The organism is Pseudomonas sp. LBUM1646 (assembly GCF_059716165.1).
The window spans coordinates 5651371-5763345 of the sequence record NZ_CP166810.1; the positions used below are offsets into that span (position 1 = coordinate 5651371).

The window sequence follows — 111975 nt, forward strand, 5'->3', positions numbered from 1 at the left end:
GAATTGCCACTGGAAACCGTTGCCCTGTTCGCCCTCAAGCTGGCTTATGAGCGGGAGGGGGAAAGCCCGATCCTGCGGGATGATCCGATCATGAGTGATTATGAGCGGGAGGTTTTTGGGTTGTTGGTGCGCAGGGGTGATATCGAGGCAATCCAGTTTAGAGTGGCGCACTGTGTAGGCTTGGCGCTGGACGCCTTAGGCGGTGTTGATACGCCGCTAGGACGTGAGCTGCATCGGTTATCCGCTGATTTCAGCAATGTCCGGACGATGGAGCAGCTTGAAGCGCCGGTCATTGCGCTTCGGGACTATTTGAAAGTTATTCTGTGAGTGATGGGGCGGTACACAAACCCAGCTCAGAGAAATGGATATCAAGGACAGCATCAAATGGAAGTGATTGGAGTGTGTTCTATCGCCGCGATTACGGCGGCTGTGTGGATTTGGGTAGTGAGGTGTCGCGGCACCCGGAATCTGTTGATCGCCAACCTTGCGGGCGCTATCGGCGGTTTTATCGCCGCGCTGATGATTGTGTCAGTGGCGATCGAAATCCTCGGTTACGGGCGACCGGGCAGCGCCGAGAAGTTGATGGTGTCGATGATTACCCTCGGTGCCGGGATAGGAACGTGGTTTTGGGTGTACCGCCTCCGGCGAGCGCAACACCCTGTCTTTCGCGTTCTAATCGGCGGGGTGTGTGGCCTGTTCACGTCGGTCATCGTTTTTTTGCTGTCTGCGGTGATCCTTCAAGGCTCTTGAGCGAAGCCAACGCTACTCACCTTGCTCGACTGGACAAGGCTGGAGTCGCTTAAACATCCGAGACCATCGCATGTCGATTTGCCCTCCTCTACCCGATTCGTCTGGCGCTATTAGCAAGGCTTTCCCGTCTTTTCTTAAACAAGAGGCTGAGGCTCTCGACCGGATTGTGGGCCAACTCCGCCAAGCGCGGGTGGACATGCATCGGTTCGTAGAGGTCAGAGTCGGTGAGGAGGAATTGGTCATTCCCTACCGGATTTATCCCCTGGGTGATGAGGACGCTTTTGACCAGTTGACTGAAACACAGAGCATTTTGTACTCGTGTCTTCTGACACGTCACCACGATGGCCATGTGCGTCAACGTCATCTGGAACGGATTCTCTTGGTGCGCGAACCGTGGGTTGTGCCGTTCGTGGTTCAACTGACGGGCGAGTACGTTATCCAGATTCTTGAAACCGTTGAAGCGCATCTGCCGATGCTCGATCCGGCGCTTTACGGCCGTTTCATTCGAGACAATCAGGCGTACTTTCAAACGACGCATGCACGCATGATTAGTTACTGGGATTGCTACTACCGACGCCGTTATAAACACCCATCGGACTATGTTGGGTTTCGCGTGCTTGCGAAGCTTCGGGGATTTTCCGAAATCAGCTAGAACCCGACTCTGTTCAGCCCTCACACTGTGGCCAAAACAGTACGAACCGTTCGCCGTGCGCTTTACTGTGAGTAGGCCCTTTTAAGGATGATAAAAGGGAACAGATCTATTTTCCGAAAATAAATCTATTCCCTTTTCCCTTCAGCATAAAGCAGCACTAACCATAAGCTTTGACCTTTCGAAAAGGACGCAAATCAGTTTCTTTTGCATGTGCGCTCCGAACATACCCAACACCCGTATCATTGTAGTAGGCAACACCCTTGTTTTTTCGCAGTAAAAACCTTGGCCATGCAACTGGTCTAGGGTGCACTGTTTGGTAATGCATTATGCCATCTTGATGAGCACCGAATTCTGACTTATCTACGACTTTGTAACGCTTATGAACACCATTCTCCACGCCATCAAAGACGGCATAGTTTATTTGGTGCCTTGTATGAGGTCGACGCTCCTGAAACCTCAATACGAAGTCATGCACCCCTTTTGCGAAGCTCTCATCCCCGACGAAAAGATTTGCACGACAATTGAGTAACTGAAATTCATTTAAAGCTTCAACATCAGACCTTAAGCGCGTAGTAACCCACCCTTTATTTGTAGATACACTATAAATGTCTGGGTCATAGCAAATACAGTAAATTTTTGGAGATAGTGGGAGCAATAGAATTGCGCCTGCGTCTCGCATACCAAAGGCCATACCCAGAGTTTTCTTGCTATCCAAATACCAACGGCTCGTAAGAATTGCAGGATCATCAGAAGTTACAAAAGGAATGTTTGAAGTATTTTTGACAAGGCAAACCTTTAAATCAGAAACTATCCACATCGACTCCGCGAAAGCATGCATTGCGATCTGAACAGCTTCTTTAATTTTGAGGCCAAAACCAGAAGCTGACGGCCCTAGCACTTCAAGAGTGTCATCCGCCATTTCGACAGACCTCTTGGATGCTGCTTCTGTTCTCAAATGCTGCAACATCCAGAATACTCTCAGCACATCGCAATTATCATGTATCAGAGAGCAATCAGGCTGCAGAATTTTCCTAAGCACATTCCCATAAGCGCTTTCGACCAATTGTATAGCGGCCTCCAGTTGAGCATCCTGTCCGTAAAAGTAATCCCCAGAACACTGACTTTTTACCGGCGCCCCCCAATGAATCGATTCCGATCAATGTTATATAAATTTATCGCTGTATTTGTGCCACCAACCGTGAAGGGTTTTAGGTAACAGCGAGGCACAAAATGTTGATTCTTATTAGATGCCATCGAAGGCGCTTCCCAATTAAAAAATAACACTTAATATTTAGATAAATCGCCCCTCGCTGTCCGCAGTAGAAAAGGGGACATATTTATTTCCTAAAAGCACACAGACCACTCAGCTAAAAAAAATACAAACCCCACAGATTTTAGCAAGATACTTACTTCAAGCAGACAACACGAACCTCGCCTCTAGCCGATGCAACAATTCAAACGTATTCAAAAAAGGAACGTTCAGCGCCTTACAAATATTGGGAATGATGAATTTTCGTTTAGCATCGAGATTTAGCACTTCATGAGTAACGACTGTAGCTCCTGTAGTTATCGCTTTCGCAATTAACCATGGGTCAGCACCTGCTAAAAACTCTTCCATTGCGCCTACTTTCATCTTATGCGCTTGATCAGCCACAAGCCCCGCAACCTGCATGAACGCCAGTTGCGTATCCTGATCAGTGGTGGAGTGGAAAAAATCGGAATTGCCCTTCGCCCAACCCGCCAAATCGTCATTCCCTTTTGTTAGCTCATCCATTACAGGTGCAATACTGGCTAAAGCCAATGCTTTATTTTTAAGTAATAACCATTGCCAAAATCCAGGACAGATAGCCATCCCGTAATAACGGTTCTTTGCTTCGATCAGCGTGTTGGCGTCTAGTAAATGATTCATTCCGAAATCTTACTGGCGAGAGTCCTTAATTTAGCAGGTTGCACGCCGAGCAAATTTCCCGCCTCGCGTAGCAGCATCCGGCCACTCATTGCTTCAGTCAGCACTGCCTTGCTTAGACGAGGGCTGTTTTTCGCGGTGGCGTTACGGTAATAGTCACCCGCTCCACCTTTGTCATCCTGGAAAGCCTTGAGAATCATTCGATAGTAAGCGCTGTACTGTGCTTGGGTTATATAACCCAGATCAAATGCGCGGCGACCAATAGCTAATTTACTGATGTGAAACCGAGAGGCTAGCGGAGCTAAGTTGTCTTCCCAGTTAATATCTGCGTTCCAAAAGGCGCAGAATTGGGCTTCGGGAGCCAGAAATTCACCGGCAACCGCATTGCAGAATCGTTCCTCGTCTCGACCATTTGCGGTATTTCCGTCAGATACCCCACTGCTACCAATCCAAATATGTGCCAGTTCATGAATTAAGGTAAAAAGTCTGGCAGTGGGAGCATCGGAACTATTGATAAACACTACAGGTGCGAAGACATTGCTGATGGCAAAACCACGGAACTCACTAACTTCAAGTTTGCGATGAGTATTCCCTAGCGCAATGCCGCTGCGCATCACCAAAATTCCAGCCGCCTCAGCAGCTTCGATCAAGGCACGGCTGTACTTGTCATAATCCAATCGAGCAACGTCTGGGTTCACACCGAGGATCCGGCGGATATCGCCCACCACCTCTGCGACTTGAGATCGGCTATTAAAGCGACCTACAAATGCCAGCCGTTGATGCTCCTGGTGTTGCAGATACTCCAGGTACCAGTCCTGCTTACGCATGGAATCCCTGACGGTGTCCAACAATTCCAGGCTGGGACGTTGAGGCGCAATCCCACCGACGGTCCGAAGATCAGGTAAAGGCAATTGTTCGACGGGCGGCTGCTTAAGAAACAGGAAGCCGAACGGGATGTGAGCGAGGCTCGCCCACTTCTGAGCCTGAAGGAATGTTGGCTTGGTCTCGCCAGCCTCCCATTCCTCTACTCGATCAGGTTTCACTGGCAGCTTTTTAGCAACCTGCTCAGTGGAGAGACCAGCGCGCTCACGAGACCATGTGAGCAGGCTTGGATTGACTAAGGCGGCTTGGCTCATAGGGTCGCAGGCAAATCAGATGGGGCCAGCAAACGTTCTAGAGCATCCTTGGCAGATGCAGCCGACTGACGCTGGTTCCAGTTATCTGGCATTGCCTTTCTCCTTGGCTGTTTAAGGTCGGGTTGCAACGACTACAGATTAGTCGAGAAGCAGAGCTACCAACGGTGGGAGCGCGCGATTATGAGGTAAATTTTCATCGACCCGAAGCGCAAATATGTAACCCAAGACAAATGGTACTGACCTGTTTCAATGCGTTTCAGACCCAAATTCCACAGGGACTGACTGGATAATCACCCACGCTTCGGAGGTTGCAGGAAAAGGATCTGCACGATAATCTCCCACCGTCGCTGCCAATTCAGCGACCGGGCTTGGTAACCCGAGGTAAATCACTGCGCAACAGTGCCATGCGTTCGCAGGCGCTTTTTTTTCGCCTGTAATCTGCGTTATGGCGGCTGTGCGTGGGACGTCTTCGGACGTGCCGGTTTCCTTGATTTCCCGGTTTACCAACCTGCGCACAGCTGCCACCCATTCGCTTGGTAACGAATTGTGGCGGCTCTTCAAATTAAGGAGCTTTTGCAATGCGCAGCATCAATCCGTACAAAATCTGGCTGTCCCCTCTACGCAACACCCAATCGCGTAACGCTTCCCCCCTGCCCCACAGCCTCTCCATCACCGGAGATGCCCAATGACTGATCAACCCGAACTCAAAACCATCGGCCTGACCCCGGCCATTTACTGCTCAGACCAACCCCTGTTCCACGTCACTCGCGATGTGCCGCTTGGCGATGCGTTGTCCATGGCTTCTGACTTTCTGTTTCTGGCTAAGTCGCTGACCAAAGAGGCTGCCTACGACAGGGATACCGACCGTCACGCCTGGGCTGCGCACTATTTGACGTCGTTGAGTAAGGCGTTGGTGGATGATGCGGTGAAGGTTTTGACGCGGGATCGGCCTAACACTGTGCCGCCTAAGCGGGCGGGGGCGAAGGCTGAGGGTTAGTGGTTGTTTGTGATGGGGTTGTGTCAGTTGAGTAGGTGGCGACTGGTTCACCGTTATCGCGAGCAAGCTTTGCTCCTACAGGGGTTGTGGTTTTCCTGAGTGAGCGTTTAGCCCCGAGTTTTCGGGGCTTTTTCGTATTCGGGTCAGAGGACGTGTTGGGAGATTAGTTTTGAGATTTCTACCATTGATGTTCTGCCGGTGAATTCGAATTTCACTTTGCCCAGCGACGAGAAGTAGATCTCCAGTTCTGAATCCAGGTCGAAGGTGCCGGAGGTTTCCACCGAGTACGCGACGATGTTTTTGTAGGGCAGCGAGGTGAAGTCTTTTTTGCTGCCGGTGATGCCCTGGACGTTGACGGCGATGATGCGTTTGTTGGTGAAGACCACGCCGTCGCGCATGGATTTGTAGGCGTCGATGACGTGTTCGCCGTCGAGCAAAAGGTCGGCTACGCGTTGGGCGTATTCTTCGTTTTGCTTGAGTTTGAAGAAGCCTTTGTTGTTGAAGTCGATCATCTGTCCATCCTCCTTTTGAAGAAAAATCCCGTCGGGTTACTTCAGCGCCTTTACGACTCGAATGTCGATGGGAAATCCATCCGCTCCGTTCAATGTCTTCCACCCCACGTACTGAAAAATCCCGTCCTCATCAATTTTGTCGCCTCGCTCCACCGTTGCACCGCCCAGCACTGCGACGCGCTTATAGACGGCGCAGTTGCCATCCCATCGATGAGCGGTGTAGATCACATAGGGTTTGACGTATTGCGCGGCGCGGAAATGGCTGCCGCAGCCAGCATCGACTTTGATCATCAAGGTCTTCAGATTCGCTTCGCCATCCAGCTCAGCGTGCTGGTCGAGAGCCCCGATCTCGCCGACGTCGCTGAAGCCCAGAGTGCGAGCGCGCTTGTATTCCGGGGAGTTCAGATGATCGGTCTGGGCTTGCCGGAAATGCTGATCCAGCGCCTCGTCGTTTTCAGCACTGCCCTTGGCCGCTATGTCTTTCACTCGGGGGATGACGCTTTCACAGCGGGCGTAATCGGGGGTGCCGAGGCTTGGCTGGGCGAGGTTCTTGCGATGTACGGTAATGGTTCGCAGATAACTCTCGATAGAAGGCAAGACATCCTTGGCCGTCTTGCTCCCGTTCTGCACATCGGTCACTGCCCGTTGTAATTGCTGGCAATCGGAGAGGTAGGTCTTCCAGGCGTATTCCGGGGTTTCTTCCCAGTCCCAGTCGGCAAGCGCCGGGGTCATCACGACGGTGAAAGTGATCGCGCAGTACAGGCGCGAGGCTGGAGCGACAGTGAGCATGTGTAGTCCGTTACATAGATGAAGAAAGTGGCGCGACGCTACTATTTTGCCTTCTTGTCGTCCACTAACAGCAAAGGGGGACAGACCCATTCCTGCACACTGTAGTGGGTGGGTGCCCACCGCTTCTGCCACAAAACATTTCAGACAGTGCGCGCCTTCATCAGTGCTCTTCTAGACTTAACGGGTGGTCGTGGAAAGAACCGAGCACGTCGCTTTTGTACCGTTGAATCAATGCCGGCGTGGCAAGCTGCAATTTATGCCCTGAAGAGGTGCGACAAAGATCGCACCGGGCCCAACAAGATGCCCGCTCAGGGTGCCTGGCCAACGGCCTGAAAATGCCACGATACCGTGACGTGGTGTGAACGCCGCAGCCGACACTTTCGGACAACCGACGACCTTCTGGTGTGTCCGTGACCGTGAGGAATGCTGTATGCCTGATGAGATGTTGTTGCACCTGCCGATGGTCAACAGCCTGTTGGAGCGCCATAAAGGCTCTGCGGGTGCACTGTTGCCGATCCTCCATGAGATTCAGGAGGGTATCGGTTATATCCCCGATGTCGCCATTCCCGAGATTGCCCACGCCCTCAACCAGAGTCAGGCCGAGATTCGCGGGGTGATCAGTTTTTACCATGACTTCCGCACCGCACCGCCAGCCCGCCATATCTTGCGTCTGTGCCGCGCCGAATCGTGCAAGAGTCGTGGATCTGAGCAGCTCGCCGCGCAGTTGCGTGAACGGCTGCAACTGGATGATCACGGCAGCAGTGCCGACGGCAATATCAGTTTGCGTCCGGTGTATTGCCTCGGCGCCTGTGCCTGTTCGCCGGCGCTGGAGCTGGATGGTCAGGTGCATGCGCGGCTGAGTGCCGAGCGTCTGGATGCGCTGCTTGATGCTTGCCGGGAGGACGTATGAGCCTCTATCTGCCAAGTGATTCTCTGGCCCGCGCCGTCGGTGCTGATGAGGTGGCGTTGGCCCTTGCCGGTCAGGACCTGCAACGCACCAGTTCTCGCGGCCTGTACTGGCTGGAACCGCTGCTTGAAGTGGACACTCCGCAAGGCCGGATCGGCTTCGGTCCGTTGACCGCTGCCGATGTGCCTTCCGTGCTCGATGCGTTGCAGGGGAAGCCATCCGCTCATCCACTGGCCTTGGGCCTGGTGGAAGAATTGCCTTATCTGAGGACCCAACAACGCTTGCTGTTCGCCCGCGCCGGCATCACCCGGCCGTTGTCGCTGGACGATTACCGGGCCCACGGCGGTTTCGAGGGTTTGAAAAGGGCTGTCGCCATTGGCGGCGATGAGACCGCAACGGCGGTGTTCGATTCAGGGCTGCGTGGCCGAGGCGGCGCGGCGTTTCCGGCCGGGATCAAATGGCGCACGGTGCGCGCCACTGAGGCTGCGCAGAAGTACATTGTGTGCAACGCCGACGAAGGCGACTCCGGCACCTTTGCCGACCGCATGTTGATGGAAGGCGACCCCTTCCTGCTGATCGAAGGCATGGCCATTGCCGGCATCACCGTCGGCGCCAGTTACGGCTACATCTATGTGCGCTCGGAATATCCACAAGCCGTCGCGACTTTACGCGAGGCGCTGGAAATAGCCCGGGCCAACGGTTACCTCGGCGCCAATGTCGGCGGCAGCGGTTTGGCCTTTGATATGGAAGTGCGGGTCGGTGCTGGCGCTTATATCTGCGGTGAAGAAACCGCGCTGCTGGATTCGCTTGAAGGCAAGCGCGGGGTTGTCCGCGCCAAGCCGCCGATCCCGGCGTTGAAGGGGTTGTTCGGTTTGCCGACGCTGGTGCACAACGTGCTGACCCTGGCCTCGGTGCCGCTGATTCTGGCCAAGGGCGCGCAGTTCTATCGCGATTACGGCATGGGCCGTTCCCTCGGCACGATGCCTTTCCAACTGGCGGGCAATATTCGTCACGGCGGCTTGGTGGAGCGAGCCTTTGGCCTGACCCTGCGCGAATTGGTGGAAGACTACGGCGGCGGCACCGCCAGTGGCCGGCCGCTGAAAGCCGCGCAGGTTGGCGGGCCACTCGGCGCTTGGGTGCCGCCCGCGGATTTCGACACGCCGCTGGATTACGAAGCCTTCGCCGGCATCGGCGCGATGCTCGGTCACGGCGGCGTGGTGGTGGCGGACGACAGCCTCGATATGGCCCAAATGGCGCGTTTCGCCTTGCAATTCTGCGCCGAGGAATCCTGTGGTAAATGCACGCCGTGCCGTATCGGTTCGACGCGCGGCGTTGAGGTCATCGACCGAATGCTGGCCGCGCCGGACCAGAACGGTCGCGATGAACAGGCGATCATCCTCAAGGACCTGTGCGACACGATGCAATACGGTTCGCTCTGCGCCTTGGGCGGCATGGCGCCCTTTCCGGTCGTCAGCGCCCTCAAGCACTTCCCCGCCGACTTCGGTCTGCAATCTTCGGAGGCCGACCAATGATCAATCTCTTCGACCCGAACACCGATATCGACCTTGGAACACCGGCCCGCGACAGCGACGTGCAGGTGACCCTGAACATCGACGGCCGCAGCATCAGCGTGCCCGAAGGCACTTCGGTGATGCGCGCCGCCGCGCTGCTGGGCACCACCATTCCGAAACTGTGCGCCACCGACAGCCTCGAAGCGTTCGGTTCCTGTCGCATGTGCCTGGTGGAGATCGATGGCATGCGCGGCTACCCGGCGTCTTGCACCACGCCGGTCACTGAAGGCATGAGCGTGCACACGCAGACGCCGAAGCTTGCGACGCTGCGGCGCAACGTCATGGAGTTGTACATCTCCGATCACCCGCTGGATTGCCTGACCTGCTCGGCCAACGGCAATTGCGAGCTGCAAACCGTGGCCGGCCAGGTCGGCCTGCGGGAAGTGCGTTACGGTTATGAAGGTGAGAACCATCTGGCTGACGTAAAAGACACTTCCAACCCGTATTTCGACTACGACCCGAGCAAGTGCATCGTCTGCAACCGCTGCGTGCGCGCCTGTGAAGAAACTCAGGGCACGTTTGCCCTGACCATCACCGGGCGCGGCTTCGAATCCCGTGTTTCCGCTGCCGGTGGCGAGAACTTCCTCGACTCGGAATGCGTGTCCTGCGGCGCCTGTGTGCAAGCCTGCCCGACCGCGACCCTGATAGAAAAAAGCGTGGTCGAACTGGGCCAGCCTGAACGCAGCGTGATCACCACGTGCGCCTATTGCGGTGTGGGCTGTTCGTTCCGCGCCGAGATGAAGGGCGACAAACTGGTGCGCATGGTTCCGGACAAGAACGGCCAGGCCAACCACGGCCATTCCTGCGTCAAAGGACGCTTTGCCTGGGGCTACGCGACTCACCCGGATCGCATCACCAAACCGATGATCCGCAGCCACATCAACGACCCGTGGCAAGAAGTCAGCTGGGATGAAGCGGTGACTTACGCCGCCAGTGAATTCCGCCGCTTGCAGCAAAAGTACGGCCGTGACTCGATTGGTGGCATCACCTCCAGTCGCTGCACCAACGAAGAAACCTACCTCGTACAAAAACTGGTGCGCGCCGCGTTCGGCAACAACAACGTCGACACCTGTGCGCGGGTCTGCCACTCGCCGACCGGCTATGGCCTGAAACAAACCCTGGGCGAGTCTGCCGGGACCCAGAGCTTCGACTCGGTGATGCAGGCCGACGTGATCCTGGTGATGGGTGCCAACCCCAGCGACGCGCACCCGGTGTTCGCCTCACAACTCAAACGCCGCTTGCGTGAAGGCGCGCGGCTGATCGTCATCGACCCGCGCCGCATTGATCTGGTGGACTCGGTGCATGCCCGCGCCGAACTGCATTTGGCCCTGCGTCCGGGCACCAACGTCGCCATGCTCAACGCGCTGGCCCATGTGATCGTCACCGAAGGTTTGCTCGATCAGGCCTTTATCGACGCCCGTTGCGAGGGCAGCGATTTCTCCCGTTGGAGCGATCAGGTCAGCCGCGCGGAAAACTCGCCGGAAGTGCTTGGCGAGATCTGCGGCGTAGCGCCGGCCGACATCCGCGCCGCCGCCCGTCTGTATGCCAGCGCCGGCAACGCGGCGATCTATTACGGCCTGGGCGTCACCGAGCACAGTCAGGGCAGCACGGCGGTCATGGGCATCGCCAACCTGGCCATGGCCACCGGCAACATTGGCCGCGAAGGCGTGGGCGTGAACCCGCTGCGGGGGCAGAACAACGTTCAGGGCTCCTGCGACATGGGTTCCTTCCCCCACGAGTTGCCTGGCTACCGGCACATCTCCAACGAAGTGGTGCGGGCGCAGTTCGAGCAGGCGTGGAACGTCACCCTGCAACCTGATCCGGGCCTGCGTATTCCGAATATGTTCGAGGCTGCTCTGAGCGGTAGCTTCAAAGGTTTGTATTGCCAGGGCGAAGACATTGCCCAAAGCGATCCGAATACCCAGCACGTGACTGCGGCGCTGTCGGCCATGGAATGCATAGTGGTGCAGGATATTTTCCTCAACGAAACCGCCAGGTTCGCCCATGTGTTCCTGCCGGGCAGTTCGTTCTTGGAAAAGGACGGCACGTTCACCAACGCTGAGCGCCGCATTTCGCGGGTGCGCAAGGTGATGGAACCCTTGGGTGGTAAGGCTGACTGGGAAGGCACCGTGGCCCTGGCCAATGCGCTGGGCTATCCGATGCACTACCAGCACCCGTCGGAAATCATGGATGAAATCGCCAGCCTGACGCCGACCTTCACCAACGTCAGCTACGCCGAACTGGACCGCCACGGCAGCCTGCAATGGCCGTGCAACGCCGCGGCACCGGACGGCACGCCGACCATGCACATCGAGGAGTTCGTGCGCGGCAAGGGCCGTTTCATGCTCACTGGCTACGTGCCCACCGAGGAAAAGGTCAACAATCGCTATCCGCTGCTGCTGACCACCGGGCGCATCCTCAGCCAGTACAACGTCGGCGCCCAGACTCGGCGCACCGAGAATGTCGCCTGGCACGATGAAGATCGCTTGGAAATCCACCCGACCGACGCCGAGAGCCGTGGCATCAACGAAGGCGACTGGGTCGGCATCGGCAGCCGCGCCGGCCAGACCGTTCTGCGTGCGCGGGTCACCGAACGGGTCGCCCCGGGCGTGGTGTACACCACCTTCCACTTCCCGGAATCGGGGGCCAACGTGATCACCACCGACAACTCCGACTGGGCCACCAACTGTCCGGAGTACAAGGTCACCGCCGTGGAGGTCAGCCGCGTCTACCACCCTTCGGAGTGGCAAAAACGCTATCAGGCATTCAGTGACGAGCAGGACCGTTTGCTCAAGGATCGCCGCCAGGCACGTGGCGCTAAAGCGGAGGTGCGCCGATGAGCACTGCCAACCTGATCAAAATGGTCAATCAGATCGCCCAGTACTTCGCCAGCGAACCGGACGAGCAACTGGCCGTGCTCGGCGTGCGTAATCATCTGCAGATGTACTGGACGCCCGGCATGCGCATGGAGTTGCTGGCCTGGCAGACGGAACATCACGGGGAAGACTTGCATCCACTGGCGCAGGCGGCGGTCAGTGGAGCGGGCTGGAAGGCTTAGGTTTACGGTCCCTTGGAGTCAGCCCCGAGTTTTTCGGGGCTTTCCCTCTTTTAAAAACTACAGCTCAACCCTGTGATAAGTGCCTTCAGCACCCACATTGTGGCCAAAACCGCATGACTCACCTGCCGTGCGATTGACCGTGAGCACATCCTTTTTTATGTCGAAGTCGTATTCACAGTCGCCATCTTCCCCACTCATGGCGTAGTGCGCCTTGCCGTTATCAAACGCTAATACCGTTGAAAACTCACCGATATTGGGCCCGTAATACATCGCCATCATCCCAGCGTAAGAACCTTGGAAAGCAACTTGGTATTTCTTGCCCTGTGGCTTGATCGTCATGGCGCTCCATAGCGAAGCCCCGGCATATTGCCAATACTGCCCTTCTGGCTTACTCGACAGTTTCCCCAGCGAATTCTTAATATCGCCACTGATCTTGCCAAGGTTGAAGATCGATTTTTTGTCGTTTGGAAGAATACTCAGCCACGCCCGGGCCTTCAGGTAGTTACCTTCATGAATGTAGGTGAGCGCAACGTTGTTGTAGGCCATCGCCAGTTTTTCTTCGTCCAACCCGCAACTCTCAGACCAGCCGGCCTGCCGCTCATACTGCTCCCGAGCCTTGGCATATTGTTTGAGCTTGTAATACTTCCCGCCTACGGCGGAGTACTCACTGATCTTCAGGCAATTGGCGGTCACCTCGTCGTCGGTAATCTCCGCATGGGCAAAAAACGGTGCAGCCAGAAGCAGGATGATCGCTTCCATCTGTATCAAGCGACGCACCGAAGGATAGAAGTGCTTAATGTCCATATTGTTTTTCCCTGTTTGAAAGTCGACATGCCCAGCGGCGCGAAGGGTAGCGTGGCTCGGTCGCCGAGACAATCGGGGTCGCTCGTAGATCCGCCTGCGCAGTTAAACTTCCCGCCAAATCGCGCGTCTACTCCCGCATAATCCCCGCACTTCCAATGACTGCCATCACCACGGCGCACCCATTACAAGGACGCAACATGCAAATCAGCCAAGGACAACGGTTACCCTTGTCCAGCCTCATGCAGGGCACGCAACTTATCCTCTCGATCAACGTTCAGTCGCCCCACGTGCTGGACTTCGTGTGCTTCGGCATCGATGCACAGGGCAAGCTTTCCGATGATCGCTACATGGTGTTTTTCAACCAGCCGACGACGCCTTGCAACAGCGTGAGCATGGCCAACGGCGGTGATTTCACCCTCGACCTTTCGAAACTACCCACCAGCATTGATCGCCTGGTGTTCACCACGTCGATCGACGGTGCCGGCGCGATGCGCGACATCCAGGCCAGCAGCTTCAGCATCAAGAGCCTGTCCGGCGAAGTATTGGCGCAATGCCCTTTCTCGGGCGCAACCTTCGCCGACGAAAAAGCCATCATGGTCGTCGAACTCTATCGCAAGTCAGGCGAATGGCGCCTGTCGTCCAACCTGCAAGGGTTCAACGCCGGCCTGGATGCGCTGGTGAAACATTTCGGCGGGGATGTCGCTGACGAACCGGCGCCCGCTCCAGCGCCGATCCCCGCTCCCGCATCAAAAGTAATCTCCCTTGAGAAGAAGATCGGCGACGCCGCTCCGCACCTGATCAGCCTGGCGAAGAAAGCCCAGATCAGCCTTGAGAAAGCCAAGCTCACCGACGTTAAAGCGCGGGTCGGCCTGGTGCTGGACGCCTCCGGTTCCATGAATAACCAATACACCACCGGCCGCGTCCAGGAAGTGGTCAATCGGTTGCTGCCGCTGGCGCTGCACTTCGACGACGACGGCACCCTCGACTGCTGGGCCTTTGGCGCCGAAACGCAGCAGCTGTCGGCCGTGTCACTGGCCAATCACAAAGACTTCATCAACACCGACCGCGGCGGCTGGCAGGATTGGGCGTTGGGCGCTCGCTACAACGACGAGCCCAAAGCCATCAAGAAAGTGATCGATTTCTACAAGAATTCCCGGGACACCACGCCGATCTACATCCTGTTCATCAGTGACGGCGGCGTGTCGGCCAGTGGTGCGATCAAGAAGCTGATGATCGAAGCGGCCAAGCTGCCGATCTTCTGGCAATTCGTCGGCATCGGCGGCCGTAACTACGGCATTCTGGAAAAGCTCGACACCATGACCGGCCGGGTCGTCGACAACTGTGGTTTCTTCGCCCTGGATGACCTGCACGACATCAGCGAAGAGCAGCTGTACGACAAGCTGATGGAAGAATTCCCGCAGTGGCTGAAGGACGCGAAATCCAAAGGCATTATCTTTTAATCCTGATTTCGCCCTCTCCCGCAGCGCATTGCCTCGCGCTGCGGGAGAGATTCGTTAGCCCTGTTTAAGCGGAGTTTCGCGCAGTTCTTCGAGGCGATTGCCATCCCAACGGTATTTTTGTTTCGACTCCAGTGTCGGGCAGCAACGGGCATCCTCCGGCCCCACTTCAAGTGAGCTGACGCTGATGGTTTTGTCATCGAGCACCTGCAGGTCGGTGACTGCGCCGTTGACCACAGCGCTGCCCTTGAAATCGAAGTCGCCGTTGTTCGAATAGAAAATGCCCAGGGACGAAAACGATCCATTGCCACCCCCCTGCCCTTCGATGGTGTAGATCACCAAGGCATCGTCCTGGCCGTCGCCATTGAGGTCGGCACGAAGGATTTTGCGACCTTCAGGGTATTCGTCGCCGCCCTCTTCACGAGTGGCAACGTTAATGGCGCTGGAAATAGCGGAGTCCAGGGACCCGGCGACTGGCGCGGGGACTGCCTGTGGAGGTGCAGCCGGTGTCGGCACGGGCGCCGGGGCCTGGACGACTGGCGCGGGTGCAGGGGCGGCAAGCCGTGGCGCTATCCCTTTGGATTTGGCCTCGGCGACAAATTTCTTGAGAACGGCATCGCGAATCGCTTGAGCATCTTCATAGCCGATCAACATGTTTCTGGAACTGGAGAATGGCTGGCCATCGCCCAGGAACCAGCGTGCAAACCAGCCGGGGCGCATGCTTTCCTGCTGCTCGATGGCGCGATCGAGGACCTTCTCGCTGACGTCCACGTACAGCGCGTACCCCTCATCGCCGAAGGCCTTCAACATCTCGTCCTTCTGGGCCCCGACCTTTGTCTTCATGACTTCCAGCATGATGATGTTGGTGTCGACCAACTTACTTTCGCACTCATTGGTGTAGTTGCCAAAGCAGGTTTCTTTGTATTCCTGAACCGCATTGTTCAGTTTGAACTCGTTATACGCGCCACACCCTGCCAACAACATCATTGCAGCGGTTGCCAAAAAAGCCCGATTTCTCATATCCCTGAATCCTTTTTCCATTAGTCAAAACCCGACCCCGCGAATTTTTGAACGAGATCGACACGCAAGAAAAAGCCCCGCTCGAAAGCGGGGCTCTTTTTAACCCGAAAGGGTTAGCCGATGCTGACGCCGTGGGCTTCAGCCAGAGGCTTCAGGCCGCCAGCGAAACCTTGGCCGATCGCCTTGAACTTGAACTCTTCACCGCTGCGATACAGCTCGCCAAAGATCATGGCGGTTTCGGTGGAAGCGTCTTCGCTCAGGTCGAAACGTGCCAGTTCTTTACCGTCAGCCTTGTTCACAACGCGAATGTAGCCGTTGGAAACCTGGCCGAAGTTCTGTTTGCGTGCATCGGAGTCGTGGATGGTGACCGCGAATACCAACTTCTTCACCAGCGGAGCCAGGGAGGTCAGTTTGACCGTCACTTGCTCATCGTCGCCTTCGCCGGTACCGGAGCGGTTGTCGCCCATGTGTTCGACGGAGCCGTCAGTCGACTTTTTGTTGTTGTAGAAAATGAAGCTGTTGTCGTCGAGCACTTTGCCGTTTTCGCCCACGACGAAAATCGACGCATCGAGGTCGAACTCGGTGCCGTCAGTGACGCGAGGATCCCAGCCCAGGCCCACGAGCACTTCGGTCAGACCCGGTGCTTCTTTGGACAGGGATACGTTGCCGCCTTTGGAAAGACTTACAGCCATGGTTAGTTTCCTTATTCAATAGACCGAGGGGTTTAGAAGTTCATACCGTACGAGTTGGCCAGCGCCTTCAAGCCACCGGCATAGCCCGAACCAACAGCACGGAATTTCCACTCGCCGTTGTTGCGATACAGCTCGGCGAAGATCATCGCGGTTTCGGTGGAAGCGTCTTCTGCGAGGTCGTAACGAACGATCTCGGCACCGCTGCTTTCGTTGACAACACGAATGAACGAGCCGCCGACCTGACCGAAGTTTTGCTTGCGCGCATCAGCGTCGTGGATGGTGACGGTGAATGCGATCTTGTCGATATCGGCCGGAACGCGGCTCAAGTCGATTGTCAGTACTTCGTCGTCGCCATCGCCAGCACCGGTGCGGTTATCACCTTTGTGCTCGATGGAACCGTCAGCGCTTTTGAGCTGGTTGTAGAAAATGAAGTCGGCGTCACCACGTACTTTGCCGTTGGCACCCAGCAGGAACGCGCTTGCGTCCAGGTCAAACTCCGTGCCGTCAGTTGCGCGAGGATCCCAACCCAGACCGACCAGAATCTTGGTCAGAGAAGGATCGGTCTTCGATAGGGACAGATTGCCGCCTTTTTGAAGAGTCAGTGCCATGAGTACAGCTCCTTGTGGTTAATGCGTTTTGAATTACTGATTGTCAGCCGGGGCAACTTCCTTTTCGGGGAAGATCACGCTGGCGAAAATACCGATGGCCAGCACTACGACAACGATGATCAGGCTAGTGTTCGGATCGATGTTGTAGCCGTGATGGAACAGGTGATCAGTCGCATTCAGGCCCAGCTTTACCGCGATGAAGAAGAGCAGCGCGATAACGGCTTTTTCCAGGTGCACCAGGTAGCGTTTCAGCGCTTCCAGAACAAAGTACATGGTCCGCAGGCCGAGGATGGCGAAGAGCATGGCCGAGAACACGATCAGCGGTTCGCGGCTGACGGCGATGACGGCCGGGACGGAGTCGAAGGCAAACAACACGTCGGACACTTCCATGACCACCAGGCACAGGAACAGCGGCGTGGCGAACAGACCGCCCTTGGCCGCCAGCGACATGCCTTTGTTTTCCGGCTTGGTCAGTTCGGCTTCCAGCGTCTTGCGACGGACGAAGAAGTCGTGACCATGCAGTTTCGGCCAAACAGGGAACAGCTTCTTCGCGAAGCGATAAGCCATGTGCGTGGAGTAATCTTCTTCCTCTTCGTCGTCACCGCCGCCGCGCAGCATCATGACCGCTGTCCAGGCCACGATCAGGGCAAACACCACTTCGACCCAAGGACCCAGCGCCAGCAGGCCGGTACCGATGGCCACGAAGATCAGGCGGAAAACGATCGCGCCGATGATGCCCCAGTACAGGACGCGGTGGCGCAGGCCATTCGGCACCTTGAACCAGGCGAAGATCGCCATGAACACGAACAGGTTGTCCACGCTCAGGACTTTTTCCAGCGCATAGCCGGTGATGAACAGGGTGGCGACATCCGGACCATGTTCGTAGTACAGGAACCCTGCGAAGCCGAACGAGATGAGAATCCAGAACACAGACCAGGCCGACGCTTTGGCGAGGCTGATCGGCTGGTCACCGCGATGGGTGAACATGTCGAGGATCATCGCGCCGAGCGCCAGCGCTACGAATACAGCGATGGTCAGCGGGGGGAAACCCAGGTGAGTAACTTCCACAGTTGTTGTTCCTTACAGTTCAAAGTCAGCCGGGGGTAAACCCAGCTCGAGGCAGATCAGGCGGCAAACGGCTTTTTCTTTTTCGTCGAAATTACCGTCCGACGCGCCGATGGCACAGGCAACACGGACCAGCAGGCGACCTGCGCCGTCCTTGCCCTTGATCTTGCTGATGTTTTTCAGGGCTTCGGCCTGACCGATCTGGAAGTCGAATTCGAACTTGCCGCACGCGTCGTTGAAGACCTTGATGACGTCGGTCAGGTTGAACACTTTCAGCTCGGGCGAGTTGTTGATGAACCCGGTCATTTTCATTTTTTCAGCCGAGCTGACTTCACCGTCGGCCGCGGCGACCATGGCGCAGCTGTTGGCAACCGCTTCCATGAACTCTTTGTTCTTGAACTTGGCCACTTCGGTGGTCAGCTTCTCGCGGGCAAGTGCCGCGTTTGTTTTCAACCATGACAACATGTTGTTCACCTCTAGGGCGGACCGGACCGGCCCGCCGTTTCAAATAATTACTTGGAACCTGCCGACCAGCGCATGCCCCAACCGTAAGCCTTGTCCATGACCGAATGGCCTTTGTGGAAATCGACGCGTCGACTGACCTTGACGCCGCCGCCCACATTCTCAAGCAGGGCGATTGCACACATGCCAAGGCGACCGCCTTCTTCATTCAGGCGAACTTCGATCGGTGGCTGACCCGGGACATAAATAGTCACGACGCCATCGGTCTCACGCCAGTTCGGCGCACCTTCGTAGATGAAGGCAAACACCAGCACGCGGCGGATATCACCCCAATGCCGGCCGTTGATGTGCAGCCATTCGCCATCGCTGACGGCGCCGGTACGGTCATCGCCCATCAACCGGATGTAAGGGTCGTAGTCGAGATCGCCGAAGCTGTTGCCCAGTGCCTGGACCACCCCTTTGGAGCCATCCTGCAACTCGTAAAGGCAACCCACGTCGAGGTCGATGGCGTTGTTGCGCGAGAAGAAACCGCCGCCCTTGCCTTTGTTCCAGTTGAGGTTGACCTTGATCTCGCCAAAGCCTTCGGCGGTTTTCTCCAGGCTGATCGAGGAGCGGGTCTTGTCGAGGGTGATTTTGCTCAGGCTGACCGAAGACTTCGGCGGCGCCGCCGGCACTGGCGCGGCAGGTGCCGCCACCGGTGCAGGTGCGGCCGCTGGAGCCGGGGCAGGCGCGGCAATTTCGACACCGAAGTACTTGGCCAAAGGCTCAAGGCCACCGGCAAAACCCTGAGCGACACAACGGAATTTCCATTCGCCCTGGCGGCGATAAAACTCGCCGAGGATCAGTGCGGTTTCTTTCATTCCGCTGGTCGGTATCTGCGCCTCGATACCGCCGGTGACGGTCAGCGCGAGATGGGATACACGGTCGAAGCTGGCTTTGTTCTCGTAGATCGTCGCCGTCAGCGCCACCTTCTCGACCACCGCGTCCAGGCGCGACAAATCAAGGGTGAAGACCGCACGACCGGCAGACGACTCGGTCATCTGTACCGTTCCGCCCAGCACATTGGTCTGGCCGTAGAAGCACATATCGGTGTCGCCGCGGACTTTACCCGCGGCCCCCAGGACGAATGCAGACACGTCGATATCGGCACCCGGGATGGCCGAGTAGCTGATATCGATCCGCACCTGGCCGGTGGTTACCGGCGCGTTCCCGCCAGGAACCAGGGTGGTCATGCACGCACCGCCTGAACCGCCAGGTTGACCAGGTCGTCAGCGGTGCGGCCATTGGTCACCTGACCAATTGCCTTGAATTCCCAACCGCCGTTCTCGCGAACCAGACTGGCCATGACCACGCCGGTGTGACGACCCTTTTCGGAGAGATTGAAACGCGCCAGTTCGGTCTTGTTACTGGCGTTAACGATGCGGCAATAGGCGTTGGCAATCTTCTCGAAGTTCTGGCCCGTGAAGCTGTTCACGGTAAACACCAGCGACTTGACGGTGGCCGGCAGGCGCTGCAGATCAACCGTGATGGTTTCGTCGTCGCCGGCGCCTTCGCCGGTGCGATTGTCACCCGAGTGCTGGATCGAACCGTCGCGGGACGTCAGTTGACGGAACCACACCAGGTCCACTGGCTTGAAGTCGGCATCGAACAGAATGCAGGAGGCATCCAGGTCGACGTCACCACCGTTACCCATCAACCGGCCCATGAACCCGGCTTTCTCCGGATCCCAGCCGAGGCCAAGACTGATCGCCGTGAGGCCACCGCCGGCGGTTTTTTCCAGGGAGATTGATTGGTTTTTAGTCAGAGTTAGGGCCATCGGTACGCTCCTTGTTGGTCGTCAATTGCGAGGGTGTATCGTTGCTGTCCTCAACCGGACGAGTTGCCATCGGCGCAACGCCGGCTTCTCGAGCCAGGGTCTTGGATACCCGCAGGCGCCCTCGGCGCCATGCAGGGTGGAAATGTCGCCAGTGCGCATCTTGCGCAGCAGCCAGAAGTTCGTGGTCACCGCGGGTGTCGCCCCAGGCGCGCAAGCGGTATTGCGTCAGGTCTCCGTACACCGCTTCAAGTCGCTGCACCTTCGCTTCACAGCGGCAGTTGTTTCCCGATATCCGCCCGGTCAGGCGCCCATCGACGACTTCCAGCTCGGTGGCGATCAACTTGATATTGAGGCGATCGGCAAACGGTTTCAGGACCAATGCCGGAGAGGCTGAACACAGGGTGACCTCACTGCCGGCCTGTCTTTCGGCAGCCACCGAGGTCAAGCCGGCGGGACGCATCAGGCGGGTCCAGTACAGGCCGCAGAATTCTGCCGCCTTGTGTCGGACCCACTCTTCCTTGGCATCGGTGAGGAACGCGGCGATCAGCCTGGCCTTGAGCTCGTCGCGCGACAAACGACGCGTCAGGTAACGCACCCCCGGTCCGGCGAGCAGGCGCAAGCGTTTGGCAAATTCGAATTTGCCAAACGCAAACTTCAGAAAGGGAACGAAGCTGTCGTGCCGGGTCAAGGTGCCGTCGAAGTCAAAGACCGACAGTACTTTGGCCCCGGCCGGGCCCATCTCAAGCATTTCCTGGGTCATCGGCCCGCCTCGGCAAGACGGATTGATTGATCGCTATGGCTCGGCTCCGCATGCCTGACACCATGCCACTTGGCACGCTCAAGGATATTTGTGGCCCATTTGAAGTGAGTTGCTGGTTCGCACATCGTGTCATTGTGATTGAAGACCGCTGGCGCGACTTCATTCAGCATCAATTTGGCACAATTTAGATCTTCGAGACTGACCCGCAGGCTGTCCTGAATGCTGCTGATCTGGCTGGGATGAATCGCCGTTTTGCCCACCAGGCCATGGGCAATGTCCAGACTCAGTTCTTCCAGCAGCAGATGCGGCGTGGCCAGACGCTCAAACACCGGGGCGGTCAAGGCAAACCCTTGCGACCCCATGACCCCGGCCAGCATCGGAATCACATAACCCATGGGCGTGCTGTAAAGCGTGGTCGCCGGATTGCGCCGAAGGCCCAGGCAGCCCAGCAGATCATTGCCGCCGATGCGCAGGGCAATGATGCGGTGATCCAGGGTCTGCTTGAGCGCCGCGCCCAGTTCGACCATCGCCACCGGGTTGAAGACCTCTCGGGTCTCCAGGGTCGGCATCAGGAAGATGTCGGGGTTAGTCACCGCCAACTCCCACGCGCGCAGATTGGACAGGCTCAGCTTGGGCAGGACAAAACCGTCGACATGCACCATCAACGGCCACTCATTGAGCACCGCCGCCATCTGCGAATCACGCGGTCGCACGAACAGCATGGGGCCGTCTGCCGAGCGGCCGCCCTGTTGGTCAATCGAGAGCAGTAACTTGTGCAGATTGGCCAGCGCCGTTTCGACGTCGATGTCCGCGACCGCATCCTCGAGGCACACCACCATCGACCGCAGTTCAGGTAGTTTTTTGTGCAAGACCACGTCGAGAATGTCCTCGCGGGTGGCCGGCATGTAGAGCGTTGCACCGAGGGCGTAGGGCGATAGTGTTTTCATCAGCTCAAACTCCGGATGACGGTCACGGCACGATAAGGACCGAGGGCAGCCCCCATCTCCTCAACCGTCACGTTCGCGCGTTCGGTCAGGTGCATCAGCAATTGCACGTCCGGATCGCTGCGATCGCGGACCAACACCTGATCCGGCACTCGGCGCAGGACGGCACGCGTGGCCTCGGCAATGCCGGGTTTGACCCGGTTCAGATTGGTAATGCCCCATTGCGCGGCAATCGCGTCGATGACACTCAGTGCCGAAGACTGCAACTGGCTACGCTGTTCCTCGGTCCAGGGTGCAGCGGCTTCGACCGCAGGAAGCGCTTGGCGCTCGGCTTCGATCTGGTCGATGAATTCGCGCGTGACGTCGTGTTCGTGCAAGTGGTCGTAGACCACGCACCCATGCAGGCCACCGTTGGCCGGCCAGATGGAGCGCGAGACCAGGCCGGAAACCGTGGCCCCGAGGATGCCGGACGGAATCACCCAGTCTTCGGCCGAAGCCGCCAGCCAGGCGCGCCCGCAAGGGTCGGCCAGGACCACAAGGCGTGGCTGCTCGGGAAAGCGTGTGTCGCCCTTGAGGCTGCGCTGGATCTCCCCGGAGATGGCGCCCTTACCGGTCCAGCCATCCACAAAGACAATGTTTTCCACGCCATGGGCCTGGACTACCGCTTCCAGGGCAATCATGTCGATGCCCCGGTCACGAACGATGCTGATGCCGTAATGGTGGGCATCACGCCCCAGGTCCAGGAGCGCGCGGCGCAGCAATACGCCCAAAGGCAGCCCCGCTCGCACGAACGAAACCAGCGCGATCGAAGGGCCGTCACAGGCCTGATCAAGCGCCAGCGCCAGGGACTGGACATCGCGGGCCATCCTGACCGAGTTCTGCGCCATGGCACGCTGGTACAGCCCTTTGTGGACATCGGTCGGGGCCGATTCCTGGCTGATCATCTCGGAGTAATGCTTCTGCCGCGTCTGGATCAGGCGCTCTTTCTCTTCAACGTCCGTCACTTCGATGTCGACGGGTTGCAGCAAAAAGTGCACGTCATCGGGCGCGTAACTGCCACTGCCAACCGTGGTCAGATGGGCAAAGGCATTAACCATGGATCATCGCCTCCACAACTTTGGCCAATTGGCTATTGGCAGGGGTCGCCCAGAAGTTGCATTCGTTCATGAAGCCCAGGTCGGTGACGCTGTCACCAAACCCCAGCACCGGGCGCTCGCCATTGGCGGCGCGGTCGCGGCGCAGCAGTTCTTGAACCGCCAGACGCTTGGACAAGCCGTGCGGCAGGAAAGCCAGGTTGTTGCCGTTGCCGTGGATATGCATGTCGTCCAGCAGGCCACGAGCCTGAACCTCGGCCAAAACCTTTTGCAGCACCGAATCGTCCGACTCGTTGTGCTTGGTCACGACGTAATTCAACAGGCCTTGTTCTTCCACCACCCATCCGCGCAGGGAAAAGCCCATTTCCTCGCCGATGGCCAGGGTCGCCGCACTCAGGGCCGGAAGACGGTCCTGATACGCCGCCAGCGCGTCGGTCATCTGCCCGTGCCAATCGCGATCCAGCGAGCCATCGGGCTGGAGGATCACGCCACCGTGTGAGCACACAGCGCCTGCGACGAAGGGTAATTGCACGCGGCTGTAAGCTTCGACGCTGCGCGCCGTGACCGGCACGACATCGGCCGATGCCAGTAACCATTCGACAAAGTTTTTCTGCACGGCGCTCATGTAGCCGTTCGGCTGACCATCGACATCCAGCGTCGCGGTATGTCGTTCAGCGCCTTGTGGCATCTTGCGAGCGGTCTGGAACAGGGTGTCATCAAGATCGATGAGTATCAGGGGACGCTTATTGCTCATCGACAATGACCTCCGCATTCAGCGCCTCAATCAGCGACTGGGGAACCGCTTGCGCAGGCGTTTCGGTACAGATCAACACACGGTCGAACTGCCCCGGACGCACGTTATAGAGAAAGTTCGGAATGCCCAGACCGTAGTTATCGGAGAACGACAAGGCGTGCCCGATTTCATGGCCCAAGGCAATCGGCGAGCGGCTGGTGGAGCTGAAATGAACGTCAGCCCCGGCTCGCTCAAGACGTTCGGCCAACAGAAACGGACGCCACACGAACTCGCTGGTGCCGACGACCATCACGCGCTCGCCCGGCTTGACCTGAATATGCGGGGCCAATGTGTCCTCGACATGACGCACGCCCAGACGGCCCCAATCGTTACGCGGGTCGAGCGGCCATTCGCCTACGGCAACGGCGCCAACATCCGGCATTTCAGGCGGCGGTGCGTTCTGATCTTCGGAGAAGCGATAAGCGCCCTGTAACAGGGAAACCTGAGTGGCCGTCTCGCCCAGAACGTTGCGCACCGCGCCACGGGACCAATCGGTGAGCACGCAGGTCACGACCCGCTCCACTTTGCTCAGGCCTGCGTCCACGAGGGCGCGATGCAGATTGATGAAGGTCTTGCCGGTGGAGGCTTCATCGTCGACCAACACCAGGGAACGCGCATTCAGCATCATTTCCCGCACATCGAGATCGGTGGGCTGGTGAATCAGGTGCGCGCTGGCGTGGCTGTGTTCTTCTTCAAAACGGGTGAACAGCTCGGTGCCGACCGGATGGCGCGTGCTGACCATGTAAACGGTGTCCGGGCGGGTCTTGCTGTAGGCGCGATGCACACCGGCACCCAGGCCGACGGCCGTCTCGGCCATGCCGATCACCAGTACCGGGCCGGGCAAGTCAGCGGGTATCTTGGCCGCCAGGCTTTCGTAACTGGCCTGCATGATCGAAGGACGCACAGGAATATGTCGGCCCAGGACGCGGGACACGAACAGGAACGCCCGTTTAGGATTACGGCGTTCGGCGAACCCGAACAACGAGTGGGGTTCGATGGAGGATTCATCGACATCGACTTCCATCAGCCCGCGCTTCAATTGAGCGCTGAGTGTGGTGGTCGTGGATTTTTCTACTGCGGATTCCATGTGCAACATTCCTAAAAGAGGCGAATTAGTGAACTGACAACCCTTCACTATGGTTAAAGCAGGGTGCCTCTACGGATTTCGGGCTTCGATCCGCCACAGTGACGACTGGGCTTCACGGGCCATTTCGGCGGTCGAGAAAACCCGACCGGTTGGAGATTTGGGTGGCGAGACATGACAGGCATCCAGAAAGGCCAGTAACAACCCGGCCTTGACCGCGAAGTTCATGTTTTGCGCATCCGGCAGCGACGACGTCACCATTCCGATGACCGCCCCGCTGCTATCGAACAATGGGCTACCACTGGACCCAGGCTGAATGGCCGCCGTGAACTGCAGCAGGCTTGCATCATTGTGCAACCCGAACAGACCTGACACGCCGCCCTGCGTTACATGCACGCCACCGCCCGCCAGGCCAGCCATCGGAAAGCCCAGGGCAATCACCGACTCACCCAGCGCACAACCGACCCCTTCCTTGAAGACCACGGGCGACAGTGGCGGGCAATCCTGAATGCGCAGCAACGCCATGTCATTGCGCTGATCGACCACCACCACTTCAGCGCGGTAGCGACCGGCAAACGAGGCAATGTGCAGTTCCTCCATCCCCTCGATGACGTGGGCGCAGGTCATGACCTGGTTGGGCGAAACGGCGAACCCTGTGCCTGTTGCCGAGGTACGACTCCTCGGTGAATCACCTGTATATGGACGTCGCGTGGGGTGCGCATCATCGATCGTGATGCCCATGCGCCGCCCCATCGCGGCAAGGCCATAGGCCGAGCCTTCGGCCAGCGCGCGGAATTTCCATTGATCGTTGCGGCTGTAGAACTCGCCGATGACGATCGCTGATTCACCGTTGCTTTTCAGGTCGAGGGACAGTTCGACCTGATTGTCGACTTGCAGACGCAGGTCCTTGAGTTCGCTGACAGGGCCGGCGGCGGAAAAGGTATACACGACCAGCAGCAGACGTTCGCTGCCGCCGGGAAGCCGGGACAAGTCCAGGGAACAACCAATAGACGACGGCGTGCCGCTCCATTCCATCCACTGTTGAGTGACTTGAAACAGAGCCGGGTCACCTGTCGGAAGACGCTTCTCAGTGACGGGCAACAGCGCTACGGCTGCGTATTCCCCAAAGGCGGTAGAGTGGCTGCACTCCAGCGTCCATGCGCATTTAACGCCTGAAATAGCGGCGTTGGCTCCAGGCGTAAGCGCCTTCATCCTGTCGTTCCTTGATCGGTAACTGGCAATTATGCCAAGACAGCAACAATCATTCACTGTCTATGTGGCTTTGTAATATCAGGAAGGCGCTATAACGGCAACTGTGATTGGCTTCACCCGGACGTTGTCCACCCACTGGCTCGCGGGTTCCGGCAGCCCCAGCCGACGAACGGCGAAGATTCCGGCCAGGTTTATCCCGGTTGCCCTCGTGTAGCCAATGCCGCCGGAGTAACGCGGGTTGATTTCCAGCAAATGGGGAACACCATTGTGGTCATCCCGGGTCTGGACATTGACCAGCCCATCGCACTTGAAATGCGCCGCGGCCTTGAGCGCCAGTTCAACGGCGGCGGACTCGCGCTCGAAGGTCTGGTGAACACCCTGCTTTCTTCTGCCGACGAACGCAACCGGCTTGCCCGCTTCGCACACCATGTCGACGGAACACTCGCTACCCGGCAAATAAGGCATGACGAGCATGGGCGCCCGCTCTGCGCCGGTCTTATAGATGTTCAAGTAGGTTTCAAAATCGACTTCGCGCGCGTCCGGGTTTTCCAGACAGCGGAACGGGTCGACATCGGCCTTGAACCGCCAGAAACCTTGTCCGTAGATACCGACGACAGGCTTGATGCACACCTCGCCTTGCCGGGACAGCAACTCATAGGCTGCGGCCAGTTCCTGGGCATTGTTGACCGTCACGGCGGGAATACAGGCTAGCCCCGCGCGCTCGGCCTCTGCGGTGAAGCGGCTTTTATCGTCGACGTTATCGAAGGTGTCCATGGACATCCCGCCCGTCACCAGCTGCAACCCGGCAGCCTCGAAGCGCTCACGCACTGCTTCGTAGAAACTGCCGATACGGCCGGCAATGATCACCTTGATCCCGTGCTCAAGCGCCGTGGCGATCACCCAGTTGATGCGCTCCTCATTGTCCAGGGGCTCTTGAAAGCTGACATCTGCCTGACTCGTGATTTCAGGTCGATCCTGACGATGAGAGGCAAAAACCCTGACGTTCGCCGGCAGTGCTTCGCGCGCGCCAATAAGAATGTCGCGCTGGCTGGATTGACCTTCGAGAAACCAGATCACGTTTACGCTCCTGAATGAATATCGACCGGGATCGCTACTCGCATTGAGTAACGAAGCCCTACGGCAGCTGAATTTCCCGTCACGATAACGGACATGAAACAAAAGGCTACTTAATTCCCTACAGGCGCTTCTCACAGCGCGCCTGGGCAGTGGCGCAAACCTCTGTTTTTGATATCGTGCCGCCCATCGTCAGTGCTCAGCGAAAGTCGAGCGCAGTTTTTATTGTTACTGCGCGTAAGGAAGGGAGTGAATGGAGTTTCTACGCTTTGTGATATTTGCGGCGGCCTGGGGATTCATGTGGCGCTGGGTGGTGCTCAATCGCGGCAGTTGGAGCCTGATTTTCGGCAACATTGCCGGCGCCGTGTCCGGGCTCATAGTCGGGCTGGTGATACTGTCCATCACACTGTCCATGGTGCCGATGCATTGAGTGTCTTACTACCCAAGCCGAGCCCAATAGACAGCCAGGCATGACTTCACGCGGTTGGATGCACCGGCAACACAACCGTCGCCTCCAACCCGCCTTTCGATCGATTACGCAGGCTCAGTTCTCCCCCATGCTCCAACACAATCGCCCGCGCTGCCGATAACCCCAGACCCACGCCCCCCGTGCTTTTGTTCCGCGAGCCTTCCATGCGAAAGAACGGCACAAACACCTGTTCAAGGCTGGATTCAGGAATCCCCGGCCCACGATCCAGTATTTTTATTCGCACCTGACCCGCACCCGGGATCAACTCGACCGTCGGCTCACTGCCGTACTTGATCGCGTTATCCAGCAGATTGGTGATCACCCGCTTAAGCCCCAGCGGTCGACCGAAATACACCAGCCGCAGCGGCCCGCTGAAGGCAATGTCGATACGTTGATCCCGGTAATCATCCAGCAACGTTTGCAGCAATTCCGCCAGATCAAACTGGGTCGCCGGTTCAAGCCGTGCATCATCGCGGAAAAACTCCAGCGCCGAATTGATCATGGCCTGCATTTCATCCACATCGCGAAACAGCCGCTGCTGTTGTTCGGTGTCTTCGATGAATTCGCCCCGCAAACGCATCCGTGTCAGGGGCGCGCGCAAGTCGTGGGAGATGGCGGCGAGCATTTGCGTGCGGTCGCGGATGAAGTGTTGCAACTGCGCTTGCATGGCGTTGAACGCGAGGATCGCCTGGCGGATTTCGTGGGGGCCGAGGGGCTCGATGGGCGGCGCGCGGAAGTCCGTGCCGAAGCGTCGGGCGCCTTCGGTGAAGCGTTGCAACGGGGTGGCGAGGCGGCGGGTGGCGATCAGTGCGACCAGGGCGGTGGAGATCAGCACCAGCAAGATGACGATCGAATAACGTGGTGCCTCTTCCAGGCCCCAACTGCGCGAGGTCGCGGAGAACATCAGCCATGACGCGTCCGGCAGTTCGATCAGCAGCGCATAACGCGCGTCCGTCTGGTGCTCCGGCCAGTCGGTCGGTTGATAGACCTCGATCCGCTGACCGGCGGACTTGAGTAACGGATGCAGGATCGTCGAGCCTGTTTCAAAACCTGGGTCCTCGACCGCAGGCAAATTGAGGTTGCGCCGATCCAGGTGCCAACTGGCGGTGAAGCCTTCATCGCTGACGGCTTCGGCCAATTGGCTGCGCAGTGGCGCCGGGGCGGCTTCGATGATCCGGGTGATGGCGGCGATTTTTTCCAGCAACCCGGTTTCGGTCAGCGGCGGACGCGCCCACACGCCGGCCAGTTGGATAAACAACCCGTTAAGCGCCAGGGAAATGAGCATGGCCAGGATGATGGTCAACGCGATCCAGCGCGCCACCGTGTCTTGCGGCCAGTCTCGGAGGCGGACCCGTTTGAGCCAACTCATCGCCGGGTCACGCTGGGGGTGAACAGGTAGCCGCCATTGCGCACGGTGCGAATCATCGCCGGGCGTTTGGTGTCGGATTCGAGTTTGCGCCGCAGGCGGCTGACCTGGACGTCGATGCTGCGATCGAACGCCTCGTGGCTATGCCCGCGCGCCAGGTCCAGCAATTGCTCGCGAGTCAGAATGCGTTGCGGGTGCTCGACGAAGACCAGCAACAAATCAAACTCGCCGGCCGACAGCGGAATCATCACGTTGTCCGGCGAGCGCAGTTCACGGCGCGTGACGTCCAGGTGCCAGTCGGCGAAATCGATCAGCGGCCGGGGATGTTCCTGCGCCAGCGGACGGCGTTCGTCCACGCGGCGCAGCACCGCACGTACCCGGGCCAGCAGTTCACGGGCGTCGAACGGTTTGGTCAAATAGTCATCGGCGCCCAGTTCCAGCCCGACCACCCGGTCGCTGAGTTCACCCATGGCGGTCAACATGATCACCGGGATGGTGTAGCGAATCCGCAGTTGCTGGCACAGGATCAACCCGCTGTCGCCCGGCAGCATCACGTCGAGAATGATCAGGTCTGGCGGCTGGCGCTCGATGGCCGGCCACAGCGACGCGCCGTCGGTGGCGACCTCGACGCTGTAGCCGTGCTGCACGAAGAATTTTTTCAGCAGATCGAGGACCTCGAGGTCGTCGTCCACAATTAAAAGGCTGTTCACCGAAGGTCACTTAAGGGCCGAATGGAACCGCCATCTAAAACCATTCACGCCAGCCCGTCATATATTTCAATCGTGCAACAAAACGTCATCGACGCAATAAACCAGACATCTTTGCGCAAGGCTTGGGGCCCAGCATCACGGCGAATTCCTCCCGAGACTTGCGTCCATGTTGCCTTTCAAATGTGCTCCCTGGCTGGCCCGCAACACTTCGATTGCTGTGCTGGCCGCCGGGTTGGTGGGTTGCAGCAGTCAGCCGTCGTCCCCCACCGTGACCTGCGCCGAAATCAATTACTCGGTGTACGACCCGGCGGAACCGCTCAATCGCGGGGTCTTTGCGTTCAACCGGGTGCTCGACAACTACGCCTTGGCGCCGGTCGCTCGCGGTTATCGCTATACCCCGGACTTTTTCCAGACGGGTGTGCATAACTTTGTCGCGAACTTTGGCGAGCCCAAGGTCTTTATCAACGACTTGTTGCAAGGCAACCCGATGCGCTCGGTCAACACCTTGGGGCGTTTCGCGCTCAACACCACCGTCGGTGTGGTGGGTTTGATCGACGTCTCCGGCAAGGTCGGCATCCCGCGTCACAACGCGGACTTCGGCCAGACCTTCGGTGTGTGGGGCATCGGCAATGGCCCGATCGTTGAATTGCCGCTGTTGGGCACCTCCAACAGCCGCGACGCCGCCGGCCGTGTGCTGAGTTTTGTGGTCGACCCGTTCGGCAGCAACAGCGACACCGTGGACACGCTCTCTACCATCAACATGGTCGGCGGCATCGTCGATGGCCGGGCAGAAGCCTTACCACTGACCGACAGCCTGCAAAAACTGCCGGACTATTACAGCGCGTTGCGCAATGTGGTGGCCGAGCACCGTGCGGCTTACGTAGCCGATGGCAAACAAGGTTCGCCGCACACCACCAAACCTCAATGCACAGGAGCACCGGCCGATGGTTTCTGAAGGCAATAGTTTGATTCTGCAGCAACGGGTGACTCAGAACGACTCGGCCCATCTGCATTGCCGGGAAATCACCCTGCGGTTATCGGAGGATTGTCGCGAGTTGGTTTTGAGTCGCTATACCGAACACTACGGCCCGGCGCTGGTGCGGTGGATGGAGCGCAGTCATACGGTGTCGGTGAGTGATTTGTTTCGGTGGTTGGTGGCGAATGGTGAGAAGGGTGTCATCAGGTCAGGCGGCTAGTTGCAATTAATTGACATCCGCTGCGCTATCATTCGCCGCTTCTCAGTAGCTCGAACCCGGATATCCATGTCTTTGCCACTGCCCGACGATCATCAATCCCTGCCCCCTGTCCTGGTCGGGCCGTTGTTACGGCGGCTGGAGCCTACGCGGCTGGTGTTGTGGCTAATCGGGTCCCGGGAGTTGTCGCTAACGTTGCGCCTGCAAGACGTCGGCGATATCCGCCTGGATGCCAGGCAATGCACGGTCATCCCGGTCGGCACCCACGCCTTTATTCACTTGATCGATGTGCAGTTGGACACCGCCCTGCCCTGCGACACAGTGATCGAGTACGACGTGCTGATTGATGACGCTGGCATCGCCGACTGGGCTCCGCACTTGCTCTACGGCGACGCTCGTTGCCCGAACTTCGTCCTGCGCTCCCGGATCGATCAACTGCTGCACGGCTCCTGCCGTAAACCCCACCACCCGGCGGCGGACGGTTTGCTATGTGTGGATCGGTTGTTGGCGACTGAACATGCCGCTATAGAACGCCCCGCATTGTTGGTGATGAGCGGCGATCAGGTGTACGCCGACGACGTCGCCGGGCCGATGTTGCGGGCGATCCACGCCTTGATCCAGCGCCTGGGCTTGTTCGACGAGCACCTCGAAGGGGCGGTGGTCAGCGACAGCGCCACACTCTATGAACATGCGGCCAGCTACTACCATCGTGCGGATTTGTTACCGGCACTTGAGAGCAACGAAACCCTGCGCGAGCGATTTTTCGGCGGCGCGCGTAAGCCGATTTTCACCAGCAGCAGCGCCGACAATCACTTGGTGACCTTCGCCGAAGTCATGGCGATGTACCTGTTGGTCTGGTCGCCAACCGCCTGGACACTGATCGACCCGAAACCTCCGGTGCTGACGCCCGAACGACGCGAGCGCTATGCCCTGGAGCAGACCCGCATCGATGCCTTCAAGTCCGGCCTGGGTGATGTTGGCCGGGCGATGGCGCATCTGCCGTGCCTGATGATTTTCGATGACCACGACGTGACCGATGACTGGAATCTTTCCGCGCAATGGGAAGAAACCGCCTACGGCCATCCGTTCTCCAAGCGCATCATCGGCAATGCGTTGCTCGCTTACATGCTGTGTCAGGGTTGGGGCAATAACCCGGATGCGTTCGGCGCTGTGCTGGAGAAAACCCGTTCGTTAAGCGCCACCGAGCGCTATCTCGACAGCACCGTTCAAGACAACTTGATCGACGACTTGCTGAGCTTCCAGAACTGGCACTACGTGCTGCCGACCACCCCGGCCCTGGTGGTGCTCGATACTCGCACCCGACGCTGGCGCAGCGAGATGAACCTCAAGCAGCCCTCGGGCCTACTGGACTGGGAAGCCCTCAGCGAGTTGCAACAGGAACTGCTGGATCACCCGTCGGCAATCATCGTTTCCCCGGCGCCGATCTTTGGCGTCAAGCTGATCGAAACGGTGCAGCGGGTTTTCAGTTGGTGCGGTTACCCCCTGCTGGTGGACGCCGAAAACTGGATGGCCCATCGCGGCGCGGCCCAGGTCATCCTGAACATTTTCCGACACTCGCGCACACCCGGTAACTACGTGGTGCTGTCGGGTGACGTGCATTATTCCTTCGTCTACGAAGTCTTGATCCGACACCGCAAGGCTGGTCCACGGATCTGGCAGATCACCAGCAGCGGGATTAAAAACGAATTCCCACGGGCGCTGCTCGAATGGTTTGATCGTTTGAACCGCTGGCTCTACTCGCCGCGCTCACCGCTGAACTGGTTTACCAAGCGCCGGCTCATGCGCATCGTTCCGCACGTTCCGGAACATGCCGAAGCGGGCGAGCGGTTATGGAACTCGGCGGGGATCGGGCAGGTGTATTTCAATGACAAGGGCCAGCCGCAGGACATCTATCAGCACAATGCCGATGGTTCGACGCGCACTCGTATGCTTGCGCCTGAATAGCCGCCCATAGGCCCCCAGGCTATTTAGTGGCAGACGCCATCAATACACCGAAACCAAAGAAAGTCATGCCAGACAGTTTTCCGGCAATCCTGGCGCCGCGTGCAGTGGAGAGCCAGCCACGCGCGCCATTGGCCATGAGCGCGTAACCGCTATGGACCAACACCACCAGCAGACTGTAAGAAGACACCAACAAAAAGAACTGAGCGTAATAGTTTCCGGTCGGTTTGATGAACTGAGGAAACACCGCCAGAAAAAAGAAGCCGGCCTTGGGGTTCAACAATTGAATCGACAAGGCTTCGACAAACCGGCGCCATGGACGGGAGGACGTAACGCTGAGTTCGGGGATAAAACGCTGGGTTCGCCACATCTTGATCCCCAGGTACAACAGGTACAGCGCGCCCGCATACTTCAACACTGTGAAAGCCGTTGCAGACGTCGCGAGGATCAGTCCTGCACCGCTGGCTGAAATCCCGGCAACGATGAACGCCCCCAAGGCGATACCACCAATGCCCGGCAGCGAGCCCGTCCAGCCATGACGCAACGCATTGGAAAGCGTCAACACCACGCCAGGACCGGGGCTTAGTACGGTTAACGTGGCGAGTATCAAAAACAGCCCGTAACTGGCCATGCTTGGCTCCTGATCCGCAATCCTCTGAACGGCTGCAGATTGGCGGGACGAAACAAGCCTGACAAACGCTTTAATTGCGCCTCATATGTGACTAAATTAGACACATGATCGCCAACCTTCCCCCACTCAATGCCGTTCGCGCCTTTGCCGCCGCCGCTCGCCATGAGAGCTTCAGCCGCGCAGCCGAAGAACTGCATGTCAGCCACAGTGCCGTCAGCCGCCACGTCAAGTTGCTCGAAGAGCATTTGGGTGTGTTGTTGTTTGAACGCAGAACTCGTCAATCTTTGCTGACGCCCGCCGGTCAGGCGTTCTACGAGCAAATCAGCCTGGCACTTGCTCAGATCGCCAATGCGGCGACGAACCTGAAAAATGGACGAGGGGAGCGCAAGGTAAAAATCAATGTGCGCCCCTCCTTCGCGGTGCGCTGGCTGATTCCACGGTTGCCCGCGTTCATGGCGCTGCATCCCGATATTCAGCCTGAGGTCGTCACCAGCACCTTGTCCCCCGACCAAACCCGCGAACGCTTCGATGTGGTCATCCGGCGAGGTGAAGCCGATTGGGCGACCAACGTCCAGCCGCAGGTCCTTCTGGACGACGACATTATTCTGGTGGCGACCCCTTCGCTGATTCAAAACATACCGCTGACCAGCCCTGAAGACCTGCGTGAGCACACGCTGTTGACTGGCCGCACTCGCAGTCTGGACTGGCAGAACTGGGCCAGACACGCCGGAATTGCCATACGCCGCCATCAACCTGTGCTGAAGTTCGATCACATGCACCTGGTGCTTCAAGCTGCCGTTGATGGGCTCGGCGTTGCGCTGTGCCCGACCTCTTTGTTGGGAAAGGACCTGGCCACCGGGCGCCTGACATGCCCTTTTCCCGAACTGCGGCTGCCATTGACCCGCTATTACTACGGCGTCTCACAGGATTCCGGGCGCGACGCGCAGGTCTTTATTGACTGGATGTTCTCCAGAATCCAACAGGATGTCGTGGATAACGGCCCCGAATTGCCAATGCAGTAAACGGCTTTATGAGTATGAACAAACACCACAACATGGACCTCACCCGAACCCTGATCATCGGCAACTCTGGTTCGGGCAAGAGTTGGCTGGCCCAGCGACTGGCCGAACAACAGCACGTGCAGTGGACTGATCTTGACCTGATTCACTGGGTTTCAGACGAACACAGCATCGCCCGCCCTCGCGCCGAAGCCTTGGGCATGGCGCGAGTGGCAGCCAGTGAAGAGGCGTGGGTGATTGAGGGGGTTTACGGCTGGATCGTCAGCGAACTCCTGCCTCAAGCGACCGCGCTGATCTGGCTGGCGTTGGAAGACGCCGATTGCATCAGCCAAATCTGTCAGCGAGAAGCCATGCGCGATCCCTACGACGAGTTGCTGATAGCGTTGCTGGAATGGGCCGGCAGCTATCGTCGTCGCGAAGGGTCCAGTGGGTTTGCCGCCCATCAGGGTCTGTACGAAGGCTTCACCGGTTCGAAACTGCAACTGACGAACCGGGCTGAAATCACCGCGTTTATAAACGCTTTACCACCCCGCAATTAACCCGTTCACCAAGGATGCATCATGTTTGCACGGAGCAAGTCAGTCCCCGAATTAATGGTCACCAACCTACCTGAAAGTCTGCACTTCTGGACGTCGCTGGTCGGTTTCAACATTGCCTATGAACGCCCCGGCTTTGCCTACCTCGATCTACAGGGCGTCCAGTTCATGCTCGAGCAATACGACCCAAGCGAAGGCCAATGGCTGACGGCCCCATTGGAAACACCACTGGGCCGCGGCATCAACTTTCAGATAATCGTCGATTCAGTTGAACCCCTCCTCCAGCGACTGGCCGAAGTTCAATGGCCGTTGTTTCGCCCCTGCGCCGATGTCTGGTATCGCGCGGACGTAGTGGAAGTCGGCCAGCGTGAATTTCTGGTACAGGATCCGGACGGTTATCTGGTCCGATTGGTGGAAAGTCTGGGGGAGCGGCCGTGTTTGCACACATAGACCTCAACTACCTGCTCAGTACTTACGGCTACTGGGCGGTGTTCTTCGGCTGTTTGCTGGAGGGCGAAACCATCCTGATTTTGGGCGGTATGGCCGCTCACCAGCACCTGTTACAGCTGTGGCCGGTGATTGGCTGGGCCAGCCTGGGCGGGATGTTGGGGGACCAGTTGCTGTTCTGGAGCGGGCGATATTTCGGTGGACGACTGCTGCCGCGCCTGCATCGGCAACAAGCGGCGATCGATCGCGTGACAGGGCTGATCGGGCGTTACCCATCGATTTCGGTATTTGCCGTGCGCTTTTTGTATGGCATGCGCCTGGTGGGGCCGATGGTCATTGGTGCGAGCGGTCTGTCGCCGTTGCGATTCACGCTGTTGAATGCACTGGGCGCGGTGGTCTGGGCCACGGTGTTTGCCAGCGCCGGTTACTGGGCCGGGCAAGCGCTGGAAACCATGTTGGGTAACCTGAAACCTTATCGCCTGCCGATTGCCCTGGCAGTTTTGGTGTTGGCCGTGGTGATCGCACTGGTTCGGCATTGGCGGGCGAAAAATAAAGCACGTCATGTTGGGTAAGTTGCACAAAGAAACTGACAGCGAAGCCACTCCTGTAGGAGTTGCCGCAGGCTACGATCTTTTGATCTTGATCTTTGGTGACTTTGAAATCGCTGAAGATCAAAAGATCGCAGCCTTCGGCAGCTCCTACAGGGTGAACCGTGTCGGTCAGGCGGTGGTCACCGCCCGACAAACCCCTCTGACAATCATCTCCACTTCACGCTCATCAATCGTCAGCGGCGGCAGCAAGCGAATGGTTTTGCCCCGGGTGACATTGATCAGCAAACCGTGATCCCGTGCGGCGATCAGGGTCAGGTCGCGGATTGGTTGTTTGAGTTCTATGCCGATCATCAAGCCCTGGCCACGGATCGCCAGAACGTTCGGGTCATCGGCCAGTTCGATGCGCAATCTAGCCAGCAAGCGCTCACCTTGTAGCCGGGCGTTTTCCAGCAGGCCTTGTTCTTCGATGATCTCCAGCACGGTGCAACCGACCCGGCACGCCAGTGGATTACCGCCGAAGGTGCTGCCGTGGCTGCCGGGGGTGAACAGCTCGCTGGCGCGGCCTCGGGCCAGGCAGGCGCCGATGGGGACACCGTTGCCCAGGCCCTTGGCCAAGGTCATGACGTCCGGGACGATGCCTTCGTGCTGAAACGCGAACCACTGGCCGGTGCGGCCGATGCCGGTCTGGATTTCGTCGAGCATCAGCAACCATGAGCGCAGATTGCAGAGTTCACGCACGGCCTTGAGGTAACCGGGCGGCGCCAGTTGCACACCGCTTTCGCCCTGGATCGGTTCTATCAGGATCGCCACGATTCTTGGACCATGGGCTTGCTGCACCTTGTCCAGGGCCTTGAGGTCGCCGAACGGTACCTTGACGAAATCCCCCGGCAGTTCATTGAAACCCAGCCGTACCGCCGGGCCATCGCTGGCGGACAAGGTGCCGAGGGTGCGGCCGTGGAAAGCGTTTTCCATGACCACCACCAGCGGTTGTTCGATGCCTTTGTGCCAGCCGTACAGCCGTGCAAGTTTCAGCGCCGTCTCGTTGGCTTCCGCGCCAGAGTTATTGAAAAACGCCCGGTCCATGCCCGACAGCCGCGTCAGTTTCTGCGCCAGCTGTTGTTGCCAGTCGATGCTGTAGAGGTTCGACGTATGCAGCAGCAAACCGGCCTGTTCGCTGATGGCCGAGACGATTTTGGGATGAGAGTGTCCGACATTGGTCACCGCCACGCCCGCCACGGCATCCAGGTACTCGCGACCCGCCTGATCCCACAGTCGCGTGCCCAGGCCTTTAGTGAAACTCAGCGCTAAAGGTTGGTAGGTGGTCATCAGGCAGGCGGCGGTCATGACATCAGGCTCCATCAATTATCGGTGTTTTTGCAGTATGGTTAGCCACCTGAGCTGGATAAACGCTGCAATACTTCAATCATTTAAAAGCCGGGCTTGATAATGGATCTATTCCAGGCAATGACCGTTTACGTCCGCGTGGTGGAAACCGGCAGCATGACCGCCGCCGCGTTCCAGTGCGAAATGTCCACCACCATGGTCGGCAATCATCTGCGCGCCCTGGAGAAACGTCTCGGCGTGCGCTTGCTCAACCGTACGACCCGGCGCCAACGGCTGACGGAATTTGGCACCGCGTATTACCAGCGTTGTCTTGAAGTGCTGGGTTTGGTGGCCGACTCTGAACGGCTGGCCGAACAGGCCCTCGATGAACCGAGCGGCACCTTGCGCATCACTGCTCCGTTGACCTTCGGCACTGAGCGACTCGCGCCAGCGCTTAGCGAATTCTCCTTGCGTTGTCCGCAGGTCAAGCTGGACGTCGTGCTCACCAACGGCCGTCCGGACCTGCTGGAAAACGGTTTTGACGCGGCGATTCGCCTGGGCGCAATCGAGCCGTCCAACATGATTGCCCGCCCACTCATCGATTACACCCTGACCATGTGCGCCTCAAAGGCGTACCTCGCGCGCCGGGGTACCCCGGAAAAGCCCGAAGACCTGCAACACCACGACTGCCTGGCCTTCGCCTACCCGGCCGGAGATGACTGGCACTCGGTGGAAAAACAATGGCGCCTGACCGGCCCCGAAGGCGAAGTCCTGGTTTCAGTGAGCGGACCGATGCTGATCAACAGTTCGGCAGGCCTGCATCAAGCAGCACGCACCGGCATGGGCGTCGTGATGGTCCCCGATGCGCTGGTGGAGCAGGACCTCAAGGACGGAAAACTGGTGGCCCTGATGCAGGATTACCAACTGCCGAGCCGGCCGATGCATTTGGTATACACCCAGGATCGCTACCGTTTGCCGAAACTGCGCAGCTTCGTCGACTTCGCCGTGCAGAAATGGGGCAAGCACTAGCCGCACCAAGGCACCATGGACTAATCTGCTCGGCGGGCGAGTCACTTCGATATCAGGGCGGCAAGGAGAGCGGTGATGGGCGACGCATCGAGTATCGAGCCGGTGAAGTTCAATCTGTCGGACTTCAACGAAGACCTGCTGCACACCATTATGGAACTGGTCAGCGACGGCATCTGGGACTGGAACGCCAACACCGGTTTCGTCTACCGCAACCCCGGCTGGTACGAGATGCTCGGCTATACGCCGCACTCGCTGGACAACACGGTGCTGACCTGGGAAACCGTGATGCATCCCGACGATTATTCGCGGGTCATGGCGTTGTTCGATGACTACCTGAGCCAGCGTGCGCCCGGCTATCAGGCCGAATATCGTTGCCGAAAGCAGGATGGCACTTACATCTGGATCGAAGATCGCGGCTACATCCTGGCGCGCAATGCCGATGGTTCGGTGGCGCGGATGGTCGGGGCGCACCGCAGCATCGAAGACAAAAAACGCCTGCTCGAACAGCTGGAGCGGCGCAATCACTCCCTCGAAGCCCTCGTCGAAGAACGCACCCGGGAGCTGTCCCGGGTCAATCAGCAGCTGCAAATCCAACTCGAAGAAAACCGCAAACTGGCGGAAACCGATGCCCTGACCTCGGTCGCCAATCGCTATCGCCTGGAAAAAGCCCTGCCCCAGGAATGCGACCGCGCCCAGCGTTTCCGCCAACCGCTGTCGCTGATCGCCATGGACATCGACGACTTCAAGAACATCAACGATCACTACGGCCACGCCCTGGGCGATGCGGCATTGGTGCAAGTGGTCGACTGCCTGAAAAGCTGTGTACGCGACGGTGACTTGCTGGCCCGCTGGGGTGGTGACGAATTCATCTTGATCCTGCCCAATACCTCCTTGGCCGATGCCCGTGGGATTGCGGAAAAAATCCGCCAGGGCCTGATGGGGTTGCTGCCTGTGGGGGACTTTCAAGTGACCCTGAGTTTTGGCGTGGTCCAGCGCTTTGAGGAGGAACAACAGACCGGCCTGCTGGCCCGGGCCGATCAGGCGCTGTATCGGTCGAAGGTGATGGGCAAGAACGTGATTTCTGGATGAGTGCTGGCTTGCATATTCGCGATTTAGAGCCTTCGGAAGTTGAATCCGTGAGGCTGTTTCTTGGGCAAAACGGCTGGACCCACCGGACCGGTTCAGCCGAACATTTTGCGCAACTGATCGCCAATTCCCAACGCACGGCCTTGGCGGTGAAGGATGCGCAGATCGTTGGATTTGCCCGAGGCATTACCGATGGGCTGTCCAACGGTTATCTATCGATGGTGGTCGTGTGTGGCCAGCATCGACGTGAAGGGGTAGGTCGCGCGCTGGTTGAGCATGTGATGGGTGAAAACACCGACATCACGTGGGTTTTACGCGCGGGCCGAGAAGGTGCTTCGGAGTTCTTTTCCCGCCTGGGTTTTGACGCATCGATCATCGCGATGGAGCGTCCGCGTAGCAAGTAACCGAACGTATACTCACTCAAACCAATCAACGCTAAGGATAGCCAATGACGTCCCCTCCCCTGTATCGCCGGGCCACACCGGATGATCTTCTCGCCATTTGCGAACTGGGCCAGCAACTCAACAGCCTCCACCACCGCGAACGTCCGGACATCTATGCCCCGGCCACCGAAGATTACGCGCGGGACAGTGGCCACTGGCAGCCGCACCTCGACAGCGAGCACCAGGTGACGTTTCTTGCCGAGCAGGCTGGCAAGGCGATTGGGTTCATCACCGTGCAAGTCACTGCGTTCAACAGCCCGCTGGTTCAGCATCAGCAGGTGGGCCGGGTTGGCTCGGTCTGTGTTGACGACAATGCTCGTGGCCAAGGCGTTGGTCGCGCACTGATGGAGCGTGCTCAAGCCTGGGCCATCGAACAGGGTGCCACGGACCTTCGGCTCACTGTTTGGGCCTTCAATGCACCGGCACTTCGCCTGTATGAGGAGCTGGGTTATGAAATGCGCGCCTTTGAAATGGGCAAGCGCTTATAACCCTGCCTTCACCAACACCGCTTTCTCCTGATACCTATCCGGATACAGCTGCTTCAGCTGCGCCACTTTCGGCATATCGTTGATTACGATGTACGGGTACGTCGGGTGCTCGGTCAGGAAGTCCTGGTGGTAATCCTCGGCCGGGTAGAAGCCGTTGTAGGTTTCCAGCTTGGTGACGATGGGCTTGTTGAAAGAATGTGCGGCGTCGAGTTGGGCGATGTAAGCCTGGGCGACGCGTTGCTGTTCGGGGTTTTCCGGAAAAATCGCCGAGCGATATTGAGTGCCGCTGTCAGGGCCCTGGCGATTGAGTTCCGTGGGGTTGTGGGCCACCGAGAAGTAGATTTGCAGCAAGGTGCCGTAGCTGACTTGAGTCGGATCGAAAGTGACTTCGACGGACTCTGCATGCCCGGTATCACCCTCGCTGACCTTCTCGTACTCAGCGGTATTGGCGGCGCCCCCGGCATAACCGGACACGGCTTTTTTCACGCCTTTGACATGCTGGAACACCCCTTGTACGCCCCAGAAGCAACCACCGGCAAAGACCACGGTTTCGCTGTGGGCCTGGGTGGTTTCGTCAATTGTCGGTGGCGGGATGACCACGGCGTCTTCAGAAGCGCCGAAGGAGAACGCCGAGCATTGGCCGATAACGCTGGCCGCCGCCAGGCCCAGCAAGGTACGGCGCCAAGTGAATAGGGTTTTCATGGGGCTGACTCCTTGGAAAATGAGATCGCTATCAACCAAACGTAAAGGCATACGCCGAGACGCCCGGGTCGAGAAACTCGATGCTGAACGTCCGATCCGTGATGCCGCCGGACTGACGCACCAGTTGATACAAACGTTGTTCGGTCACGCTGCCGCTGCCATCGGGCGCCACGTCGGTACCGTGGGCCTCCCCCGGCGCCTTGCCGTCGATCAGCACTTTGAAGCGCACTGGTTTGCCATCGGCACCAGGGCCCAGGACCAGGTGTAAATCGCGAGCGTGGAAGCGGTAAACGATGCGACTGGCCGGAGAGCTGGAAGTGGCGCGTTCGGGTCCGACATTCCATTGGCCGCCCAGGGTCCAGTCATTGAGGTTCAGTTGCACCGGCGGGCTGTACGTCGCTAACTTGTCTGGCACCAGGCTGGTTTCAGGTACGAAATGTTCCGCTCGCTGGTAGCCGACATAAGTTTCCGGCGACAACGCTTCCTTCATGTCCGGGGCGAGTTGGACACCCTCGGCGCTGGCATTGATCAGACCGTCCGCCACCTTCGCCGCCCCGGCCTCACGCAGCAATTGCTGGATCACCCGCTCCGACTCGGCGTACTCGCCTTCGCCAAAGTGGTGATAACGGATGCGCCCGTGAGCATCGGCAAAATAGTGCGCCGGCCAGTACTCGTTGTTGAACGCGCGCCAGATCTTGTAATCGTTATCGATGGCCACCGGGTAGTTGATGCCCAGGTCCTTCATGGCTTTGGTGACGTTGCCGACATTGCGTTCGAAGGCGAACTCCGGCGCATGGACGCCGATGACCACCAGCCCCTGATCGCGGTACTTTTCGGCCCAAGCCTTCACATACGGCAGCGTACGCAGGCAGTTGATGCAGGAGTAGGTCCAGAAATCCACCAGCACGACTTTGCCCTTCAGCGCCTCGGCGGTGAGTGGTGGCGAGTTGAGCCATTGCACGGCGCCGTCCAGCGGTGGGAGTTTGCCCTCAACGGGCAGCGTGCCGGGTGTTTTGTCCGCCACTTGTAGGGCACTGCCCGACGTCGGGTTGTTCGGTGATTTACCGGCCAGTCGCCCGACCAATGCCTGTTCGATACCACCGGTGGAAGCCGTCGACACCCGTGCCAGAATCCCGGTATCCAGCCCCAGAGCGATGGCTGCCACGCCGGCCAGCATCAGTGCTCCGAGCCCACGTCGCACCCACTCGCCCGCGCCAATCGAGCGCTTCATGGCGGCGAACACCTTGCCGCCCAGCAACAGCGCCACGGCCAGGGACGTTGCGGCACCTGCGGCGTACGCCAGCAGCAACAAGGTGGTACCGATGCTCGCCCCTTGCAGCGCCGCACCGGTGAGCACCAATCCGAGAATCGGGCCGGCGCAAGGCGCCCAGAGCAAGCCCGTGGCAACGCCGATCAGGAACGAAGCGCCGGGACGCGGCCGGGCATCGGCGCCCGCCACTTCCGACAATCGACTGCCGGCCGCTACCAGCGGACGCGTCAGACGGTCGGCCAGTTGGGGCAGCAACAGCGTCAGTCCAAACAATGCAACGAACACCAGCGCGAGCCAGCGACCGTACTGATTGAGTTGCACTACCCAACCACCACCCACGGCCGCCAACGTGGCGACGAGCGCGAAGGTCATCGCCATCCCGGCCAGCAGCGGCAAGCCGCTTTTCATAAAGGGCTGCCCGGTGCGCGCGAACACGAAGGGCAATACCGGCAGAATGCACGGGCTGACAATCGTCAGCACACCACCGAGGTAAGAGAGAACCAGAAGCCACATAGCGTCGACCTGCATCAAGGGAAAAAAATAAGGTGCCTACGGATCAAGCCGCCTGTGGCTCGAAGGTCATGGCCAGGCCATTCATGCAGTAGCGCAGCCCCGTCGGTTTTGGCCCATCGTCGAAGACATGACCCAGGTGACCGCCGCAACGCCGACAGTGGACTTCTTCGCGCAACACGCCAAACGATCGGTCCTGACGCGTGGCCACGGCCTTGTCCAGCGGCGCCCAGAAACTCGGCCAACCGGTGCGGCTGTCGAACTTGGTATCGGATGAAAACAACGACAGATCACACCCGGCGCAGGCAAACGTGCCCGCCCGATGCTCGTTGTTCAACGGGCTGCTATAGGCCCGCTCGGTGCCTTCTTCGCGCAGGATTTCGTATTGCTCGGCACTGAGGAGGGTGTGCCATTCACTGTCAGTGTGAGTCACCTCGAAAACCTCCGCAGCGCTGGCCTCACTGACCAGTGCAGAACTCGCCGCAAATTTTGGCAATACAACGATCACCAGGGCTGCAGCCCCCAGCCCGCCGCTCGTTAGAAGAAATTGTCTGCGTGAAAACATGGCCGTCTCCAAAAATCCCAGGTACCTGTCATGGAACACAGCCTAGGCTTGGGTTGATCGCCAAATCCTCACGGGGAGTTAAACAATTCGTGATAACTCCACCCGAGGAAAACCCGCACAATGTGCCCATTCGCAGCAAAGGATTGAGCTTCATGGAACAGACCAAACGCGTCCTGGTGGTCGAGGACGACCTGCACATCGCCGACCTTATCTGCCTGCATCTGCGCGATGAGCAGTTCGAGGTGGTGCATTGCGCCGACGGGGACGAAGGCATGCGCCTGTTGCAGCAAGGAAGCTGGGACGCGCTGATCCTCGACCTGATGCTGCCCGGCGTCGACGGCCTGGAAATCTGCCGCCGCGCACGGGCCATGGCCCGCTACACACCGATCATTATTACCAGCGCACGCTCCAGTGAATTGCACCGAATCCTCGGCCTGGAACTGGGCGCCGACGATTACCTGGCCAAACCGTTTTCCATGCTGGAGCTGGTGGCCCGGGTCAAAGCGTTGCTGCGCCGGGTCGATGCCATGGCCCGCAACCTGAAAATGGACGCTGGCAGCCTGACCGTCGACGGTTTGTCCATCGATCCGATCACTCGCGATGTCTCCCTCGATGGCCGACGGCTCGACCTCACGCCACGGGAGTTCGACCTGCTGTATTTCTTCGCCCGCCAACCGGGCAAGGTGTTTTCGCGGATGGACCTGCTCAACGCCGTGTGGGGCTACAGCCATGAAGGCTATGAGCACACAGTCAACACGCATATCAATCGCCTGCGGGCCAAGATCGAGAAGGACCCGGCGCAACCGGTGCGCATCCTTACGGTGTGGGGGCGCGGTTATAAATTCGCGGCACCCGAGGACCAGCCATGAGACTGACCCTGACCCAGCGCCTGTCCCTGGTATTCGCCGTGTTGCTGCTGGTGTGCTGCGGCACCTCGGCATGGATGCAGGTGCGCGCCAACCAGATGCATGAGTTGGAAGTGGTGCAAGGGTTGTCCCGGGACCTGGCCCAGCACATCGCCCACGACACCGTGCTGATGGACGCCAAAGGCCTGATGCCCAATGCCGTGCGCGACTTGTTCAGCCAACTGATGCTGGTCAACCCGAGCGTCGAGGTCTACCTGCTGGACACCGAGGGGCGGATTGTCGGCAGCGCCGCGCCGGAAGGACGGATACGCCGTAATCAAATCGATCTGCAGCCAATCCAGCATTTGCTCAAGGGCGATGCACTGCCGATTCTTGGCGACGACCCGCGCAGCGTCGATGGTCGCAAGGTATTCAGCGCCGCGCCATTACAGGTCGATGGCAAGCCGGCAGGCTACCTGTACGTGGTGCTGCTCAGTGAAGAACACGACCGCTTCGCCGAACGCGGTGCTACCAGCGCCGCGCTGAATACGGCGCTGCTGTCCATCGGCCTGGTGGCGTTGTTGTGTCTGATTGCCGGCCTCACGGCGTTTGCCCTGATCACCCGACCGTTGCGGCGCCTGACCGAGACCGTCAGCCAGTTCGATATCGACGGCGTTCCGGTCACGCCGCCCACGTCAGTTCCGGCGGAAAAAGCCGCCAGCCACGATGAAATTGCTGTCCTCGACGCCGCGTTCCGGCAGATGCAAACCCGTCTCAGCGAACAGTGGCGCTCACTGACCCGCCAGGATCAGGAACGCCGCGAGCTGGTGGCAAACATCTCCCACGACCTGCGCACGCCCTTGGCCTCGCTGCATGGTTATCTGGAAACCCTGTCGCTCAAGGATGCGACGCTGTCCTCCGCCGATCGGCGGCGCTATCTGGGCATCGCGCTGGATCAAAGCCGCAAGGTCGGTGGCCTGGCGCAATCGCTGCTGGAACTGGTGCGGCTGGAGCACGGGTTTGTGCAACCGGTGCTGGAGCGCTTCTCAGTGACCGATCTGGTGCAGGACATCTTCCAGAAATTCGAACTCACCGCCGAAGCGCGCCAGGTGGAACTCAAAGCGACTTTCGCTTCCAACGTTTCCGCCGCTTGCGCCGATCTCGGGCTGATCGAACGGGTGCTGACCAACCTGTTCGACAACGCCCTGCGCCATACACCCCAGGGCGGCGAAATCGAACTCAGCCTGCGGCCGCAAGGTTCTTTCGTCGAAGTGACCATCAGCGACACCGGCCCCGGCATCGCTGCCGAACTGCGCGAAGGTTTGTTCCTGCGGCCATTCAACATTGGCGGCGCACGACGCGATGGCGGGCTGGGGTTGCGGATCGTGCATCGGATCCTGCAACTGCATGGTCGCGACATCCAGTTGATCGATATTCCGGGACGCGGCGCAACCTTCCGCTTCACGTTGCCTGTGGACGAGCAAACGGCCGAGCAAATGGTGGTTCGTTCGATGAATCTGAATTCGCCGGGGTAATAGTCGGGCGCTAGCGCTATGATCCCGGCACTCAATTTCGGCAAGGATGCTGCGTAATGTGGAACACCCTGCAAAACACCCCGCTATGGGTTTACGTGGTGTTTCTGCTGCTGTGCTACGACGGCATCAAAACCCTGTCCCCAACTCGGGAAAGCAAAACTTCATTGCTGATCACGCCGGCGATTCTGCTCGCTTGGTCGCTGTATTCTCTGAATCTGACGCTCAATCCACCGTTGTCACTGACTTGCTGGTTGATCGCGGTCTTGATCGGTAGCCTCGCTGCGCTGTTGATTTTCTCGCGCAAGGGCATCGAGCTGGATGATCCAGAAACCGGGCTGATCCTGCCGGGCTCGTTCAAGGCACTGACGCTCTACCTCATGTTTTTTGCCGTGAACTATTACTTCGGCTATCAGGCCGAGGTGCAGCCAGAACTGTCGGCGACGCTTCAGATGGTGTTGTTCAAAGCGTGTACGTCAGGCTTTGTCAGCGGTTTGTTCTGCGGCCGTACGCTCAAGCTTTACCGGGTTTTCCAATCCCTGAAGCCAGCTCCTACAGGGTGAACCGCGCACCCGGTATACTGCCCGCTCGCCTGTTGGGTCGTGACAACACGGCGCAGGTCCAATAGATTAGGCGGCCTGAAAAGGCCCAGCGCTTTCTCGCCTCAACTCAAGTTAAAAGAAGTAGTGAAATTTCAATGTCCGATTCCAACACCGCTGAATCCGTAGTCACCTTGTCGTCCAAAGCGGAATACGAAAACTCCATCAATCTTTCACAGCATGTGCCCCAGGCCAAGACCATCAGCGAGATGGTGCTGGACGCTTTCCAGTCCACTCGCGAAAGCGACCAGATCCGCGACCTGCGCGCTGCGATTCGCCACGCTCACGATAGCTTCGATGACGATAAAGCCTACGAACTGATGGGCGAACTCAAGCAACTCAAGGATGCCGAGGCCTCTGATATTGCCGCTCTGGAAGACCTGAGCAGTAAATTCCCGATCAGCCGCATTCTGTCCAGCTTCAAGGACGATCCGGCGTTTCAGGAGATCGTCTATGGCTTGGCGCTGAAGGTGCTGAACCAGACCCATCAAGCCATCAGCAACCCGAGCAGCGGCAAGAGCAAGACAGCTCGGGCGAAGAAAGAAGTCGAAGTGTTCACCATCAGCAAGGATGGCGTGAACGTCACCCTGCCGTTGCGCACACCGCGCTCGCGCCTGAACGTTGACCGTGAAGCCCTGGAGTTCCTCGGTTTCACGTTTATTGGTGAAGGTGAGGAAGCGGAGCTGGAAAGCGAAACCTTCCTGGACAACGCCGGGGCCGAACAAGCGGTCAACCGCAAGAACATCATCACCGCGCTGCAGCAACAAACCGCGTTCGAGGGTTACAGCATTACCGCGCAGTAATACAACCTGGCGATACTGCAAAACTGAAAGCCCCGCGCTGACGCTCAGCGCGGGGCTTTTTGTTGTCCGAAATCAGCGGCGTCACAACGCTGGAGGACGTAACGCAACAATCATATCCAGCTCCACTGCCGCGTTTTTCGGCAGTTGATAAACCCCGATCGTCACTCGCGTATGTTTCCCGGCATCACCCAATACATGCCTGAACACATCCGACGCGCCATTGGCCACTTCGCTGAGGTCAACAAAGTCCGCCGTCGACTTTATGTACACCGTGATGCGCAACAGCGACTTGATTTTATCCAGCGAGCCGATGGTTTCGACAATCAATGCCAGACCACGCATCGCACAAATGCTGGCGGCGACTTGAGCATCGGCCAGGGTCAATTCAAGGCCCACTCTGCCGGGGTACTGAACCTTGCCATGCTTAAGCGGTATCAGCCCGCTGACATACAGTTCATTGTTGTGCCGAACCAACGGCTCGAAATGCCAGCCGGTGGTGCTTTCGCCATAGATGTCGTAATCGAGTTCAATTGCCAGGGCGATGAAGCGTTCATCGCACGTCATGTGGTCAGTCATTCCCCCCACCCTACCCCTTTACCAATCCGTTAATAACCTAACGTCTGACAGATTAGCCCAAGGCGGGTCTTCACCACGCCATTGAATGAAAAAGCCCCGCGCTTCTTTCGAAGGCAGGGCGCTTTAACAGGTGATTGCATTTACAACGTCTTGGGTTGCACGGCGACGATCATATCCACTTCTACCGGGGCGTTTTTTGGCAACTGATAAACACCGACGGTTGTTCGGGTATGTTTCCCGGCATCGCCCAGTACATGGGTAAAGACATCCGATGCACCGTTGGCTACTTCACTGAGATCAACGAAATCAAAGGTGGATTTGACATAGACCGTGATACGAATCAGTGACTTGATCTTATCCAGTGAACCGACGGCATCCATGATCAGTGCCAGTGCGCGTATGGCACTGATGCTGGCGGCGGCTTGCGCATCCGCGAGGTTGAGTTCCAGCCCCACTCGGCCGGGATACTGGATTTTACCGTTCATTCGCGGCACCAGGCCACTGACGTACAGTTCATCGCCATGCCGGACCAGCAGGGAGTAATGCCCGCCGGCGGTGTTCTCGTCGTAGATGTCGAAGCCGTGCTCACTGGCCAGCTCGATAAAGCGTTCGTCGCGGGTGGTCGGCTTGTTCATTGACTGCACCTTCTTGATCATTCAGGCAAACACGCCGTCGAGGGTAAGCACGGACGCTTGCCTTGAGCAGGGCAAGTTCGGATAGAATCCAGCGAACTTTACTGCAAGGAAGACCAGTAAAATGCAGGCTCAACGCGCCGTAATCGCCGCCATCGAGTTCCAGCCGGGCGTGCCGCTGGTGCAGCAGATCGTCGATCAATTGTCCGTCGCCATCAGCCAGGGCGGCCTTCCCCATGGCGCTAAACTGCCGCCGATCCGCGAACTTGCGGAGCTGTTGAACGTGGGCAAGTCCACGGTGGTCGACGCCCTCGATCACCTGCGCGCCAAGGGTCTGGTGGTGTCACGCCAGGGTTCGGGGCATTACGTGCACCGTTCCAGCACGACAATCCCGACCGAAGCCGGCCCGAACCTGCAGCCCCAGGACACCCTCAGCGTCGTGCGCCGCGCCGTGCTGGTGGACAACGGCGCCCTGCGCCCCGGTTGCGGATTCCTGCCCTCCTCCTGGCTGCCTGCCGAAGAGCTGCTCAAAGCCGTGCGTGGCACCCTGCGCGCCACCGCCCTGCGCATGGGCGAATACGGTGTCGTCGGCGGTTACCTACCGCTGCGGGAAGCGTTGCGGGTCAAGCTGTCGACCTTCGGCATCGAAGTGCCAGTGGAACAGATCATCACCACCTCCAACACCATGCAGGGCATCGACCTGCTGATGCGCCTGCTGATCAAACCTGGCGACACGGTGCTGCTCGACGACCCTTGCTACTTCAACATGCACACCAACCTCGCGCTGCATGGCGCCAAGGTCATCACCATCCCCAGGGATTGCGACGGCCTGGACTTTGATGCCTTCGAGCAACAGGTGATCGCCCACAAGCCTGTGCTCTACATGACCAACAGCACGCTGCATAACCCGACCGGGCACTCGTTCTCCCCGGCTCAGGCTTATCGTTTGCTGGAGTTGAGTCATCGGCATGGTTTCCACATTGTCGAAGACGATTTGTATGGCGACCTTCAACAGCGCCGCACCCCGCGCCTGGCAGCGAGCGGGCTGGACAATGTGAGTTACGTGTCCGGCTTCTCCAAGACCCTGACGGCCAATAGCCGGGTCAGCTACGCCGTGTTGTCGCCGCAACTGGCGGCACGACTGACCACCCTGAAAATGGCCTGCGGCGGCGTGACCTCGGAATTTGCGGAGCAGATTACTTGCACCATGCTCAGCAATGGCAGCTATGCCAAACATACGCGGCGCACGGTGGATCGGCTGTATGAGTCGAGCAGTCGGATGGCGAGATGGCTTGTCGAAGCGGGGTGTTCGGTTTCATCCCTGCCCGGTGAAGGCTTGTTTATCTGGACGCGTTTGCCGCAAGGACTGCATGCCGAAACACTGGCGAGGAAAGGCCTGGAAAATGACCTCGTCCTGGCGCCCGGCACCTTGCTCAGCAAAGCACCCGATGCCAGCCAGTTTCTGAGGTTCAATGTGGCGCACAGTAATAACGCCCAGGTTCGCGAGCGGTTTTTCCGGCTGCTCGACATGCCCCAGAAATAACTGCACGCCCCCAATACTGTAGCGAGGGCGGGGCTCTCAACCCAATCTGCGTCGGGTTCTTGTCATGCAGTCTAAGACTCAGGAAAACGTTGCGCGCTGCTCTGCTTCGTAATGCCGCGTCTGGAACGGCATGAGGGTTTGCGCCTTCAGGCCAAGGCCTTCACTCAACCCCCATGAGGTGGCGAGTTCGTCACGGCGACGGCGAAGTGGAGTGGTTGTTTGTGGCTTCAGGTCTTGCTTGGAAGTCGTGTATGCAAAAAGCTCCAGGACATTGAAGGTTTCCAATACGCGGCTATCAGACACACACGCAAAATGGGTGAAGCGTTCGAGCAAGTAACCTGCGCGACGAACCTCGATTTCATCAGAATGACGACTCAAAAATGCCGAGACTTCACTTTCAAGGTTCGAGTTCGAATACCAAACAGCCTTGGCCGCGCTTATAAGCGCAGCATCATCTGCTTGATTCAATGGGCTTTTGACCAGCGTGTCCAAAGCGGATGAGAGGACGTGGCCGTTAAGGGGCTTCGTCATCTGTATTCTCCAGATAATCTTGCAAAATAATGTCGAGGACTGAGGTGGGTGGCTCTTTGTTACCAACATAGACATCAATCGCCTGCAATGCCTGTCGACGAAGTTCGGTGGTCAGTATGAAGCCACTCCTGAGAAGCGCCTTGATATCGCCAATGTCCTGATCCGTAGCCCTGCCCAATTTGGAAATGGCAATGTCGACAGGCGAAGCAATGTGAACATGCAGAGGAGACTCACTCGGAAACTCGGCAAGCGGCAGACTCCGCTCCCAATAGCCCTCGTGAATTGGGCCAAAGCTTGTGTTGTATTGAAGATCGTAGTTCAGCTCCATCGATCGACCCGAAGGTTAGGCAGGCGACTTCCGACCGACAACCTGAAAGGTTTGTAAGAGATTTCCACTGTATGAGTGGGCAATGTCAGGTGTACGGGCTTACTCCCGCTAAAGTGTGTAGCACCCCACTGCACCTCGACAGCCCGCTCGCGAACGGGGCAACTCGGTCTACAAAAAAAACCCAATAAAAAACCCCGCATTTCTCTCGAAAGCGGGGCTTTTCGTACAGAGTCTAAACCTTACGGCGCATAAGTCAGCAACAGCTCACTCGGCACTTTGAAGTCCAGCGACATCATCACGCTCAACGCGGTAATGGTGAAGATCGAGAACACGAACAGCTTGCGTGCCCAGACCGTGTCATCCACTGCCTTGTAGCCGGTCCAGGCCATGTACAACCAGTACATGCCCATGGCCGCGGCGACGGCGAGGTAGCTCATGCCGGCGTAGCCGCTGAAGGTCAGCATCAACGTCGCGATCAGGAACGCCAGGATGTAGAGCAGGATGTGCTTCTTGGCGACCTGGATCCCGCGCTTCACTGGCAGCACCGGAATCGATGCGGCCAGGTAATCGTTGAAGCGGAAGATCGCGATGGCGTAGGAATGCGGCATCTGCCACAGGCTGAACATCACCAGCAGGGTCAGCGCGGCCATGTCGAAGCTGTTGGTCACGGCGACGTAGCCGATCACCGGTGGCATCGCGCCCGACAGACTGCCCACCAGCGTGCCGTGAACCGACTTGCGCTTGAGGTACAGGCTGTAGAAGCCGACGTAGATGACGAACCCGATGACCGCGAACAGCGCGGCCAGTGGATTAGCCACCTTGTACAACAGTGCAACGCCGGCGATGCCGAGGACGGTCGCGTAGATCAGGGCCAGTTTCAGGGAGATCAAGCCCTGGACCAGCACCCGGTTCTTGGTGCGTTCCATCTTCAGGTCGATGTCGCGGTCGATGCAGTTGTTGAACACGCAACCGGAAGCCACCACCAGGGACGTGCCGATCATGGCGGCCAGGAAGATGGCCAGATCGACATGCCCTTTCGAGGCCAGGAAAAATCCGCCCGCCACAGAAAGCACGTTACCGAAAATGATCCCCGGTTTGGTGATTTGGATAAAGTGCTTAAAGGACATCCGGACTTTCCTCAGTGCGCCATCATGACGGTGTGGATGCTGAACATGATCCACAGCGACAAGCCAACCAGCAGGACGATCACCATCGCAGCGAACACAAACGCGATCACGTTGTTACGCTGGGCGGCGGAGCGGTCCAGGTGGAGGAAGTACACCAGGTGAACCAGCACCTGGATCACTGCGAAGGCCAGTACGATCCACAGCGTCCAGACTTTCGGCAGCGATGGGTACATCACCAGGCCGAATGGAATGATCGTCAGGATCACCGACAGGATGAAGCCGATCGCGTAAGACTTTACGCTGCCGTGGCCGGCGTCGTGGCTATCGTGGGAATGTGCATTAGCCATTACAGGGTCCCCATCAGGTAAACAACGGTGAATACGCAGATCCAGACCACGTCCAGGAAGTGCCAGAACAGGCTCAGGCAGCTCAGGCGGGTCTTGTTGGTCGACGTCAGGCCGTGCTTGTTGACCTGATACATCATGATCGCCATCCAGATCAGACCACTGGTCACGTGCAGACCGTGGGTGCCGACCAGGGTGAAGAACCCGGACAGGAAGCCGCTGCGGCTAGGGCCGTAGCCTTCGGAGATCAGCATGTGGAACTCGTTGATCTCCATGCCGATGAAGCCCAGACCGAACAGGAAAGTGATGGCCAACCAGCCCAATACCGCTTTCTTGTTGCCCTTGAACAACGCCAGCATGGCGAAGCCGTAGGTGATCGAGCTGAGCAACAGGCAGGCGGTTTCGCCCAGCACGTATGGCAGCTCGAAGATGTCGTGGCCCGACGGGCCACCCGCTACGTTGTTAACCAGTACCGCGTACACCGCGAAGATCGACGCAAACAAAATGCAGTCGGTCATCAGGTAGAGCCAGAAACCGAATACGGTCATCTCGCCCGAGTCGTGGTGATGGTCATCGTGCCCATGTCCATCGACATGGGTGTGTCCAGCATTGGTCACTAAGTTCGACATGGTTTAAGCCTGTTCCAACGAGGTTTCAACACGGGTGGCGCCAGCCGGGATTTTCCCTGCTGCTACCAGACGCTTGTGCTGCTCGGCTTCGATGCGCTCGATCACGTCGACCGGCACCATATAGCCCTGGTCATCACGGGCAGCATGGATAACGAAGTAGATCACGGTGCCAGCGAGGCCGAAGATGGCCATCCACCAGATGTGCCAGATCATCGCGAAACCGAACACGGTCAACAGAGCACCCATGACCACACCGGTCGCGGTGTTGTTTGGCATGTGGATCGGCTCGTACTTGGCCGGAGTCTGGTACGCAGTACCGTTTTCCTTGGCTTCAGTGAACGGGTCGATGCCTGGGGCTTTCGGCAGTACGGCGAAGTTGTAGAACGGCGGTGGCGACGAGGTCGACCATTCCAGCGTATGGGCATTCCACGGGTCGCCGTGTTCGCACATGTTCTCTGGCTTCTTGCGGTCACGCACACTGACGTACAGCTGGATCAACTGGCAGGCAATACCGACAGCGATCATGACCGCGCCGAACATGGCTACGTGCAGGTAAGGCACCCACTCAGGGTTGGTGGTGGCGTTCAGACGACGGGTCATGCCCATGAAGCCCAGTGCATAGAGCGGCATGAACGCGACGAAGAAGCCCGAAATCCAGAACCAGAACGCTGCCTTGCCCCAACCTTCGTGCAGCTTGAAGCCGAACGCTTTAGGGAAGAAGAAAGCGAAACCAGCGATGTAGCCGAATACCGCGCCGCCGATGATCACGTTGTGGAAGTGAGCGATCACGAACAGGCTGTTGTGCAGGACGAAGTCAGCACCCGGGATGGCCAGCAGTACGCCGGTCATGCCGCCGATGGCGAAGGTCACCATGAAGCCCAGGGTCCAGAGAACCTGGCTGGTGAACTGCAGACGCCCGCGGTAGATGGTGAACAGCCAGTTGAATAGCTTCACCCCCGTCGGGATCGAGATCAGCATCGTCGCCAGCCCGAAGAAGGCGTTGACGCTGGCACCCGAACCCATGGTGAAGAAGTGGTGCAGCCAGACCATGAAGCCCAGGATCGAGATCGCGCCCGAGGCGTAGATCATCGAGTGGTGGCCGAACAGACGCTTGCCGGAGAAGGTCGAGATGACTTCGGAGAAGACCCCGAACGCCGGCAGAATCAGGATGTAAACCTCGGGGTGACCCCAGGCCCAGAACAGGTTGACGTACATCATTGGATTGCCACCAAGTTCATTGGTGAAAATGTGGAAATCCATGTAACGGTCAAGCGTCAGCAGTGCCAGGGTAGCGGTCAGAATCGGGAACGAAGCGACGATCAGAACGTTGGCCCAGGTGCAGGTCCAAGTGAAGATCGGCATGTCCATCATCTTCATGCCCGGGGTACGCATTTTCAGCACGGTGGCCAGGAAGTTGACCCCCGTCAGTGTCGTACCTAGCCCGGACAGTTGTAATGCCCAGATGTAGTAGTCCACGCCAACGCCCGGGCTGTAGCCCAGTTCCGACAGCGGCGGATACGCAACCCAACCGGTACGGGCGAATTCGCCGACACCCAGGGACACGTTCACCAGCACGACGCCGGAGACCAGCAGCCAGAAGCTCAAGGAGTTCAGGAACGGGTAGGCAACGTCACGGGCGCCGATCTGCAGCGGCACTGCAAGGTTCATCAGGCCGGTGAAGAATGGCATCGCCATGAAGATGATCATGATCACACCGTGAGCGGTGAAGATCTGGTCATAGTGTTCAGGCGGCAGGTAGCCAGGCGAACCCTCGGTGGCCATGGCCAACTGGGAACGCATCATGATGGCGTCGGCAAAACCGCGCAGCAGCATGACCATGGCGACGATGATGTACATCACGCCGATTTTCTTGTGGTCGACCGACGTCAGCCACTCGGTCCACAGGTAGGTCCACTTCTTGAAGTAGGTGATCAACCCGAAGACCGCCAGACCGCCGAGCGCGATCATGGCGATGGTAATCATCACGATCGGTTCGTGGAACGGGACCGCTTCCCAACTTAATTTACCAAACATCGTTTACTCCTCTGCCCCGGCAGCTGAATGCGAACTCATGTCCATCCCTTCCATGGCGGCCATTTCGTGCTCTTTTTTCTCGTGATGCATTGGCTGGCCCGGTTTCATGCCTTCGTACTTGTCGACGATGATCTGGAACAGGTTTGGCGTGAACGAGGAGTAGAGCTCGACTGGGTTGTTCTGGCTTGGTTTGGAAAGGGCTTCGTATTCAGCTTTTTCCAGCTGTTTAGGTGCCTTCTTGACATCACTGACCCAGGCATCGAAATCCGCCTGGGAAGTGGCGATAGCTTTGAACTTCATGCCGGTGAAACCCGCGCCGCTGTAGTTGGCGGAGATTCCGTCGAATTCAGCGTTCTGGTTGGCAATCAGGTGCAGCTTGGTCTCCATGCCCGCCATCGCGTAAATCTGGCCACCCAGGCCTGGGATGAAGAACGAGTTCATCACGGTGTCGGAGGTGATTTTGAAATTGATGGGCGTGTTGGCCGGGAACACCAGTTTGTTAACGGTGGCGATGCCTTGTTCCGGGTAGATGAACAGCCACTTCCAGTCCATGGAGACCACTTCAACGGTGATCGGCTTGACGTCGGATTCCAGCGGTTTGTAAGGGTCCAGGGCGTGGGTCGAAATGTAGGTCACGTAACCCAGGGCAATGATGATCAGGACCGGAACAGCCCACACTGCGATTTCAATCTTGGTGGAGTGCGACCATTTAGGCGCGTACACCGCGTTCGGGTTGGAAGCGCGATATTTCCAGGCGAACAGGAACGTCATGACGATGACCGGCACAACGACCAACAGCATCAGCAGCGTTGCGGTGATGATCAGGTTTCGCTCATCCAGGCCGACCTGGCCCTTGGGGTCGAGCAAGGTCATGTTGCAGCCTGACAGCAACAACGTGCCGAGCAGCGGCAATAAGCCTAGTAGTCTGGGGTACCTGTTTTTACTCATCTCACGACCTCTAAAGCAGCTTGCGCAATGCAGTTGGGTTTTGATCGCCAACACTTCACCCTGCCAAGGGTTGGCATTTTTCTTGGATTGAATAAGGGCTGCCCGTCGCGCGTCAGACGCTGTTCGACAAATCCTGGGCTAGCGGTGAGTTCTTATTCGAATTCGTGGTCAAAGGCCTTGTTACAGACCAATTCCATTTGGTGCGGATAGTCGGAAAGGCACCGACACCTGGGAGTCGCATGAAGCCGTTAAGCTTCTCGACGCCCTATTCTGCTCAGTCGAGAGCAGCGCCGGGAATTCAGTGCGGGCGATTGTAGATACGTCGCCGTGTATAAACCATGTCTCATCCCGAAATAATTTTTATCCGATCCAGCAACAATCATTAACGGATTTTGCAAAAGTTCGGCATGGTATCGAAATTAATTCTCAACAAAAACACCAAAATTTGTGGGGCTACCACCCGCAGTTCAGACAGCCTTCATGGCGCCTTGCCATCCGCCACCTCTTCCAAAGCCCCGGTAAGCAAGGGGTCTGGCGATTCGCCAAGGCCTGTTAAAACTGCCTGTTACACCATGAAGATGAACAAATGGGCAGAGGCCCTAACCGGGTCAATTCGTTACGTAGCTATGCACCGATTCCATCCTTTGAAATGCCCTGCGACACTCTGACTGTGACAACATGTCGCACACGTTGCGCACCCCAGGCTGTCGCACATCACGTTCTGTTTACTTAAGCCCTGAAATGCAAAACGCCCCGGCCCTCTCAATGAGGACCGGGGCGTTTTTTGTCTAACGCGACGGGTTAGCGCAACGCCTTGCGGTTACGCGAGACCAGCAGCGGCACCAGCACCACCACGAGTACAAACGACACCAGCGCCCACTGCGCCAGCGACAGGCCGAGGATCGGCGGGTACGGCGTGTCACAGAAGCCGTCGACCTGGAAGCCCAGCGGGAAGATCTTCGCCAGCGGCAGGCCATCGACGATCGGTTGCAGCACATCGACGCCGCAGCTGACCGCCGGGTAGAACTGCGTATAGACGTGATGCCCGGCGACCGCGACGCCACCGAGCGCGCAGATCACCACCAGCACCTCGAACACCGTGAGGCTGCGACGGGTACGCATGGCCGCGCCGATGAAGGCGAAGATGGCGATCAGCAACAACGCATAGCGCTGCAGGATGCACAGCGGGCACGGTGCCTCTTCCAGCACCACCTGCATGTACAGCGCGCCGCCTATCAGCGCCAGGCAGATGATGCCCAGCAACACCAGATAACGCCGCTCACGGCCCAATCGCATCGTTTCGTCACTCATCGCGTTTCCCTTCTGAATATCAATTGCCGGAAGTCTACACGCAGACCATGACCGTGGAGAGCCTGGCGCGCGCCGGTAGATGTCGGGGAATAGACGATAGGCTGGTTAAGGAGGGATTAACTTTTGAACAACAAGATCAAAAGATCGCAGCCTGCGGTAGCTCCTACAGGTATATACGCCCCCTGTAGGAGTTGCCGCGGGCTGCGATCTTTTTGGGTCATCCCATTGAAGCGACTTACTCCAAAGCAGAAGCCGGCCCAAAGAACTCATAACGACTCTGCTTCTCCGGCACACCCAGCGCTTTCAAGTGACGCTTGATCGCCGCCATAAAGCCCTTAGGCCCCAGGAAGTAAGCATCCAGATCCCGCTGCTGCGGCAACCACTCGCCCAACTGCTCCTGACTCAACAACCCGACCTTATCCGCCGCCGGGCTCACGCCGTCATCTTCGGCGTAGCAATAGAAGCGTTTGAGCTGCGGGTGACGCTCAGCCAAGCCATCAATCCAGTCACGGAACGCATGGACGCTGCCGTTACGCGCGCAGTGGATAAAGTGCACCGGCCGCTCGGTGGCCAGCGCCGCTTCGAGCATGGCAATGGTCGGGGTGATGCCGACGCCGCCGCTGATCAGCACCAGTGGTTTGTCGCTGGCGGTCAGGGTGAACTCGCCCGACGGCGGGAACAGCTGGATGCTCGCGCCCACGTGCAGTTGATCATGCAAGTGGTTGGAGGCGCGGCCGCCGGTTTCGCGCTTGACGCTGATGCGGTACTGGCCGTTGTCCGACAGGGACGACAACGAGTAATTACGACGAATCTCTTCGCCATCGAGGATTAGCTTCATGCCGATGTACTGGCCCGGCTCGGCGGCGAGGATCGGGCCTTTGTCGGCGGGTTCGAAGTAGAACGAGATGATTTCCGCGCTTTCCTCGACCTTGGCCACGACGATGAAATCCCGCGCCCCGCGCCAGCCGCCGGGTGCCTGTTCTTTCTGGTCGTAGATGCTGGTTTCGGCGCCGATCAGGATGTCGGCCAATTGGTTATAGGCAGCGCCCCAGGCGCCGATGACTTCCGGGGTGGCGATCTCTTCGCCCAGCACTTCGGCGATGGCACGCAGCAAGCAGGTGCCGACAATCGGGTAGTGTTCCGGGAGGATTTGCAGGGCCACGTGTTTGTTGATGATCTTGGCCACCAGATCGCCCAACTGATCGAGCTGATCAATGTGCCGCGCGTACATCAACACGCCGTTGGCCAGGGCGCGGGGCTGGTCACCGCTGGCCTGGTGGGCCTGGTTGAACAGCGGGCGGACTTGCGGGTATTCGGAGAGCATCATGCGGTAGAAGTGAGTGATCAGCGCTTCGCCACCGCTTTCCAGCAGCGGCACGGTGGATTTGACGATGGCACGGTCTTGGACGCTAAGCATAAGGGTACTCCTGAGCTTTTATGTGAATACCTTAGGCTTATCAGATTCCATGCCAACAATTAAACACATATAAATCAATAAGATATATACAACGTAGTCATATCGACACTGAGTGCTTTATAGTCATATCGACTATATGGAGTCACTATGACTGCAAAATCCCTGCTCACCGCCCTGCTGCCCCTGGTCTCCGACCTGTCCCGCGAACTGCCCGAAGGCGAGCGCTATCGGCGCCTGCTCGAAGCCATGCGCGCCCTGCTGCCCTGCGATGCCGCCGCCCTGCTGCGCCTCGACGGTGAATGGCTGGTGCCGCTGGCGGTCGACGGCTTGAGCACCGACACCTTGGGCCGGCGCTTCAAAGTCAGCGAACACCCGCGTTTCGAAGCGTTGCTCAGCAGCCCCGGCCCGACCCGCTTCGCCGCCGACAGCGACTTGCCCGACCCTTATGACGGTTTGGTCGATGGCCTCGACGAACACCTGGAAGTCCACGACTGCATGGGCTGCCCACTGTTTATCGACGAGCGTCCGTGGGGCTTGCTGACCCTTGATGCGCTGGACCCGGAGCGCTTTGAGCCGATTGAACTGGACGCCTTGCAAGCCTTCGCCAGCCTCGCCGCAGCCACCGTCAACGCCGCCGAACGCATCGAGCGACTGGCCAATCGCGTCGAAGACGAACACCAGCGCGCCGAGGTTTACCGCCAGGCCAGCGGCCAGCAGAACCGCGAGATGATCGGCCAGAGCAAGGCCCATAAACGCCTGGTGGAAGAAATCAGCCTGGTGGGCGGCAGCGACCTGACCGTGCTGATCACCGGGGAAACCGGGGTCGGCAAGGAACTGGTGGCCCAGGCGATTCACGCGGCCTCCGCGCGGGCCGACAAGCCGATCATCAGCCTCAACTGTGCCGCCCTGCCGGACACCCTCGTGGAAAGTGAGCTGTTTGGTCACGTGCGTGGCGCGTTCACCGGGGCGACGAGCGATCGCCGCGGCAAGTTCGAATTGGCCAATGGCGGCACGCTGTTTCTCGATGAAGTCGGCGAACTGTCCCTGACGGTGCAGGCCAAATTGTTGCGGGTGCTGCAAAGCGGTCAGTTGCAGCGCTTGGGCTCGGATAAAGAGCATCAAGTGGACGTGCGGCTGATCGCGGCGACCAACCGTGACCTGGCCGAAGAAGTACGCAGTGGCCGCTATCGCGCCGACTTCTACCATCGCCTGAGCGTTTATCCGCTGCTAGTCCCGGCCCTGCGGGATCGCGGGCGCGATGTGTTGCTGCTCAGCGGCTTTTTCCTGGAACAGAACCGTTCGCGCATGGGCCTTAATAGTCTGCGCTTGAACAGCGATGCCCAGGCAGCGCTGCTGGCCTATCAGTGGCCGGGCAACGTGCGGGAACTGGAACACTTGATCGGTCGCAGCGCGTTGAAGGCGCTGGGCAACTGCAAGGAACGGCCGAAGATTCTCAGTTTGAGTGCCGCCGATCTGGATTTGCCCCATGGCAGCGTTGAAGTGCCTGTCGAGCAACCGACCGTCAGTCCTGTGGCTTTAGTCTCGGGTGACTTGCGGGCGGCGACCGAGGATTATCAGCGGCAACTGATCAACGCCTGCCTGGAACGCCACCACAACAATTGGGCGAGTGCGGCGCGTGAGCTAGGCTTGGACCGGGCGAACCTTGGGCGGATGGCCAAGCGGTTGGGCATGAAGTAACCCGCACCCTGTAGCAGCTGCCGAAGGCTGCGTTCGAGGACGAAGTCCTCGCCACCCGGGCAAACGCAGTACACCTGTTGCACCGCAAGCTCAGATTTTACGACTGCTTCGCAGCCGGACGCAGCCTTCGGCAGCTGCTACAGAGATCGCACTGGTCGGCAATACGGGGATTTAGCCTAAAGCCTGCCCCTAACAAGTCGATAACCCGGCATCAATAGCTTCTGGCGACTCTTTACTCGCCCATCACCTTTCTCCAAAGAAGGTTTTTATGTCCTCCACCAAAGCCCGCGCAGATTCACTTTCGCTTCTTCTGTTTACCTTGCGCAGCGGCAAGCTGATGGCGATCAACCTGCTGAAAGTCAGTGAAATCATCCCCTGCCCGCCGCTGACCAAGCTGCCGGAGTCGCACCCCCACGTCAAAGGCATCGCCACCCTGCGCGGCGCGTCGTTGTCGGTGATCGACCTGAGCCGCGCCATCGGCGAACGGCCGCTGGAAGATCCCAACGGCGGCTGCCTGATCGTCACCGATGTCAGCCGCTCCAAGCAGGGCCTGCACGTGCAGGCCGTGAGCAAGATCGTGCATTGCCTGACCACCGACATCCGTCCGCCACCCTTCGGTTCCGGCGGTGTGCGCTCGTACATCACCGGCGTGACCTCGGTCGACGGCGTGCTGGTGCAAGTGCTGGACATCGAAAAGGTCATCCACGGCATCGCCCCGGCGCAGATCGAAATGGCCCCGACCGAGCTGAGCATGGAAGACGCCGAAGTGCTGGGCAACGCGCGAATCCTGGTGGTCGATGACAGCCAGACTGCGTTGCAGCAGTCGGTACACACCCTGCGCAACCTCGGCTTGCAATGTCACACCGCCCGCAGCGCCAAGGAAGCCATCGATTGCCTGCTGGACCTGCAAGGTACTGCCCAGCAGATCAACCTGATCGTCTCGGACATCGAAATGTCGGAGATGGACGGCTACGCCTTCACCCGCACCCTGCGCGAAACTCCGGATTTTTCGCACCTCTATGTGCTGCTGCACACCTCGCTCGACAGCGCGATGAACAGTGAAAAGGCACGTCTGGCCGGGGCGAACGGGGTACTGACCAAGTTCTCCTCGCCGGAACTGACCAAGTGCCTGATCGAAGCCGCCAAGGCTGTCGCCGAACAGGGTTACTGAGTTTGGCCGAGGACTTTTGCTTTCTGATGCGGCGCAACCTCACTGAGGCGGTGCCGGCCAGCGCCTGGCCAAGCGGCATTGAACTGCGCCACTACCACCCCGAACTCGCCGAAGCCGTGCATCAGTTGATGGAGATGGGTTATCGCGAAGGTGGCGGTCGGGTACCAACGCTGGACGTCTGGCAGCAGCGCTTTGAAACCGATCCCGAATACGATCCGAGCCTGTGCTTTATCGCGCTGGATGACGAAGGGATCGTCGGCGTTTGCCAGTGTTGGACCAGCGCCTACATCAAGAATCTGGTGGTACATCCTCGCGCCCAGGGACTCGGACTTGGCCGCGCCTTGCTGCTGCATGCGTTCAAGGTGTTTCAGCAACGGCGCGAAGGGTTTGTCGATTTGAAAGTGCTGGAAGACAACCTGCGGGCACAGCGGTTGTATGAAAGTGCCGGAATGCGGGTGGTTCGGCGGGAGCCAGTACCGGCCTGATGCCGTTAAAAGATCGCAGCCTTCGGCAGCGCCTGCAGGTGATCGCATTTTTACTGTAGGCGCTGCGGAAGGCTGCGATCTTGGCGGTGTCGGCCATTCGAAACTCTTGAGGCATACTCCAACCTTGGCCAACACGCACAAGGATGCCCGCTTATGAAAACCACCACCGTGCTCTTCCTCAGCCTCATCGCCCTCGCCCCCCAAGCTCACGCCTCCAGCCCCGACGCCTGGGCCGCCTATGACAAAGCCGTACTCGCCAGTTGCACCAAGGCCAGCGGCCTGAAGGACGCCAAACCCGTCGGCACCGCCGCGCAATTCGACGACCGCGTCGGCTACACCGCGCTTCAGCTGCAAGGCCAATACCCGCAAAAGCACATGAAGGGCCAGCAAGGCACTGAGTTATGCCTCTACAACAAAAAAACCAAAACCGCCTACGTGACCGAATGGGACTCCATTCGCCCGACCTCCAAAAAGCCGTGAGTGGCGCATAACTTGCTTCGAGACACGCCTGCGCGATGGCTTTCTGTCGCCCTTTCATGCCCTCACCTGCGACCGATCGATCAATGAATACGACGTTTTCCTGCGTAGGTTGCGGCAAATGCTGCAACGATCACCACGTCCCCCTGACTCTGACGGAAGCCCGCATGTGGGCGAACGATGGCGGTCAGGTGATCGTGCTGGTGGAAGGTTTTCTGGGCAGTGGCCTGGGCCTGCCGGTGCAGCAACGCGAGCATGCCGAACGCCGGTCGGTGAAGGTTCGAAGCGGCGCCAGCGATGCATACGTGGCCATCACCTTCGCCGCCTACAACGTCGGTCCCTGCCGGAATCTTGACGAAGACAACCTCTGCCGTATCTACGAACGCCGGCCGCTGGTGTGCCGCATCTACCCGATGGAAATCAATCCGCACATCCCGCTGAACCCGGCGGTGAAAGAGTGCCCGCCCGAGTCGTGGGAACAGGGCCCGGACTTGATTGTAGGGGGTGAATTGGTTGATCAGGAACTGGTGGCGTTGATCCAGCGCTCGCGGCAGGCGGATCGCGATGACGTTCAAACCAAGGATGCGATTTGTGGGTTGTTGGGGATTCGCACCACAGCGCTGAAAGGCGACGGGTTTACCGCTTATCTGCCGGAGATGGGTGCTTTTGCTTCGGTCATCGATCAGGTTGTGGCGCAGCCGTTGGATGATCACGGCAGTGAATGGCTGTTTCATGTCTCGGGCGAGGACATTGCCGGGCAAGTGCTGGCGGCCGGGGCTGAAGTGGCGATTGAAGCACCGCTCAACTATGCGTTTATCTCGCTGCGGGCGGCTTGATCCAAGGGGTGCGTTGCCTGTGATGGCCCCTTCGCGAGCAAGCCCGCTCCGACATTAGATTTGTGTCGTTCACAAATCCCCTGTGGGAGCGGGCTTCCTCCAGGACGGCAGGCCAGCCACTACCTATTCCGAACCTGTCCGTGCTCTGCTCCAGCCGAAAAGTGGCTGGCGGTCAGCGTTTACCCATCGAGCGACGAGTACCCGGTGGCGCTGCGCCAGGGGTCTTGGTGTGACCGTTCTTGGCACCGTTTTTGTACCACGGCTGGCTGGCGTTCTTGGCCGCGGCCAGGTCGCCTGGTTTGAACGGAAACTTGAACGCCGGGATCGCGGCTTTGGTTTCGCTGTCTGCGCTGGAGTCGACGCTGTCTGGCAGGTCTGCCGGGTCGTCGCTCAAAGCGTCGGCGACCGGCGGTTGTGTCGGGGAAGTCATGAAAGCTCCGGGTGATGCACAAAGAGTCGGGCCCGGTGGGTGGGCCGCGAAAGGCGGCAGTATACCCATGTCGAGAGCGGCAAGCTGTAAGCGGTGAGCTTCAAGCGACAAGTAGTCGGTCTGTGGGTTGTGTGTTGATGAGGCTGACGCCTGCCAAACTGACAGCCCCGTCAGTTAGCAGTCACCTTCCTGACCGGGTAACAGGACTATAAGGGGAGGTATAAAATCTGACCTTATTCCCGTCCCTCTAGCCCGGCGCCCCACTCGCATGCGAATTCAGAAAAAAACCGCCTTGCTCGCAGCCCCCCTGATTGTTCTGGCAGCGCTGGGCCTGTGGTACGCGACCAAACCGGCCACCGCCAAACTGGCGGCCCCGACGGCTATCCCGGTGCGGGTCGTGGCTGTTACGGAAAAAGACGTGCCGCGCTACGTCAGCGGCATCGGTTCGGTGCTGTCCCTGCACAGTGTCGTGGTGCGCCCGCAGATCGACGGCATTCTCACCAAGTTGCTGGTCAAGGAAGGTCAATTGGTCAAGACCGGTGACCTGCTCGCTACCATCGACGACCGTTCAATCCGCGCCAGCCTCGATCAGGCCCGCGCCCAATTGGGTGAAAGCCAGGCGCAGTTGCAAGTGGCGCTGGTCAACCTCAAGCGCTACAAATTGCTAAGCGTCGACGACGGCGTTTCCAAGCAGACCTACGACCAGCAACAAGCGCTGGTCAACCAACTCAAAGCCACCGCCCAGGGCAACCAGGCGTCCATTGATGCCGCGCAAGTGCAGCTTTCCTACACGCAGATTCGCTCCCCGGTCACCGGTCGTGTCGGGATTCGTACGGTGGACGAAGGCAACTTCCTGCGCATGGCTGACGCCCAAGGGCTGTTCACCGTGACCCAGATCGACCCGATTGCCGTGGAGTTTTCCCTGCCGCAGCAAATGCTGCCGACCCTGCAAAGCCTGATCGGCGACCCGCAACGCGCTCAGGTCAAGGCCTACATTGGCGCCGACACCGATGGCGAAACCGGCAACTTGCTGGGCGAAGGTCACTTGACCCTGATCGACAACCAGATCAGCGCCAACACCGGGACCATCCGCGCCAAGGCTGAATTCAACAACGCCAGCCAAAAGCTCTGGCCCGGCCTGCTGGTGACGGTAAAGATTCAGACAGCACTGGATAAAGATGCGCTGGTGGTGCCGCCAACGGTCGTACAACGCGGCCTCGATCAACATTTCGTGTATCGGGTCAACGGCGATAAGGTCGAGACCGTGCAGGTGCAGATGGTCTACCAAGGCAGCGGCCAGGACATCATCACCGGCGTCAAACCCGGTGACGTACTGGTCAGCGACGGCCAGTCGCGGCTCAAGCCCGGTTCCACGGTGCAAGTGTTGAGCGATCCACCGCAAGTGGTGCAAGCGGAGCCTAAACAATGAGGGGCCCGTCCGCGTGGTGCATCGATCACCCGGTCGCCACCATTCTGTTGACCTTTGCCCTAGTGCTGCTGGGCGTCATCGCCTTCCCGCGCCTGCCCATTGCCCCACTGCCGGAAGCCGAATTCCCGACCATTCAGGTCAACGCGCAACTGCCCGGCGCCAGCCCCGATACCATGGCGTCGTCGGTGGCCACGCCGCTGGAGGTGCAATTCAGCGCCATCCCCGGCATGACCCAGATGACCTCGAGCAGCGCCCTCGGCTCCAGCCTGCTGACCCTGCAATTCACCCTTGATAAAAGCATCGACACCGCCGCCCAGGAAGTCCAGGCCGCGATCAACACCGCCGCCGGCAAACTCCCCAAGGACATGCCGACTCTGCCGACCTGGAAGAAGGTCAACCCGGCCGACAGCCCGGTGCTGATCCTCAGTGTCAGCTCGACCCAGATGCCCGGCACCGAACTCAGTGACTTGGTGGAAACCCTGCTATCGCGTCAGATCAGTCAGATCGATGGCGTAGGCCAAATCAACATCACCGGTCAGCAACGTCCGGCCATCCGCGTCCAGGCCTCGGCAGACAAACTCGCCGCCATCGGCCTGACCCTGGCGGACATTCGCCTGGCGATCCAACAGACCAGCCTCAACCTGGCCAAAGGTGCGTTGTACGGGGAGTCGAGCATTTCGACCCTGTCCACCAACGACCAATTGTTCCACCCCGACGAATACAGCCAACTCATCGTTTCCTACAAGGACGGTGCACCCGTTCATCTCAAGGATGTCGCCAAAGTCGTCAACGGTTCGGAAGATGCCTACGTCCAGGCCTGGGCCGGCGATCAACCCGGGGTGAACCTGGTGATCTCCCGGCAACCGGGGGCGAACATCGTCGAGACTGTGGATCGCATTCAAGCCGCACTGCCGGGCCTGGAAGCAATGTTGCCAGCCTCGGTGCAGGTCAAAGTGTTGATCGACCGCACCCAGACCATTCGCGCGTCGTTGCACGAAGTGGAAATCACCCTGCTGATCGCGATCATGCTGGTGGTAGCGGTGATGGCGCTGTTCCTGCGCCAGTGGTCGGCGACCATGATTGTGTCCGCCGTATTGGGTGTGTCGCTGACCGCCAGTTTCGCCCTGATGTACATCATGGGTTTCAGCCTGAACAACCTGACTCTGGTGGCGATCGTGGTGGCCGTGGGGTTTGTGGTCGACGATGCGATTGTGGTGGTGGAGAACATTCACCGGCACCTGGAGGCCGGCGACGGCATGCGCGAGGCCGCGATCAAAGGCGCTGGCGAGATCGGTTTCACCGTGGTTTCCATCAGTTTCTCGCTGGTGGCGGCGTTTATTCCGCTGCTGTTCATGGGCGGCGTGGTCGGGCGGTTGTTTAAAGAATTCGCCCTGACAGCGACCTCGACCATCATGATTTCGGTGGTGGTGTCGCTGACCCTGGCGCCAACCCTGGCCGCGCTGTTCATGCGTGCGCCGGTGCATCACGCCCACAGTAAAAAGACTTTCGGTGATCGCTTGCTGGCCGGCTATGAAAAATACCTGCGCCGCGCCCTCGCGCATCAGAAAACCATGATCGGCGTGTTCTGCCTGTCGTTGTGCCTGGCCATCGCCGGTTACATCTTTATCCCCAAGGGTTTCTTCCCGATTCAGGACACCGGTTTTGTCCTCGGCACCACCGAAGCGGCTGCCGACATTTCCTACGGCGATATGGTGAAAAAGCACTTGGCGATGGCGGAAATCGTCGCGGCGGATCCGGCAGTCCAAGCGTTTTCCCACTCGGTCGGCGTTTCCGGCAGCAACCAGACCATTGCCAACGGCCGGTTCTGGATCGCCCTGAAAAAACGCGGCGATCGCGATGTGTCAGCCAGTCAGTTCATCGACCGCATCCGTCCGCAATTGATGAAAGTCCCCGGCATCGTGCTGTACCTGCGCGCCGGCCAGGACATCAACCTCAGTTCCGGCCCAAGCCGCGCCCAGTACCAATACGTACTGAAGAGCAACGACGGCCCGACACTCAGCACCTGGACCCAACGCCTGACGGACAAACTGCGGACTAACCCGGCGTTCCGCGACATTTCCAACGATCTGCAACTGGGCGGCAGCATCACCCACATCAGCATCGACCGCAGCGCCGCTGCGCGTTTTGGCTTGACCGCCAGCGATGTCGATGAAGCGTTGTATGACGCCTTCGGCCAGCGGCAGATCAACGAGTTCCAGACCCAGATCAACCAGTACAACGTCATTCTGGAACTGGACACCAAGCAACGCGGCAAGGCCGAAAGCCTGAACTATTTCTACCTGCGCTCGCCGTTGAGTGGGGAGATGGTGCCTTTGTCGGCGCTGGCGAAGTTCGATGCGCCGACCATTGGCCCGTTGTCCATCGCCCACGACGGGATGTTCCCGGCCGCCAACCTGTCGTTCAACCTGGCGCCCGGCGTCGCGTTGGGCGACGCGGTGATCCTGCTCAATCAGGCCAAGGCTGAAATCGGCATGCCGGCGGCCATCAGCGGTAACTTCCAGGGCGCGGCCCAGGCGTTCCAGAGTTCGCTGGCCAGCCAACCGTGGCTGATCCTCGCGGCGCTGGTGGCGGTGTACATCATTCTCGGCGTGCTCTATGAGAGCTTCGTCCATCCGCTGACCATCATTTCGACCCTGCCGTCGGCGGGGCTTGGGGCGGTGATCATGCTGTGGATCTGGGGCCAGGACTTTTCGATCATGGCGTTGATCGGCCTGGTACTGCTGATCGGCATCGTCAAGAAAAACGGCATCCTGATGATCGACTTCGCCCTCGAAGCGCAGCGCAAGGGTGGCTTGCCGCCGGAAGAGGCGATTTTCCAGGCCTGTATCACGCGGTTCCGGCCGATCATCATGACCACCCTCGCCGCCCTGCTCGGCGCGTTGCCGCTGATGCTCGGCTACGGCACCGGCGCCGAACTGCGCCAGCCATTGGGGATTGCGGTGGTCGGCGGCTTGCTGGTGAGCCAGGCGCTGACGCTGTTTACCACTCCGGTCATATACTTGTGGCTTGAGCGACTTTTCCATAGACCCAAACCAGAGCCACTGCCGGCGCTGGCGACCACAGACTGAGGCGGGGTCATGCGCGTTCTGATTATCGAAGATGAAGAAAAAACCGCGGACTATCTGCACCGCGGCCTGACGGAACAGGGTTACACCGTGGACTTGGCGCGGGACGGCGTCGAGGGCCTGCACCTGGCGCTGGAAAGCGACTACGCGGTGATCATCCTCGACGTCATGTTGCCGGGCCTCGACGGCTTCGGCGTACTGCGTGCCTTGCGCGCCCGCAAGCAAACCCCGGTGATCATGCTCACCGCCCGCGAGCGCGTGGAAGACCGGATCAAAGGCCTGCGCGATGGCGCCGACGATTACCTCGGCAAACCGTTTTCCTTCCTCGAACTGGTGGCGCGCCTGCAAGCGCTGACCCGGCGCAGCGGCGGCCATGAACCGGTGCAAGTGAGCATCGCTGACCTGTGGATAGATTTGATCAGCCGCAAGGCCACCCGCGCTGGCGCTCGTCTGGACCTGACGGCCAAGGAGTTCTCGCTGCTCAGCGTGTTGGCTCGTCGTCAGGGCGAAATTCTGTCGAAAACGGCGATTGCCGAGATGGTCTGGGACATCAATTTCGACAGCGACGCCAACGTCGTCGAAGTCGCGATCAAACGCTTGCGGGCCAAGCTCGACGGGCCGTTCGACGAGAAGTTGCTGCACACCATTCGCGGCATGGGTTATGTGCTGGAGAGCCGCGGTGTCCAGTAATTCCATTGCGCTACGTTTGAGCGGGATGTTCACGCTGGTGGCGCTGCTGGTGTTTCTGTTGATCGGCTGGGCCTTGTATCAGCAGGTCGACAAAGGCCTGGGTTTGTTGCCCGAAGCCGAGTTGGACGCGCGCTATAGCGTGCTCGAATCCACGGTCGGGCGTTATGGCACGCCCGAGCATTGGGTGAAGATCAACAACAAGCTCAAGTTGCTCGGCGAAGAAGACAAACGCATCAGTTTCTGGATTATCAGCGGCGATTCGCAGTACGAGTACGGCAACATTACCCCGCAGATCCGCGCGTTTGCCGAAGGACCGTTGGGTCGGCGCGACTTGCAGCTACCGAATCATTCCTCGCCGCTTAAAGTGTTGGTCAGCCAGTTCCAGGCCAAGGACCAGCGCCCCGCGCTGCGCTTCATGATTGGCATCGACACCGAGACGTTTCTGCAGACTCAGCATCACTTGCTGATCGCCCTGATCAGCCTGGCGATTATCGGCGTGTTGCTGGCCTCGGCCCTTGGTTACTGGGTGGCGCGGATCGGCCTCAAGCCGTTGATCAAGTTGTCCCAGGAAGCCCAACGCCTGGCGCCGCCGTTGCGTTCGGGCCGGTTACGGATGTCGCCGTTGCCGCCGGAGCTGGATCAGTTTGTCAGCTCATTCAACTCCACTCTCGAACGGGTCGAACAGGCCTATTCGCGCCTGGAGTCGTTCAACGCCGACGTTGCCCACGAACTGCGCTCGCCGCTAACCAACCTGATTGGCCAGACCCAAGTCGCGCTGACTCGCGGGCGTTCGGCGGAACACTATTTCGAAGTGCTGCAATCGAATCTCGAAGAACTGGAACGGCTGCGTTCGATCATCAATGACATGCTGTTCCTCGCCAGCGCCGACCAGGGCAGCAAGGCCACCAAACTGACCTCCACCTCCCTGGCCGATGAGGTGGCGACAACCCTGGAGTATCTGGATTTCATTCTGGAGGATGCGCAGGTTCAGGTGCAGGTCAGCGGTGATGCGCAGGTGCGGATCGAAATCGCGCATCTGCGCCGGGCGTTGATCAATTTACTGAGCAATGCGGTGCAGCACACTGAGCCTGGGCAGGTGATTGAGGTACGGATCGAGGTCGAGGAACATCAGGTGAGTATCGGCGTGGCCAATCCGGGATCGCCGATTGCCAGCGAGCATCTGCCACGGTTGTTCGAGCGTTTTTATCGGGTGGATGCGTCGCGCAGCAACAGTGGCAATAACCATGGCCTCGGTTTGGCGATTGTGAAGGCGATTGCGCTGATGCATGGCGGGGACGTGTTTGTGCGCAGTGATCATGGGATGAATACCTTCGGCATCCACCTCCCGGTTTGACCCAACGCGACCCTGTAGCAGCTGGCGAAGCCTGCGCCCGGCTGCGCAGCAGTCGTTAATCCTGCACACGCGGTTTGCCTGAAAGAAATTAGCGCATGATTTTACGACTGCTGCGCAGCCGGGCGCAGGCTTCGCCAGCTGCTACAAATTCGCGTTGCTCCGATGACTATTGCTTCCCACGCAACAGTCCTTTCTGAAATGCGCTCTGTTTCCCATCGCCCTTGAACCTTAACCTTGGCGCACCAAACAGCACTTGCCAAGCAAGAAGGTTTTAAAGATGTCCAACACTATGGGTATTGCCAGCGCTTTCGTTTTGTCCACTTTGTTCCTGTCTCCGTTCGCCATGGCTGAAGAATCGCCCGCCTTTGTCGCGCAAAATGCGACGCGAACCAAAGCGTTCGAGCAGTCCCAGGCCGAGATGACCGCCAAAGCCCAAGATGCTGAGCAAACCCCTCAAGCGTCCACTTCTGCAGCCAAGCAACAGGCTGAGAAAGATAGCTGATCTACCGTATCGCTCTGTTTCCCTCGACACTTTTCATCGGCTCTTCCCTTTGAAAAGTTGTCTTCAAAGCCGCTGCTATCAGCGGCTTTTTTTATTGTGCAGAAAACACGTTCCACTTCGTCTCCCTAAACAAGAAATAAAAAACGTCGATACATGAACTGACGTTAATGACCCAAAAGGAGCTGTACTACACGTGTCTTTTTCTCTGAAACTCAGCCCGTTATTCATTGCAATCGCTGCAACGATGGCCGCCAACACCCAGGCCGCCGACGACACCCGCCGCGAAGGTTTTGTCGAAGGGTCGAGCCTCAACCTCAACGCCCGCAACTACTACATGAACCGCAATCGCCACCAGAACACCGATGACAACATCGAATGGGGCCAGGGCTTTCTCGGTAAATTCGAATCCGGCTTCACCCAGGGCACCGTTGGTTTCGGTATCGATGCCCACGCCATGCTCGGACTTAAACTCGACGGCGGTGGCGGCACTGACGGTTCGAGCATCCTGCCGATCAGCGATGGCAATGGCAAAGCGCCGGGCTCGTTTTCCACAGCAGGCGGTACGCTGAAAATGCGTGCCTTCGATACCGAATTGAAGGCCGGCGACCTGTTTCTCACTAACCCGGTAATCGCCGGGGGTGAAACTCGCATGCTGCCCCAGACGTTCCGCGGCGTCAGCCTGACCAACCACAGCTTCGACGGTTTCCTGATCGAAGGTGGCCAGGCCAGCTTCACCAAGCCTTACAACCAGAGCGGCCACACCCGTATCGGCACTTCTTATGGCAGCCTGGCAGACGGTGACGACAGCCAACACCTTAACTGGGCCGGTGTGGCCTGGAGCGGTTTGCCGGGCCTGACCAGCAGCCTGTACGCCGCCGAGCTCAAGGACATCTGGAACCAGTACTACTACGATCTGGATTACACCTACCAACTCAATGACCTGGTCAGCCTCAACCCGGGCCTGCACTTCTATCACACGCAAGACACCGGCGATGCGTTGCTGGGCAACATCGACAACAACACTTACAGCCTGCATTTCACCGTCGGCGTGGGCAATCACAGCGTCACTGCCGCGTATCAACGGGTCAACGGCAACACACCGTTCGACTACATCAGCCAGGGCGACAGCGTTTACTTGGACAACTCCCAGCAGTACTCGGACTTCAACGGCCCGAACGAGCGCTCGTGGAAACTCAAGTACGCCTACGATTTCGTGGGCCTGGGCTTGCCCGGCCTGACGTCGGCAGTCTCCTATTCCCGAGGTGAAACCGACCTGACCAAGGTCGACCCGGACAGCAAGGGCTATGCCTCGTGGTATAGCGCCGACGGCAAACACGCCAAGCACTGGGAGCGCGACATCGATCTGAAGTACGTGTTCCAGGAGGGCAAGGCCAAGGACTTGGCGCTGCGTCTGCAATGGGCGACCAACCGTGGTGGTAATGGTTACGGTGCACTGGATCAGGACACCGACGAATACCGCGTGATCGTCGACTACCCGATCAATGTCTTCTAAGCTTCATTAAGTAAAAGGCCAGCACGTTTTGCTGGCCTTTTTATTGCCTGCCATTTATACAGGCGCTTTGGATGCAACCGGTTCCTGCGATTCTGCCCGACGCCCGCCACATACTTTCCTAACGCCCCATTAGCAGAAGTCAGAACCATGAGTGTGAGCAGTGCACTATCTGAGCATTCGATCCGGTCAACGCGATCGGAGCGGATTCTGGTGCTCACCAGTTTATTGCTGGTGATTGCGATCTTGAGCATCGTGGCGTTCCTGCTGGTTCGCGAACGCGCCAATGCCGAACTCTCAGCCACTCGCGCCGCCACCAACATCGTGCAATTGATCGAAGCGGACGTGCTGCGCAACATCGAACTCTACGACCTGTCCTTGCAAGGCTTGATTGCCGCCTCACGCCGCGACGACCTCAAGACGGTGTCTCCGATCATTCGCCATTTGGCCTTGTTCGACCGGGCCACCGCCGCACCGTACAAGGGCGACATCTTGTTGCTCGATCCTCGTGGTGATGTAGTCGCCGACTCCGCTTCGGTGGTGCCACGCCAGGGTAATTTTGCGGAGCGTGAATACTTCCAGGTCCACATCGATAACCCGGATTCTGCCATGTTCATCAGTCGACCCTTTCGGTCGCGGCTGGCTGAGCATGAATGGCGTATCAGCTTCAGCCGTCGGATCAGCGGAACACAGGGCGAATTCCTCGGCGTCGCTGAAGCGGCGATGCGCCTGAGCTACTTCGATCAGTTGTTCAGCAGCTTGAACATCGGGCCTAACAGCTCGGTCAACCTGATCAGCAAGGACGGGATTCTCCTGGCCCAGGAACCGCGCCTGGTCGAAGAGCTGGTCGGCAAGGATTTCAGCAGTCGTCCCAACTTCCAGCGCATTGTCAAAGAAGGCAATGGCAGCTTCACGAGCATCTCAAGCCTCACCCAGGATAAACGCCTGTATACCTTCTCCAAGGTGGGTAACTTGCCATTGATCGTCATTGTCGCGTTGTCCAGTGACGAAGTGTTTGCGTCCTGGAAGCGCACCGCGCTGGTGATCAGCCTGGCCACCCTCGCGCTGTGCATCAGCCTGCTCTGGCTGACCTGGTTGCTTTGCCGGGAATTGCGCCGGCGCCACAGCGCCGAGCGGGAACTGGCGCAACTGGCAGCCACCGATGCCTTGACCGGCGTCGCCAACCGACGAATGCTGGACCAGGTCCTGCGCCACGAATGGTTTCGCGCCCAACGCTCGGGCCGGCCCCTGTCCTTGCTGATGATCGATGCCGACCACTTCAAGGCATTCAATGACCGCCATGGCCATCAGGGCGGTGACGACGCGCTGCGTTCGGTGGCCAAGGTGATCTGCGCCAGCGTGCGGAGACCAGGCGATTTGGTCGCCCGTTATGGCGGCGAAGAGTTTTCAGTGATCCTGGCGGAAACCGACAGCGCAGGCGCCCGGCAGATTGCCGAAGCCATCCGTGTCGCAGTGGAGCAATTGCCGCTGGTGGCGGGTGCGCAGTTGCCGATTACTGTCAGCATCGGGATCAGTACCTGGACCAGCGCGAGCGAGATCAGCCTGGAGCAGTTGCTGTTTGCGGCGGACAAGGCGTTGTATCAGGCCAAGGAAGGCGGGCGCAATCGGGTGGTGGCAGCGAGTTGAGTCCCGCACTGACTGATCGTTCCCACGCTCCGCGTGGGAATGCAGCCCGGGACGCTCCGCGTCCCATTGGAACGCAGAGCGTCCCTTGAGGCATTCCCACGCAGAGCGTGGGAACGATCCGGCAACGAGCGCACATAAAAAAAGGCCACCCGAAGGCAGCCTTTAAAAACTAGAGAGGTTTTTGCTTACACGGCCGCGACAGGACGCATGTAAGAGATCGGTGCGGTGCTGGCGTCTTCGAAAGTCACGACTTCCCAAGCATCTGTCTGCTCAATCAACTTGCGCAGCAGCTGGTTGTTCAATGCATGTCCGGACTTGAAGCCCTTGAACTCACCAATCAGGCTATTGCCCAGCAGGTAGAGGTCACCAATTGCATCGAGGATCTTGTGCTTCACGAATTCGTCTTCATAGCGAAGGCCGTCTTCGTTCAGTACACCATCCGCGTCGACCACAATAGCGTTTTCAACGCTGCCGCCGAGTGCGAGGTTGTGCTTGCGCAGGTACTCGATGTCACTCATGAAACCAAAGGTACGGGCGCGGCTGACTTCTTTTACGAACGAAGTGCTGGAAAAATCCACGCTTGCACTTTGTGTGCGGTTACGGAAAACCGGGTGATCGAAATCGATCTCGAAGCTCACTTTGAAACCTTCGAAAGGGACGAAAGTGGCGCGCTTGTCGCCGTCTTCCACTGTCACTTCCCGCAGGATCCGGATGAACTTCTTGGCCGCGTCCTGTTCTTCCAGGCCGGCCGATTGAATCAGGAATACGAAAGGTCCAGCGCTACCATCCATGATCGGGACTTCGGACGCGGAGAGCTCGACGTAGGCGTTATCGATGCCCAGGCCAGCCATGGCCGAGAGCAAGTGCTCCACCGTATCCACTTTGACGTCACCGTTGACCAGCGTGGTCGACATCGTGGTTTCGCCGACGTTTTCCGCGCGAGCAGGAATCTGCACCACAGGGTCCAGATCGGCACGAACAAACACGATGCCGGTGTCGATAGGTGCGGGCTTGAGGGTCAGGTATACCTTCTCCCCGGAGTGCAGGCCTACACCTGTGGCACGGATAATATTTTTCAGTGTGCGTTGTTTAATCATGGCTTGGGCCGCTTCAGCGCAAATTGCGAACTGGTATCAACAAAGGCTGGCGATGATAGCAGACCAGACCTTTGCTGAACACCAATCACCTTCATCGCCCTGATACATTCCATCAATCAGCCTGACGACGCAGGAATGCCGGAATGTCCAGGTAGTCCAGATCGTCTTGCGGATTCATCTTCGCGGCAGTCGCAGCACCGGCCTGAGCCTGGTTGCGCATGACGGTCGGACGGTCCAGGTCACGGTAGTTCACAGCAGGCGCTTCCTGACGCGAAGGCGCTTGTTGCTGCGGCTGCGATGCCACGGACGTGTGCATGGTGTTGTCGATAACCTTCACAGGCTTCTCGATTTTCGCGCCCAGACCCGTGGCAACCACGGTCACGTGCAGCTCGTCGCGCATGTCCGGATCGATAACAGTACCGACCTTGACCATTGCGTGCTCGGAAGCGAAGGCTTCGATGATGCTACCCACGTCGGAGTACTCACCCAGGGACAGGTCAGGACCGGCGGTGATGTTCACCAGGATGCCGCGTGCACCTTGCAGGTTCACGTCTTCGAGCAACGGGTTGCGAATGGCCGCTTCGGTGGCCTCGCGAGCACGGTTCGGACCGCTGGCGCAGCCAGTGCCCATCATCGCCATGCCCATTTCGCTCATGACAGTCCGTACGTCGGCAAAGTCGACGTTGATCATGCCCGGACGCTTGATGATGTCGGAGATACCGCGAACGGCACCGGCCAGTACATCGTCAGCCTTGGCGAAAGCCGACAGCAGGCTCGCGTCTTTACCGAGGATGGTCAGCAGCTTCTCGTTGGGAATGGTGATCAACGAGTCGACGCTTTCAGACAGCAGACGGATACCTTCGTCGGCGATCTGCATGCGCTTGCGGCCTTCGAACGGGAACGGACGGGTCACCACCGCAACGGTGAGGATCCCCATTTCCTTGGCCACTTCGGCGATGATCGGCGCAGCACCGGTACCGGTACCGCCGCCCATGCCAGTGGTGATGAACACCATGTTGGTGCCCTGCAGGACTTCGGCAATGCGCTCGCGGTCTTCGAGAGCGGCCTGACGACCTACTTCAGGGTTGGCGCCGGCGCCCAGACCTTTGGTCACGCCGGTGCCCAGTTGCAGGATGGTCCGCGCGCCGATGGATTTCAGCGCCTGGGCATCAGTGTTGGCGCAGATGAATTCAACGCCTTCAATGTTGCTCTTGACCATATGGTTGACAGCGTTGCCGCCGCCTCCGCCAACACCGATAACTTTAATAACCGGGCTTGCGGGGATGTTGTCTACGAGTTCGAACATTTTCCCTCTCCTTACATTCTCTAGTTTTTTCGCCTACTGCGTTTGTTGCGGTGTTGCGGTAATTCTTTAGAAGTTGCCTTGTACCCAGCTCTTGATGCGATCGAGCAAGGCGGGTTTGGCTTCTTCATTGCTGTAGCTGTCGCGGCTGCTGATGCCCGAGAACGAAATCCCGTCGGACTGCTTTTGCAGGCCGTACATCAACAGGCCAACGCCGGTGGAATAAATCGGGTTGCGCACCACGTCATCCAGGCCCTTGACGCCGTGCGGCACGCCCAGGCGGACCGGCATGTGGAAGATCTCTTCGGCCAGTTCGACCGCGCCTTCCATTTTCGACGTACCGCCGGTCAGCACGATGCCGGCCGGGATCAGGTCTTCGTAGCCACTGCGGCGCAGTTCGGCCTGGATCAGCGTGAACAGCTCGTCGTAACGCGGCTCGACCACTTCGGCCAAGGCCTGGCGGGACAGCTCGCGCGGTGGACGATCGCCAACGCTTGGGACCTTGATGGTTTCACCGGCACCGGCCAGTTTGGCCAGGGCGCAGGCGTAGCGAATCTTGATTTCTTCGGCGTACTGGGTCGGTGTACGCAACGCCATGGCGATGTCGTTGGTCACCTGGTCGCCCGCAATCGGGATGACCGCAGTGTGACGAATCGCGCCTTCGGTGAAGATCGCGATATCGGTAGTACCACCACCGATGTCCACCAGGCACACACCCAGTTCTTTCTCGTCATCGGTCAGGACCGAGTAGGCCGAGGCCAGTTGTTCGAGAATGATGTCGTCGATTTCCAGACCGCAGCGACGCACGCATTTTTCAATGTTCTGTGCAGCGTTGACGGCGCAGGTGACCACGTGGACCTTGGCTTCCAGACGCACACCCGACATGCCCAGCGGCTCACGAACGCCTTCCTGGTTATCGATCACGTAATCCTGCGGCAGGGTGTGCAGCACGCGCTGGTCGGCCGGGATCGCCACGGCCTGGGCGGCGTCGAGGACGCGCTCAAGGTCGGCGGCGCTGACTTCGCGATCACGAATCGCCACGATGCCGTGGGAGTTCAGGCTGCGGATGTGATTGCCCGCCACGCCGACGAACGCCGAGTGGATCCGGCAACCGGCCATCAGCTGCGCTTCTTCGATGGCGCGCTGGATCGACTGCACGGTGGACTCGATGTTCACCACTACGCCTTTCTTCAGGCCACGGGACGGATGGGTGCCGATCCCGACGATTTCCAGCGTGCCGTCGTCCGAGACCTCGCCGACCAGCGCCACCACCTTGGAGGTGCCGATATCGAGACCGACGATCATTTTGCCGCTTTGCACGTTTGCCATGGGTCCTGCCTCTTCTTAATTCTTCGCGACAGCGGGTTGGGCTGTCGTGGGCGCTACAGGTTCCCGCCAGCCAACAGCGAGGCCGTTGGCGTAGCGCAGATCGATGCGCGCAATGTTCGTAATCTGTTCTTTGAGCGTCTTGTCATAGATGGCAATGAAGCGGCGCATCTTTTCCACCAGGTTGCCGCGTCCCAGCAGCAGTTCGATCCCAGGGCCGGCACTGCCGGCTCCGGTGGTCAGGAACCAGCTGCCTCGTTCACGCAATTCCAGGCGTGCAATCGAGAAGCCCAATGGCCTGAGCATCTGGCTCAGCACCTGGTATTGCTGCATCACTTGCTGCTGGGCCCGTTGTGGGCCGAACAGCTGTGGCAAGTGTTCGTAGTTCGCCAGCTCGCGCGGGGTAAACGCCTGACCCTGGTTGTTCAACAGCGATTCATCGCCCCAACGGGCCACTGGCAGTTGCTCTTCCAGGCGAATCACCACCTGATCCGGCCACACCCGCCGCACTTCGGCGTGGGCAATCCATGGCATCGTTTCAAGCTCGGTGCGCATGCTCTCCAGGTCGATGGTGAAGAAGCTCGACGCCACGTACGGGGCGATCCGCTGCTGCACCGCTTGCTGGCTGATGTAACTCAAATCGCCCTGCACGTTGATCTTGGTAATCGGCCGGTCGGCGTACGGCAGCAAACGCTGTGCGCCTTCGTAAGTGCCGAAACCCAGTGCGACCAACAGCACCGGCCAGAACAAGGCTTTGAGAAAACCAAAATTGGCTTTCGGCAGGCGCGCAGACATCGGCTCTTTGGCCACCATTCGGCTGGCACCCCGCGGTACCGGCTTGCGGCCGGGTGGTGCGGAGGGCTGATGTCTCAGCTGTGCGCCTTGCATTGTCTTAACCTCGCGGCTCGTTGTTGCCGGCAATACTTGCCGCCAAAATCGCCAGGACCAGTTGCTGGAAATCCAGACCGGCAGCACGGGCCGCCATCGGCACCAGGCTGTGATCGGTCATGCCCGGTGCGGTGTTGACTTCCAGGAACCAGAACTGCCCGTCGGCGTCCTGCATCACGTCTGCCCTGCCCCAACCGGCGATACCCAGCGCCTCACAGGCTTTCGCCGTGAGGTCCATCAGTTCTTTTTCTTTATTGCTGTCGAGGCCACACGGGATCCGGTACTGGGTATCGGAAGCCACGTACTTGGCGTCGTAGTCGTAGAAGCTGTGCGTCGTGCCCAGGGCAATCGGTGGCAACACCTGGTCACGCAGGGTGGCGATGGTGAACTCCGGACCTTGAATCCATTGCTCGACCAACACTTGCGAATCGTAGGTAGCGGCCGCTTTCCAGGCGTCGATCAACTCGGACGCGGAACTCACTTTGGCCATACCGATACTTGAACCTTCATGGGCCGGTTTGACGATCAAAGGGAAGCCCAGTTCCGTCGCCGCCGAAATACAATCGGCCTCGGAGCTAAGTACGGCGTGGCGTGGCGTCGGAATCCCGAGGCTGTGCCAGACCTGCTTGGTGCGCAGCTTGTCCATGGCCAATGCCGAAGCGAGGATGCCGCTGCCGGTGTAGGGAATGCCCAGGCATTCGAGCAGGCCTTGCATGCTGCCGTCTTCACCGCCACGGCCGTGGAGAATGATGAAGGCGCGGTCGATTTTTTCGTTCAGCAGACGCTGCAACAGGTCATCGCCGACGTCGAGGCCGAACGCGTCCACACCGGCGCTTTGCAGCGCTGCGAGAACCGCGTTACCCGACTTCAAGGAAACCTCACGCTCGGCACTCTTGCCGCCGAACAGCACGGCGACGCGGCCGAAGTCTTTCGGCGCGAGGGTGGAGACAAGGTTGGCGTAAGCAGCAGTCATTTCAACTTCCCCACGGCAGGCGCGGCAACCGCACCAGCGAACAACGGACTGTTCAACAATTTCGGTGCAAGGCCGCCGATATCACCGGCGCCCTGGCACAGCAGGATGTCGCCGGCACGCAGCAGCGGCTTGACGATTGGCGCGAGGTCGACACCGCGCTCGATGTAGATCGGGTCCAGTTGACCGCGCTGGCGGATGCTGTTGCACAGCTTGCGGCTGTCGGCACCCGGGATCGGCTCTTCGCCGGCCGGATAGACTTCCATCAGCAGCAGGACGTTGGCGTCGGCCAGGACATTGACGAAATCGTCGTACAGGTCCCGTGTGCGGCTATAGCGGTGCGGCTGGTAAACCATCACCAGACGACGCTCCGGCCAGCCACCGCGCACGGCTTTGATCACTGCCGCGACTTCGGTCGGGTGGTGACCGTAGTCGTCCACCAGCATCACGTTGCCGCCGTCTACCGGCAGTTCGCCGTAGACCTGGAAGCGTCGGCCGACACCCTGGAACCCGGACAGGCCCTGGACGATGGCTTCATCGCTGACGCCCTCGTCGGAGGCGATGCAGATGGTCGCCAGGGCGTTCAATACGTTGTGGTTGCCCGGCATGTTCACCGAGACATCCAGCGGCTCGCGCTCAGGACGCAGCACGGTGAAGAACGTCTGCATGCCTTGCTGGCGCACATTGATGGCGCGCACGTCGCAGTCATCGCCGAAGCCATAGGTGACCGTCGGGCGTTTGACCAGCGGCAGGATTTCACGCACCACAGGATCGTCCAGGCACACCACCGCCAACCCGTAGAACGGCAGGTTGTGCAGGAACTCGACGAAGGTTTTCTTCAGCTTGTTGAAGTCACCGTCGTAGGTCGCCATGTGATCGGCGTCGATGTTGGTGACCACGGCCACCAACGGCTGCAAGTGCAGGAAACTCGCATCGCTTTCGTCGGCTTCGGCGATCAGGTAGCGGCTGGTGCCGAGCTGGGCATTGGTGCCCGCGGCATTCAGACGGCCACCGATAACGAACGTCGGGTCCAGGCCACCAGCGGCGAACACCGAAGCGATCAGGCTGGTAGTAGTGGTTTTGCCGTGGGTACCGGCGACGGCGATGCCGTGGCGATAACGCATCAACTCGGCGAGCATTTCGGCACGCGGCACCACCGGGATCCGGCGTTCCAGGGCGGTGGCGACTTCCGGGTTGGAAGTGTTCACGGCACTGGAAGTGACCAGCACATCGGCGTTGGCGGCGTTCTCGGCGCGGTGGCCGATATAGATGTGCGCACCGAAAGATTCCAGGCGCTCGGTCACCGGCGAAGCTTTCAGGTCGGAACCGGACACTTCATAGCCCAGGTTCAACAACACTTCGGCGATGCCGCACATGCCCACGCCGCCGATACCGACGAAGTGGATTTTACGGATGCGGCGCATTTCCGGTTGGGGCATGGCTTTCTGATTCTCAACCATGGACCACCTCCAGGCAGGTGTCGACAACGTTACGGGTTGCATCGGGTTTCGCCAGACGGCGGGCCGCGTTGGCCATGTCATTGAGTCGTTGCGGTTGCATCAGGACCTCTGTCAGGCGTGCGGCAAGATCTGCGGCGCCAGTCGTTCTTTGCGGCATCAGGAAGGCAGCGCCTTCACGGGCCAAATATTCGGCGTTGCGGGTCTGGTGATCGTCGATCGCGTGTGGCAAAGGCACCAGCATCGAGGGCAGACCGGCGGCGGCCAGTTCACTGATGGTCAACGCGCCTGCGCGGCACACCACCAGGTCGGCCCAGCCATAGGCTTGGGCCATGTCTTTGATGAAAGGCTGCACTTGCGCCTCGACGCCAGCCGCGCGATAGCGCTCTGCAGTCACTTCATCGTGGTTTTTGCCGGCCTGATGAAACACTTCCGGGCGCAGGTCGGCAGCGACTTGCGACAGGGCTTCAGGCAGCAACTTGTTCAACGGTTCTGCGCCCAGGCTTCCGCCCAGGATCAGCAAACGCGCCTTGCGACCAGCCAGGGTAGGTCGCGGTGTTTCGAGGAACAGCTCGGTGCGCACCGGGTTACCGGTGGTCCGACGGCTGTCCGACAGGGTAAAGGTGTCGGGGAACGCTTCACAGACTCGGGCGGCCAACGGCATGAGCAACCGATTGGCGGTACCCGCGACGGCGTTCTGCTCGTGAACGATGACCGGCACGCCAGACAACTTGGCAGCAACGCCACCCGGGCCGGTCACATAACCACCAAAGCCGACCACACACACCGGCCGCAGCCGGCGAATGATCGCCCGCGCCTGCCAGATCGACTTGAGCAACATGAACGGCGCCTTGAGCAGCGACAGCTTGCCCTTGCCCCGCAGGCCGCTGGCGTTGATGCGATGCAGTTCCAGACCGGCCGCCGGGACCAGGTCGTTTTCGATGCCGCGCGGAGTGCCGAGCCAATGCACGGTGTAACCGCGGGCCTGGAATTCGCGTGCACAAGCCAGCGCCGGGAACACGTGCCCGCCGGTGCCGCCCGCCATGATCAATACGTTAGCGCCCATGGGGTGGCTCCTCGGCGAAGTCACTCTCATGGAACTCCATCTCTTCACTGCCCAGGTGGGTTCGACTCTCCCACTCGATGCGCAGCAACAAGCCGAGACAGGCACAGCAGATCACCAACGAACTACCGCCATAACTGAGGAACGGCAGGGTCAGGCCCTTGGTCGGCAGCAGGCCGACGTTCACCCCGATGTTGATCAGGAACTGACCAATCCACAGGAACGACAGGCCGTAAGCCACATACGCCGCGAAAAATTGCTTGGCCTTCTCCGCCCACAAACCGATGTACATGCCACGAATACAGACGAAGACGAACAGCGCGACCGTGCACAAGGAACCCACGGCCCCCAATTCTTCGGCCAGGACCGAGAACACGAAGTCGGTGTGCGCTTCCGGCAGGTAAAACTGCTTCTGCACGCTGTTGCCCAGGCCAACGCCCAGCCATTCGCCGCGACCGAACGCGATCAAGGCTTGCGACAACTGATAGCCGGCACCGAACTGGTCGGCCCAAGGGTCAGCGAAGTTGGTCAGACGCGCCATTCGATATGGCTGCACCTGAATCAACAACACCACTGCCCCGACCGCCAGCACCACCATCAGAGAGAAACGGAACAGCCCAACCCCGCCGAGGAACAGCATCGCCGCCGCCGCGCCCATCATTACAACGGTGGCACCGAAGTCCGGCTCCATCAGCAACAGACCGGCCATTGGCAGCAGCACGATGAATGGCTTGAAGAAGCCCATCCAGCTCTCGCGCACTTCTTTCTGCCGACGCACCAGGTAACCGGCGAGGTAAATCACCACGAACACCTTGGCGATCTCGGACGGCTGAACGTTGAAGAAACTGAAACCGATCCAGCGCATCGAACCGTTCACTTCGCGGCCGATCCCGGGGACGATCACCATCACCAGCAAGCCGAACGCACCAATCAGCATCAGCCAACCCAGGCGTTGCCAGGTGGCGATCGGAATCATCATGGTGACGATACAGGCACCGAGGCCCAGCACGATGTAGATCAGGTGGCGAGTCATGTAGTACAGGGCACTGCCCGACTGCACGGCCGCCACTTCGGTCGATGCCGAGGCGATCATGACCAGCCCCAGGCCGATCAATGCCAGGCAACCGACGAGCATCGGGAAGTCGAGGTCGATACCGCGGCCGGTGATGATCGGCGATGGATACGGCTTGATGATATTTCGCAGGCTCATGCCAGATCCTCCACAGCGCGGACGAACTGGTGACCACGGTCTTCGTAATTCTTGAACATGTCGAAACTGGCGCAGGCCGGCGACAACAGCACCGCATCGCCCGGTTCAGCGAGGGCGCGACATTGAGCGACCGCTTCATCCAGCGAGTTGACGCGAATCAGCGGCACGCCATCGCCAATGGCCTGGCCGATCAGGTCGGAGTCGCGGCCCATCAACACCACGGCGCGGCAGTTGGCCGCCACCGGGTCACGCAAATCCTTGAACTCGGCACCCTTGCCGTCGCCGCCGGCGATCAGCACGAGTTTGCCGTCGATGTCCGCGCCCAGGCCTTCGATGGCGGCCAGTGCGGCGCCGACGTTGGTGGCTTTGGAATCGTTGTAGTAGCTCACGCCATTCAGGTCGCGGACCCACTGGCAGCGGTGTTCAAGCCCGGAAAACGTGCGCAGGCTCGACAGCATCGCGTCGAACGGCAAACCGACAGCGTGACCCAGCGCCAATGCCGCCAGGGCGTTGGACTGGTTATGGGCGCCACGAATCTTCAACTCGCGCACCGGCATCAGGTTCTGGAATTCGAAGGCCAGGTACTTCTCGCCGTCTTCTTCGCGGATACCGAACGCCTTGAAATCAGGTTTGCTCAAACCGAAGGTCCAGCACGGCTGCCCTTCGCCCATCAACGGACGACTCAGGGCATCCTGACGATTGACCACAAACTGTTTGGCCCCGCGGAAGATCCGGTGCTTGGCCAGGTGATAGGCCGGCAGGCCGCTGTAGCGGTCCATGTGGTCTTCGCTGACGTTGAGCACGGTCGCCACTTCGGCGCCAAGGTGATCGGTGGTTTCGAGCTGGAAGCTCGACAGTTCCATCACGTACAACTCGACGTCGTCGCTGAGCAAATCCAACGCCGGCGTACCGAGGTTGCCGCCGACCGCAACACGCTTGCCCGCCGCCGCAGCCATCTCGCCAACCAGGGTGGTGACGGTGCTTTTCGCGTTCGACCCGCTGATGGCGATAATTGGCGCCTTCGCGTTACGCGCGAACAGCTCGATGTCGCCGGACAATTTCACGCCACGGGCGGCGGCAGCCTGCAGGGCCGGGGTCGCCAGCGCCAGGCCGGGGCTCACGTAGAGCTCGTCGGCACGGCACAGGAACTCGACGTCCAGCTCGCCACAACGCACTTCCACGTGCGGATAGTCACGCTTGAGCGTGGCCAGTTCCGGTGGATTTTCCCGCGTATCGGCCACGGCAAACGACGTGCCCCGGTTCGCCAGGAAGCGAACCAGGGACATGCCGCTCTTGCCGAGGCCGACAACGATGCGGAAGTGGTCAGAAGCGATCAGAGACACTCGTTCTACCTCAGCTTCAGGGTGGCAAGGCCGACCAGTACGAGAATCACGGTGATGATCCAGAATCGGACGATCACGCGCGGCTCAGGCCAGCCCTTGAGTTCAAAGTGGTGGTGTATCGGTGCCATGCGGAACACGCGGCGCCCGGTCAACTTGAAGGAAGCCACCTGGATGACCACCGACAGGGTTTCCATCACGAACACGCCGCCCATGATGAACAGGACGATTTCCTGACGGACGATCACCGCGATGGTGCCCAGGGCCGCGCCCAGCGCCAGCGCGCCGACGTCGCCCATAAAGACTTGGGCCGGATAGGTGTTGAACCAGAGGAACCCCAGGCCAGCACCGATCAAGGCGCCGCAGAACACGATCAGCTCACCGGCGCCCGGTACATAAGGGATCAGCAGGTATTCAGCGAATTTCACGTTACCCGACAGGTAGCAGAAGATCCCCAAGCCACCGCCGACCATCACTGTCGGCATGATCGCCAGACCGTCGAGGCCGTCAGTCAGGTTGACCGCGTTGCTCGAACCGACAATCACGAAATAGGTCAGGACTACGAAACCAGCGCCCAGCGGAATGCTGTAGTCCTTGAGCATCGGCAGGATCAGGGTGGTTTCCACCGGGGTGGTCGCGGTCATATAAAGGAAGAGCGCCGCCCCCAGGCCGAACACCGACTGCCAGAAATACTTCCAGCGGCTAGGAAGCCCACGGGAGTTCTTCTCGATGACTTTGCGGTAATCGTCTACCCAGCCGATTGCGCCGAACAACAACGTCACCAGCAGCACGGTCCAGACATAACGGTTGCTCAGGTCAGCCCAAAGCAGCGTACTGACGCCGATGGACGACAGAATCAATGCACCGCCCATGGTCGGAGTGCCCGACTTGGAAAGGTGCGATTGCGGACCATCGTTGCGAACGGACTGACCGATCTGACGGTTCTGCAACGTGCGGATCATCCACGGGCCATAGCACAGCGACAAAACCAGCGCGGTCAGCACACCGAGGATCCCGCGCAGGGTCAGGTACTGGAAGACCGCGAAGCCTTTGTGGAACTGTTGCAGATACTCCGCTAGCAGCAGCAGCATTAATGTTTCTCCAGACTGGACCCGCACAAAGCGGCGACGATGTTTTCCATCGCCGCGCTGCGCGAGCCCTTAATCAAAATAGTGGTGTTTGTATCTTGCTCGGCGCCCAGGGCCTCGATCAGTTCAGCCTGAGTGCTGAAATGACGGGCCTGCGGGCCAAATGCGTTCACGGCGTGAGCCATCATTGGCCCGACTGTGTAAAGCGCAGAAACCTTGCCACGGGCGTACTCGCCCACGTCGCGGTGCCCCTGCTCCGCCCAGTCGCCCAACTCGCCGATATCCCCGAGCACCAGAACGGTGCGGCCGGAAAAGCCGGCGAGTATATCAACGGCAGCGCACATGGAGGTGGGGTTCGCGTTGTAAGTGTCATCAATAACGCGCATGCCGTTGGTCGCCAGTTGCGCGACGGTGCGCCCCTTGACCGGTTGCATGGCGCCAAGGCCCGTGGCGATGCCGAACAGCGACACGCCCAAGGCATGGGCAGCAGCGGCGGCGGCCATCGCATTGGCAACGTTATGGGTGCCGAGCAGGTTCAGTTGGACCCGTTCCACACCTTCAGGGCTGTGCAGGTTGAACGATGGGCAACCGCGAGCATCGCGGTCCAGATCGCTGGCATAGAAGTCGGCGCTTGGGTTGTTCAAGGCGAACGTCAGCACTTTGCGGCCGCCAGCGCGGGCCTTCCAGATGCCGAACGCCTTGTCGTCGAGATTGAGCACGGCGACGCCATCGGCATCCAGCCCTTCGATAATCTCGCCCTTGGCTTCAACGATTTTGTCCGGCCCGCCGAACTCACCGACATGGGCGGTCCCGGCATTATTCAGGATGGCCACGTGGGGCTTGGTCATGCCGACGGTGTAGGCAATTTCACCAAGACGCGAAGCACCGAGCTCGATCACGGCGGCGGTATGTTCCGGCGCCAGTTCGAGCAGGGTCAGCGGTACACCGAGGTCGTTGTTCAGGTTGCCACGGGTCGCATGCACCGGACCGCGCGTGCGCAGGATGCTCGCGAGCATTTCCTTGACCGTGGTCTTGCCGCTGGAACCGGTGACCGCTGCGACCGGGTTGCTATAAGCCGCACGGTTCAGCGCGCCCAGTTGGCCGAGGGCCTGGCGAGTATCGTTCACAATGAGCTGCGGCAGCGTGCTGTCGGCGACTTCGCGCTCGACCAATGCCGCTACGGCGCCTTTGGCGGCGACATCATTGAGATAGTCATGACCATCGAAGCGTGGACCGGTCAGGGCAATAAACAGCTGGCCTGGCTTGATCGCACGGCTGTCGATGCTGACACCGTCGAAACTGGCGTCGGCAGCCACCAGGCGAGCATTCAGCACGCTGGTCAGCTCGCTCAGTTTCAAGGCTTTAAGCATGGGCCACCTCCCACGCGGTCAAGGCGTGATCGGCCTCGACCAGATCCGAGAACGCATGGCGCTCGCCGTTGATTTCCTGGTAGTCCTCGTGACCTTTGCCGGCCAGGACAATGACGTCATCCGCCGATGCACTGGCGACCAATTGGGCAATCGCCTGGCCACGGCCAGCGACGAAGGTGACTTTATCCACAGCCGTGAAACCGGCGCGGATGTCGTCGAAAATCACGGACGGGTCTTCGGTGCGCGGGTTGTCGTCGGTGACCAGCACGCCGTCGGCCAGACGCTCGACCACTTCAGCCATCAGCGGACGCTTGCCGCGGTCACGATCGCCGCCGCAACCGAACAGGCACAGCAACCGGCCTTTGGCGTGTGGACGCAGGGCCAGCAAGACTTTTTCCAGCGCATCCGGGGTATGTGCGTAATCGACCACTACCAGCGGCTGCGTGCCGCCACCCAGGCGCTGCATACGACCGGCCGGGCCTTCGAGTTTCGGTAAAACCTTGAGGATTTCGTCCAGCGCGTAGTCAAGACCGAGCAAGGCACCGACCGCTGCCAGGACGTTGCTCAGGTTGAAACGACCGAGCAAGGTGCTGCGTAAATGGTGCTCGCCTTGCGGCGTAACCAAGGTGGCGCGCACGCCTTCGTCGTCGAACTGCGCTTCACGGCAATAGAGGTAGGCGCTGGCGTCTTCCAGGCTGTAGGTGATCAGCCGCGACTCGCGCTTGTCGGCGGCCAGTTGCCGGCCGAATTCGTCGTCGAGGTTGATCACCCGGCATTTCAAATCATTCCAGGCAAACAGCTTGGCCTTGGCTTCGCCGTAGGCCTGCATGGTGCCGTGGTAATCCAGATGATCGCGGGACAGGTTGGTCATCACTGCGACATCGAACGCCAATGCGGTCACGCGGCCCTGATCCAGACCGTGGGAAGACACTTCCATCGCGACGGCTTTGGCACCGGCCTTTTTCAGATCGGCAAGAGTCGCTTGCACGGCAATCGGATTCGGCGTGGTGTGTAGGCCGCTTTCCAGCGCGCCGTAGAAACCGGTGCCCAGGGTGCCGACGATGCCGCAATGCTGGCCGAGCAAATCCAGGGCTTGCGCAACCAATTGGGTCACACTGGTTTTGCCATTGGTGCCGGTAACGCCAACCAGGTTCAGGTGGCGGCTCGGGTCGCCATAAAAGCGTCCGGCAATATCCGACAGCTGCGCAGCCAGGCCTTTGACCGGAATCAGCGGAGCATCGGTAATTGGCAGTACGGTGGCGCCTTCGACTTCGTAAGCCACGGCAGCCGCACCGCGCTGCAAGGCATCGGCAATGTGCGCGCGTCCGTCGAACTTGCCGCCTGGGACCGCGAGGAACAAATCCCCCGCCCGCACATTGCGGCTGTCGAGGGTCAGTTCGCGGATCAACAAATCACGACCGGCGTGGGCAAAAATTTTGTTCAGACTCAGAGACATCAGCCGCGCCCTCCATTGGCTTTCAGCGGAACGACCGGTGCTGCGTTGGCCTGTTGGGTCGGCGGCAGGTTGTCCGGGGTGATGTTCATCAGGCGCAAGGTCCCGGACATCACTTTGCTGAACACCGGCGCCGATACCAGGCCACCGAAATAACCGGCCTTGGTCGGTTCATCGATCACCACCACAATGGCGAAACGCGGATCGCTCATCGGGCCGAAACCGGCGAACAGTGAGCGATAGGAATTCTCGGCGTAGCCTTTGGCACCCACCGACGTTTTACGGGCAGTACCCGACTTGCCGGCCACGTGATACGCCGGTACCTGCGCACGGAATACGCCGCGCGGGGCCTCGATCACCTGAGTCAGCATGCCTTGCATGGTTTTGGCGACGTTTTCCGGGATCACCTGGGTGGTCTGCGGCGGCTTGTCAGTCTTGATCAGGGTCAGCGGCGCGATGCGACCGTTGTTGGCCAGCGCCGAGAAGGCGTGGACCAACTGGATCGCCGTCACCGAAATACCGTAGCCGTAGGACAGCGTGGCCGTTTCAGCCTTGCGCCATTCGCGGTAGTTCGGCAGGTTGCCGACGCGCTCGCCCGGGAAGGCGAGGCCGGTGTCCTGGCCGAGGCCGACTTTCTGCGCGAGGCGGAAAATGGCTTCGCCACCGATATCGAACGCGACCTTACTCATGCCGACGTTACTGGAATTGATCAGGATGCCGGTCAGGTCGAGCACCGGGCCTTCGGACTTCGATACGTCCTTGATGGTGTATTTACCAATCTGCAAGGTGCCCGGATAGACCTCGACGGTATCGCTCGGCTTCCAGCGCCCGGTTTCCAGGGCGGCACTCATGGAGATCGCCTTCATGGTCGAACCGGGTTCGAACACGTCGATCATCGCGCGGTTACGCATCATCGCCGGTTGCAGGTTGCGACGGTTGTTCGGGTTGTAGGTCGGCTGGTTGACCATGGCCAGGATCTCGCCGCTCTTCACGTCCATGATCACCAGGCTGCCGGCCTTGGCGCCGTTCTCGATGATCGCGTTACGCAGTTCACGGTTGGCCAGGTATTGCAGGCGCAGGTCAATGGACAACGCCAAGGGCTTGCCGGCCTTGGCGTTTTTGGTGACCTGGACATCCTTGATCAGTCTGCCGCGCCGATCCTTGATGACCTGTCGCTTGCCGGCGACCCCGGCCAGCCATTCGTCGTAGGCCAGCTCGACGCCTTCGCGCCCGTGATCGTCGATGTCGGTAAAGCCGACCATGTGCGCAGTAACTTCACCGGCCGGGTAGAAACGGCGGAATTCTTCAATGCCGTAGACGCCGGGCACTTTCAGGTCGAGCACCGACTGGCCCTGCTCAGGGGTCAACCCGCGCACCAGATAGATGAATTCTTTATTGGCCTGGGCTTCGAGGCGTTCGGCCAGGGCTTTAGGGTCCTGCCCCAGAGCGGCCGCCAATGCTGGCCACTTCTCTTTGGCCAGCTGCATTTCCTTGGCGTTGGCCCACAGCGTGGTGACCGGCGTACTCACAGCCAAAGGCTCGCCGTTACGGTCGGTGATCAGACCACGGTGAGCCGGAATAGGAATGTGACGAACGCTGCGCGCATCACCCTGACCCTTGAGGAAGTCACGGTCAACCACTTGCAGATCGATGATGCGCCAGCAGATCGCAGCCACCATGATACCGAGCAAACCCAGCACCACGCGGAACCGCCAAGGGAAGAGTGCACCTTCGATTTTCATCATGGCGCCACCATCCGTACTTCAGCGGCACCGGGAATGCGCATTTTCAGTTGCTCGGTGGCCAGCACTTCGATACGGCTGTGTGCGGTCCAGGTGCTCTGTTCGAGAATCAACCGGCCCCACTCGGCCTGCGCCTTGTCGCGCACGCTCAACTCGTTGTACAGCGAGTTCAACAGCTGACGGTTCCAGTGGGCGCTGTAGGACACGCCGATGGCCGACACGAGCACGCCGATGAACAGCAGCATCATGAAAAAGCTTCCGCCGGGAAGTGGCTTGGCGAAAAGCTTGCTCACCGCAGCTTCTCCGCGACGCGCATGATGGCGCTACGGGAACGTGGGTTGGCTTTGAGTTCGGCCTCGGAGGCGGACTGCGCTTTGCCATGGACTTTGATTTTCGGTTCGAAAGCGACGTGACGAACCGGCAGATTGCGCGGCAGGTTGTCGGCTTCGCCTTTCACCAGTTTGCGCATGAACAGTTTGACGATGCGGTCTTCCAGGGAGTGGAAGCTGATGACCACCAGACGACCGCCGATCTCCAGGCTTTCCAGCGCGGCTTCGAGGCCGGCTTCCAGATCGCCCAGTTCGTTGTTGACGTGAATACGCAGGCCCTGGAACGCACGGGTAGCCGGGTTCTTACCCTTTTCCCATGCCGGGTTGGCGACTTTCAGGACTTCGGCCAGGTCAGCGGTGCGCTCGAACGGTTTGATGTCGCGGCGCTCGGCCACGGCACGGGCCATACGACCGGAGAAACGTTCTTCGCCGTATTCCTTGAACACCCGGGCGATTTCTTCCACCGGCGCGGTGTTGACGAATTCGGCCGCGCTGATCCCGCGGGACGGGTCCATGCGCATGTCCAGCGGGCCATCGTTAAGGAAACTGAAGCCGCGCTCAGGGTCGTCGAGCTGCGGCGACGAGACGCCGAGGTCGAGCAAAACACCGCTGACCTTGCCGGCCAGTCCGCGTTCGGCGACTTCCGAACCGAGCTCGGCAAAGCTGCGCTGCACAACGACAAAGCGGCCGTCTTCGGCCGCTAGCGTTTGCCCGGTGGCAATCGCTTGAGGATCTTTATCGAATCCGAGCACCCGACCATCGGGACCGAGCTGGCTGAGGATCAACCGGCTGTGTCCGCCGCGCCCGAACGTGCCGTCCAGATAGCAGCCATCAGGGCGTACGGCGAGAGCCTCCACGGCTTCGTCGAGCAGTACGGTGATGTGGTTAAAGCCGCTATCAATAGTCACAGGATCAAATCACGCAGTTCATCAGGCATGGCGCCCGGTTGTTGAATAGCAGCCAGGTCAGCGGCAGAAACCGCATCCCAGGCATCCTCGTCCCATAATTGGAACTTGTTCAGTTGGCCCACCAGCATTGCGCGCTTATCCAACTTGGCATATTCGCGCAGACGCGGCGGAACCAGAAAACGACCACTGCCATCGAGCTCGAGGTCGACGGCATTACCAATCAGCAAACGTTGCAAGCGGCGGTTCTCTTCGCGAAGCGAAGGCAGTGCGCGCAGTTTGGTTTCAATAATTTCCCACTCATCGAGGGGATAAACACACAAACACGGATCAACGGCATCGATTGTCACGATCAATTGACCGGAACTGCGCGAAACCAGCTCGTCACGGTACCGGCTCGGCATAGCGAGACGGCCCTTTGCATCGAGACTGATAGCGTTAGCTCCGCGAAACACGTCTGCGTTTCTCCAATTTTTATCGTTTTGAGCTCAAAAAACCCACTTCATGCCACTTTCCGCCACTTGCGCACACTATAGGAATGCGCCCACCACACCGTCAAGGCGCGGATTAAAGGAAAACCCTTACAGAACGGAGATTTAGGAGGACAAAAGGAGGGGTAACGAGAATCTGACGTTTGATTTTGCTCAATAACTTGAATCAGCACAGAGGGCTGCGTTCGAAAGTTAAAGTAATTTGTTAAGAGTAAGATTTTTTCGGTATTACGACGGAGGGTCTGCTGGTGTTTATTTAAGGAGGGAATTCGAGGACGCGAGGATATTTGCAAACTGCTGTCAGTGCAGGCTAATGAATATCACAAAAGCCCGCTACCAGCACCTGCCTGATGATTCAAGCAGGGAAAGAAAAAGGTGGAGAGTCGATCTGTAAGCCGGGTTCTGTCTTGAACAGTCATTCGTCTACGATGGCCATCACTGGACATCTTTAGCAACCTACCCGGTCCCAGCGCGGGCCACGCCTTGGGACCCTATTTGGTCTTGCTCCAAGTGGGGTTTACCTAGCCACGAACTGTTGCCAGACGTGCGGTGCGCTCTTACCGCACCTTTTCACCCTTACCGGCGCCGAAGCGCTTAGGCGGTTATTTTCTGTGGCACTTTCCGTAGGCTCGCGCCTCCCAGGCATTACCTGGCACTTCGCCCTATGGAGCCCGGACTTTCCTCCCCCCCCTAATTTTCATAGAGGGCAGCGACTGTCCAATCGACTCTCCGCCGCGAAGGTTAACGGCAGAGCGGCCGAAGAACAAGCGCTAAACACCTTCGGGCACTCCTGCGCGTCGTGTTTTTACTCGCCCTTCTGTTTATCCAGCGCGACTTGATAGAGAACATTCTTACGCTCGCCGGTAATTTGCGCCGCCAGGGCAGCAGCACGTTTAAGCGGCATTTCTTCGAGCAACAGATTGAGGATACGCATGGCTTCGCTGCTGACCGCGTCTTCCGTCTCTGGCGCCGACCAACCGGCCACCAGCACCACGCACTCACCGCGCTGCTGATTGCTGTCGGACTCGACGAATTCGCGCAGCTCGGCGAGCGGCAAGCCCTTGAGGGTTTCGAAGGTTTTGGTGATTTCCCGCGCCAGCAACGCCGGACGCTCGCCGCCGAACACCAGCTCCATGTCTTGCAGACACTCAAGGATGCGGTGCGGGGCCTCGTAGAAAATCAGCGTGCGCGGCTCTTCCTTGACCAGCTCCAGACGAGCCCGACGCCCCACGGCCTTGGCCGGCAGGAAGCCTTCGAAGATAAAGCGATCCGAGGGCAGACCCGCCGCCGAGAGCGCCGCGATCAAGGCACAGGCCCCCGGAACCGGCACCACATTGATCCCCGCCGCACGCGCCTGACGCACCAAGTGATAACCCGGATCGGAAATCAGCGGCGTCCCCGCATCAGAGATCAACGCCACATCGTCGCCAGCCAGCAAGCGCGTGATAAAGCGACTACCTTCATCGCGCTCGTTGTGTTCATGGCAGGCCGCCAGCGGCGTCGGAATGCCGAAGTGCTGCATCAAACGCTGGGAGTGACGGGTGTCTTCGGCGGCAATCAACGCCACCTCACGCAGGATTTTCAGCGCACGAGCACTGATGTCGTCCAGGTTGCCGATGGGCGTCGCCACCACATAAAGCGAGCCAGCAGCGGAATTCAAAGCACCTGGAGCAGTCAAAGCGCACACCTCATGATCGATAAAAGTCGCCATTGTAGCGCGTAGTGACACTTGCGATACCCGCGAGCCACCCTCGGTTTTTCGACCCTTTGTGCAGTGCCGCAACATTTACACGAGCTAAATTGATCGATTCACGCCAGTAACATCGCGCCCCGGCCAGTGCTTGGGTACAATTCCACGCTAATTTGATCGAGTATCAGGAACACTACATGATCGCTTGCCTGCGGCTGTTCACTGCCCTCTGCCTCGCTGCCCTGCTGGCGGCTTGCGCCAGCACGTCCTCCTCCAGCCTTGGCGAACTACCACGGACCCCGGATGCCAGTATCGAGCAACTGCTCGAAAAGGCTGCCCAAAGCAAAACGCCGGAACAAGCCGCGCTGTTTCGCCTGAGCGCGGCAGACCTGGCTTACCGCCAGGGCAATGCCGGCCAGTCCGCGCAAATCCTGCAACAAGTGCCCGTGGAACAACTCAAGCCTGGCCAACAGGTCTTCGCCAGCACGTTGGCAGCTGAACTCGCCATGGTGCGCAATCAGCCAAAAGCGGCGCTGACGGCCTTGAGCCATCCGAGCCTGCAACGCCTGGGCGAACTGCCTGTCGAGCAACAGGTTCGCACTGGCACCGTTCACGCCCGCGCCCTTGAAGCCGATGGCCAGACCCTGGCCGCTGCACGGGAACGTATCTTTATCGCCCCGATGCTCGAAGGCGAGGCCGCCAGCAAGAACCACGAAGCGATCTGGACCCTGATCGCCTCGCTGCCGACCGATCAATTGCAGCCAACTACCACCGATGACCTCGGCGGCTGGATGAGCCTGGCCCTGGCGGTGAAAACCGCCGGCACCCTGGAACAACAGCAAGCGGCGATCGACAACTGGCGCGCACAGAATCCAAAGCACCCCGCTGCGCTTCAACTGCCACTGCCACTGACCAAGCTCAAGGAACTGGCGAGCCAGCCCCTGGGCAAAATCGCTGTCCTGCTGCCTCAAGCGGACGGCCCGCTGACGGCGGCCAGCAAGGCACTGCGTGAAGGTATCGTGGCTGCTCACTACCAGGCGGAACAAGCTGGGCAGAAGCCGCCTGCCATCGTATTTTATGACAGCTCGATAATGACCAAGGTGCCGCCAGGGATGTCGGTGGAAGGTTTCTATCGCCAGTCGGTGGACGATTTCTATCGCAAGGCCCAGGCCGATGGCGTGCAACTGGTCATCGGCCCGCTGGAGAAGCCGCTGGTCAAACAGCTCAGCACTCGCCCGCAACTGCCGATCACCACCCTGGCGCTGAACTACAGCGAAGGCGAACAAGGTCCGGCCCAACTGTTCCAGTTCGGCCTTGCCGCCGAAGACGAAGCCCGCGAAGTGTCCCGCCGCGCTCGTGCCGACGGCCTGCATCGCGCCGCCGCCATGGTGCCGAAAGGCGAATGGGGCGACCGCGTATTGAAAGCGTTCAGTCAGGACTGGCAGGCGAATGGCGGTAGCATCGTCGCCGTCGAGCGTATTGACCAGCCGGTACAATTGGCGCAACAGATTGCCGACATGTTCCAACTGCGTCAGAGCGAAGGCCGCGCCAAGACCTTGCAGAGCACCGTTGGCTCGCAAGTCGCCGCACAACCTTCCCGCCGCCAGGACATCGAGTTCATTTTCCTTGCGGCCTCCCCGAAACAGGCGCAACAGATCAAACCGACCCTGAACTTCCAGTACGCCGGTGACGTGCCTGTCTACGCAACCTCCAATGTGTTCAGTGCCAGCGGCGACGTAAACGAGTACAACGACATGAACGGCGTTCGCTTCTGCGAAACCCCGTGGTTGCTCGACGCCAATGACCCACTGCGCAAACAAGTCACTGCACAATGGGCGCAGGCCGGTACCAGCCTCGGCCGCTTGTTCGCGATGGGTGTTGACGCCTATCGCCTGGCACCGCGCCTGGGGCAGCTCAAGGCCTTGCCGGACAGCCGCATCGAAGGTCAATCGGGCAGCCTCGGCATGACCCAGAACCAACGGGTGGTTCGCCAGTTGCCATGGGCACAGTTCGTCAACGGCCAGGTTCAACGCCTGCCGGACACACCGCGCTGATGCCTGACAGGTCACGCCGGCAAAGCGGTCAGGATGCCGAGCGCCATGCGCTCGAGCATCTTCAACAACAGGGTCTGCGCCTGCTGGCGCAGAACTGGTTGTGCAAACGCGGCGAGCTTGATCTGGTCATGCTTGATGGCGATACAGTAGTATTCGTTGAAGTCCGCTACAGAAAAAACACTCAATGGGGTGGCGCGCTCGATAGCATCGATGGGCGCAAACGGCAGAAGCTGATTTTCGCCGCGCAGTATTTTCTTCAGCGCGAGTCGCGTTGGGCCAATTCCCCTTGCCGCTTCGACGTGGTTGCGATCGACAGCAACCTTGATCAGTTGAACTGGTTGCAGAATGCCTTCGACAGCTGATCGCTTGCACCCCGAACCGGACACCTTCACCCGACACTTTTGCTCTTTGCTTTGCGGGCTGCACATTCATGTGCCAAGTAGCCGCGCTAATTAAGGTCACACAGATGGACATGCAATCCCGAATTCGCCAGCTTTTTCAGGCCAGTATCGACACCAAGCAACAGGCGATGGACGTACTTGCACCGCACATCGAGCAAGCCAGCCAGGTAATGGTCAACGCCCTGCTCAACGAGGGCAAAATGCTTTCCTGCGGCAACGGCGGCTCCGCCGGTGACGCCCAGCACTTCTCGTCGGAGCTGCTCAACCGCTTCGAACGCGAGCGCCCGAGCTTGCCAGCCATCGCGCTGACCACCGACAGCTCGACGATCACCTCGATCGCCAACGATTACAGCTACAACGAAATCTTCTCCAAACAGATCCGCGCCCTCGGCCAGCCGGGCGATGTATTGCTGGCGATTTCCACCAGCGGCAACTCGGCGAACATTATTCAAGCGATCCAGGCCGCACATGATCGCGAAATGATTGTCGTAGCATTGACCGGTCGCGATGGCGGCGGCATGGCGTCGCTGCTTTTGCCTGAAGACGTCGAGATCCGCGTACCGGCCAATGTCACCGCACGTATTCAGGAAGTCCACCTGCTGGCGATCCACTGCCTTTGCGACTTGATCGACAGCCAACTGTTCGGGAGTGAAGAATGACCCCTAATCGCCTAGGCCTTCTGGCCTTGACCCTGTGCCTCGGCATCGGCGGCTGCACCTCGGTGGTTAACGCCAGCCGTGAGAAGCCGATTGAAGACGACCGCGGCACGCGCACCTTCGGCAGCAAAATCGACGACTCCCTGATTGACACCAAGGTCGGCGTAAACGTCGCCAAGGCCGATCCGGCGCTAGATAACGACTCGCACATCGTCGTCACCAGCTTCAACGGCGTCGTGCTGCTGGCCGGGCAAACGCCCACCGCAGACCTCAAGGCCAAGGCCGAACAGGCTGCTTCCGCGGTCCAGCGTGTGAAGAAGGTCCATAACGAGCTGCAAGTCCTGCCGCCGTCCGGCTTCCTTGCCCGCCAGAACGACACCTGGCTGACCTCCAAGATCAAGACCCAGATGCTCACCGATCCGAACATCCCGGGCTCGCGCATCAAGGTCGTCACCGAAAATGGCATCGTCTATTTGCTGGGTCTGCTGACCAAGCAGGAAGCCGCTCAAGCCACCAATCTGGTGCAGAGCGTTTCTGGCGTGCAGAAGATTGTGAAGTTGTTCGAGTACATCGACTGACACAGAAAATGCAGGCACAAAAAAGGCGATCCTTTCGGATCGCCTTTTTTATTACTTCACCACTTTCAAACTGGGTCGACCGCTGGGGCGCGGCGGTTCGTTGTCGGGTGGCGGGACATCATCATCCGGCTCGATCTCTTCATCGTCTTCCATAGGCGATTCCAGATCGAACACCATGCCTTGACCGTTCTCCCGGGCGTAAATGCCCAGGATCGAAGCGATAGGCACGAACAGGGTGTGTGGCACGCCACCGAAGCGCCCTTCGAAGCTGACCGCTTCGTTGTCCATGTGCAAGTGACGCACGGCTGCCGGCGATACGTTCAGGACAATCTGTCCGTCACTGGCAAAACCTTGAGGCACCTGCACCGACGGATATTCGGAATTGACCAGCATGTGCGGGGTGCAATCATTATCAACAATCCACTCGTAGAGCGCGCGGACCAGATAAGGTCGACTGGAGTTCATAGCGGCTCCTTAAGCCTTAGCGCATATCGCGTTCGACACCAGACAGACTCGCCTGGAAAGCCTCACGCGCGAAAGAGCGCTCCATGTAATCAAGCAACGGCTTGGCAGGCCGCGGCAGTTCAATACCCAAAATCGGCAATCGCCAGAGTATTGGCAATAGGCAGCAATCCACCAGACTTTGTTCCTCACTGAGGAAAAACGGCTTGTCGGCGAACAACGGCGACACGCCTGTCAGGCTTTCGCGCAGCTCTTTACGAGCCACGACGCGGGCTGCTTCCTTGGACCGGGAATCCAGGATCAGATCCACCAGGCCACACCAGTCACGCTGAATACGATGAATCAGCAGACGGCTGTTTGCACGCGCCACAGGATAAACCGGCAGTAAAGGCGGGTGCGGGTAACGCTCATCCAGATATTCCATCACCACGGTGGACTCCCACAACGCCAGGTCACGATCGACCAGGGTGGGCAAGCTGCCGTAAGGGTTCACTTCGATCAGTTTAGGCGGCTGGCGACCAGCTTCCACATAAATGATCTCGGCGCTGACACCCTTCTCTGCAAGTACGATGCGTACTCGGTGGGAATAGTGGTCGGCGGGGTCGGAGTAACAGGCCAACCGATTGGTCACGCCCATGGCGGTCCTCCTCGCTTGTTGAAATTATCGGAAGCGGAAAAACGCGCGCGCCCAGAGGACGCCTCCCGTAACGCCTGGCTCACCAGACTCGTTACACCTTCAGAGACGCCCCTGGGCGCGCGCGATTAACAGCAATTGCTTACAGCTTTATCAATGTACGTCTTTCCAGTATTCACGCTTGAGCAAATATGCGAATACGAAGAAGAACGCCAGGTACAGCAACACATAAGTACCGATGCGCTGATGTTGCAGCTTTACCGGGTTAGCCGAGTAAGCGAGGAAGGTTACCAGATTCTTGACCTTCTCATCGAACTGCTCTTCGTTCAGTGCACCGCTCTTCGGCACAATGGTCAACTGATCGCACGCTTCATGAGTCAGCGGCGTGCCGGTCAGCGGATCATACTGCTTCTTGCCGTCTTCGACGATTTGAACCTGTTTGCAGCCGACCACCTGACGACCTTGCAGGCCGACCAGCACGTTAGGCATGCCGACGTTCGGGAACACCTTGTTGTTCACGCCCCAGGGACGCGCCGGGTCTTCATAGAACGAACGCAGGTAACCATAGAGCCAGTCGGTGCCACGAACGCGAGCCACCAGGGTCAAGTCCGGCGGTGCAGCACCGAACCAGGTCTTGGCGTCTGCCGGCTGCATGCCGATGCTCATGTGGTCGCCGATCTTGGCGCCGGTGAACACCAGGTTTTTCAGCATCAGATCGTGAGGAATACCCAGGTCGTCGGCAACGCGCTCATAGCGCTGGAACTTGGCACTGTGGCAGCCCATGCAATAGTTGGCGAACGTACGTGCGCCGTCCTGCATGGCTGCTTTATCGGCGACGTCGATATCGACTTTTTCCAGCTCCGGACCATGTTCGGCCGCGAAAGAAAACATCGGCATGGCAGCAAGAATCAATACAGCAAATAGCTTTTTCATCAGCCAGTCACCCTTTCCGGAACCGGTTTGGTCTTCTCGAGCCTGGTGTAGAACGGCATCAGAATGAAGTAGGCGAAGTACAGGAAGGTACAGACCTGCGACAGCAACGTACGCTCAGGGGTCGGGGCTAATACGCCCAGCACGCCGAGGATCACGAACGAGATGCAGAACACCCAAAGCCAGATCTTGCTCAGCCAGCCCTTGTAACGCATGGACTTGACCGGACTACGGTCGAGCCACGGCAGGACGAACAGCACAGCAATGGCCGCGCCCATGGCGATCACGCCCAGGAGCTTGTCCGGAATTGCCCGCAAGATTGCGTAGAACGGAGTGAAGTACCAGACCGGAGCAATGTGCTCAGGGGTTTTGAAGGCGTTGGCCACTTCAAAGTTCGGCTTCTCAAGGAAGTAACCGCCCATTTCCGGGAAGAAGAACACGATCGAGCAGAAGATGAACAGGAACACCACCACGCCGACGATATCTTTCACGGTGTAGTACGGGTGGAAAGCAATGCCGTCCAGCGGTACGCCGTTTTCGTCTTTGAATTTCTTGATGTCCACGCCGTCCGGGTTGTTCGAACCGACTTCGTGCAACGCCAGAACGTGCAACACCACCAGACCGAGGATCACGATCGGCAGGGCCACGACGTGCAAGGCGAAGAAGCGGTTCAGGGTAATACCGGAAATCAGGTAGTCACCACGAATCCACTGGGTCAGGTCGTTACCGATGACCGGGATCGCACCGAACAGCGAGATGATCACCTGAGCACCCCAGTAGGACATCTGGCCCCACGGCAGCAGGTAACCCATGAAGGCTTCAGCCATCAGCGCCAGATAGATCAGCATGCCGAAGACCCACACCAGCTCACGAGGCTTCTGGTACGAACCGTAGAGCAAGCCACGGAACATGTGCATGTAGACCACGATGAAGAACGCCGAAGCGCCGGTGGAGTGCAGCAGACGCAGGATCGAGCCGTACTCGACGTCACGCATGATGTATTCGACAGAAGCAAACGCTTCTTCTGCCGACGGGGTGTAGCTCATGGTTAGCCAGACACCGGTAACGATCTGATTGACCAGAACGAGCAGTGCGAGGGAACCAAAGAAATAGAAGAAGTTGAAGTTCTTCGGGGCGTAGTACTTGCTGAGATGGTCTTCCCACATTTTGGTCGCGGGAAAGCGCGCATCAACCCAATCCATGAACTTGCTCATCACGCTTTCTCCGTATCGACGCCAATGACAATAACGTCATCGGTCTCATAGGAATGCGGGGGAACTGGCAGGTTCAAAGGCGCAGGTTGCGACTTGTAGACGCGGCCAGCCAGATCGTAGTGGGAACCGTGGCAAGGGCAGAAATAACCACCTACCCAGTCTTTACCCAGATCAGCAGGTGCCACTTCGGGGCGGAAGGTCGGCGAACAACCCAGGTGTGTGCAGATACCGATCAGCAGCAGAACCTCTGGCTTGATCGAACGCGTTTCTGGATCGACGTAGGTCGGTTGTGTCGAGTTCTTGGAGGTCGGGTCAGACAGCTGGCCCTCGATCTTTTTCAGATTCCCCAGGATTTCCGCGGTTCGGCGGACAATGAATACTGGCTGGCCGCGCCACTCAGCAATCATCTGCTGGCCTGGCTCGATTTTGCTGACATTCACTTTCACCGGTGCACCTGCGGCTTTCGCCTTGGCACTGGGAAACCATGACCCCACGAACGGGACCGCAGCCCCCACCGCTCCTGCAGCACCCACCACGGATGTGGCTGCTACCAAGAAGCGACGCCGGCCTGCATTCACGCCGTCATTGCTCATTCAGTCCTCTCCCATCAGCTTTGTGGCCTGTTAAATCAGGCATCTACTAAGTAAATCTATGTACTTATAAAAATTTTGCCGAATGGTAATGAAAAGCCCCAATTCTGACAAGGTAATTACCCAAGGGCTCCACTGCCAAGCCTTGCAGTATAGGGGCTCTACGGCTGTGGCAAGTTGTCACAGCGCAATTCTTTGAGAAATCGCACGCATAAAAAAACGCCCAGCTCCGTGAGGAGATGGGCGTTCTTTTTGAACGTGGAAGCGAATTAACGCTTCGAGTACTGCGGACGCTTACGCGCTTTACGCAGACCAACTTTCTTACGTTCAACTTCACGAGCATCGCGAGTAACGAAGCCAGCTTTGCGCAGAGCGCCACGCAGGGTTTCGTCGTACTGCATCAGTGCGCGAGTGATACCGTGGCGGATTGCGCCAGCTTGACCACTTACACCACCACCGATCACGGTGACGTAGATGTCGAATTTCTCGACAGTCTCAGTCAGTTCCAGCGGCTGACGAACTACCATGCGGGCAGTTTCGCGGCCGAAGAAATTTTCCAGGGTGCGGTTGTTGATGGAGATGTTACCAGTACCCGGACGCAGGAAAACGCGTGCGGTTGCGGTCTTGCGACGGCCAGTGCCGTAATTTTGAGTCGCCGACATAATGAACTATTCCGTTAAAACTTCAGTTCTTGGGGCTGCTGAGCAGTATGAGGGTGTACAGCGCCCGCATAGACTTTCAGCTTACGATACATGTCGCGACCCAGCGGGTTCTTAGGCAGCATGCCTTTGACCGCGGTCTCGATCACGCGCTCAGGGGCTTTAGCGATCAGCTTTTCAAAGTTGATCGACTTGATGCCGCCCGGGAAACCGGAGTGGGAGTAGTAGATCTTGTCGGTGGTTTTAGCACCGGTCACACGAATCTGCTCGGCATTGATAACGACGATGTAATCGCCGGTGTCAACGTGAGGAGTGTACTCAGCTTTATGCTTGCCACGCAGACGGCTCGCGATTTCGGTGGCCAGACGACCCAGGGTCTGACCTGCAGCGTCGACGACAAACCAGTCGCGCTGTACTGTTTCCGGTTTAGCAGTAAAAGTTTTCATTCTTTATAGCCTCAGGGGCCGCCCTGTAAATTAGACGGCGGATCTTACTGAATAGTGCGTACTTTGACAAGTCAAAGGCAGCCGGATACAGACGCTTTCGGGGGCTCGGGTCGGCGCGTCCGTTCAACGGCAAGATTCTTCGGCGGCGGCGCATCACTTCCACTGCAGAAAGAGGTGCGCAATTATGCAGATTGCGAAAAATATTTCAACCTGCTTTTATGATTGTTTTGCCCAAGGAGCACCCGATGGACTATCGCCAGCTAGGCCGAACCAATCTGAACGTGAGTGCAATCTGTCTCGGAACCATGACCTGGGGCGAGCAAAACAGCGAGGCTGAAGCCTTCGCCCAGATTGAACGGGCCAAAGGCGCCGGGATCAATTTCATCGACACCGCCGAAATGTACCCGGTGCCACCCAAGGCCGAAACCTACGCCACTACCGAGCGCTACATCGGCAATTACTTCAAAAGTCGCGGCGATCGTGCCGACTGGATCCTGGCGAGCAAAATCGCCGGCCCCGGCAACACCATCGACTACATTCGCGACAAAAACCTGCGGCACAACCGCCAGCACATCACAGAAGCCGTGGACGCCAGCCTCAAGCGCTTGCAGACCGACTACATCGATCTCTATCAACTGCACTGGCCGGAACGCAGCACCAATTTCTTCGGTCAGTTGGGCTACAAGCACAAGATCGAAGCCAACCTCACGCCGCTGGAGGACACCCTCGAAGCGCTGGACGAACAGGTCAAGGCCGGCAAGATCCGCCACATCGGCCTGTCCAATGAAACGCCGTGGGGCACCATGCGTTTCCTCGCCCTGGCCGAAGCCCGTGGCTGGCCGCGTGCCGTAACGATCCAGAACCCCTATAACCTGCTCAACCGCACCTTTGAAGTCGGCCTGGCGGAAATCGCCATTCGCGAACAATGCGGCCTGCTGGCTTATTCGCCACTGGCGTTCGGTTTCCTGTCGGGCAAGTACGAAGGGGGTGCGCGTCCGCCGAAGGGTCGCCTGAGCCTCTACAGCCGCTTCAGCCGCTATTTCAACCCGCAGTCGGAAGCTGCGTGCAGCCGATATGTGGCGCTGGCCCGTGAACACGGTCTGGATCCGGCGCAGATGGCGTTGGCGTTTGTTACCCAGCAGCCGTTCGTGACCAGCAACATCATTGGTGCCACGACACTGGAGCAACTGGACAGCAACATTGCCAGTTTCGAGCTGAAGCTTTCCGACGAAGTGTTGGCGGGGATTGAGGCGATTCACAAGGATCACCCGAATCCTGCGCCTTAATTGAGCTGATCGTTCCCACGCTCTGCGTGGGAATGCCGCCAGGGACGCTCCGCGTTCCGCTTTGGATGTGACGCAGAGCGTCACGGGATGCATTCCCACGCAGAGCGTGGGAACGATCTCACGGCATCAAAGCGAGCGCGCAATAATTTCCTTCATGATCTCGTTGGTGCCGGCATAAATCCGCTGCACCCGCGCATCCGCCCACGCCCGGGCCACCGGGTATTCCCACATGAACCCGTAACCGCCATGCAACTGCACGCATTCGTCGAGCACTTTGCATTGCAGGTCGGTGCCCCAGTATTTCGCCATCGCCGCCGTCGGCACGTCGAGCTTGCCTTGCAGGTGCAGCTCCAGGCACTTATCGACGAAGACCCGACCAATCTGAATCTCAGTCGCCATTTCCGCGAGTTTGAAACGAGTATTCTGAAAGTCGGCAATCGCCTTGCCGAAGGCTTTGCGCTCGCGGGTGTAGTCCAAGGTCCATTGCAGCGCCGCCTCCGCCGAAGCGAGCCCGCCGACGGCAACCGTGAGACGCTCTTGCGGCAGTTCCTGCATCAGGTAGGCGAAGCCCATCCCGGCCTGCCCCAACAGGTTTTCCTTCGGCACGCGGACATCCTGAAAGAACAATTCCGACGTGTCCTGAGCCTTCATCCCGACTTTTTCCAGGCGCTTGCCCTTGGCGAAACCCGGCGTATTGGCTTCCACCAGAAACAGACTGGTGCCCTTGGCGCCCGCCTTGGGGTCGGTCTTGGCGACGACAATCACCAGGTCCGCTAGAAAGCCGTTGGTGATGAACGTTTTCGAGCCGTTGATGACATATTCGTCACCGTCCAGTACGGCGGTGGTTTTCACCCCTTGCAGGTCGGAACCGGCGCCCGGCTCGGTCATGGCAATGGCCGTGACCATTTCTCCTGACACCAGTTTCGGCAGGTATTTGTGCTTCAGCGCTTCACTGCCGTAATGCAGGATATACGGCGCGACGATGTCCGAATGCAGCGAAAACCCGATCCCGGTCAGGCCCAGGCGGCCGACCTCCTCGATCACTACCGCACTGTAGAGAAAGTCCGCGCCCAGCCCGCCATATTCCTCCGGCAGATGCGAACAGAGCATCCCCGCCTCCCCCGCCTTGTTCCAGAGTTTGCGGTCGATGAAGCCTTGTTTTTCCCATTGTCCATGGAACGGCACGGCCTCTTTTTCGAGGAACGTTCGCACGCTGTCGCGAAAGAGTTCGTGCTCGGAACTGAACAAGGTTCTGGGGATCATGCGGCACCTGTCGTTATTGTTAAAAGGAAATGACCTTCAGAGACTAAGCCTCGCTTCCGATACAGGACACTGGACACATCAGACAAAAAATAAGACGATCCAGCCGTCTGGTGACCACTTTCCCCTATAAGAATAAAGTTGAATTATGTCTAACCAAGTCTCCACGCCGCTGCGGCGCGTCAGCATCCTGGCTATCGACCGGGTTTTCGCTTCCACCCTCATGCAAGCCAAGGATTTCTTCCACCTGGCCAGCCTGCGCTATGGCAAACAACTGGGCCACGGCCTGACACCGGCGTTCGAAACCCGGCTGGTCAGCCCCGACGGCAAACCGGTAAACAGCTTCAGCGATGTGATCATTCCGGTGGATGGCGGCCTGGAAAACGCTGACATCATCATCCTTCCCGCCTTCTGGGACGACTTCGAAACACTCTGCAAACGTTATCCACAGGTGCTGCCATGGCTGCGCGAGCAACACGCTCGCGGTGCGGTGTTGTGCGGCGAAGCCACCGGGGTGTTCTGGCTGGCGGAAGCCGGGCTGCTCGATGGCAAGGAAGCGACCACCTACTGGCGTTTCTTCAACGCGTTCGCCGAGCGCTACCCGCAGGTTCAACTCAATCAGGACAAGCACCTGACCGACGCTGACAACCTGTATTGCGCCGGCGGCACGACCTCGGCGTGTGACCTCTACATTTACCTGATCGAACGCTTCTGCGGTGCCAACGTGGCTCAGGCCGTAGCCCGGGACATTCTTTATGAAGTGCAGCGTAGCTATGCACCGGGGCGGATTGGTTTCGGCGGGCAGAAGCTGCACCAGGATGTGATCATCCTGCAGATCCAGCACTGGCTCGAAGAACACTTCGCCGACAAGTTCCGCTTCGAAGACGTCGCCCGCGAACACGGCATGAGCATCCGCAATTTCATGCGCCGCTTCCAGACCGCCACCGGTGACAAGCCGCTGCATTACCTGCAACGCCTGCGCATCGAAACCGCCAAGGGCCTGCTGTCCGGCAGCCGCAAGAGCATCAAGACGATCAGTTATGAAGTCGGTTACGACGATGCAAGCTTCTTTGCGCGACTGTTCCGCCAGCACACCGAATTGTCGCCGAACCAGTATCGGCAGCAGTTTCAGCAAGCGGCATAGCCCGAGCCGATCGTTCCCACGCTCTGCGTGGAAATGCATCCCGTGACGCTCCGCGTCACATTCCGAAGCGGACGCAGAGCGTCCATGGCGGCATTCCCACGCGGAGCGTGGGAACGATCAGATTCAACACAAAAAAAGGCCTGCATTTGCAGGCCCTTTTTTATTTTCCGAAACGTCCTACGGCTTATGCGCCCGGGACAGGAATTCGTGCGACTGCATCTCCAGCAGACGACTCAGCGTACGCTGGAATTCGAAGTTCAGGCGACCGCCGGTGTAGAGGTCTTTGAGCTCGACTTCGGCAGAAATGATCAGTTTCACGTTACGGTCGTAGAACTCGTCGACCATGTTGATAAAGCGTCGGGCGATGTCGTCGGTGGTGACGTTCATCTGTTCGACACCGCTGAGCAATACGGCGTGGAAGATCTTGCCCAGTTCGATGTAATCGTTCTGGCTGCGCGGGCCGTCGCACAGTTCGCGGAAGTCGAACCAGGCCACGTCATCGCAGGTGCGCAAGGCACGGATTTCGCGGTTCTCGATCATCAACACGTCGTTTTCGGTGGCGGCCGTGCATTCCGGCGTCAGGGCGCGGAAGCTCTTGCGCAAGCTTTCGTGGGACGCATCATCGAGCGGGAAGTGGAACAGTTCGGCTTGCTCAAGGTGACGCAGACGATAATCGACGCCGCTGTCGACGTTGACGATGTCGGTGTTTTGCTTGATCAGCGCAATCGCGGGCAGGAAGCGCGCACGTTGCAGGCCGTCCTTGTACAGACCGTCCGGCACGATGTTCGAGGTCGCGACCAGGGTCACGCCGTTCTTGAACAACTCTTCCATCAATGTGCCGAGGATCATCGCGTCGGTGATATCAGACACGAAGAATTCATCGAAACAGATCACCCGGGCTTCGTCAGAGAAGCGCTTGGCAATGATGGTCAGCGGGTTTTTCTCACCGCTCAGGGTCTTCATCTCTTCGTGCACGCGCTTCATGAAGCGGTGGAAGTGAGTACGGACCTTCTCCTTGAACGGCAGGGCTTCAAAGAAGGTGTCGACCAGATAGGTTTTGCCGCGACCCACGCCGCCCCAGAAATACAGGCCCTTGACCGGCGCCTGGTCTTTCTTGCCAAACAGTTTGCCGAACAGGCCCGGTTTGACGTGCGAGGCCGCGACCAGATCGTCGTACAGGCGCTGCAAATGACGCACCGCAGTTTCCTGGGCGGCGTCATGGAAGAAGTCCGGGCGTTTCAGATCAGCTTGATATCGTTCTAGGGGCGTCATAATTCGTTAGCAAGGCAACAAAAACGGGCCGTCACTGTAGCGACGGCCCGTGAGAATGGCAATCAGCCCTTGGTCGGGCCGAGCCGCTGATTTATTCCTGAACCGGCGTCAGGGCCACACGCAAGGCGTCGATGGCGACGTCACGCGCCGCACTATCGGCGAAGGCCGGGCTGTCGCCAACGCACTCGCCTTCCAGCCAGACACTGAAACTCAGGTCTTCGCTGCGCACGTCCAGAGGCTGTCCGGCTTGCAGTTGCTTGGTCACCTGACCGGCGGTTTTACCGTCGGCAAAGTTGCGCGACAGTAACAATTGCTCGCCATCGGCCGCCAGCAGACGGAAGCGGAAGCTGCCGTCGTCTTCGCGGAAGCTGACGAAACGCGCGGCTTTCGCGGCTTTCTTCTTGGTGGTGGCCGCGACTTGCGTCTGGGCAACGAAAGAACGCAGGCCGACCGCCTCGCGCAGCTCGTGGAGGAACGGTGTCGCCACCGAGCGGGCCTTCTTGGCGCCGATCTGCAGGATGTCTTCCAGATCCGCCGGGCGTTCGATCAGCTGGTGATAACGTTCGCGGGACTCGCCCAGTTCGCTGTCGAGCAGCTGGAACAGACGATTCTTCGCCTCGCCCCAACCCAGGCCCTGCAACAATTCACTGCGGAATTCGTCGGACTGCGCCGGGGTGGCGAAAGCCTGGAACAAGGTGAACAGGTGCGAGTTGTCTGGATCTTTAGCTTCGCCCGGCGCGCGGGAGTCGGTGACGATCCGCGAAATCGCGTCCTTCATCTCTTTGGCGCTGCTGAACAACGGAATGGTGTTGTCGTAGCTCTTCGACATTTTGCGACCGTCGAGGCCTGGCAGCGTGGCAACGCTTTCTTCGATCAGCGCTTCGGGCATGGTGAAGAATTCTTTGCCCTGACCGAACAGGTGGTTGAAACGCTGGCCGATGTCGCGGGCCATTTCCACGTGCTGGATCTGGTCACGACCGACCGGCACCTTGTGCGCGTTGAACATCAGAATGTCAGCGGCCATCAGCACCGGGTAGCTGTACAAGCCCATGGTGATGCCGGCATCCGGGTCTTCGCCGGTCTCGACGTTCTTGTCCACCGAGGCCTTGTAGGCGTGGGCGCGGTTGAGCAGGCCCTTGGCGGCGACGCAAGTCAGCAACCAGGTCAACTCGGGGATTTCCGGGATGTCGGACTGGCGATAGAAGGTCACGCGGTCGACGTCGAGGCCACCGGCCAGCCAGGTCGCGGCGATTTCCAGACGCGAGCGCTGGATGCGCAGCGGGTCATCGCATTTGATCAGAGCGTGGTAGTCGGCCAGGAAGTAGAACGAATCGGCATTGCTGTCACGGCTGGCGACGATCGCCGGGCGGATGGCGCCGGCGTAGTTGCCCAGGTGCGGCGTGCCGGTGGTGGTGATGCCGGTGAGGATACGGGTACGAGTCGTCATGGGTAATCGCTTGTCAGACTGCAATCAATTCGAAAGACGCGGCAGGATCAGATCCTTGAGATCGGTCAGCTTGCCATGAAAAAAGTGTCCGCATTCTGCCACTTTCAGCAGCTCATGGGGGCGATCGAGTGTGTCGGACCATTCATAGACGAGTTGCGGATCGATGACTTCGTCGGTTTCCGGCTGGATCAGGGTCAGCTCGCCGTGTTGCGGCAGTTGATCCTGATCACCGAGGCGCATGACCGCGGGCGCGACCATGAACAGATGTTTCAGTTGCTCGCCGTTCGCTTCCAGGCGTCCGCCGAGACTTGCTGCAACAAATCCGCCGAAGGAGAAACCGAACAGCGTCAGCGGCAACTCCGGGTGCTTGGCCCGCAGCCATTCAGCGACAGCCTGGGCGTCGTCGACTTCGCCGGTGCCCATGTCGTGGGTGCCTTCGCTGGCACCGACGCCACGGTAATTGAAACGCAAGGTAATCAAACCGGCATCACGGGCGGTGCGCTGCAAGGTCGACACAACTTTATTGAGCATGGTGCCACCCTGCACCGGGTTCGGATGGCAGATCAGCGCCAGGCCGCGAGGTTCGTCGCTGCCAAGGTAAAGGGCTTCCAGTTGGCCGACCGGGCCATCAATCACTACAGGGGTTTCGCGCATAAGCAAGGAAGGAACTCCGTGACCTCGAATCGGGTCGACTCGTCTAGCAAATTGTCTGTGCCAATCTATTGCGAGTGAATCGCGGTATACAGCGCAGGTTCGAGCCGTTAACGTAAAGCAAAGCCGTTTATAGAGGAAGGACTCGTGGAACACTCGCTCTTAGTTTGGTTGTTGCCGACTCTTGCCCTGGTTGTGGGTGTCGCCATTGGATTCCTGGTCGCTCGTCTGGTGCCGAACGCCGCGCCTGACCGCACGCAACGGCAGCTGGATGACATTCAGGAACGTTTCAACAGTTATCAGAACGAGGTGGTTACCCACTTCAACAGCACGGCCACCCTGGTCAAGAAAATGACTGCGAGCTATCAGGACGTGCAGGATCATCTCGCCGAGGGTGCCAACCGTTTGGCCCTGGACGAGCAGACTCGCCAACGCTTGCTGGCCGCCCTGCACGCCGACGCAGCCGTGGCCCCACGGGAACGCCTGACGCCACCGCGCAATCAGGAGCCGCCTCGCGACTACGCTCCAAAAGCCCCGAACGCACCGGGCATGCTCGATGAGCATTACGGCCTGAAGAAGTAATCAGGTTTCGCGCTACGCAAAAAGCCCTCGGATGAGTGATTGTCCGAGGGCTTTTATGTGGCTGATTGTCTGGGTGCCTGTCAGGGCCTCATCGCGAGCAAGCTCACTCCCACAGGGGAATGCGTTCCAAATGTGGGAGCGAGTTTGCTCACGATTGGGGTCTAACTGCCGACACAAAAAAACCCGCCCGATCTGCTGAGAATCGGGCGGGCTTTTTAGACCTGGGGTTCAGTCAGGCTGTTACTGGTACTGCTGAACAGGTTGACCCTGCTGCTGATACTGCTGACCCGGAATTGCCTTCAGGTTGACCTCAACCCGACGGTTCTGCGCCCGGCCATTGACGTCACCGTTGCTGGCAATCGGGTTATCCGGCCCGGCACCGCGTGCCGACAGGTTGGCCCCGCTCACGCCCTGCGACGTCAGGTAAGTCGCCACGCTCTGGGCGCGACGCTGGGACAGGTCCATGTTGTGCTGACGGGCACCGGTGCTGTCGGTGTAGCCGACAATCTCGATCTGGTTCTGGCTGAATTCCTTGAGCGAGCCCGCCAGGCTGTTCAACGGCTGGTAGAAGCTTGAAGCGATGTTCGCCGAATCGGTGGCGAAGGTGATATTGCCCGGCATGATCAACTTGATCTGATCACCCTGGCGCTGCACTTCAACCCCGGTATTGGCCATGCTGGCTCGCAGCTTTTTCTCTTGCTGGTCGGCGTAGTAACCGTAACCGGCGGCGGAAGCACCCACCACGGCGGCACCAATCAACGCGCCCTTGCCACGGTTATCGTGACCGATGGCGGCACCCGCCAACGCACCCGCCAGGGCGCCGAGGCCACCGTACTTGGCGGTTTTGCTCATGCCCTGAGAACCGCTGTCGGCCTGCCCCTGGTTGTCATAAGGATTAGGTGAAGCGCAGCCGGACAACAGGGCCACAGCAGTTGCGACAATAATCAAACGCTGCTTGGTGAACATGAAGAGCTCCTACTTTTTGCATTCTGAGGTGCAACGGACCAAGGCATCGGCCCATGCGGGCGTTGGATCATGGGCGCGAGCAAAAATTCCACTGGTTACAATTCAGGCCCGCACAAAAGGGTTCTCGCGCATTTCATCACCCAGACGTGTGTCCGGACCATGCCCGGTGACCACAATGGCTTCCTCATCGAGGGTATACAGCCGCTGCTTGATCGAGCGCACGATAGTCGCCTGATCGCCACCCCACAAATCCGTGCGCCCTACCCCGCGCTTGAACAGCGTGTCACCGGCAATCAGCAGCTTAGCCTCTGAAAACCAAAAGCTCATGGAACCTGGCGTATGCCCCGGCGTGTGAATCGCCACGCCGCAACCGCAAGCCAGCTCTTCATCGTCGGCCAACCTGCGGTCCGGTGGTGGCACCGGCACGTAAGGGACACCGAACATCTGGCATTGCATCTCCAGGTTGTCCCAGAGGAATTGATCTTCTTTGTGCAGGTGGAGGGTTGCGCCGGTTTTCTCCTTGAGCTGACCGGAGGCCAGGAAGTGATCGAGGTGCGCGTGGGTGTGGATGATGCTGACGACTTTCAGGCCCAGGGCGTCGAGGCGAGCGAGGATCAGCTCGTGATTGCCGCCCGGGTCGACGACGATGGCTTTTTTGCTGATCGGGTCGCCGATGATCGTGCAGTTGCACTGGAGCGGGCCGACGGGGAAGGTTTCGCGGATGAGGGCTGTATTCGGGGTTTGCATGGGTTTTGATCCTGGTGCCAAGCTGGGTAATGCGGTTGTGATCCGCAAAATTGATAGGTTATCCTCGCGCGCGCCTATTTTGAAACAAGACGGCAGGAAGCCAATGCCCCCTTCAATGGAACACGTGCTCGTCGATAAAAGCGTCCTTTTCTGTCTGCTCCCGCGCCGCAACATACCGTCCGTGCGCCAGCACCTGCCCCGGTCCGCGAGGCGCCGACCTCCTCTGAGGGCATCGTGATGCTCTGATTCAAACGACTCTTGAAGCGTTTTTTTGTAACGCTCAACTCAAAAGGATAA

The 111975-nt window shown here is 59.0% G+C and carries 113 protein-coding genes, 1 other RNA gene and 1 pseudogene (1 of these 115 only partly in view); 45 read left to right on the forward strand and 70 right to left on the reverse strand.

What is annotated here, in order from left to right:
- From ACA071_RS25650 to ACA071_RS25660, 3 genes are all read left to right on the forward strand, one after another.
- Window positions 1-327, forward strand: the 3' portion of a protein-coding gene (locus ACA071_RS25650) for a hypothetical protein (protein WP_497641671.1). Its footprint begins 3 nt before the window's first position; 327 of the gene's 330 nt are visible here — the last part of the coding sequence; its start codon lies beyond the left edge, outside the window; it ends in the stop codon at window positions 325-327.
- 57 nt (window positions 328-384) lie between these two features.
- Window positions 385-750 (forward strand): hypothetical protein, encoded by a 366-nt coding sequence (locus ACA071_RS25655; RefSeq protein WP_497641672.1) that lies wholly within the window; start codon window positions 385-387, stop codon window positions 748-750.
- 70 nt (window positions 751-820) lie between these two features.
- Complete coding sequence (locus tag ACA071_RS25660) at window positions 821-1402, forward strand: hypothetical protein (RefSeq protein WP_497641673.1); 582 nt, start codon at window positions 821-823, stop codon at window positions 1400-1402.
- 157 nt (window positions 1403-1559) lie between these two features.
- Here the strand turns inward: ACA071_RS25660 and ACA071_RS25665 are convergent.
- From ACA071_RS25665 to ACA071_RS25675, 3 genes and pseudogenes are all read right to left on the reverse strand, one after another.
- Window positions 1560-2656, reverse strand: a pseudogene (locus ACA071_RS25665) (DUF4238 domain-containing protein).
- A 157-nt stretch (window positions 2657-2813) separates the two neighbouring features.
- Entirely contained in the window at window positions 2814-3311 is a 498-nt protein-coding gene (locus ACA071_RS25670; RefSeq protein ID WP_497641674.1) for a DUF4411 family protein, read from the reverse strand.
- Window positions 3308-4444, reverse strand: coding sequence for an ImmA/IrrE family metallo-endopeptidase (locus ACA071_RS25675; RefSeq protein WP_497641675.1), 1137 nt, complete (start codon window positions 4442-4444; stop codon window positions 3308-3310). The genes ACA071_RS25670 and ACA071_RS25675 overlap by 4 nt, the downstream gene beginning before the upstream one ends.
- Window positions 4445-5129: 685 nt before the next feature.
- On the opposite strand from ACA071_RS25675, the gene ACA071_RS25680 reads away from it, so the two are divergent.
- Window positions 5130-5441, forward strand: coding sequence for a DUF3077 domain-containing protein (locus tag ACA071_RS25680; RefSeq protein ID WP_497641676.1), 312 nt, complete (start codon window positions 5130-5132; stop codon window positions 5439-5441).
- A gap of 143 nt (window positions 5442-5584) precedes the next feature.
- Here the strand turns inward: ACA071_RS25680 and ACA071_RS25685 are convergent, their stop codons facing one another.
- Both ACA071_RS25685 and ACA071_RS25690 read right to left on the reverse strand, forming a co-directional pair.
- Window positions 5585-5953 (reverse strand): PH domain-containing protein, encoded by a 369-nt coding sequence (locus ACA071_RS25685; protein ID WP_429528499.1) that lies wholly within the window; start codon window positions 5951-5953, stop codon window positions 5585-5587.
- A gap of 36 nt (window positions 5954-5989) precedes the next feature.
- Window positions 5990-6742, reverse strand: coding sequence for a hypothetical protein (locus tag ACA071_RS25690; protein ID WP_497641677.1), 753 nt, complete (start codon window positions 6740-6742; stop codon window positions 5990-5992).
- 430 nt (window positions 6743-7172) lie between these two features.
- Between ACA071_RS25690 and ACA071_RS25695 the strand changes: the two genes are divergently transcribed.
- From ACA071_RS25695 to ACA071_RS25710, 4 genes are read left to right on the forward strand one after another with little or no spacing between them, the layout of a single operon-like run.
- Entirely contained in the window at window positions 7173-7652 is a 480-nt protein-coding gene (locus tag ACA071_RS25695; RefSeq protein WP_497641678.1) for a formate dehydrogenase subunit gamma, read from the forward strand.
- Window positions 7649-9181, forward strand: a complete 1533-nt coding sequence (locus ACA071_RS25700; RefSeq protein WP_497641679.1) for a formate dehydrogenase beta subunit — start codon at window positions 7649-7651, stop codon at window positions 9179-9181. The genes ACA071_RS25695 and ACA071_RS25700 overlap by 4 nt, the downstream gene beginning before the upstream one ends.
- Window positions 9178-12060: a formate dehydrogenase subunit alpha gene (gene fdhF, locus ACA071_RS25705; RefSeq protein ID WP_497641680.1), complete on the forward strand. Its 2883-nt coding sequence runs from the start codon at window positions 9178-9180 to the stop codon at window positions 12058-12060. Before ACA071_RS25700 ends, fdhF begins: the two co-directional genes overlap by 4 nt.
- A complete protein-coding gene (locus tag ACA071_RS25710; RefSeq protein ID WP_497641681.1) occupies window positions 12057-12278 on the forward strand; it encodes a formate dehydrogenase subunit delta in 222 nt (73 codons plus the stop codon). The genes fdhF and ACA071_RS25710 overlap by 4 nt, the downstream gene beginning before the upstream one ends.
- Window positions 12279-12335: 57 nt before the next feature.
- On the opposite strand, the gene ACA071_RS25715 is transcribed toward ACA071_RS25710, so the two are convergent.
- Entirely contained in the window at window positions 12336-13082 is a 747-nt protein-coding gene (locus ACA071_RS25715) for a tetratricopeptide repeat protein (protein ID WP_497641682.1), read from the reverse strand.
- A gap of 197 nt (window positions 13083-13279) precedes the next feature.
- On the opposite strand from ACA071_RS25715, the gene ACA071_RS25720 reads away from it, so the two are divergent.
- Window positions 13280-14542: a VWA domain-containing protein gene (locus ACA071_RS25720; RefSeq protein WP_497641683.1), complete on the forward strand. Its 1263-nt coding sequence runs from the start codon at window positions 13280-13282 to the stop codon at window positions 14540-14542.
- 54 nt (window positions 14543-14596) lie between these two features.
- Here ACA071_RS25720 and ACA071_RS25725 read toward each other — a convergent pair whose 3' ends face one another.
- The 14 genes from ACA071_RS25725 to ACA071_RS25790 all read right to left on the reverse strand — a co-directional run bounded on the left by ACA071_RS25725 (window position 14597) and on the right by ACA071_RS25790 (window position 27166).
- Window positions 14597-15559, reverse strand: coding sequence for a hypothetical protein (locus ACA071_RS25725; protein WP_497641684.1), 963 nt, complete (start codon window positions 15557-15559; stop codon window positions 14597-14599).
- A gap of 113 nt (window positions 15560-15672) precedes the next feature.
- On the reverse strand, window positions 15673-16251 hold the full coding sequence (locus ACA071_RS25730) for a TerD family protein (protein WP_497641685.1): 579 nt from the start codon (window positions 16249-16251) through the stop codon (window positions 15673-15675).
- A 32-nt stretch (window positions 16252-16283) separates the two neighbouring features.
- Window positions 16284-16859 (reverse strand): TerD family protein, encoded by a 576-nt coding sequence (locus ACA071_RS25735; RefSeq protein ID WP_497641686.1) that lies wholly within the window; start codon window positions 16857-16859, stop codon window positions 16284-16286.
- Between the two features lie 33 nt (window positions 16860-16892).
- A complete protein-coding gene (locus ACA071_RS25740; RefSeq protein ID WP_497641687.1) occupies window positions 16893-17927 on the reverse strand; it encodes a TerC/Alx family metal homeostasis membrane protein in 1035 nt (344 codons plus the stop codon).
- Between the two features lie 12 nt (window positions 17928-17939).
- A complete protein-coding gene (locus ACA071_RS25745; RefSeq protein WP_497641688.1) occupies window positions 17940-18389 on the reverse strand; it encodes a tellurite resistance TerB family protein in 450 nt (149 codons plus the stop codon).
- Between the two features lie 47 nt (window positions 18390-18436).
- A complete protein-coding gene (locus tag ACA071_RS25750; protein WP_497641689.1) occupies window positions 18437-19618 on the reverse strand; it encodes a TerD family protein in 1182 nt (393 codons plus the stop codon).
- A complete protein-coding gene (locus ACA071_RS25755) occupies window positions 19615-20202 on the reverse strand; it encodes a TerD family protein (protein WP_497641690.1) in 588 nt (195 codons plus the stop codon). Before ACA071_RS25755 ends, ACA071_RS25750 begins: the two co-directional genes overlap by 4 nt.
- The gene (locus ACA071_RS25760; RefSeq protein ID WP_497641691.1) at window positions 20183-20962 is read right to left on the reverse strand and encodes an HAD-IB family hydrolase; all 780 of its coding nucleotides are present in this window, start codon (window positions 20960-20962) and stop codon (window positions 20183-20185) included. The genes ACA071_RS25755 and ACA071_RS25760 overlap by 20 nt, the downstream gene beginning before the upstream one ends.
- Complete coding sequence (locus ACA071_RS25765; protein WP_497641692.1) at window positions 20959-21909, reverse strand: HpcH/HpaI aldolase/citrate lyase family protein; 951 nt, start codon at window positions 21907-21909, stop codon at window positions 20959-20961. The genes ACA071_RS25760 and ACA071_RS25765 overlap by 4 nt, the downstream gene beginning before the upstream one ends.
- Window positions 21909-23003 (reverse strand): cysteine protease StiP domain-containing protein, encoded by a 1095-nt coding sequence (locus ACA071_RS25770; protein WP_497641693.1) that lies wholly within the window; start codon window positions 23001-23003, stop codon window positions 21909-21911. The genes ACA071_RS25765 and ACA071_RS25770 overlap by 1 nt, the downstream gene beginning before the upstream one ends.
- Window positions 22996-23754: an HAD family hydrolase gene (locus ACA071_RS25775; protein ID WP_497641694.1), complete on the reverse strand. Its 759-nt coding sequence runs from the start codon at window positions 23752-23754 to the stop codon at window positions 22996-22998. Before ACA071_RS25775 ends, ACA071_RS25770 begins: the two co-directional genes overlap by 8 nt.
- Window positions 23744-24880 (reverse strand): phosphoribosyltransferase domain-containing protein, encoded by a 1137-nt coding sequence (locus ACA071_RS25780; RefSeq protein ID WP_497641695.1) that lies wholly within the window; start codon window positions 24878-24880, stop codon window positions 23744-23746. The genes ACA071_RS25775 and ACA071_RS25780 overlap by 11 nt, the downstream gene beginning before the upstream one ends.
- Before the next feature lie 69 nt (window positions 24881-24949).
- The gene (locus tag ACA071_RS25785) at window positions 24950-26089 is read right to left on the reverse strand and encodes a trypsin-like peptidase domain-containing protein (protein WP_497641696.1); all 1140 of its coding nucleotides are present in this window, start codon (window positions 26087-26089) and stop codon (window positions 24950-24952) included.
- 78 nt (window positions 26090-26167) lie between these two features.
- The gene (locus tag ACA071_RS25790; protein WP_497641697.1) at window positions 26168-27166 is read right to left on the reverse strand and encodes an ATP-grasp domain-containing protein; all 999 of its coding nucleotides are present in this window, start codon (window positions 27164-27166) and stop codon (window positions 26168-26170) included.
- Between the two features lie 250 nt (window positions 27167-27416).
- On the opposite strand from ACA071_RS25790, the gene ACA071_RS25795 reads away from it, so the two are divergent.
- Window positions 27417-27593, forward strand: coding sequence for a hypothetical protein (locus tag ACA071_RS25795; RefSeq protein WP_497641698.1), 177 nt, complete (start codon window positions 27417-27419; stop codon window positions 27591-27593).
- Window positions 27594-27639: 46 nt separating this feature from the next.
- On the opposite strand, the gene ACA071_RS25800 is transcribed toward ACA071_RS25795, so the two are convergent.
- Both ACA071_RS25800 and ACA071_RS25805 read right to left on the reverse strand, forming a co-directional pair.
- Window positions 27640-29001, reverse strand: coding sequence for a sensor histidine kinase (locus tag ACA071_RS25800; RefSeq protein WP_497641699.1), 1362 nt, complete (start codon window positions 28999-29001; stop codon window positions 27640-27642).
- Window positions 28998-29708, reverse strand: coding sequence for a response regulator (locus ACA071_RS25805; RefSeq protein ID WP_497641700.1), 711 nt, complete (start codon window positions 29706-29708; stop codon window positions 28998-29000). The genes ACA071_RS25800 and ACA071_RS25805 overlap by 4 nt, the downstream gene beginning before the upstream one ends.
- A 166-nt stretch (window positions 29709-29874) precedes the next feature.
- On the opposite strand from ACA071_RS25805, the gene ACA071_RS25810 reads away from it, so the two are divergent.
- The 3 genes from ACA071_RS25810 (at window position 29875) to ACA071_RS25820 (ending at window position 32866) form a co-directional block, all read left to right on the forward strand.
- Complete coding sequence (locus ACA071_RS25810) at window positions 29875-30663, forward strand: MlaA family lipoprotein (protein ID WP_497641701.1); 789 nt, start codon at window positions 29875-29877, stop codon at window positions 30661-30663.
- Window positions 30653-30904, forward strand: a complete 252-nt coding sequence (locus ACA071_RS25815; protein WP_497641702.1) for a hypothetical protein — start codon at window positions 30653-30655, stop codon at window positions 30902-30904. The genes ACA071_RS25810 and ACA071_RS25815 overlap by 11 nt, the downstream gene beginning before the upstream one ends.
- Window positions 30905-30970: 66 nt before the next feature.
- Complete coding sequence (locus ACA071_RS25820; RefSeq protein WP_497641703.1) at window positions 30971-32866, forward strand: alkaline phosphatase D family protein; 1896 nt, start codon at window positions 30971-30973, stop codon at window positions 32864-32866.
- Between the two features lie 19 nt (window positions 32867-32885).
- On the opposite strand, the gene ACA071_RS25825 is transcribed toward ACA071_RS25820, so the two are convergent.
- Complete coding sequence (locus ACA071_RS25825) at window positions 32886-33494, reverse strand: LysE family translocator (RefSeq protein WP_497641704.1); 609 nt, start codon at window positions 33492-33494, stop codon at window positions 32886-32888.
- Window positions 33495-33598: 104 nt separating this feature from the next.
- Between ACA071_RS25825 and gcvA the strand changes: the two genes are divergently transcribed.
- From gcvA to ACA071_RS25845, 4 genes are read left to right on the forward strand one after another with little or no spacing between them, the layout of a single operon-like run.
- The gene (gcvA, locus tag ACA071_RS25830) at window positions 33599-34516 is read left to right on the forward strand and encodes a transcriptional regulator GcvA (protein WP_497641705.1); all 918 of its coding nucleotides are present in this window, start codon (window positions 33599-33601) and stop codon (window positions 34514-34516) included.
- Window positions 34517-34524: 8 nt separating this feature from the next.
- Window positions 34525-35052: a P-loop NTPase family protein gene (locus ACA071_RS25835; protein ID WP_497641706.1), complete on the forward strand. Its 528-nt coding sequence runs from the start codon at window positions 34525-34527 to the stop codon at window positions 35050-35052.
- Between the two features lie 21 nt (window positions 35053-35073).
- On the forward strand, window positions 35074-35499 hold the full coding sequence (locus ACA071_RS25840) for a bleomycin resistance protein (RefSeq protein ID WP_497641707.1): 426 nt from the start codon (window positions 35074-35076) through the stop codon (window positions 35497-35499).
- Window positions 35484-36068 carry a DedA family protein gene (locus ACA071_RS25845; RefSeq protein WP_497641708.1) on the forward strand — a complete coding sequence of 195 codons (585 nt, stop codon included), beginning with the start codon at window positions 35484-35486 and terminating at the stop codon, window positions 36066-36068. The genes ACA071_RS25840 and ACA071_RS25845 overlap by 16 nt, the downstream gene beginning before the upstream one ends.
- Before the next feature lie 147 nt (window positions 36069-36215).
- Here ACA071_RS25845 and ACA071_RS25850 read toward each other — a convergent pair whose 3' ends face one another.
- Window positions 36216-37391 (reverse strand): aspartate aminotransferase family protein, encoded by a 1176-nt coding sequence (locus tag ACA071_RS25850; RefSeq protein WP_497641709.1) that lies wholly within the window; start codon window positions 37389-37391, stop codon window positions 36216-36218.
- A 102-nt stretch (window positions 37392-37493) separates the two neighbouring features.
- Here ACA071_RS25850 and ACA071_RS25855 point away from each other — a divergent pair, with 102 nt between their 5' ends.
- The 4 genes from ACA071_RS25855 to ACA071_RS25870 all read left to right on the forward strand — a co-directional run bounded on the left by ACA071_RS25855 (window position 37494) and on the right by ACA071_RS25870 (window position 40416).
- Window positions 37494-38399, forward strand: coding sequence for a LysR family transcriptional regulator (locus ACA071_RS25855; RefSeq protein ID WP_497641710.1), 906 nt, complete (start codon window positions 37494-37496; stop codon window positions 38397-38399).
- A gap of 75 nt (window positions 38400-38474) precedes the next feature.
- Window positions 38475-39488 (forward strand): sensor domain-containing diguanylate cyclase, encoded by a 1014-nt coding sequence (locus tag ACA071_RS25860; protein WP_497641711.1) that lies wholly within the window; start codon window positions 38475-38477, stop codon window positions 39486-39488.
- The gene (locus ACA071_RS25865; protein ID WP_497641712.1) at window positions 39485-39889 is read left to right on the forward strand and encodes a GNAT family N-acetyltransferase; all 405 of its coding nucleotides are present in this window, start codon (window positions 39485-39487) and stop codon (window positions 39887-39889) included. Before ACA071_RS25860 ends, ACA071_RS25865 begins: the two co-directional genes overlap by 4 nt.
- Before the next feature lie 44 nt (window positions 39890-39933).
- Window positions 39934-40416, forward strand: a complete 483-nt coding sequence (locus ACA071_RS25870; RefSeq protein ID WP_497641713.1) for a GNAT family N-acetyltransferase — start codon at window positions 39934-39936, stop codon at window positions 40414-40416.
- Here ACA071_RS25870 and msrA read toward each other — a convergent pair.
- Genes msrA through msrB form a run of 3 tightly spaced genes read right to left on the reverse strand, consistent with a single transcriptional unit; the run spans window position 40411 to window position 43463 of the window.
- Window positions 40411-41118 carry a peptide-methionine (S)-S-oxide reductase MsrA gene (msrA, locus tag ACA071_RS25875; protein WP_497641714.1) on the reverse strand — a complete coding sequence of 236 codons (708 nt, stop codon included), beginning with the start codon at window positions 41116-41118 and terminating at the stop codon, window positions 40411-40413. The two genes, ACA071_RS25870 and msrA, sit on opposite strands and share 6 nt — an antisense overlap.
- 31 nt (window positions 41119-41149) lie before the next feature.
- Window positions 41150-42901 (reverse strand): cytochrome c biogenesis protein DipZ, encoded by a 1752-nt coding sequence (locus ACA071_RS25880; protein ID WP_497641715.1) that lies wholly within the window; start codon window positions 42899-42901, stop codon window positions 41150-41152.
- Between the two features lie 43 nt (window positions 42902-42944).
- Window positions 42945-43463: a peptide-methionine (R)-S-oxide reductase MsrB gene (gene msrB, locus ACA071_RS25885; protein ID WP_497641716.1), complete on the reverse strand. Its 519-nt coding sequence runs from the start codon at window positions 43461-43463 to the stop codon at window positions 42945-42947.
- A gap of 152 nt (window positions 43464-43615) precedes the next feature.
- On the opposite strand from msrB, the gene ACA071_RS25890 reads away from it, so the two are divergent.
- The 4 genes from ACA071_RS25890 to ACA071_RS25905 all read left to right on the forward strand — a co-directional run bounded on the left by ACA071_RS25890 (window position 43616) and on the right by ACA071_RS25905 (window position 47242).
- The gene (locus ACA071_RS25890; protein WP_497641717.1) at window positions 43616-44332 is read left to right on the forward strand and encodes a response regulator transcription factor; all 717 of its coding nucleotides are present in this window, start codon (window positions 43616-43618) and stop codon (window positions 44330-44332) included.
- Window positions 44329-45843, forward strand: coding sequence for a sensor histidine kinase (locus ACA071_RS25895; RefSeq protein WP_497641718.1), 1515 nt, complete (start codon window positions 44329-44331; stop codon window positions 45841-45843). Before ACA071_RS25890 ends, ACA071_RS25895 begins: the two co-directional genes overlap by 4 nt.
- Before the next feature lie 56 nt (window positions 45844-45899).
- Window positions 45900-46403: a DUF6622 family protein gene (locus ACA071_RS25900; protein WP_497641719.1), complete on the forward strand. Its 504-nt coding sequence runs from the start codon at window positions 45900-45902 to the stop codon at window positions 46401-46403.
- A 134-nt stretch (window positions 46404-46537) separates the two neighbouring features.
- Complete coding sequence (locus ACA071_RS25905) at window positions 46538-47242, forward strand: hypothetical protein (RefSeq protein WP_497641720.1); 705 nt, start codon at window positions 46538-46540, stop codon at window positions 47240-47242.
- An 81-nt stretch (window positions 47243-47323) separates the two neighbouring features.
- Here ACA071_RS25905 and ACA071_RS25910 read toward each other — a convergent pair whose 3' ends face one another.
- Both ACA071_RS25910 and ACA071_RS25915 read right to left on the reverse strand, forming a co-directional pair.
- A complete protein-coding gene (locus tag ACA071_RS25910; RefSeq protein ID WP_497641721.1) occupies window positions 47324-47818 on the reverse strand; it encodes a RidA family protein in 495 nt (164 codons plus the stop codon).
- 140 nt (window positions 47819-47958) lie between these two features.
- The gene (locus ACA071_RS25915) at window positions 47959-48453 is read right to left on the reverse strand and encodes a RidA family protein (protein ID WP_497641722.1); all 495 of its coding nucleotides are present in this window, start codon (window positions 48451-48453) and stop codon (window positions 47959-47961) included.
- Between the two features lie 121 nt (window positions 48454-48574).
- On the opposite strand from ACA071_RS25915, the gene ACA071_RS25920 reads away from it, so the two are divergent.
- Window positions 48575-49993, forward strand: a complete 1419-nt coding sequence (locus ACA071_RS25920; RefSeq protein ID WP_497641723.1) for an aminotransferase-like domain-containing protein — start codon at window positions 48575-48577, stop codon at window positions 49991-49993.
- 78 nt (window positions 49994-50071) lie between these two features.
- On the opposite strand, the gene ACA071_RS25925 is transcribed toward ACA071_RS25920, so the two are convergent.
- From ACA071_RS25925 to hmpA, 9 genes are all read right to left on the reverse strand, one after another.
- Window positions 50072-50524: a hypothetical protein gene (locus ACA071_RS25925; RefSeq protein WP_497641724.1), complete on the reverse strand. Its 453-nt coding sequence runs from the start codon at window positions 50522-50524 to the stop codon at window positions 50072-50074.
- Entirely contained in the window at window positions 50508-50852 is a 345-nt protein-coding gene (locus ACA071_RS25930; RefSeq protein WP_497641725.1) for a DUF6036 family nucleotidyltransferase, read from the reverse strand. The genes ACA071_RS25925 and ACA071_RS25930 overlap by 17 nt, the downstream gene beginning before the upstream one ends.
- A 239-nt stretch (window positions 50853-51091) precedes the next feature.
- The gene (gene cyoE / locus ACA071_RS25935; RefSeq protein ID WP_149658140.1) at window positions 51092-51979 is read right to left on the reverse strand and encodes a heme o synthase; all 888 of its coding nucleotides are present in this window, start codon (window positions 51977-51979) and stop codon (window positions 51092-51094) included.
- A gap of 11 nt (window positions 51980-51990) precedes the next feature.
- Window positions 51991-52326, reverse strand: a complete 336-nt coding sequence (gene cyoD, locus ACA071_RS25940; protein WP_054045505.1) for a cytochrome o ubiquinol oxidase subunit IV — start codon at window positions 52324-52326, stop codon at window positions 51991-51993.
- On the reverse strand, window positions 52326-52952 hold the full coding sequence (locus ACA071_RS25945; protein ID WP_497641726.1) for a cytochrome o ubiquinol oxidase subunit III: 627 nt from the start codon (window positions 52950-52952) through the stop codon (window positions 52326-52328). The genes cyoD and ACA071_RS25945 overlap by 1 nt, the downstream gene beginning before the upstream one ends.
- 3 nt (window positions 52953-52955) lie before the next feature.
- Window positions 52956-54986 (reverse strand): cytochrome o ubiquinol oxidase subunit I, encoded by a 2031-nt coding sequence (gene cyoB, locus ACA071_RS25950; RefSeq protein WP_497641727.1) that lies wholly within the window; start codon window positions 54984-54986, stop codon window positions 52956-52958.
- 3 nt (window positions 54987-54989) lie between these two features.
- Window positions 54990-55934: a ubiquinol oxidase subunit II gene (cyoA, locus tag ACA071_RS25955; RefSeq protein ID WP_149658142.1), complete on the reverse strand. Its 945-nt coding sequence runs from the start codon at window positions 55932-55934 to the stop codon at window positions 54990-54992.
- Between the two features lie 801 nt (window positions 55935-56735).
- Window positions 56736-57245: a disulfide bond formation protein B gene (locus ACA071_RS25960; RefSeq protein WP_169373168.1), complete on the reverse strand. Its 510-nt coding sequence runs from the start codon at window positions 57243-57245 to the stop codon at window positions 56736-56738.
- 235 nt (window positions 57246-57480) lie between these two features.
- The gene (gene hmpA / locus ACA071_RS25965; protein WP_497641728.1) at window positions 57481-58662 is read right to left on the reverse strand and encodes an NO-inducible flavohemoprotein; all 1182 of its coding nucleotides are present in this window, start codon (window positions 58660-58662) and stop codon (window positions 57481-57483) included.
- A 147-nt stretch (window positions 58663-58809) separates the two neighbouring features.
- On the opposite strand from hmpA, the gene norR reads away from it, so the two are divergent.
- The 5 genes from norR to ACA071_RS25990 all read left to right on the forward strand — a co-directional run bounded on the left by norR (window position 58810) and on the right by ACA071_RS25990 (window position 63329).
- Complete coding sequence (gene norR / locus ACA071_RS25970; protein WP_497641729.1) at window positions 58810-60360, forward strand: nitric oxide reductase transcriptional regulator NorR; 1551 nt, start codon at window positions 58810-58812, stop codon at window positions 60358-60360.
- Between the two features lie 268 nt (window positions 60361-60628).
- Window positions 60629-61531, forward strand: coding sequence for a chemotaxis protein CheV (locus ACA071_RS25975; RefSeq protein ID WP_497641730.1), 903 nt, complete (start codon window positions 60629-60631; stop codon window positions 61529-61531).
- Window positions 61532-61557: 26 nt separating this feature from the next.
- On the forward strand, window positions 61558-62016 hold the full coding sequence (locus tag ACA071_RS25980) for a GNAT family N-acetyltransferase (RefSeq protein ID WP_497641731.1): 459 nt from the start codon (window positions 61558-61560) through the stop codon (window positions 62014-62016).
- 153 nt (window positions 62017-62169) lie between these two features.
- The gene (locus tag ACA071_RS25985; protein WP_497641732.1) at window positions 62170-62496 is read left to right on the forward strand and encodes a hypothetical protein; all 327 of its coding nucleotides are present in this window, start codon (window positions 62170-62172) and stop codon (window positions 62494-62496) included.
- A gap of 83 nt (window positions 62497-62579) precedes the next feature.
- A complete protein-coding gene (locus ACA071_RS25990) occupies window positions 62580-63329 on the forward strand; it encodes a YkgJ family cysteine cluster protein (protein ID WP_497641733.1) in 750 nt (249 codons plus the stop codon).
- 172 nt (window positions 63330-63501) lie between these two features.
- Here ACA071_RS25990 and ACA071_RS25995 read toward each other — a convergent pair whose 3' ends face one another.
- Window positions 63502-63759, reverse strand: a complete 258-nt coding sequence (locus ACA071_RS25995; protein ID WP_083375782.1) for a hypothetical protein — start codon at window positions 63757-63759, stop codon at window positions 63502-63504.
- A gap of 268 nt (window positions 63760-64027) precedes the next feature.
- Between ACA071_RS25995 and ACA071_RS26000 the strand changes: the two genes are divergently transcribed.
- The 7 genes from ACA071_RS26000 (at window position 64028) to ACA071_RS26030 (ending at window position 73977) form a co-directional block, all read left to right on the forward strand.
- Window positions 64028-65188 carry an efflux RND transporter periplasmic adaptor subunit gene (locus ACA071_RS26000; RefSeq protein ID WP_497641734.1) on the forward strand — a complete coding sequence of 387 codons (1161 nt, stop codon included), beginning with the start codon at window positions 64028-64030 and terminating at the stop codon, window positions 65186-65188.
- A complete protein-coding gene (locus tag ACA071_RS26005) occupies window positions 65185-68277 on the forward strand; it encodes a multidrug efflux RND transporter permease subunit (RefSeq protein WP_497641735.1) in 3093 nt (1030 codons plus the stop codon). Before ACA071_RS26000 ends, ACA071_RS26005 begins: the two co-directional genes overlap by 4 nt.
- Before the next feature lie 9 nt (window positions 68278-68286).
- Entirely contained in the window at window positions 68287-68964 is a 678-nt protein-coding gene (locus ACA071_RS26010; RefSeq protein ID WP_169373157.1) for a heavy metal response regulator transcription factor, read from the forward strand.
- Window positions 68954-70318 carry a heavy metal sensor histidine kinase gene (locus tag ACA071_RS26015; RefSeq protein ID WP_497641736.1) on the forward strand — a complete coding sequence of 455 codons (1365 nt, stop codon included), beginning with the start codon at window positions 68954-68956 and terminating at the stop codon, window positions 70316-70318. The genes ACA071_RS26010 and ACA071_RS26015 overlap by 11 nt, the downstream gene beginning before the upstream one ends.
- Before the next feature lie 277 nt (window positions 70319-70595).
- Window positions 70596-70820 (forward strand): hypothetical protein, encoded by a 225-nt coding sequence (locus tag ACA071_RS26020; RefSeq protein ID WP_497641737.1) that lies wholly within the window; start codon window positions 70596-70598, stop codon window positions 70818-70820.
- Window positions 70821-71064: 244 nt separating this feature from the next.
- Window positions 71065-72333 (forward strand): OprD family porin, encoded by a 1269-nt coding sequence (locus ACA071_RS26025; RefSeq protein ID WP_497645387.1) that lies wholly within the window; start codon window positions 71065-71067, stop codon window positions 72331-72333.
- A 147-nt stretch (window positions 72334-72480) separates the two neighbouring features.
- Entirely contained in the window at window positions 72481-73977 is a 1497-nt protein-coding gene (locus ACA071_RS26030) for a GGDEF domain-containing protein (RefSeq protein WP_497641738.1), read from the forward strand.
- Window positions 73978-74162: 185 nt separating this feature from the next.
- Here the strand turns inward: ACA071_RS26030 and lpxC are convergent, their stop codons facing one another.
- From lpxC to rsmI, 18 genes are all read right to left on the reverse strand, one after another.
- Entirely contained in the window at window positions 74163-75074 is a 912-nt protein-coding gene (gene lpxC / locus ACA071_RS26035; RefSeq protein WP_054045542.1) for a UDP-3-O-acyl-N-acetylglucosamine deacetylase, read from the reverse strand.
- Window positions 75075-75186: 112 nt separating this feature from the next.
- A complete protein-coding gene (gene ftsZ, locus ACA071_RS26040) occupies window positions 75187-76380 on the reverse strand; it encodes a cell division protein FtsZ (RefSeq protein WP_033061342.1) in 1194 nt (397 codons plus the stop codon).
- A 66-nt stretch (window positions 76381-76446) separates the two neighbouring features.
- Window positions 76447-77706, reverse strand: coding sequence for a cell division protein FtsA (ftsA, locus tag ACA071_RS26045; protein ID WP_054045544.1), 1260 nt, complete (start codon window positions 77704-77706; stop codon window positions 76447-76449).
- Between the two features lie 15 nt (window positions 77707-77721).
- Window positions 77722-78591, reverse strand: a complete 870-nt coding sequence (locus ACA071_RS26050) for a cell division protein FtsQ/DivIB (protein ID WP_123509249.1) — start codon at window positions 78589-78591, stop codon at window positions 77722-77724.
- Window positions 78592-78595: 4 nt separating this feature from the next.
- Complete coding sequence (locus tag ACA071_RS26055) at window positions 78596-79564, reverse strand: D-alanine--D-alanine ligase (RefSeq protein ID WP_497641739.1); 969 nt, start codon at window positions 79562-79564, stop codon at window positions 78596-78598.
- Entirely contained in the window at window positions 79561-81021 is a 1461-nt protein-coding gene (gene murC / locus ACA071_RS26060; RefSeq protein WP_497641740.1) for a UDP-N-acetylmuramate--L-alanine ligase, read from the reverse strand. Before murC ends, ACA071_RS26055 begins: the two co-directional genes overlap by 4 nt.
- Window positions 81014-82084, reverse strand: coding sequence for an undecaprenyldiphospho-muramoylpentapeptide beta-N-acetylglucosaminyltransferase (gene murG, locus ACA071_RS26065; RefSeq protein ID WP_497641741.1), 1071 nt, complete (start codon window positions 82082-82084; stop codon window positions 81014-81016). Before murG ends, murC begins: the two co-directional genes overlap by 8 nt.
- On the reverse strand, window positions 82074-83291 hold the full coding sequence (gene ftsW, locus ACA071_RS26070; protein WP_497641742.1) for a putative lipid II flippase FtsW: 1218 nt from the start codon (window positions 83289-83291) through the stop codon (window positions 82074-82076). The genes murG and ftsW overlap by 11 nt, the downstream gene beginning before the upstream one ends.
- A complete protein-coding gene (murD, locus tag ACA071_RS26075) occupies window positions 83288-84634 on the reverse strand; it encodes a UDP-N-acetylmuramoyl-L-alanine--D-glutamate ligase (RefSeq protein ID WP_497641743.1) in 1347 nt (448 codons plus the stop codon). Before murD ends, ftsW begins: the two co-directional genes overlap by 4 nt.
- Window positions 84635-84639: 5 nt before the next feature.
- On the reverse strand, window positions 84640-85722 hold the full coding sequence (gene mraY / locus ACA071_RS26080) for a phospho-N-acetylmuramoyl-pentapeptide-transferase (protein WP_169373147.1): 1083 nt from the start codon (window positions 85720-85722) through the stop codon (window positions 84640-84642).
- Complete coding sequence (locus ACA071_RS26085) at window positions 85722-87089, reverse strand: UDP-N-acetylmuramoyl-tripeptide--D-alanyl-D-alanine ligase (RefSeq protein WP_497641744.1); 1368 nt, start codon at window positions 87087-87089, stop codon at window positions 85722-85724. Before ACA071_RS26085 ends, mraY begins: the two co-directional genes overlap by 1 nt.
- Window positions 87082-88545, reverse strand: coding sequence for a UDP-N-acetylmuramoyl-L-alanyl-D-glutamate--2,6-diaminopimelate ligase (locus ACA071_RS26090; RefSeq protein WP_497641745.1), 1464 nt, complete (start codon window positions 88543-88545; stop codon window positions 87082-87084). The genes ACA071_RS26085 and ACA071_RS26090 overlap by 8 nt, the downstream gene beginning before the upstream one ends.
- The gene (locus ACA071_RS26095; RefSeq protein WP_497641746.1) at window positions 88545-90287 is read right to left on the reverse strand and encodes a peptidoglycan D,D-transpeptidase FtsI family protein; all 1743 of its coding nucleotides are present in this window, start codon (window positions 90285-90287) and stop codon (window positions 88545-88547) included. The genes ACA071_RS26090 and ACA071_RS26095 overlap by 1 nt, the downstream gene beginning before the upstream one ends.
- On the reverse strand, window positions 90284-90577 hold the full coding sequence (gene ftsL, locus ACA071_RS26100) for a cell division protein FtsL (RefSeq protein ID WP_133840304.1): 294 nt from the start codon (window positions 90575-90577) through the stop codon (window positions 90284-90286). Before ftsL ends, ACA071_RS26095 begins: the two co-directional genes overlap by 4 nt.
- Window positions 90574-91521 carry a 16S rRNA (cytosine(1402)-N(4))-methyltransferase RsmH gene (rsmH, locus tag ACA071_RS26105; RefSeq protein WP_169373143.1) on the reverse strand — a complete coding sequence of 316 codons (948 nt, stop codon included), beginning with the start codon at window positions 91519-91521 and terminating at the stop codon, window positions 90574-90576. The genes ftsL and rsmH overlap by 4 nt, the downstream gene beginning before the upstream one ends.
- Window positions 91518-91973, reverse strand: a complete 456-nt coding sequence (gene mraZ / locus ACA071_RS26110) for a division/cell wall cluster transcriptional repressor MraZ (RefSeq protein WP_008147486.1) — start codon at window positions 91971-91973, stop codon at window positions 91518-91520. The genes rsmH and mraZ overlap by 4 nt, the downstream gene beginning before the upstream one ends.
- 411 nt (window positions 91974-92384) lie before the next feature.
- An RNA gene (gene rnpB / locus ACA071_RS26115) (RNase P RNA component class A) lies at window positions 92385-92738 on the reverse strand.
- A gap of 76 nt (window positions 92739-92814) precedes the next feature.
- A complete protein-coding gene (gene rsmI, locus ACA071_RS26120; RefSeq protein ID WP_497641747.1) occupies window positions 92815-93720 on the reverse strand; it encodes a 16S rRNA (cytidine(1402)-2'-O)-methyltransferase in 906 nt (301 codons plus the stop codon).
- Window positions 93721-93896: 176 nt separating this feature from the next.
- Between rsmI and ACA071_RS26125 the strand changes: the two genes are divergently transcribed.
- From ACA071_RS26125 to ACA071_RS26140, 4 genes are all read left to right on the forward strand, one after another.
- Window positions 93897-95753, forward strand: a complete 1857-nt coding sequence (locus ACA071_RS26125; RefSeq protein WP_497641748.1) for a penicillin-binding protein activator — start codon at window positions 93897-93899, stop codon at window positions 95751-95753.
- A complete protein-coding gene (locus ACA071_RS26130; protein WP_213938626.1) occupies window positions 95753-96115 on the forward strand; it encodes a YraN family protein in 363 nt (120 codons plus the stop codon). Before ACA071_RS26125 ends, ACA071_RS26130 begins: the two co-directional genes overlap by 1 nt.
- A 104-nt stretch (window positions 96116-96219) precedes the next feature.
- Window positions 96220-96813: a phosphoheptose isomerase gene (locus tag ACA071_RS26135; protein ID WP_007904374.1), complete on the forward strand. Its 594-nt coding sequence runs from the start codon at window positions 96220-96222 to the stop codon at window positions 96811-96813.
- Window positions 96810-97388 carry a BON domain-containing protein gene (locus ACA071_RS26140; protein ID WP_169373140.1) on the forward strand — a complete coding sequence of 193 codons (579 nt, stop codon included), beginning with the start codon at window positions 96810-96812 and terminating at the stop codon, window positions 97386-97388. Before ACA071_RS26135 ends, ACA071_RS26140 begins: the two co-directional genes overlap by 4 nt.
- A 51-nt stretch (window positions 97389-97439) precedes the next feature.
- Here ACA071_RS26140 and ACA071_RS26145 read toward each other — a convergent pair whose 3' ends face one another.
- From ACA071_RS26145 to rplM, 7 genes are all read right to left on the reverse strand, one after another.
- Window positions 97440-97853, reverse strand: coding sequence for a ClpXP protease specificity-enhancing factor (locus ACA071_RS26145; RefSeq protein WP_054045578.1), 414 nt, complete (start codon window positions 97851-97853; stop codon window positions 97440-97442).
- 16 nt (window positions 97854-97869) lie between these two features.
- Window positions 97870-98487, reverse strand: coding sequence for a glutathione S-transferase N-terminal domain-containing protein (locus tag ACA071_RS26150; protein ID WP_008155978.1), 618 nt, complete (start codon window positions 98485-98487; stop codon window positions 97870-97872).
- A 150-nt stretch (window positions 98488-98637) separates the two neighbouring features.
- Window positions 98638-99417, reverse strand: coding sequence for a cytochrome c1 (locus tag ACA071_RS26155; RefSeq protein ID WP_497641749.1), 780 nt, complete (start codon window positions 99415-99417; stop codon window positions 98638-98640).
- Window positions 99417-100628 carry a cytochrome b gene (locus ACA071_RS26160; protein ID WP_497641750.1) on the reverse strand — a complete coding sequence of 404 codons (1212 nt, stop codon included), beginning with the start codon at window positions 100626-100628 and terminating at the stop codon, window positions 99417-99419. The genes ACA071_RS26155 and ACA071_RS26160 overlap by 1 nt, the downstream gene beginning before the upstream one ends.
- A complete protein-coding gene (gene petA / locus ACA071_RS26165) occupies window positions 100628-101221 on the reverse strand; it encodes a ubiquinol-cytochrome c reductase iron-sulfur subunit (RefSeq protein WP_129441361.1) in 594 nt (197 codons plus the stop codon). The genes ACA071_RS26160 and petA overlap by 1 nt, the downstream gene beginning before the upstream one ends.
- Before the next feature lie 266 nt (window positions 101222-101487).
- Window positions 101488-101880, reverse strand: coding sequence for a 30S ribosomal protein S9 (gene rpsI, locus ACA071_RS26170; protein ID WP_003216038.1), 393 nt, complete (start codon window positions 101878-101880; stop codon window positions 101488-101490).
- A 14-nt stretch (window positions 101881-101894) separates the two neighbouring features.
- Window positions 101895-102323, reverse strand: a complete 429-nt coding sequence (gene rplM / locus ACA071_RS26175) for a 50S ribosomal protein L13 (RefSeq protein WP_007905295.1) — start codon at window positions 102321-102323, stop codon at window positions 101895-101897.
- A 245-nt stretch (window positions 102324-102568) separates the two neighbouring features.
- On the opposite strand from rplM, the gene ACA071_RS26180 reads away from it, so the two are divergent.
- Window positions 102569-103609 (forward strand): NADP(H)-dependent aldo-keto reductase, encoded by a 1041-nt coding sequence (locus ACA071_RS26180; protein ID WP_497641751.1) that lies wholly within the window; start codon window positions 102569-102571, stop codon window positions 103607-103609.
- A gap of 126 nt (window positions 103610-103735) precedes the next feature.
- Here the strand turns inward: ACA071_RS26180 and ACA071_RS26185 are convergent, their stop codons facing one another.
- On the reverse strand, window positions 103736-104872 hold the full coding sequence (locus ACA071_RS26185; protein WP_497641752.1) for an acyl-CoA dehydrogenase family protein: 1137 nt from the start codon (window positions 104870-104872) through the stop codon (window positions 103736-103738).
- Window positions 104873-105116: 244 nt separating this feature from the next.
- On the opposite strand from ACA071_RS26185, the gene ACA071_RS26190 reads away from it, so the two are divergent.
- Window positions 105117-106013 (forward strand): GlxA family transcriptional regulator, encoded by an 897-nt coding sequence (locus ACA071_RS26190; protein ID WP_497645388.1) that lies wholly within the window; start codon window positions 105117-105119, stop codon window positions 106011-106013.
- 177 nt (window positions 106014-106190) lie between these two features.
- Here ACA071_RS26190 and zapE read toward each other — a convergent pair whose 3' ends face one another.
- The 3 genes from zapE to ACA071_RS26205 form a co-directional block, all read right to left on the reverse strand.
- Window positions 106191-107285 carry a cell division protein ZapE gene (gene zapE, locus ACA071_RS26195; RefSeq protein ID WP_497641753.1) on the reverse strand — a complete coding sequence of 365 codons (1095 nt, stop codon included), beginning with the start codon at window positions 107283-107285 and terminating at the stop codon, window positions 106191-106193.
- Window positions 107286-107376: 91 nt separating this feature from the next.
- Complete coding sequence (locus ACA071_RS26200) at window positions 107377-108732, reverse strand: tryptophan--tRNA ligase (protein ID WP_497641754.1); 1356 nt, start codon at window positions 108730-108732, stop codon at window positions 107377-107379.
- Window positions 108733-108756: 24 nt separating this feature from the next.
- On the reverse strand, window positions 108757-109386 hold the full coding sequence (locus ACA071_RS26205) for an alpha/beta hydrolase (protein ID WP_497641755.1): 630 nt from the start codon (window positions 109384-109386) through the stop codon (window positions 108757-108759).
- 144 nt (window positions 109387-109530) lie between these two features.
- Here ACA071_RS26205 and ACA071_RS26210 point away from each other — a divergent pair, with 144 nt between their 5' ends.
- Window positions 109531-109965, forward strand: a complete 435-nt coding sequence (locus ACA071_RS26210) for a Z-ring associated ZapG family protein (RefSeq protein WP_497641756.1) — start codon at window positions 109531-109533, stop codon at window positions 109963-109965.
- A 240-nt stretch (window positions 109966-110205) separates the two neighbouring features.
- On the opposite strand, the gene ACA071_RS26215 is transcribed toward ACA071_RS26210, so the two are convergent.
- Window positions 110206-110931, reverse strand: coding sequence for a YiaD family glycine zipper/OmpA-like lipoprotein (locus ACA071_RS26215; protein WP_497641757.1), 726 nt, complete (start codon window positions 110929-110931; stop codon window positions 110206-110208).
- A 102-nt stretch (window positions 110932-111033) separates the two neighbouring features.
- Window positions 111034-111678 carry an MBL fold metallo-hydrolase gene (locus tag ACA071_RS26220; protein WP_497641758.1) on the reverse strand — a complete coding sequence of 215 codons (645 nt, stop codon included), beginning with the start codon at window positions 111676-111678 and terminating at the stop codon, window positions 111034-111036.
- Between the last annotated feature and the right edge of the window lie 297 nt (window positions 111679-111975).

What these genes read in the sequence shown, in the direction of transcription:
- ACA071_RS25780 (WP_497641695.1), bottom strand. Translation starts at nt 24,880, where the DNA reads ATGGAATCCGCAGTAGAAAAATCCACGACCACCACACTCAGCGCTCAA.
- ACA071_RS25915 (WP_497641722.1), bottom strand. Translation starts at nt 48,453, where the DNA reads ATGAACAAGCCGACCACCCGCGACGAACGCTTTATCGAGCTGGCCAGT.
- ACA071_RS25810 (WP_497641701.1), top strand. Translation starts at nt 29,875, where the DNA reads ATGTTGCCTTTCAAATGTGCTCCCTGGCTGGCCCGCAACACTTCGATT.
- ACA071_RS25985 (WP_497641732.1), top strand. Translation starts at nt 62,170, where the DNA reads ATGAAAACCACCACCGTGCTCTTCCTCAGCCTCATCGCCCTCGCCCCC.
- hmpA (WP_497641728.1), bottom strand. Translation starts at nt 58,662, where the DNA reads ATGCTTAGCGTCCAAGACCGTGCCATCGTCAAATCCACCGTGCCGCTG.
- ACA071_RS26155 (WP_497641749.1), bottom strand. Translation starts at nt 99,417, where the DNA reads ATGAAAAAGCTATTTGCTGTATTGATTCTTGCTGCCATGCCGATGTTT.
- ACA071_RS25715 (WP_497641682.1), bottom strand. Translation starts at nt 13,082, where the DNA reads ATGGACATTAAGCACTTCTATCCTTCGGTGCGTCGCTTGATACAGATG.
- ACA071_RS25975 (WP_497641730.1), top strand. Translation starts at nt 60,629, where the DNA reads ATGTCCTCCACCAAAGCCCGCGCAGATTCACTTTCGCTTCTTCTGTTT.
- ACA071_RS25795 (WP_497641698.1), top strand. Translation starts at nt 27,417, where the DNA reads ATGGAGTTTCTACGCTTTGTGATATTTGCGGCGGCCTGGGGATTCATG.
- ACA071_RS25670 (WP_497641674.1), bottom strand. Translation starts at nt 3,311, where the DNA reads ATGAATCATTTACTAGACGCCAACACGCTGATCGAAGCAAAGAACCGT.
- ACA071_RS26090 (WP_497641745.1), bottom strand. Translation starts at nt 88,545, where the DNA reads ATGTCTCTGAGTCTGAACAAAATTTTTGCCCACGCCGGTCGTGATTTG.
- ACA071_RS25930 (WP_497641725.1), bottom strand. Translation starts at nt 50,852, where the DNA reads ATGGAGCTGAACTACGATCTTCAATACAACACAAGCTTTGGCCCAATT.
- ACA071_RS26000 (WP_497641734.1), top strand. Translation starts at nt 64,028, where the DNA reads ATGCGAATTCAGAAAAAAACCGCCTTGCTCGCAGCCCCCCTGATTGTT.
- ACA071_RS25920 (WP_497641723.1), top strand. Translation starts at nt 48,575, where the DNA reads ATGCAGGCTCAACGCGCCGTAATCGCCGCCATCGAGTTCCAGCCGGGC.
- ACA071_RS26215 (WP_497641757.1), bottom strand. Translation starts at nt 110,931, where the DNA reads ATGTTCACCAAGCAGCGTTTGATTATTGTCGCAACTGCTGTGGCCCTG.
- ACA071_RS25880 (WP_497641715.1), bottom strand. Translation starts at nt 42,901, where the DNA reads ATGTGGCTTCTGGTTCTCTCTTACCTCGGTGGTGTGCTGACGATTGTC.
- ACA071_RS25720 (WP_497641683.1), top strand. Translation starts at nt 13,280, where the DNA reads ATGCAAATCAGCCAAGGACAACGGTTACCCTTGTCCAGCCTCATGCAG.
- ACA071_RS26055 (WP_497641739.1), bottom strand. Translation starts at nt 79,564, where the DNA reads ATGACTGCTGCTTACGCCAACCTTGTCTCCACCCTCGCGCCGAAAGAC.
- ACA071_RS25775 (WP_497641694.1), bottom strand. Translation starts at nt 23,754, where the DNA reads ATGAGCAATAAGCGTCCCCTGATACTCATCGATCTTGATGACACCCTG.
- ACA071_RS26160 (WP_497641750.1), bottom strand. Translation starts at nt 100,628, where the DNA reads ATGAGCAAGTTCATGGATTGGGTTGATGCGCGCTTTCCCGCGACCAAA.
- lpxC (WP_054045542.1), bottom strand. Translation starts at nt 75,074, where the DNA reads ATGATTAAACAACGCACACTGAAAAATATTATCCGTGCCACAGGTGTA.
- ACA071_RS25815 (WP_497641702.1), top strand. Translation starts at nt 30,653, where the DNA reads ATGGTTTCTGAAGGCAATAGTTTGATTCTGCAGCAACGGGTGACTCAG.
- ACA071_RS25925 (WP_497641724.1), bottom strand. Translation starts at nt 50,524, where the DNA reads ATGACGAAGCCCCTTAACGGCCACGTCCTCTCATCCGCTTTGGACACG.
- ACA071_RS25905 (WP_497641720.1), top strand. Translation starts at nt 46,538, where the DNA reads ATGTCCGATTCCAACACCGCTGAATCCGTAGTCACCTTGTCGTCCAAA.
- ACA071_RS25900 (WP_497641719.1), top strand. Translation starts at nt 45,900, where the DNA reads ATGTGGAACACCCTGCAAAACACCCCGCTATGGGTTTACGTGGTGTTT.
- cyoE (WP_149658140.1), bottom strand. Translation starts at nt 51,979, where the DNA reads ATGTCCTTTAAGCACTTTATCCAAATCACCAAACCGGGGATCATTTTC.
- ACA071_RS25770 (WP_497641693.1), bottom strand. Translation starts at nt 23,003, where the DNA reads ATGGTTAATGCCTTTGCCCATCTGACCACGGTTGGCAGTGGCAGTTAC.
- ACA071_RS25840 (WP_497641707.1), top strand. Translation starts at nt 35,074, where the DNA reads ATGTTTGCACGGAGCAAGTCAGTCCCCGAATTAATGGTCACCAACCTA.
- ACA071_RS26145 (WP_054045578.1), bottom strand. Translation starts at nt 97,853, where the DNA reads ATGAACTCCAGTCGACCTTATCTGGTCCGCGCGCTCTACGAGTGGATT.
- petA (WP_129441361.1), bottom strand. Translation starts at nt 101,221, where the DNA reads ATGAGCAATGACGGCGTGAATGCAGGCCGGCGTCGCTTCTTGGTAGCA.
- cyoB (WP_497641727.1), bottom strand. Translation starts at nt 54,986, where the DNA reads ATGTTTGGTAAATTAAGTTGGGAAGCGGTCCCGTTCCACGAACCGATC.
- ACA071_RS25895 (WP_497641718.1), top strand. Translation starts at nt 44,329, where the DNA reads ATGAGACTGACCCTGACCCAGCGCCTGTCCCTGGTATTCGCCGTGTTG.
- ACA071_RS26130 (WP_213938626.1), top strand. Translation starts at nt 95,753, where the DNA reads ATGCCTGACAGGTCACGCCGGCAAAGCGGTCAGGATGCCGAGCGCCAT.
- rpsI (WP_003216038.1), bottom strand. Translation starts at nt 101,880, where the DNA reads ATGTCGGCGACTCAAAATTACGGCACTGGCCGTCGCAAGACCGCAACC.
- ACA071_RS25680 (WP_497641676.1), top strand. Translation starts at nt 5,130, where the DNA reads ATGACTGATCAACCCGAACTCAAAACCATCGGCCTGACCCCGGCCATT.
- norR (WP_497641729.1), top strand. Translation starts at nt 58,810, where the DNA reads ATGACTGCAAAATCCCTGCTCACCGCCCTGCTGCCCCTGGTCTCCGAC.
- ACA071_RS25655 (WP_497641672.1), top strand. Translation starts at nt 385, where the DNA reads ATGGAAGTGATTGGAGTGTGTTCTATCGCCGCGATTACGGCGGCTGTG.
- rplM (WP_007905295.1), bottom strand. Translation starts at nt 102,323, where the DNA reads ATGAAAACTTTTACTGCTAAACCGGAAACAGTACAGCGCGACTGGTTT.
- cyoD (WP_054045505.1), bottom strand. Translation starts at nt 52,326, where the DNA reads ATGGCTAATGCACATTCCCACGATAGCCACGACGCCGGCCACGGCAGC.
- ACA071_RS25835 (WP_497641706.1), top strand. Translation starts at nt 34,525, where the DNA reads ATGAGTATGAACAAACACCACAACATGGACCTCACCCGAACCCTGATC.
- ACA071_RS25685 (WP_429528499.1), bottom strand. Translation starts at nt 5,953, where the DNA reads ATGATCGACTTCAACAACAAAGGCTTCTTCAAACTCAAGCAAAACGAA.
- ACA071_RS25910 (WP_497641721.1), bottom strand. Translation starts at nt 47,818, where the DNA reads ATGACTGACCACATGACGTGCGATGAACGCTTCATCGCCCTGGCAATT.
- msrA (WP_497641714.1), bottom strand. Translation starts at nt 41,118, where the DNA reads ATGAAAACCCTATTCACTTGGCGCCGTACCTTGCTGGGCCTGGCGGCG.
- ACA071_RS25945 (WP_497641726.1), bottom strand. Translation starts at nt 52,952, where the DNA reads ATGTCGAACTTAGTGACCAATGCTGGACACACCCATGTCGATGGACAT.
- ACA071_RS26125 (WP_497641748.1), top strand. Translation starts at nt 93,897, where the DNA reads ATGATCGCTTGCCTGCGGCTGTTCACTGCCCTCTGCCTCGCTGCCCTG.
- ACA071_RS25960 (WP_169373168.1), bottom strand. Translation starts at nt 57,245, where the DNA reads ATGAGTGACGAAACGATGCGATTGGGCCGTGAGCGGCGTTATCTGGTG.
- rsmI (WP_497641747.1), bottom strand. Translation starts at nt 93,720, where the DNA reads ATGGCGACTTTTATCGATCATGAGGTGTGCGCTTTGACTGCTCCAGGT.
- ACA071_RS25870 (WP_497641713.1), top strand. Translation starts at nt 39,934, where the DNA reads ATGACGTCCCCTCCCCTGTATCGCCGGGCCACACCGGATGATCTTCTC.
- ACA071_RS25755 (WP_497641690.1), bottom strand. Translation starts at nt 20,202, where the DNA reads ATGGCCCTAACTCTGACTAAAAACCAATCAATCTCCCTGGAAAAAACC.
- ACA071_RS26185 (WP_497641752.1), bottom strand. Translation starts at nt 104,872, where the DNA reads ATGATCCCCAGAACCTTGTTCAGTTCCGAGCACGAACTCTTTCGCGAC.
- ACA071_RS26150 (WP_008155978.1), bottom strand. Translation starts at nt 98,487, where the DNA reads ATGGGCGTGACCAATCGGTTGGCCTGTTACTCCGACCCCGCCGACCAC.
- ACA071_RS25820 (WP_497641703.1), top strand. Translation starts at nt 30,971, where the DNA reads ATGTCTTTGCCACTGCCCGACGATCATCAATCCCTGCCCCCTGTCCTG.
- ACA071_RS25690 (WP_497641677.1), bottom strand. Translation starts at nt 6,742, where the DNA reads ATGCTCACTGTCGCTCCAGCCTCGCGCCTGTACTGCGCGATCACTTTC.
- ACA071_RS26005 (WP_497641735.1), top strand. Translation starts at nt 65,185, where the DNA reads ATGAGGGGCCCGTCCGCGTGGTGCATCGATCACCCGGTCGCCACCATT.
- ACA071_RS25660 (WP_497641673.1), top strand. Translation starts at nt 821, where the DNA reads ATGTCGATTTGCCCTCCTCTACCCGATTCGTCTGGCGCTATTAGCAAG.
- ACA071_RS26020 (WP_497641737.1), top strand. Translation starts at nt 70,596, where the DNA reads ATGTCCAACACTATGGGTATTGCCAGCGCTTTCGTTTTGTCCACTTTG.
- ACA071_RS26205 (WP_497641755.1), bottom strand. Translation starts at nt 109,386, where the DNA reads ATGCGCGAAACCCCTGTAGTGATTGATGGCCCGGTCGGCCAACTGGAA.
- ACA071_RS25855 (WP_497641710.1), top strand. Translation starts at nt 37,494, where the DNA reads ATGGATCTATTCCAGGCAATGACCGTTTACGTCCGCGTGGTGGAAACC.
- fdhF (WP_497641680.1), top strand. Translation starts at nt 9,178, where the DNA reads ATGATCAATCTCTTCGACCCGAACACCGATATCGACCTTGGAACACCG.
- ACA071_RS26050 (WP_123509249.1), bottom strand. Translation starts at nt 78,591, where the DNA reads ATGCAAGGCGCACAGCTGAGACATCAGCCCTCCGCACCACCCGGCCGC.
- ftsA (WP_054045544.1), bottom strand. Translation starts at nt 77,706, where the DNA reads ATGGCAAACGTGCAAAGCGGCAAAATGATCGTCGGTCTCGATATCGGC.
- mraY (WP_169373147.1), bottom strand. Translation starts at nt 85,722, where the DNA reads ATGCTGCTGCTGCTAGCGGAGTATCTGCAACAGTTCCACAAAGGCTTC.
- ACA071_RS25865 (WP_497641712.1), top strand. Translation starts at nt 39,485, where the DNA reads ATGAGTGCTGGCTTGCATATTCGCGATTTAGAGCCTTCGGAAGTTGAA.
- murC (WP_497641740.1), bottom strand. Translation starts at nt 81,021, where the DNA reads ATGGTTGAGAATCAGAAAGCCATGCCCCAACCGGAAATGCGCCGCATC.
- ACA071_RS26220 (WP_497641758.1), bottom strand. Translation starts at nt 111,678, where the DNA reads ATGCAAACCCCGAATACAGCCCTCATCCGCGAAACCTTCCCCGTCGGC.
- ACA071_RS25735 (WP_497641686.1), bottom strand. Translation starts at nt 16,859, where the DNA reads ATGGCACTGACTCTTCAAAAAGGCGGCAATCTGTCCCTATCGAAGACC.
- ACA071_RS25760 (WP_497641691.1), bottom strand. Translation starts at nt 20,962, where the DNA reads ATGACCCAGGAAATGCTTGAGATGGGCCCGGCCGGGGCCAAAGTACTG.
- ACA071_RS26095 (WP_497641746.1), bottom strand. Translation starts at nt 90,287, where the DNA reads ATGATGAAAATCGAAGGTGCACTCTTCCCTTGGCGGTTCCGCGTGGTG.
- ACA071_RS25695 (WP_497641678.1), top strand. Translation starts at nt 7,173, where the DNA reads ATGCCTGATGAGATGTTGTTGCACCTGCCGATGGTCAACAGCCTGTTG.
- ACA071_RS25700 (WP_497641679.1), top strand. Translation starts at nt 7,649, where the DNA reads ATGAGCCTCTATCTGCCAAGTGATTCTCTGGCCCGCGCCGTCGGTGCT.
- ACA071_RS25890 (WP_497641717.1), top strand. Translation starts at nt 43,616, where the DNA reads ATGGAACAGACCAAACGCGTCCTGGTGGTCGAGGACGACCTGCACATC.
- ACA071_RS26200 (WP_497641754.1), bottom strand. Translation starts at nt 108,732, where the DNA reads ATGACGACTCGTACCCGTATCCTCACCGGCATCACCACCACCGGCACG.
- ACA071_RS25990 (WP_497641733.1), top strand. Translation starts at nt 62,580, where the DNA reads ATGAATACGACGTTTTCCTGCGTAGGTTGCGGCAAATGCTGCAACGAT.
- ACA071_RS26010 (WP_169373157.1), top strand. Translation starts at nt 68,287, where the DNA reads ATGCGCGTTCTGATTATCGAAGATGAAGAAAAAACCGCGGACTATCTG.
- ACA071_RS25765 (WP_497641692.1), bottom strand. Translation starts at nt 21,909, where the DNA reads ATGAAAACACTATCGCCCTACGCCCTCGGTGCAACGCTCTACATGCCG.
- ACA071_RS26025 (WP_497645387.1), top strand. Translation starts at nt 71,065, where the DNA reads ATGGCCGCCAACACCCAGGCCGCCGACGACACCCGCCGCGAAGGTTTT.
- ACA071_RS25750 (WP_497641689.1), bottom strand. Translation starts at nt 19,618, where the DNA reads ATGACCACCCTGGTTCCTGGCGGGAACGCGCCGGTAACCACCGGCCAG.
- ACA071_RS25710 (WP_497641681.1), top strand. Translation starts at nt 12,057, where the DNA reads ATGAGCACTGCCAACCTGATCAAAATGGTCAATCAGATCGCCCAGTAC.
- ACA071_RS25730 (WP_497641685.1), bottom strand. Translation starts at nt 16,251, where the DNA reads ATGGCTGTAAGTCTTTCCAAAGGCGGCAACGTATCCCTGTCCAAAGAA.
- ACA071_RS25995 (WP_083375782.1), bottom strand. Translation starts at nt 63,759, where the DNA reads ATGACTTCCCCGACACAACCGCCGGTCGCCGACGCTTTGAGCGACGAC.
- ACA071_RS26030 (WP_497641738.1), top strand. Translation starts at nt 72,481, where the DNA reads ATGAGTGTGAGCAGTGCACTATCTGAGCATTCGATCCGGTCAACGCGA.
- ACA071_RS25675 (WP_497641675.1), bottom strand. Translation starts at nt 4,444, where the DNA reads ATGAGCCAAGCCGCCTTAGTCAATCCAAGCCTGCTCACATGGTCTCGT.
- ACA071_RS26135 (WP_007904374.1), top strand. Translation starts at nt 96,220, where the DNA reads ATGGACATGCAATCCCGAATTCGCCAGCTTTTTCAGGCCAGTATCGAC.
- ACA071_RS25980 (WP_497641731.1), top strand. Translation starts at nt 61,558, where the DNA reads ATGCGGCGCAACCTCACTGAGGCGGTGCCGGCCAGCGCCTGGCCAAGC.
- ftsW (WP_497641742.1), bottom strand. Translation starts at nt 83,291, where the DNA reads ATGAGCCTGCGAAATATCATCAAGCCGTATCCATCGCCGATCATCACC.
- murG (WP_497641741.1), bottom strand. Translation starts at nt 82,084, where the DNA reads ATGGGCGCTAACGTATTGATCATGGCGGGCGGCACCGGCGGGCACGTG.
- zapE (WP_497641753.1), bottom strand. Translation starts at nt 107,285, where the DNA reads ATGACGCCCCTAGAACGATATCAAGCTGATCTGAAACGCCCGGACTTC.
- ACA071_RS26140 (WP_169373140.1), top strand. Translation starts at nt 96,810, where the DNA reads ATGACCCCTAATCGCCTAGGCCTTCTGGCCTTGACCCTGTGCCTCGGC.
- ACA071_RS25860 (WP_497641711.1), top strand. Translation starts at nt 38,475, where the DNA reads ATGGGCGACGCATCGAGTATCGAGCCGGTGAAGTTCAATCTGTCGGAC.
- ACA071_RS25785 (WP_497641696.1), bottom strand. Translation starts at nt 26,089, where the DNA reads ATGAAGGCGCTTACGCCTGGAGCCAACGCCGCTATTTCAGGCGTTAAA.
- gcvA (WP_497641705.1), top strand. Translation starts at nt 33,599, where the DNA reads ATGATCGCCAACCTTCCCCCACTCAATGCCGTTCGCGCCTTTGCCGCC.
- ACA071_RS26085 (WP_497641744.1), bottom strand. Translation starts at nt 87,089, where the DNA reads ATGCTTAAAGCCTTGAAACTGAGCGAGCTGACCAGCGTGCTGAATGCT.
- ftsZ (WP_033061342.1), bottom strand. Translation starts at nt 76,380, where the DNA reads ATGTTCGAACTCGTAGACAACATCCCCGCAAGCCCGGTTATTAAAGTT.
- msrB (WP_497641716.1), bottom strand. Translation starts at nt 43,463, where the DNA reads ATGTTTTCACGCAGACAATTTCTTCTAACGAGCGGCGGGCTGGGGGCT.
- ACA071_RS25800 (WP_497641699.1), bottom strand. Translation starts at nt 29,001, where the DNA reads ATGAGTTGGCTCAAACGGGTCCGCCTCCGAGACTGGCCGCAAGACACG.
- ACA071_RS25850 (WP_497641709.1), bottom strand. Translation starts at nt 37,391, where the DNA reads ATGACCGCCGCCTGCCTGATGACCACCTACCAACCTTTAGCGCTGAGT.
- ACA071_RS25745 (WP_497641688.1), bottom strand. Translation starts at nt 18,389, where the DNA reads ATGTTGTCATGGTTGAAAACAAACGCGGCACTTGCCCGCGAGAAGCTG.
- ACA071_RS26180 (WP_497641751.1), top strand. Translation starts at nt 102,569, where the DNA reads ATGGACTATCGCCAGCTAGGCCGAACCAATCTGAACGTGAGTGCAATC.
- ACA071_RS25825 (WP_497641704.1), bottom strand. Translation starts at nt 33,494, where the DNA reads ATGGCCAGTTACGGGCTGTTTTTGATACTCGCCACGTTAACCGTACTA.
- ACA071_RS25725 (WP_497641684.1), bottom strand. Translation starts at nt 15,559, where the DNA reads ATGAGAAATCGGGCTTTTTTGGCAACCGCTGCAATGATGTTGTTGGCA.
- cyoA (WP_149658142.1), bottom strand. Translation starts at nt 55,934, where the DNA reads ATGAGTAAAAACAGGTACCCCAGACTACTAGGCTTATTGCCGCTGCTC.